Origin of the sequence: Perlabentimonas gracilis, from assembly GCF_011174675.1 — a bacterium.
Taxonomy (GTDB): domain Bacteria; phylum Bacteroidota; class Bacteroidia; order Bacteroidales; family Tenuifilaceae; genus Perlabentimonas; species Perlabentimonas gracilis.
The window spans coordinates 1-89,519 of record NZ_JAANIG010000015.1; the positions used below are offsets into that span (position 1 = coordinate 1).

Below are 89,519 nucleotides of genomic sequence, written 5' to 3' on the forward strand. Positions count from 1 at the left end.
CCTCTTCCCATGCCGAACAGAGAAGTTAAGCCCACCAGCGCCGATGGTACTGCCGAAAGGTGGGAGAGTAGGTCGCCGCCATCCTTCAAAGCCCCGAGCGTATCGGGGCTTTTTTTTTGTATAGATTTTTTTAGAAAACACCGACTGTATAGCTCGGTGTTTTTTGTTATAGCAATCTGCTCCTTTTGTATACTAATGGAATGCAAGCCATATAGAGAATAGCACTAAATGCTAGTACTTGGTAAAAGCCATATTCAACAGCAGTGATGGTAGCAAGTGGTGCTGCAAGTACTGAAAAGAAACCATTTACTCCCCATGCAATAGGAATCTGATTAGGTGATCTCTTTGTGATCATTCGCATACCTATTGGAAATACCATACCCATAAAGAAAGCAAGTGGAGAAATTGTTACAACTACACATAGAATTCGAATTCCCAAATCGTAGCTCGAAATATGGTTTATGATATTATCGCTTAATATACTGTACAAAATAATGTAAAGTCCAATCACAAATAGTATTTGTGGAATTCTAGAGAGTTTAATGATCGAAGACAAATAGCTACCTACAGCTGAAAAGCAAAGCAAGCTACTTATAACGATGGAACTTGCCATTATTGGATTGTTTAAGGTGAGAATTGACTTTTGAATAAATACAACCTCAAGCATCATATATGCTAATCCAATAGAGGAAAAATATAGGTAAATCCAGTATGCTTTATCTTCACTACGATATTTCACTAAAGACGGAATTATTATAGCTACTAATGATATAATTAGACAAATAATAAAACTTACCCAAACAATAAAGTAACCTAGCTCTAGGTAAGTAAAACTATCAAACCCAAATACATTGATATAGTATTTAAAGTGAGATAGTTTTACGAATTGTGAAAAATAAGGGCTATTGTCGCTAGGTGCTCGCAAGTTGAAAGGATAGTTAGTGATGCAGTTATTGTAGCTATCTGCTATAAGAAGGTTAGAAATATGTTGGAAGTTCTCGTCCATAAGGATATTATGCTGTGAACTATCGTAGGGGTGAACCAAGTCAAACCCTAACGTTTTGCAGAATTCTCTTGTATTACTTATTTCATCTAGATTTAATGGACTCCTTTTTATCATTACAAGTAGCGTATTCCAAGTCCTTATGGATAGCATGTGCTGATGTGGTTCTAGTTGTAGGGTGCGAAGTGTTTCAGTGACCAGAGAAATCAGCTTAAGGTTACTACGAGCTGGGTTATCCATTACTGACGATAATACTAGGAACCCACCATCCTCAAGCAAGTTGAATGAGTTTAGTGCGGTGTTTGTAGTAAAAAGATAATCTTCCATTAGAGCATTTAGTCCAGAGTTGCCTGTGTTTCCAGCTGTGGGGAACGAGATAATATCCCATTTTTCTTTTGAAGACTTATGTAGAATCTGGCGGGGATAGCTTTGCTTAATGTTAACGCCACCATATAGTAAAGGGTAATTTGTGAGCGAATCGGCAATAAACTCAATGGGTTCGATTACATTGGGTGTGTAACCAAAGACATTTGCCAGTGATATGAAAAATGTACTGCTGGGTTGAATGTGTAATGAGGTTTTCCCATTGCTGTTTAGTAAATAGGGTAGTGCGTAAACTGTCGATTGGTAAAATGAGGAATCACTCTTTTCCTTCTCAAAAGCAAAATATGGTTGAGCGTTTAGGAATGCTATGTCTACTAGCGGAACTTTCCCAATGTAGTTAAGGCTTAACCCGTTGGCTTGTCGTATGCTGTTTGAGGTAATTAGTTCAAGAGTGCCTTTTGATAAAGGCGTTTGCTTCGAAACCTCAGTATCGGGGATTAGAAGAGCTTTGCTTAAGGGTTTATACTGAGAGGTGAAAGGAATGCTAGGCTGTATACATAGGGTAAGCAAACCAATGACTAATGTAAGGGTTGTAAGAACTATGGTTGATTTATTAAATCTAATCAATGGAGCGCCTAGTACTGCTGCTAATCCGAATATGCTGGCAAGGTGCATTGGGAAAAGCTCGTTCGAAAGCCAGATCATTAAAACACCTCCGAGTGCAGAACCCCCAAGGTTATATGCATACAACTTGTTTATTTGATGGTTATAGGCTGTAAAGAAAAGGCCTATAGCCAGCGCGCCTGTTACAAACGGGATAAAGAGAATGATGCTGGTGCCAAAAAGTTTGAGTAGCTGATTAAAGGAGGAGAAAAGGAGCAGGGTGTCGAAACGTAGCCAATCGGAGTTAATTACCAACGGAGCCAAGATCATTGAAAGGCCTGTAGTAAGAAACAGAATGGGTAGCACGAATAGAATTCGACTTAAAAAGAAGTTTCTCCAAATAGCGATAATTACACCCGACGAACCGAATCCTAGCATAGCAATGGACACTGCCAGATAGGCAAAATGGTGCCACTGGCTGTACGATAGAACATTTACGATAGCCAGCTGAAATCCAATGATGGCAATAGATATTAGTAATATGGAGATTTTTTCTCTCATCAATTGGTGCTTCGTGTGAAGGGCACAAATCGAACAGGTAAAAGGCTTCGGGTAGTAATGCTTCCCCTTTTCTTCTTAACTAAAATAAGTTGCTGAACTTGGAATGGTGATCCAACAGGAATGATCATAGTTCCACCATCCTTGAGTTGCGCTATTAACGGCGGAGGAATATGATCGGCAGCGGCTGTAACCACAATAATATCAAAGGGCCCTTTCTCGGGCCATCCGTGGTAACCATCACCAACCCGAACCTCAACATTTCGGTAATTTAATTGTTTCAACACCAGGGAAGCCGATTGTCCAAGCTGAGGTACAATCTCAATGGTGTAAACCGAATCAACAATTTCGGCCAGAATAGCTGCTTGATAGCCCGAACCTGCTCCAATTTCGAGAGCTTTCATCCCAGGTGATGGGTTAGCTAGCTCTGTCATGTATGCAACAATGTAGGGCTGCGAAATGGTTTGGCCGTATCCAATGGGTAGGGGCCTATCGTCGTAGGCTGATGCACGGTAAGCTGCAGGGACAAACTCGTGCCGAGGAACTTTACTCATTGCCCACAGCGTTTCCTTGTGCTTAATGCCTCGTGCGCTAATCTGCGTACGAACCATCGCTTGTCGTCTCTTTGCAAAGGGATCTTCCTGCCCAAGCCCCTGAAAGCAGATTAGTAAGGCAGGAATAAGCAAGCATAACTTTTGCATCATCTCAGCGTTTTATGGTTGCCATACAATATACAAAATTCAGAACATTAAGGCGTTATAATTAGATTTTATATACATGGTTAGGTTGATGGTTTGCTAGGATTAATCTTCCATATTTGGTAATTTTGTAGGTTCTCAAAACTGAAACCTATGGATTGTAAAAAGGATTCAAATATTGGCCGATGTAATTGTACCTACCCATGCTCTAGGAAAGGGGTTTGTTGCGATTGTATTGCCTACCATCGTAAAATGGGACAGCTGCCTGCCTGCTATTTTCCCGATGATATTGAGAAGGGATACGATAGATCAATCGATAATTTTATCCGGATCTATAACGAACGCGGTAATTTTTTGACAAATTAGACCTTTAATTATATTCCTCCAAAAAAGTAAATGTACATGTCAGCAAATCAAATACCCCTAAAAAGAATTTTTATTATCACCTTTACGCTGGTGGTTGTTGCAACAATTGCTGTAGCCCTAATTATTCCAAGTAAATCGGGCTTTTCTGGTGCCTACGGATTATTGTCAAAATCGGATACGTTGCGTATTCAGAATCCCGTATATCAGGTGCCAATACCCAAAGCCATTTCGTTTGCGGGAGAGCAGGTACCCATTCATCAATTTGATGTTCGTGAGAGTCTTGACCGGGAACTACAGGTTAACACCTATTGGCATTCACAAACGGTTCTGCTGCTAAAGCGAGCAAATCGTTATTTCCCAATAATTGAACCTATCCTTAAGGAGAAAGGTATCCCCGATGACTTTAAGTACTTAGCAGTAGCCGAGAGTGCTTTAACCCAGGCTGTTTCGCCAGCTCAAGCCGTTGGGTTTTGGCAAATACTTGCGGCAACAGGTAGGGAGCTTAACCTGGAGGTAAACGATGAGGTTGATGAACGATATCATATTGAGAAATCGACCTATGCTGCTTGCGACTTTTTGATTCGTAGCTATAATAATTACGGTAACTGGACCATGGCCGCAGCATCGTATAATTTTGGCAGAACAGGTATAAATAGGCAAATGGCTCGACAAGGCAACAACAACTACTACGACATGGTATTGGGTGAGGAAACGGGTCGGTACCTTTTCCGCATTCTGGCATTTAAAGTCATCTTTGAGCATCCCGAGCTTTACGGCTTTCACTTAATGCCCGACGAGCTTTATCCGCCCCTTAAATTCTTTGAAGTGGAGGTTGACTCGGCAGTTACTAGTTTTGCCCAGTTTGCTGAGCATTTTAATACTAACTATAAGATGCTAAAGCTCTATAACCCTTGGCTACGCGAGAGCTATTTAACCAATAAGAGAGGGCAGTCCTATAGTATTAAAATTCCCGAAACAGGGTTTAGAGAATCTGCATACGGTTCGTATTAGTTTCCATACTTTTTTGCATAAGCCTCTTTACTAAAGGTGTTTTGCATTACTACTTGAATTTATTTTAAATGATGACGCCACAAAAAGGAGAAGCGCTCGAAATTGATGTTCAGGGCGCTAGGGTTCATAATCTCAAGAATATAGATGTTGTAATTCCACGCAATAAGCTAACAGTAATTACTGGCCTTAGTGGCAGTGGCAAGTCATCGTTAGCTTTCGATACCATATATGCCGAAGGGCAGAGGCGATACATTGAAACGCTTTCGGCATACGCTCGCCAGTTTCTGGGAACTATGGAACGACCCGATGTGGATAAAATCACAGGCTTAAGCCCCGTTATCTCCATTGAGCAGAAAACAACTAACCGAAATCCTCGCTCCACAGTTGGTACCGTTACTGAGGTTTACGATTTCCTGCGCCTGCTCTTCGCCCGTGCCTCCATTGCCTACTCTATGAATACCGGAGAGGAGATGGTTCGGTACACCGACGAGCAGATTGTTAAGCTAATTGTAAAAAACTTTAAGGACAAAAAGGTGGCAGTCCTAGCCCCCATCATTAAAGGTCGCAAGGGGCACTACAGAGAACTATTTGAGCAGTTCAGGAAAAAGGGGTACCTGTATGCCCGTATTAATGGGGAGATTACAGAGCTTCGCCCTGCCATGAAGCTAGATAGATACAAAACGCATTACATAGAACTTCTTGTCGACAAGCTAAAGGTAACTGGTGATGATACCAAAAGGTTGTCAGCATCAATAAATACAGCGATGGGCCAGGGAAAGGGTACCATTATGGTCCTTGATATGGATGCTGATGCTAGCCGATACTACAGCCGCAACCTAATGTGCCCTTCAACTGGCATTGCCTACGAGGAGCCAGCACCCCATACTTTTTCGTTTAACTCCCCCAAAGGGGCATGCCCCCGTTGCAATGGATTGGGCACGGTTGCAGAGGCCGATATGAAGCGCATAATCCCCGATACTAAGCTGAGCATTAAAAAGGGCGGAATCCAACCTCTAGGCCCTTATAAAAGCACACTAATTTTTTGGCAGCTCGAGGCTATTGCGTCAAAGTATGGCTTCACCATTAACGATCCCATTGAGAATATCCCCGAGGATGCTATGAATGTGATACTATACGGATCGGAAGAACAATTCACCTTAAAGAATGCCGAACTTGGGGTAAGGTCAAATTACTTTCTAAGCTTCGAGGGGGTTATTAGCTACATTCACAGCTACCATAATAACGATGAGATGAATGGTAGAGGCCCCAAGTGGGCACAGCAATTCATACAGCACGTGGTGTGTCCGATTTGTGAGGGTACTAGGCTTAAGCCCGAAGTGGGTTGGTTTAGAATTGATGGTAAAAGCATTTCAGATGTTGCAAATCTCGATATTGAAGAGCTGGCCAAGTGGTTGCAAGGCCTTGAGGATAGATTAAATCCAAAGCAAAGAGCAATAGCCATAGAGATATTGAAAGAGATTCGTGAGCGTGTTAGCTTTCTGCTCGATGTTGGACTGGGATACCTATCGCTCAACCGTGGGGCTGCAAGCCTGTCGGGAGGCGAAAGCCAGCGCATTCGGCTTGCTACGCAAATAGGCTCCAAGCTTGTAAATGTGCTTTACATACTCGATGAGCCAAGCATAGGGCTGCACCAACGCGATAACATTAGGCTAATTGAATCGCTTCAGCAGCTCCGCGATTCGGGCAACTCCGTTATTGTGGTGGAGCATGACGAGGAGATGATCCTTTCGGCTGATCACGTTGTGGATATTGGCCCCCTTGCTGGCCGGCAAGGAGGTAAAATTGTTGCCCAGGGAACGCCTCAGGAGGTATCGTCAACACAATCGCTTACGGCCAGGTACCTTAACCATGAGTTGGAAATTCCAATTCCAGAAAAGCGACGTAAGGGTAATGGGAAAAGTATTGCCGTGGTGGGAGCAAAAGGAAATAACCTTAAGGATATCTCCGTAAAAATTCCTTTGGGCAAATTTGTCTGCGTTACTGGCGTTTCGGGTAGCGGAAAATCCACATTGATAAACGAGACCCTTCATCCGGCGCTAAGCAAAAAGCTTTACCGAGCAATGGACGAGCCCTTACAGTACAAATCACTTGAAGGATTAGATAATATCGATAAGGTAGTGGAGGTGAGCCAAGCGCCCATTGGTAGAACACCTCGGTCGAACCCAGCAACCTATACAGGGGTATTTACTGATATCCGTAAACTTTTTGAAATGACACCCGAAGCTAAGATTAGAGGCTACAAGGCGGGTCGCTTTTCATTCAATGTGAAGGGGGGACGATGTGAAGTTTGTAAGGGGGCTGGTGTGCAAACCATTGAGATGAACTTTTTACCCGATGTGTACGTAACCTGTAAGGGTTGCAATGGACGTAGGTACAATCGTGAGACCCTAGAGGTAAAGTACAAGGGCAAGAGCATTAGCGAAGTGCTCGACATGACCATAAACCAAGCCGTTATCTTTTTTGAGAATATCCCATCAATATTTCAGAAGATAAAAACGCTACAGGATGTTGGCTTAGGATATATTACCCTTGGGCAGCAGTCTACCACACTATCGGGAGGCGAGAGCCAGCGCGTGAAGTTGGCCAGCGAGCTGGCCAAGCGTGATACGGGAAAAACCCTGTATATTCTCGATGAGCCCACCACCGGATTACACTTCGAGGATGTTCGCGTGCTGCTCAATGTTTTAAACCTGTTAGTGGATAAGGGGAATTCTGTAATTGTTATTGAGCATAACCTGGATGTAATTAAGGTGGCCGACCATATCATCGACCTTGGTCCCGAAGGAGGTGCAAAAGGTGGAGAAATTGTTTGCGAGGGAACCCCAGAGGAGGTTATTCTTGGCAAGAAAGGCTATACTGCCGAGTATTTGCACAAACATATTTATAGGAATAGCTAGACTTATGATTGAGGAGAATACAAAAAAAGATCGAGACTAATTCGATCTTTTTTGTGAAGTAGTTTGCTGATTGATGTGCAGCCAAGAGCAATTGTTACCTAGATATCGATGTTGGCATATTTTGCGTGTTTCTCAATAAACTCCCGACGTGGAGGAACCTCATCACCCATAAGCATTGAGAAGATTCTATCGGCTTCAGCAGCGCTGGCAATGGTAACCCTTCTGAGTTTTCTGGTTTCGGGGTTCATGGTGGTGTCCCACAGCTGCTCGGCATTCATCTCTCCCAAACCTTTGTACCGCTGTATGTGTACCGATCCTTCTTTGCCTTTACCAAGCTCATCAACTGCTTGAATGCGTTCTTCTTCGCTCCAGCAGTAACGCTCTTCCTTACCCCTTTTGATGAGGTAAAGAGGAGGAGTTGCTATGTAAAGGAAACCACCGTTTATCAGGTCGTTCATGTAGCGGAAGAAGAAGGTCATAATAAGAGTTGCAATGTGGCTACCGTCCACATCGGCATCGGTCATGATTACTACCTTGTGGTATCTAATTTTTTCCAGATTCAAGGCTTTGCTGTCCTCCTCGGTGCCAATGGAAACTCCAAGGGCGGTAAACATATTCTTAATCTCTTCGTTTTCGAAGATTTTATGCTGCATAGCTTTTTCCACGTTCAGGATTTTACCACGCAGCGGCATGATGGCTTGGAATCGGCGATCACGACCCTGCTTGGCTGTTCCACCTGCCGAGTCACCCTCAACAAGGAATAGTTCGGTTTGGGCTGGATCTTTTTCAGAGCAATCGGAAAGTTTACCTGGTAGACCAGAGCCGGAGAGAACTGTTTTTCGCTGTACTAGTTCCCTAGCTTTTCGGGCTGCATGACGAGCCTGCGCAGCTAGAATTACTTTCTGAACAATGCTACGGGCATCCTTAGGGTTTTCCTCAAGGTAGTTGCTGAGTGCTTCACTTACCGCCTGATCGACGGCCAAGCTAACCTCGGAGTTACCAAGCTTGGTTTTGGTTTGCCCTTCGAACTGAGGCTCGGCAACCTTAACGGATATGATTGCCGTAAGCCCCTCTCTAAAATCGTCGCCACTAATATCGAACTTCAGCTTCGATAGCATACCCGATTCATCGGCATATTTCTTAAGCGTGCGGGTTAGCGCCCTTCTGAAACCGGTGAGGTGGGTACCTCCCTCGATGGTGTTGATGTTGTTAACGTACGAGTGGATATTTTCGGAGAATGAGGTGTTGTACTGCATGGCCACCTCAACAGGCACTTCGTTTTTGTTCGATTCGATGTAGATTGTGGTTTCAATCAGCGATTCGCGTGTCCCATCAAGGAACTCAACAAACTCTTTAAGCCCCTCATCAGAGTAAAACTCTTCGTGTCGAAATTTACCACCATTACCGTTCTCTTCAAGCTCACGTTTATCGCGGATGCTAAGGCGCACCCCTTTGTTTAGGAATGCCAGCTCGCGAAGTCGTGATGCAAGAATCTCGAAGCTGTAATCGGTTGACTGGGTAAAGATGGTATCGTCGGGGAGGAAGGTAATTCTGGTTCCCGATTTGTCGGTTTCGCCAACCTGCTCTACAGGGGCAAGGGGAGCGCCCTTACTGTATTCCTGTTTCCATATTTTCCCATCGCGGTAAACCTCGGCTATAAGTACTTTTGAGAGTGCGTTAACGCATGAAACCCCCACTCCGTGCAACCCCCCCGATACCTTGTAGGAGCCCTTATCGAACTTCCCTCCAGCGTGGAGTACCGTCATAACCACCTCTAGGGCCGATTTTTTCTCCTTTTCATGGTAATCGACTGGAATACCCCGGCCATCATCGGTAACGGTAATTGAGCCATCCTCGTTGATGTCTACCTCTATTATTGAACAGTAGCCTCCGAGAGCTTCGTCAATTGAGTTGTCAACCACTTCGTACACCAAGTGGTGTAAACCTCTGCTGCCTGTGTCGCCAATGTACATCGAAGGGCGTTTGCGAACAGCGTCAAGCCCTTCAAGAACCTGAATGCTTTCAGCAGAGTACTGCTTGCCCTCTATAATTGGGCCATTTACCAACTTCTCGTTTTCTAAATTATCCATATAAAATTGAATTCAAATAATACAGTGCAGACCTATAGATAAAGTCACTGAAAATCAATAATTTTAGTTGATCAGAAAAATACTTCCAAAGATAGCAATAATATTAAAAAATCCCCCATTTTGGGGGATTTTTTTGAGCTAAAAATATGTTTTTAAGTCTCTAAAAATCAGCGCCATAAAATACCGTGAGGGTAGTGTAGTTTAAGGGTAAATTTATTGAGAGCTAGCTGCCTAAAAAGCATAGGTAATTCCTCCGCGCATATTAAATCCTTGGGTTGGGTATAAGTACCAGTGGTGGTATCGGTTAGCAGTAATATTGTTGAAGTTAAGGAAGGCCGAAGCCCTTTTGTTTAGTCTATATTCAAGCCCTAGGTTTACATCCAAAATTCCATCAATCTCAATAACTTCATCATTAAAGCCTTTGATGTCCCTTTTCCCTTCGAGGATTAGCCCTGCGTGCACCAAGATCTTATCTCTTAGGTTGTACGATAGTGTGGCTCTTCCTGCATAGTTGGGTTTATGCCAGGGGTTCTCCAGCTCGTTCATTTCGTAAGTATTATACTCGGCTTGCAGTGCCAGCTTTAGCGAGGTGGTTGGGGCAATGGTTAGCTCACCTACAAAGTGAGTATGCTGAATGTTGTCGTAAATTACATCGAAGCTATTGCTTAGGAATAGGTTGCTTGGGTCAACTGCATTCACAAAGAAGTAAGCACTGTCGATAAGCGAGTAGCTACCTGAGATATTGTATGCTACCCTAGGGCTTAGGTTCCCCTTTATCCCTCCTTTAAGGATAAACTTATGGCTTGTATTTGCCATATTTATACCAGGTACAGCCCACGGGTTCTCAGCAAGCACCTCTGAGTAGTGGTTGTTTTTAAGGTAGCCATTAAACTGAAAGTAGGGGATAAAGTAGTTTCCAATTATATCGTACGATAGCAATGCAATGGGGTAGAAGTGGGTTTTGGTACCCCACTCGTTAACCTCTATGGTTGTGGAAACACCTGCTTGGGTTCTCCATTGCTTACCAAACAGTCCAATCCACGGGGCGAAGTTTATTAGGGTTTGTTTTGTAGGCGTAAGGTTAAACTCACCCGAATGATGCTTTATGCTGAGGCTTGCACCAACCTTTTCAATCTTAAAGAACTTGTCGAAGCTTGCTTTTAGCTCAATGGTGTTTTGACTATTGGAGAATTTATCGGCAAAGTTGGCAAACCTAACGTTAACCATATGATTTAGGTGTGTTGAGTCGCTGTGGGTAGAGTAGTAGTTAAGTCCAACATTAAACTTTTGCTGCTTTTGCCTTTCAACATCCGACGGTATAGGCAGTGCTGCTTGTGTTGTATCATACCCGTAAAAGCCATAGCTGAAATTTGTGAAATCGATTCCACCATCGAGAACCGACTTGCTAAAGATCTTTTTGCCAAAGGCACCAATGCCAAAGTGGTGAAAATCTCCATCTACCTTCTCATCGTTATCGAGCTTAATGTTCCCGAACGAACCGTTGTACTTTAGCGAAGCACCATAGGAGTAATCTTTTTGTCGTGTGCTTGAGTAGTAAACCTCGGCAAGGGGCGAGGCGTAGTTTCCAAACCCAGCCTTTACGTAGCCCCAGCTGGCTCGTGTTAGGGGTTCTGCCACCATTCTAGCAGGTGAAATCAGGTTTACGGGGAAATCTACCGTTACCGGCCTTAGGGTAAGGTTGTACGAAAAGGTTGGAGTAATCCGGATGGTATCCTCAATTTGTGGGAGCATGTTGAGTTTAAAAGCATCGGAGATGCTTGGCTCGTAAGGTCTAACAACTTGAACCTGTTGTGTTAGTTTGTCCTGCTGTCCGTACACATCAACCCAGCTAAAAAGCGAAGTGACGATGACTCCCAGTATGATGATTGCTGTTTTATTTTGCATAGTGCTTAGCTTACTTGTTTAAAAGGTGTACCTGTACTTTATGTTTTAATTGCCCCACTGGAGCTGAATGGTATCGTTTTTACTGCCCTGCTGTTTCTCTTTTTCTTTGATAATTAGCTGGGTGAGTAGCTTCGATGCTTCATCAATTACTCCATCGTTGGTTTCGGTATAACCGTCAATTACGCTTTGGAGTGTTGCCTTGGCCTGGAAAAAGTCGTCGCGTTTGGCGTATATCTGGGCCAGAATCATAAAACTTTTTGCTAACCAGAACTGGTGTGGAGTATTTCGCTCGGCAAAGTTGAAAACCTCATCTTCGGCCTTGTTAAGCTCACCCGAGTCGAAATATATACGAACCATTCGGTACTTGGCTTCGGCTCCCTCTTGGGTTTTCAAATTGTTTGAGACATGGGCAAACTCATCGAATGCTTCAGGGGTTCTGTTTAGCTCAAGCAGCGATTTTGCTTTGGCAAAGCGAGCTTCTCGCTCAATCTCACCAGGTAGTTTATCGGTAATAAGCACCTTGTTGGCAGCTTCAACCACCTCGCTGTGGCGCTCTAAATATTTGGCCGTGCGTAGCATACCAACACGTGCCTCCTGTAGGCTCGATTTGAGATCGGCAAGTGTCTCAAGTAGTTTAAATACTTCGTAGGCATCGGCGTATTTCTTTTGCTGCATATAGATAGCCGATGAGGCAAGTAGGGTTTGTTCGGTAAAGGGGTTTTTCTGCCTCTGTACTACCTGCGAGTACGACTCTAGGGCTTGATCGAGCCTGCCATTGCGGTGATGACAGTCGGCCATGTAGAAATGGGCATTCAGCACAAAGCTGCCTCGGGGAAATTCATCCAGATATTTTGATAGGTTTTGAACTGCCTTTTCGCAATCGCCCGACATGTATATTCGCTCTGCTGAGATGTACGATAGCGAGTCTTTCTCGGCCATACTTACATTGCCCAAGCTTCCCAGATTTGAGGCATAGGAGAAGTACTCATCAACATTCCCCATGTCAACATAAATGTTCCGAATGCCAACCAGCGCATTCTTTGCTTCAGCCGAACCGGGAAACTCCTCAACTACTCTTTTGTAGTAACGCATTGCGTTGTCGGAGTCCTCCTTGTTATAGGCTGCAATACCAAGTTGAACCAGGGCTCGCACAAAGTATGAGCTGCCTGGGAAATCTTGCTGAATGCGCGAGTACTGCTTAACAGCCTCTTCGCTTTGGTTTAGGGCAAGGTAAGTTTCGGCTAGTTCGAACAGCGCATCATCGGTATAGTTAGAGTTGGGGTATCTGTTTACAAGGCCTAACAGCTCCTCAATTTTTTTCTGTGGCCTGTCAACCAAGCCAAAGGCAATTCCTCGCTGAAGTATGGCGTAATCAACATCTATGGTATTGGTGTTAATGGCATTCTCGTAGTAGTCTAATGCAACCCAGTACCTGCGTTGGATGTAGTATGAGTCGGCAATTCTGTTGTAAGCATCGCCAAGAAACTGGTTCTTGCTCTTGTTGGTAAGCGTGGCGAACTTGCGGAACCAAACAATGGCGTCGTCGTAGTTCTTTAGCTTGAAGTGGGCGTAGCCCAGATTGTAATGAGCCAAATGGTATTCTGGCAGGTCGAAGGCGCCGGGCGAGAGTAGGAACTGGTCGTAGTCGTTGGCCGCTTTCTGAAAATCTTCAAGCCTATAGTACGACTCCCCTCTCCAGTATAGGCTTAGCGCAAGCAGCCTGTCGCTAAATTCGGGGTACTTAAGCGATAGGGTGAACTTTTCGGCAGCCTCCTCAAAGTTAAGGTTTTGGAATAGCTCAATGCCTCGGTAGAATGCAACGCGTTGATATGCTCGCCTGATGGAGGCATCTTTAGTCGTTATCTTATCGAGCGACTCTAAGGCCTGCCTATAGTTTTTTGTGTTGCTGTAGGCTAAAACAAGGTAGTTGTAAGCCTCATCTATCCGCGGGCTGTTTGGGAATAGCTGGATATACAGTTGGAATGCTTCAATTGCCTCGTTAAATGGATTGTATAGGGTTTCGTAGGTAATTTTTGCAAAATTGAAAAGAGCATCTTCCTTTATGTCGAGATCAAAATCGGCTTTTGAGGCCATGGAGAATGCTTGGCGTGCTTTCGCTTTTTGGTCGAGCTTAAGGTAGCAGTCGGCCAAATGGTAGTATGCATTTTGGCTAAGGATATCCTCTTCGGTAGGAACACGCTCGAGATATTTAACTGCTTCGTCGAAGCGGAAATTTCTATAGTAAATAAATCCTACTAAGTAGTTATCCTCTCGGGTGAGCGAGGTGGCTTTTTCAACAAACTGCTCAATGTAGGGTATGGCTTTTTCGTACTGGCGCAGCCTGTAGTACGATTCGGCAATTAGGCGGGCAATCTCAGGAGCCCGTCGGGCATTGGCCGACTCAAGTACAGGAGGAGCATATTCAATTACCTTGCTGTACTGCCTCTGCAGGTAGTAAATTTGGGAGATGTAGTAGGGTACTAGGGGAGCAAAAGTTTCGTCGTTGCTTAGCTTCTCGAACCCTCGTAGAGCCGTTGCATAGTTCTTTTGGTCGTATGCAATATGCGAGTAGTAATATGTAGCAGGGGCTGCAAACTTATTGTGAGTATCCTTTATCTCAAAAAAGGCTCTGCCTGCCAGGTCGAAGTTATCCTGCATAAAATGGCTATACCCCAACTTAAACAAATATTCGGCCTTTTGATCACTGTCTAGTCCATTACGGTTTGTTTGGCCGAACCAGTAAATAGCATCCTTATATTTACGCTCACGATACCTGAGTTTGGCTAGCTCAAAATATCCTAAGTTAACTTTTTGGTTATCGGGGTAACTATTTATGAAGGTACGCATCAGGTACTCAGCATCCTCGTTGAATAGCTCAATGGCGCATAGGGCATTATAATACTCAGCCTCGCCCTTAATATGCAACTCATTTCTGTTGGCATGCTTAGTGGCTAGCTCGAACTGCTTTTGCGCAGAGGCAAAATTTCCCTTCTCGAAAAGGTCGATTCCGTTGCGTAGGTACTTATCGGGATGCGTATGGTAAACTGTTTCCTGAGCCATTGTAGCACAACCCATTACAATAAGTGTGGCTGCGGCAAGTGCTCGTAACGATTTTGCAAACATAGTTTTCGGCTTAATTTTCATGTAAAAATACAAATAATGCGCCTAAGGTACTGCTATTGCGCTTGCTTTATATCAACATCAAACTGTTAATAACTCGAAATTATTGTACGGTAATTATTCAGATTGATTTTGGGTGGTGCAATTAACATTCTTTGGCTTTCAGTTGTTGTTAGTTATATTTGTAATACATCCTAAAATATCTTAGCATGACTAATCAGATAGCAATTGTAGACTCAAGCGATAATGTAACCGGGTACGATGAGAAACTGAAGGTACATGTAGAGGGGCTTCTGCATAGAGCCTTTTCAATATTTATTTTTAACTCGGCAGGTGAGCTAATGCTGCATCAGCGTGCCCTTAGTAAATACCACTCGCCAGGGTTATGGACAAATACATGTTGCAGCCATTTACCCCAGGGCATGGATATGGAGCAAGCTACACATCGGCGGTTAATGGAGGAGATGGGATTTGATGCCGAGTTGGAGTTTGTAGAAAAATTTCATTACCGTATCGACTTCGACAATGGTTTAACTGAGAACGAGATAGATCATATATACATAGGCTTTTTCGAAGGTGAACCCAATCCCCATGCCGATGAGGTGGAAAGCTACACTTGGATGACCCTACCCAACCTGAAGCGTGATATTGAGGCTAATCCCCAGAAGTACACCTACTGGTTAAAGCATATTGTTGAGCATCACTACACCGACCTGTGCGATGCTCTTGCCAAGTACCAAAAAGCGTAGGCCTGTTGAATACGCGCTTGGGTTATTCTTCTAGCTTTATGGTGCGTAACCTTAGGCTATTGCTAACCACTGAAACTGAGCTGAGCGCCATGGCCATACCTGCTATCATTGGGTCGAACTGAAAACCAATGAATGGGTAAAGTATGCCAGCAGCCAATGGAATACCTATAATGTTGTAGATAAATGCCCAGAAAAGATTTTGCTTCACCGTTCGCATGGTAAGCTTCGAGAGCCTAATGGCCGTTGCAATATGGGTTAGGTCGGAGTTGATAAGCGTAATCTTGGCTACATCCATTGCTATATCGGATCCCTTGCCCATGGCAATGCTAACATCAGCAAGAGCTAAGGCGTGCGAATCGTTTATTCCATCGCCCACCATTCCTACAATCTTTCCTTGGGCCTGCAGCTTCTCTATGAATTCAGCCTTTTCATGTGGCAGCATCGAAGCCTTGTAATGGCTAATCCCTACTTGTTGTGCCACTATTTTGGCCGTTTGCTCGTTATCGCCAGTTAGCATAACAGGTTCCACACCTAACGCCTTCAACCTTTGAATGGCGGCTGCCGATGAGTCCTTCACCTTATCGGCAATGGATATAATGGCAATTACAGCATCTTTGCTGGCAAAAAACATGGTGGTTTGTCCCTTTTGGCTCCATTGAGCCACTTGGTCGGCAAGGGGCTGCGATACTTGTATGTTGTTTTTATCAAGTAGTTTTCTATTTCCAACAAAGTAGTCCTTATCATCTACAGTGGCCATTACCCCCATTCCCGCATGGGCTTCAAATCGGCTTACCGATACAATCCCTGAGCCATCCTTTAAGTGGTTAACAATGGCTTCGGCCAAAGGGTGTTCCGACTGGCTCTCGATGGAGTAAAGGATGGATTGGTCTCGCTCTGTTCCAATGTTGCTAGCCCACTGAATATTAGTTACAGTTGGCTTGCCTTCGGTTATGGTTCCCGTTTTATCGAGCACAATGGCCGAAAGTTTATGAGCTGTTTCAAGGCTTTGGGCGTCCTTTATTAAGATATTTTTTTCGGCACCCTTGCCTATACCCACCATTATGGCGGTTGGTGTTGCAAGGCCAAGAGCACATGGGCATGCAATGGCCAATACAGTTACTAGCGCTACAATACCTTGTACAACCCCTTGGTTCCCCCCAAGAATTACCCATACTCCAAAGCTTAAAAGGGCAATGGCCATTACAATGGGCACAAATATACCAGCAATCCTATCGGCCAACTTTTGTACTGGGGCTTTAGAACCCTGAGCTTCTTCCACCATCTTAACAATTCGGCTCAATACTGTTTCCGACCCCACCTGCTGAGCAGCTATGGTAAGAGATCCCTTTTGATTGGCTGTACCCGCATAAACTTTATCGCCTTTCATCTTCTCAATCGGAAGAGGCTCGCCAGTAATTGTGCTCTCATCGATAAACGAAACCCCCTTGGTAACCACTCCATCAACAGGGACTCTTCCTCCTGGTTTTAATAGTACTTGCTGTCCTACTTTTAGATCGGAAATGTGGATGTCCTTTAGGCTATTGTTCTCTATTACGGTAACGGTATCGGGTTGTAGCCCCATCAATTTACGTATGGATGATGAGGTTTTTCCTTTGGCTCGCTCCTCGAGCCATTTGCCCAGTAGTATAAAAGTGATAATTACCGATGCCGACTCGAAGTATACATGGGGCTCAATTCCACGGTTTAGCAAGAATGAGGGGTTTATGGTGTTGAAAACACTAAATGCGAATGCAATACCTGTGCTAAGGGCAACCAGCGTATCCATATTGGCCTTTAGGTGAGCCGCCTGCTTCCAAGCATTGGTAAAAAACCCGCGGCCAAACCAAAAAATTATAGGGATTGAAAAGATTAAAGAAATAATTGGGGAGTACTCCCAATGCATAAAGAACATTCCTAGAATAAACACTGGAAACGTGAGGATTCCTGCCCACACAGTCCTTGTTCGCATTTTGTTAGACTCCAGTTGACGGATATTATCCGTGGCCCTATGGTCATGCTCGCTTTCAATTAGTAGGTCATATCCAACCGATCGTATGGCTTGTTGAAGTTTCTTGGGTGAAGCCAGCTGAGGATCGAAGTTAACCCAAGCTGTTTGATTGGCCAGATTAACGCCTGCGTCTGCAACACCATCTAAGCTTTTGAGCATACTCTCAACGCTGGCTGAGCAGCCAGCGCATGACATCCCTGTTACCGGATATATATGTTTCTCTGTTTTCACGACGTGTTTTTATTGGAAGAACAACATTTGTTACATTATGTTTTCGCCTTAGGGTAAACAATATCCCAATTTTGTGTGCTATAGTAGATCTTGTAAAAGTATCTTATTCCTAAGATTAATCTGGGTACAAGAGTGTGCTTTATTTTATTCCCTTAGCAATAATAATAATGGAGGATCACGGTTTATACTTTATGCTCTCGGGTTAATGAGTGTTAAAACTATAAAAACTATTTATGGTATTTCGGTTTTCTAATTTACCTTTGCGGCAGAATAAAGTCAGCATAAAGTAAAAAAAACATTAAGCATTAAGTGGTGTTTACGCTTGTTGGCATAGCATTTGCATAGCTTATTCCTGATTTATCGATAAGTAAGATTTTATTATTGTAACAATAAAAAGGTTAACTACCATGTCAGTATCAGAAATTTACAACAAGGTTAAGTGGTTATTACTAGTGAATTTTAATGTAAAAGATATTGTTAACTATTATAATGCTGATTTAAAAAAGGATCTAGGGATGGACAGCTGGGACGTGAATATGTTGCTTTACCTCGTGGAAAGCAACTTTAACGTTAGGTTCAGCAGTGGTACCGAGAAAGATATTGCCAGATTAGACCAACTTGTTTCGTTAGTTTACGAGGCCAGTAAAGCTTCGCAGAGGCTAAAGCAAATTGCATAACCTCCTTTTGGGTAAAACAATCTCATTACTACATATTATTCTGCAAGATTTAATGTAAAGGAAGTTAATTCTTCGTTTAGGCTGCTTTTGTACCCATAACCCACTGTCCTGAGTTGGGTTTTCTTTTAATTTTTTAACCAACCAAAACTATCCCCTGCTGTATTGCTTATGCACGCTGATTTTTTATTGTACAGTTGTGCCTTTCATTGGCACCAAATTAAGCTACTATATACGGAAAGCTAAATAATTGTAAAATCAAAAAACTATTATAGTTTATTTAGTTTTGGTATTTATCTTTGCACCCTTAAATTTTTAGTAAGCAATGGAAGTTAAAGAGAGAATTATAGAGGGCGCTGCTCAGCTATTCCTTCGGGAGGGTGTACGTAAGGTGACGATGGATCAGCTAGCTTCATCGCTTGGTATATCCAAAAGAACGATTTACGAAGTGTTTAGCAACAAGGATGAGATCCTTAAGGAGACCATTCTGAGGCATATAAATCAGCAAAGACTGCAAACAGAGCGTTTGTCGCAGGAGTCGGAAACTGCTTTGCACTTTTTCGTTTCAATACTTAACCAAGGAATTGAAAACCTAAAAGCAGTAAATCCCCAATTTGTGAATGAGTTGAGGGTTTACTACCCATCCATATGGTCGTCGATAATTTGTACAAGTCAAGATTATAACATTTTTCAAACCATTAAGATAATTCAAAGAGGGATAATCGAAGGTGTTTTTCGTGATGATATGGATGTAACTGTTGTTTCTAAATTTATCATAGAGTCGCTATCAATTTTGGCAAACCAAGATATCTTCCCAACTCATATTTACGCTCCTGCCAAGTTGTACCGCGATTCAATAATTACCCTTGTGCGTGGCATTTGTTCGGTAAAAGGTATTCAGATGCTCGAAAATGAGCTCAATAGCAGAATTAATAATTAATCAAAAATTGTTAAAATGTTTAATCACATTGTTTTTAAAATCCTAATTATAGGCCTTGCTTCATTGCAGCTTGGCGCAACGAGCGCACATGGGCAAGATACCCTAAGGCTAAATCTCGATCAAGCCTTGGAGATTGCATTGTCGGAGAACCCAACCATAAAGCTTGCCGACAAGGAAATTGAGCGCACACAGTACTACAGGCGAGAGATGCTGGGCGGGTTTTATCCGAACCTAAGCGGTAGTGCACAGTACACCCGAAACATTGAGCCACAGGTTATATTTATGCCCGATGGTATGTTTGGCCCAGGTACAGGTGGCCCACTAAAAATTGGCTTCGATAATAGCTACACTGCAGGTTTGTCGCTCTCAGTCCCGTTAATCGCTCCCTCACTTTTCAAGATGCTTAGGATATCTGAAACTGATATCGAGATAGCGTTGGAAAAATCTCGTGAGTCGAAACTGAATATGGCGAGCGAGGTGAAGAAAGCCTTTTACAACCTGCTTCTGGCACAGAATTCCTACGAGGTGATGGGCATGAGTATGGAGAATGCTCAAAAAAACCTGCAGAACATTAAGAACTTATTTAGTCAGGGTTTGGTTGCCGAGTACGATGTTATTAGAAGCGAGGTGCAGGTTCGAAACCTTAACCCAACCTTTGTGCAGGCAGAGAATGCGGTAAACCTTTCGGCAATGATGCTGAAAATTTTGCTGGGCGTAGGAACCGATGTGGAGCTCGAGATTGAGGGCGATCTGTCGGATTACGAGGAGGAGTTGGCTCAAGGCATCCCGGGCAAATCCCTTATGCTAAACCAAAACACAACCCTGCGTCAGCTGGAGTTGCAGGAGCTTAAGCTCAATCAGCAGTTCCAGCTAATTCGGACTACTCGACTTCCCATGCTGGCGGCATTTGGTAACTATCAGTACCAATCGCAGGCAAACGATTTTAAATTTGCCGACTACAACTGGGTAAGCACCAATATGGTTGGCTTACAGCTACAGGTTCCAATATTTCAGGGTTTTACTAATAAGTATAAGGAGCAGCAGGTGCTGGTTGGAATCGATCAGCTCAGAATACAGCGCGATTATCTAAACCAAAACCTTACCCTACAGGCTCGTAACGCTATTACCAGCATGATGCGTGCCGCCGAGCAAATTAGCTCAAGCAAGGAGGGTATTGCTCAGGCGGAGCGTGGCTATAGCATTGCTCAAACCCGCTACAACACTGGTAGTGGAACAATTCTGGAACTCAACGATGCAGAAGTTTCCCTTACTCAGGCTAAGCTTAACTACAACCAGGCAGTTTACGATTTTCTTCAGGCCAAGGTCGATTATGAATCGATACTAGGAGACGAAGGGGTGATTGTTGGCCAAACTTTGAATTAATAGAGAGTACGATATAAAAATTGAAATCCTTTTAAAATAATTTTCACAGATGAAAACATTAAGTGCAGCTAAATACCTAGTAGTATTTTTGGCCATAGCTTTGGCCTCATGCTCAGGAGGGCAATCGGTTGATATGGAATCCGAGGAGCAGTCAGTGCCATTGGTTAGAGTGTCCACCCTTGTAACTCAAATGATAGAGCAAGAGGTTGATTATACTGGTAATGTACAGGCTTTTAAAGAGAATCACATTAGCCCAAATCAACCATCCCGTATTCGTAAAATTTTCGTTGAAGTTGGCGATATGGTTAAGCAAGGGCAGCTTCTGGTTGAGATGGATAACACCAGCTTTGATCAGGTAAAAACCCAACTCGATAACCTGGAGAAGGAGTTCGCAAGGCTCGATACTTTAAACCGAATTGGAAGCATCCCTCAGCAGCAGGTCGATCAGGTAAAAACCCAGCTCGACATCATGCGAACCAACTACAAAACCATGACGGAGAATACCCAGCTTCGCTCACCAATCAATGGTGTAATCACAGGACGATACTACAACGATGGCGATATATACTCCATGACTCCCAATCCTACGGGTAAAGCGGCTGTGGTATCTGTTATGCAAATTCAGCCGGTAAAGGTGTTGGTAAATGTTCCCGAGATGTATTTCCCCAACGTTAAGCAGGGTATGAGTGCCGCTGTTACCCTCGATATCTACCCTGATAAATTGTTTAATGGCAAAGTACATTTAGTGCACCCAACTATTGATCCCATGACGCGTACGTTTACAGTTGAGGTTGAGGTGGTTAATAATGAGATGTTTATTCGCCCAGGGATGTTTGCTCGTGTAAGGTTTGGGTTTGGACAAATTGAGCGGGTTGTAGTTCCCGATTTGGCTGTACAACGTCAGCCCGGCACCAACGATAGGTTTGTGTTTGTGGTTGATGATAATGTGGCTAAGCGTAAGGTGATAAGAATTGGCCGTAGAATTGACGATAGCTTTGAAGTGCTCTCAGGACTTACCGCAAACCAAAAAGTGGTTGTGGCCGGTCAAGCTAGCCTCCTCGATGGTAATACCGTTGAAGTTGAAAAGTAGTTTTCCCTAAATCTCACTGAATAGATTATGAGTTTATATAGTACCGCAGTTCGGAAACCCGTAAGTACAATCCTTATCTTCATTGGAGTGATTGTATTTGGTTTGTTCTCGCTTAACAGGCTGTCCATAGACCTGTACCCCGAGATCGACCCACCCATCATCAGCGTGTTTACCACCTATCCTGGTGCTAATGCTGCTGATATAGAGACTAATATTACCCGCTTGCTAGAGGATAACCTCAATACGGTGAGCGACCTAAAGAAGCTTACCTCATCATCAAGGGAGAATATCTCGCTAATTATACTAGAATTTGAGTGGGGCACCAACTTGGATGAGGCCACAAACGATGTGCGCGATGCCATAAGCCGTATCGAGAGGTATTTGCCCGAAGATTCGGAGAAGCCTGTGATATTCAAGTTTAGCACCAGCATGATGCCCATCCTTATGCTCTCGGCTACTGCTGAAGAGAGCTACAGCGCATTGAACAAAATTTTAGATGAGCGCATTGTGAACCCCCTAAACCGTATCGATGGGGTTGGTGCAGTTGGTATTTCGGGCGGACCTAAGCGCGAAATACAGGTGAATGTTGACCCCCGCAAGTTGGAGGCCTACAATCTAACCGTTGAGCAGCTTGGCAATGCAATTCGGATGGAAAACCTGAATATGCCCGCAGGAACTATCGACCTGGGCTCAAAAACATTCCCGCTCAGGGTTCAAGGTGAATTTTCCGATAGCGATGTTTTAAACGATATAGTGGTTGGTAGCTTTGCTGGTAGGCAAATTAAGCTAAAGGATGTTGCTGTGGTGAAGGATACCCTGGCCAAGCTCACCATGGATGAGCGCCGCAACGGTATGCCCGCCGCACGTATCATTGTGCAAAAGCAGTCGGGTGCCAACACGGTTAAAATATCCAAGGAGGTGCTTGAGCAGCTGCCCATCCTTATGCGAACTCTGCCTCCTGACATTACCATTGATACAATCTTCGATTCATCAGAGTTCATTGAGAACTCCATTGATAGCTTAACCATAGCCGTTCTCTTTGCAGGTATATTTGTAATGCTGGTGGTGCTATTCTTCCTCGGAAGGTGGAGAGCCACATTCATCATTATACTTACCATTCCTGTTTCGCTTATTGTTTCCTTTATCTACCTCTATGTTACAGGTAACTCTATCAATATTATATCGCTATCGTCGTTATCTATTGCCATAGGTATGGTGGTTGACGATGCCATTGTGGTGCTAGAGAATATCACCAAGCATATTGAGAGGGGGAGTTCACCTCGCGAGGCATCTATTTATGGTACCAACGAGGTGGGATTGGCCGTTGTGGCAACTACTCTAACCGTTGTGGCTGTATTCTTCCCGCTAACGCTTGTGGGAGGTTTAAGTGGAATTATGTTTAAGCAGCTGGGTTGGATTGTAACCATTGTGGTAGTTGTGTCAACCATTGCAGCCTTGTCGTTAACGCCAATGCTCTCATCGCAGATGCTAAGGCTTAACCCACCACGACGTAAGGGGCTGGCCAAGCTTATCTTCGACAACTCCGAAAGGATGCTTACGGCCATTGATAACTTCTATGTTAAAACCCTATCGTGGGCCATTAGGCACAGGGTAGTAGTGGTTGTTGCTGCAATAGTTGTTTTTGCCTCAAGCATGCTACTAGTGGGTAGGGTAGGTACGGAGTTTATACCACCCTCCGATAACGCCCGGGTTGCCATTGAAATAGAGCTACCCATGGGTATTAGGGTTGAGAAAACCCAGCAGGTTGCGCGAGATATTGAAGCGATAATACAAAATAAGTATCCAGAGGTGGAGATGATTTCAACCAGCTCAGGTTCCGCCGACGATAGGAATATCTTTTCGGCCATGGGAAGCAACGGAAGCCATATCATCAATATGACCCTTCGCCTCTCTTCCAAAACTGAGCGCGAAAGAGATATTTATTTAATTAGTGATTTGATAAGAGAGGACTTGGCTCAGGTTCCCGATATTTCATCGTTCTCAGTTACGCCTGGTGGCGGTGGCGGTTTTGGCGGCCAAAGCCAGCTTGAGGTAATCATCTCAGGATACGATCTCGATGTATCGGGAGAATTTGCGCGTGAGCTTGCCGAGCGCATGAAGAGTATCCCTGGCACCCGCGATGTGGATGTGACACTCGAGGAGTCGAGGCCTGAGTACCAGGTGGAGTTCGATCGCGAGAAGCTGGCTTTCTACGGATTAAATACCACCACGGCTTCAACCTTTGTAAGGAATAGGATTAACGGCTTGGTGGCGGCTAAGTATAGGGAAGATGGTGATGAGTACGATATTGTTGTCCGCTACGCCGAGCCTTTCCGTGAGTCAATCGAGTCAATTGAAAATATTCTAATCTACAATAATCAAGGACGAGCCGTTAGAGTGAAAGATGTTGGGGCGGTTAAGGAGTACTCTGCTCCGCCGTTCATTGAGCGCGAGAACCGCCAACGGGTGGTTAAGGTTACCTCGGCCCTATACAAAGCTTCGCTAACCGATGTGGTAAGCAATATTTGGGCAGAGATTGATAAAATGGAAGTTCCCCAGGGTATTGGTATCGATATTGGGGGAGATGCAGAGCAGCAGCAGGAGTCGTTTGCCGACTTGTTCTCGCTACTTCTGCTAATCATCATGCTGGTGTATATCGTTATGGCCACTCAGTTCGAGTCACTGCGCTCTCCTTTCATCATCATGTTCACCATTCCTTTTGCGTTCACTGGTGTTATACTATCGTTGTGGCTAACGGGTGAAACCCTTAACCTAATATCAATGATTGGCTCGGTGATGCTAGTGGGTATTGTGGTAAAGAATGGTATTGTGCTGGTTGACTATACTAACCTCATGCGCGACAGGGGACTTTCGTTATCGCAAGCAGTGCTTTCTTCGGGTCGTTCAAGACTTCGCCCAGTGCTTATGACCACCTTAACCACAGTGTTGGGTATGCTACCATTGGCCATTGGTTTTGGCGAAGGCTCTGAAATATGGCGACCTATGGGTGTAGCTATTATGGGCGGTTTAACCTTTTCAACCGTTATAACACTGGTTCTTATTCCTGTGGTTTACACCATGTTTGGCGCAAATAGGCTTAAGAAGGAGCGTAAAAGGATGGAAGAACTGGTTGAGGGTATAAATTAATTGCACCCATAGGCCGTAGAGTATTACAAATGTAAATTTATTACGAGATGAAAACAGTATTCATATCATATAATCAAGCTCTCACCGAGCGCGTTGAGGCAATTCTCGATCACCACGCAATACGAGGTTTTACCCGTTGGGTTGATGTGCAGGGCCGAGGAACACATAAGGGCGAGCCCCATATGGGAACCCATACATGGCCTGCCATGAACTCGGCCATTCTAACTGTAATCGAGGATCGACAGGTTGATCCGTTGCTCGCATCGCTTTCCAAACTTAATAATCAGTCGGAAATGCAAGGACTTCGTGCCTTTGTTTGGAATGTAGAAGGCGGAATTTAGCTTCAAACAATCTAGAAATTGCAACGGGGATATTTGGGTTTAACTTTAAAACCCAAATATCCCCTGCTTTTTATTACGGAGAATAAAATTATTATTCTAATTTTACCCATAAATCTTAATCTCTATTTGTAATGGCAGCAAAACACATTCTACTCGTTGAGGATGTATACTACAACCAAGTGCTTATTGAGTCGCTACTTATTGATTGGGGATACACCGTTTCAATTGTAAAGAATGGAGAGGAAGCTTTGGCAATTATGAGGGAACAGAATTTCGATCTGATTGTCCTCGACATAATGATGCCTGTTATGGATGGGTTCACTTTCCTCGATGAAAAGAGGAAGGCCAAAATAGATTTGCCCGTGGTTATACTCTCGGCTCGGAACGATATGAAGAGCATACAGAAAGCGCTTGAACTTGGTGCTCAGGATTACGTGGCAAAGCCTTTTAATTCCTACGATTTGAGGAATAAGATTTCACTCTATCTTGATTAATAGCTGCATTGTTTACCAAGAGTTTTCTATGAAATGGCTAGTCTTTTCAAGGTTGATCCTCCTGCTCATAGTTATTTGCTCCTCGTTTGTTTTAAGTGCACAGGATTCGTTTCAGCCCGATAGGCCCGGTTTTAGCACAGGAACTTACACTCTGCCTAAAGGGGAGGTATACCTCGAAGTGGGTTACCTGCTATCCATCCCATCGTCTCAATACGGTTCTACTATTCATAGCCTCCCTCAAAGCAACATCCGATTCGGACTTGCCCCTAAACTTGAACTTAACCTAATGTGGGATGGCTTTTCCAAGGTTATCGGCGAAAAAGGGTTTAATGCATTTGATAGTTTTGGTGTCGGGGCTAAGTTTCGAGTAGTTTATAACCAGAGGTTTAACCTTTCGTTGTTGGGTATTGTAACCAGTTCAGAAGACCTTAGCATTAACCCTGTGTTTGGTGTTTTGTGGGACTACTCATTATCTGAACCCCTCGATTTGTTTGGAGTAGTTCACCTTGCACACAGCAAGAGTAACGGTGTGTATAGCGAGCTTTCGTTAGGATTAGCTTATTCTATTTCTAGCAAAATAAGTGTTTTTACAGAGTACTTCAATAGTATAGGGTTATCCTCGCAATTTTTAGCTCACAATGGATCGGTAGGTGCAACCTACCTAATAACAAACAATTTGCAACTCGATATATTCTACGAAAAAGAGATATCACCTGCCGGTTATAACAACCTGGGTGCTGGGCTATCTAAACGGTTTTAGCTCTTTGATGCCGAATTTTTATTACCCTCACCATTCGGATAAACAATCTCTTGTTTTTTGTACAAATTGTAAAAGTGTTTACCTGTTGTTTAAAAGGTTTTACGCTCTGTTATGATTATTTGGTCAACCAAAAACCAAAGTTTTACGGTCAAAATTGAGTGTTCATCAAACTTTGCTATGTTGTATTCCATATTGAGTTATATTTGTACAATATGATAGTATTGTCTCACAGGTAATTTGGTGTATCTCCTTATGGTTCGATGGTTTATTTTGTTATCTTTTTTGTTGCTTTCGAATGTGCTTCCTGCTCAGAATTGGAACTTGATATACCAAAGAGAGCTCGAGGCCGAGGAATTTTTGATTGACAAGCAGTACGAGCGAGCAGCAAAAAAGTATGAGGATGCTCTTAAGCTAATTCCCACCAGCGCAAACCTTAAGTTCAAGGTGGGAAGTGTTTACCTGTTAACTCCAACCAAAAAACATTTAGCACTCAATTATCTTAAAGAGGCCGCTAAGGGTGCATCAACAGAGTTTAACCCACGTGCCATAAAGGAAGAAGCTGCACCCATTGACGCCTGGTACCAGCTGGGTAGGGCATTGCAGATGGACAATCAGTTTACCGAGGCCATTTCTGCATTCGAGAAGTTTAAGTCCTTGCTCGACCCAAGCGATCCCTTTGTAACTAATGTGAATAAACGAATTGAATCCTGCCGCAATGCCCCTCAGCTTATGGCCGATGAGCAGGGGCTTGAGACTATCAACCTTGGGAATATTATCAACAGCAAGGATGCTAATTTCAACGCGGTTGTATCTGGCGATGGCACAACGCTAGCCTACACTAGGCAAGGCAACCGAGGATACGAGGTGTACGTGGCTAAACGAAAGGGCGATGCTTGGGAGCGTCCTAGGCGAATTACCGATGATATTCGTGGCGGATTCCTAAAGACCGCATCGCTATCGTACGACGGAACTTGGCTCTATTTGGTCGATGATTTTGCTTCAACGCAAAGTATTTACGATACCTTTTACGACGAGGGGTGGGTTCGCTCCAAAAGGCTGAAGAAACCCATAACCAGCAAGTTTAACGAAAGCCACGCAGCCGTTTCGCCCGATGGTAAAACTCTATACTTTACCAGCGATAGACCCGGAGGGCGTGGCGGGCTAGATATTTATAAATCCTCTCAGGATAGTAGAGGACGTTGGGGCGATCCCGTTAACCTTGGCCCCAGAGTTAATACGGAACTCGATGAGGATACTCCATTCCTTACACCCGATGGGCGTTACCTGTTTTTTAGCTCCCAGGGACACAACAGTATGGGTGGTTTCGATATTTTTTATGTCGACTTGAATGGCTCCGGCGAGCCCATAAACCTAGGCTACCCTGTAAACGATGCAGGCGATAATTTGTTTTACTACCCTCAGTCGCTAACCAAAGGCCTTATGGCTCTTTCGCAAAGCGATGGGTTTGGCCCGCAGGATATTTACGAGCTACAAATTACTCCCTTGGTAACACTAAATGGCAACCTCGCAGTGGTTGATAACCAATCGGCTCCAGCCGATGAACAGGTTAGAGTCGAGATAATTGACTTGCAGTCCACCGATATGATTGCACAAATAAGCGCTAGCCTTACCGATAAGTCGTTTACCAAGAGATTACGCCCAGGCGATTACCTAGTACAAGCCAAAGCCAATGGTTTTGAGGATTTTGAAATGAACTTTACCATAGCAGCAACCCAAGCACCACAGGATTTAAACATATCGCTAATACCAATACCCCAAGAGCCCGAACCAGAGTCTCTGCTTGCTATGCAGCAAGATATTGAGGAAGAAATAATACAGCTAGAACCCGAGCCAAAACACCTCGACCCTTCGGCAGGCTCAGGGAACCGCGAACTCAGCGAATCGCCTCAATCAATTCAATCACAACCAGAGCTTAAGCCTCAACCTCAACCAAAGGCTCAGCCCGTTAGGTCATTCGTTGTTGAAACACTTCCTACCGAAGGGTACTACACGGTTCAATTTATGGCGTTGCTAGTGCCGGTTCCCGAGAGTCATTTCCAGAATATAGACGGGGTACTGGTTACTCAAGGTGCCGATGGTTACCATAGGTATTCGGTTGGTGCTGTGGCTACTAGGGGAGAAGCGCAGGTAATACAGCAACAGCTGCGCGGCTTGGGGTACAGCGAATCGTTTATTAAGTATAGTAATTCATCTCAAGCAAAAGCTGCCCAAAAGATAGAATACGAATCGCAATTCACCATTCAGGTGATGGCTCTTAGGAGTCCTGCCGATATGAGTAGGTTTAGCAACCTGCCCGATGTTAAGGTTGAGCAGGGCGACGATTCGTTCTATCGATACTACACCGGAAACTACTCATCGCATCAACAGGCAAGCGATGATTTACCTCGTATCGAGCGAATTGGATACAAGGGAGCCTTTGTGCGTAAGCTCTAATCCCCACTGTTTAAGATTATCCTTAATGCAGTATTCCTTTGCAAACTGAATACAAAACAATTGTATCTGCTTGCTGGGTATGTTGCTCTTTTTTTATAATATTGTAGGGTCGGTAACGGTAAATCTTATTATTTATATGCTAAAAAATTAACCAATTTCAGTCCAATGAAAAAAACCTTAATTACAACCCTGTTTATTCTTCTTGCATCGATTTGTGTATTCGCACAATCGCTACTCTACAAGGTAACTGGCGAAAATATGCAATATCCCGTTTACATCTATGGAACTATACACGCATTACCACAGGCCGACTTTTTTATCGATTCGGTTGTAATTGAGAAATTTGCTGAGGCCGATAAACTTGTGCTCGAGATCGATATGTCGAACCCCAATATGGCCTTCGAGGTGCAATCGGCCATGATGATGAAGGATAATAGCATTGATAATATACTCACACCTGAGGAGTATGCTAGGTTATCGAAGTTTTTTGCCGACTCGCTGCAAATGCCCATAGCTATGCTTAACAGCGTTAAGCCGTTGATGCTGTCGTCGTTCTTGCTCCCCAAGCTAATTGGTACGCAGGTGGCATCGTATGAAGGATACTTTATGCAGCAAGCTGTAGCGCAGCAAAAGCAAATTGGTGGGCTTGAAACGGTTGTTGAGCAGATTAGCCACTTGGATATGATTCCCCTACCACAGCAAGCTCAAATGCTTATGGAGAGCATTGATGATTTTAATAAGTCGCGTAGCGAATTTAAACGATTGGTAGAAACATACCAAAGTCGCGATGTTGAGGCTGTTTACCAAGTGGTAATGGAAACCGAGGAGGAGTACAAAGAGTTTGGCGAGTTCCTTATCGACAAGCGCAACGAGAATTGGATTCCAAAGATTATAGAGTTGGGCAATGCTCAAACCACATTTGTGGCCGTTGGCTGCGGTCATCTGGGTGGCGAGAAGGGTGTGCTTAACTTGCTGCGCAATGAGGGTTTTGAAGTAAAAATGATGGAGTAGAAAGCTAATCGCCGTTAGGGGTGTTCAACTTTTTAAATCAAACTAAGAGGTTTATATGAAAAAGATTTTATTGATGGTTGTATCTGTGCTAACTATTTTGTCGTGTGCACAGCCAAAAACCGATGTGGTAATTACCACCGATGAGTTATCAGCATTTAAGCCCACCATTGTGCTCATGCACCCCACGGTGAATAATCTAAAAACTTTCATATCGCTTACCGAACAGGATATTTTCCCATTCCCAGTAGAGGCTAATGTGTTGGGCGTATATCATAGCAAAGGCGCGTACGATTATAGCCAATCGGTAGATTTCCTAAAGGATTTAAAAGATACTAGGTTCGGTTTGCTATCCTTGGACGGAAGCCTAAACCCAAACAACCTATACAAAAAGAATGGATGCAGTAATGCGTTTAGAGCAATCTTCGAGAATTCAAATGGCATAATTTTCTTCGGTGGACCCGATATGCCCCCATCGGTCTATAACAATCCTGTAAACCTGCTAACCTCAATAACCGATGTCCATAGGCACTATGTGGAGCTCTCCTTCCTCTTTCATCTACTTGGCGGTAGTCAGAATGAAGAGGTGAAACCCCTGCTCGACAGCAAGCCCGAATACGCTATCCTTGGTATTTGTCTCGGGATGCAAACCATGAACGTGGCAACCGGCGGCACCATGGTGCAGGATATCCCCACCGAGATTTACGGTTTAACAACCGTTGAGGAGGTTTTAGCATTGGATGAAAACATGCAGCATCGAAACTACTACTCAAACCTTGGTGTTGACAAGGATTTGATTTGGGGTCATTTTCATCAAATTCAGTTTGAGCAGGGCAGTCTGTTCGATTCTTTGAACGGAAATACACAGGAACTACCTTATATCTGGAGTAGCCACCACCAGGCGCTAAGCAAGCTGGGTAAAGATATTATTCCCATTGCCAGGAGTATGGATGGGAGAATAATTGAAGCCATTAAGCATGCTATGTACCCCAACGTGTTGGGAGTACAGTTCCATCCCGAGGTACCCTCGATTTACGATACTGAGAGCAAGCTCAAGAGGATTCCGTTTGAGCAGAATCAGCAATCATATATCGATTTATACCCAATTGGCAAGGGCGAAGATTTCCACCGTGCTTTTTGGCGAATGGTGGGGAAGAGCTATGAACGCTAGGGCACAAAGGCGCAAATAATAATAACGCACAAGCACCTTTGGTATCGAAAATCTTGTAACATTAGGGTGATTTATTGCAAAGGAAATTAAGTCCTATAGGTACTATACATCCTTAAACAATGGAACTTTCGGTTGTTTTTTCGCACCGTTAGTATACTTTGTGGTTTACTCTCCTTCAATGATGTTGTGTATACTTCCGTGTTAATTTACCATGCGTAAATACGTACACCACTGTTCGTTATCGCACAATTCCCCGCCAACCCTGTTTGTTTTAACGAAATGATACATTGCAATATACGCTAAATGGCGTGTTGTTTGCATAAGTCTGATAATCTTATGTTTAAAACAAAATCGATTTAATAATCTAAAAATTTTTAGTTATGGAAAAGAATTTACTTGTAAAGGTTTTACTCGTAACGGTTGGAGTATTTTTATTTTCTTGTTGTAACAACAAGGTTGAACAGGAAGCATTTCCTCCTATTGCAGATTTTAGTGTTTCTAATGATCAGATCTATGTTTGGGAGAAAGTAACCTTTTTTGATGCTTCGGATAACGAGCCCATTGAATGGGAATGGTTTTTTGAAGGTGGAGATCCCGAAGTATCCGTTGATCGAGAACCTGAAGTACTGTATAAAGAAGCTGGAATTTACAGAGTTAAACTTACGGTTAAAAATGAGAACGGTGAAAGCGAAAAGGAGTTGGAGAGTTTTATAAAGGTAAGTGAATATCAAAATTATTTCGGAACCCTTACCGATCCTCGTGATGGACAGGAATACAAAATAGTTAAAATTGGTAATGTAGATATTATGGCTGAGAACCTTAGTTACCTAACAGGCGATGCTGTGTACTACGATAATGACCCAGCCAATGGCGAAAAATATGGGTTACTTTACAAGTGGGAGACTGCCCTTGAGGCTTGCCCCGCAGGGTGGCGATTGCCAACAAAGAACGAGTATAGTATGATTCGGGAGTATCTGGGAGGAGAGAATGTTGTAGGAGGAAAGCTGAAAATGTCTGGTACAGAATTCTGGATGTCACCTAATAAAAATGGAACAAACGAGACTGGCTTCTCGGCTGTTGGAGCAGGAGGCTATTTTCCTGGACACCTTGAGTTTTTTGGTATGCATGAATTTACCTCTTTTTGGACTCAAACAGAGGCGACCGATGAGTTGGTTTGGTGTGTAGAACTTGCTAGAACAAGTGGTATGATGTATATATCAAACAACTACGGAAAGGAACCTTCCTATTTCTCTGTAAGATGTATTAAGGACTAATTTGTTTCAGTTTATTATCTTCTACAAGATTAAGTTGTTAAGTCAATAGGCATCGCACAACCTTAAAGAGAAAGGCGAATCTGTTCATCCTACTTTTAGGCGGATGGAGGTGGAGTGGATTCATAGTCAGGTAAATCTTCCAATGAGCAGGCAAGCGGTCAGCGTTTCATATAGATTAGATGGGTAATAAATTTTTTTTGAATCATTTGTAGTTGAAAAAATATCCGTTGGGAGCGTAAACACCCAACGGATTGTTTTTTTGTAGTAAACCAAAGGTTATTCCTCCTCCTCCTCAAGGTAGATAAGCATCACCACGCAGTCGTTCTCGCACTTCTCATTAAACTCAATGTAAAGGTGGTATGCACCAGTCTCGTTCACCTTAAGCCTCGATACCGAATGATTTTTTTCACTATCAACCTTGGTGTTAAGGGTTACTGGGTACTCCTCTTTATCGCTAACATAAAGTTTGATGTTCGATATGGGGGTTGATGGGTTAACAAAATGCAAAGCGTACCTGATGTCTTTTCTTAGTATTATCGAGAACCTCGTTACATTACTGTCAGATTGTTTTACCTCGAAATCCTTGAGGAATGCACCATCGTACTCTTTACTCCAGTCAATCTTTTCGCTAATAGCGCATTGCGCATTTGCTGTGGCTTGTAAAGCCAGCAGTAGTAAAAGCGTGCTTAGTATTGTTCTCATAAGTGGTTGGTTAATGTTAGTAGTTTATTTTGATATAATTACCTTGCCATGCAGTCTTGTTGCCTTAATTGCAGTCTTGTCTTCAATTGCAGCCAAAATACTATCGAGCGATAGGTTGGTAAATGTGCCTGTAAAGCTTAGGTAGGCAATTGTATCATCTGCAATTTCAATATCTTGCCCATAGAACTTTTCTAAAACTTGTGTTACTTTAATCATTGGGGTGTTATCAAAAGCTATATTGCCAGTTTTCCACGCTAGGTAGTTGGGGTTGTTGTTTGATGTAGCAAAAACTAGGCTGTTGGTTCGGCTAACCGAGCAGTAGTTGCCTTTGGTTACCAGTAGCGAGAGCCCTTGCCCCAGAATATTATCTGCTACCTTTAAGCTACCGCGGCTTACTGTTATATCAATATCATTATCGTTTGGGTAAGCTTTAATATTGAGTGCAGCTTTGTTTTCTATTGATATTATTGCATTGCCAGCCCTTAGGGTGTATGGTGCTTTGGCCGCACCTTCGGTTTCAAGGTAAATCTCACCATCAATATCCATGATGAACTCGCCGCTTTTGCGAACTGAGTAGGCTATTGAGCTGTTTTTATTTAGCCATACCCTACTGCCATTGGGCAACCGTTGTTCGGTTATGCTATCGGTTTGGTTCTGCAGTGCTATAACTTCTGGTGCAAAAACGTTGCAGTTTACTGCAAACACTATTATCAATGCTATTGCGGCTGCCGTTGAGGTGGCTATCAGAGCTATGCGCCTTAGCGAAGTTTTACTGTGGTTGTAGGTTTGTTGATAGTGGGTCCAACCCTTTTCGGGTGTCCACTGCACCTCTTTTGGAACCGTATTTAATTCGGCAACCTTATCTCTAAATATATTGTCAATTCTATTGTTCATGGCAAATCATTTTTTCTGATAATAATATCTGAAGCGCCCTGCGGGCACGCAGCAGGTAAACTCTCGAACTCGATTCCTCTATGCCCAACCTGATGGCAATTTCTTTATGGTTATACCCATCGATGACATAAAGATTAAATACGGTACGTTGCTCGCTGGGTAGTTCCTGTATCATTTTGTAGTAATCTTCGGCTGTTAAGTTGGTGTCGGATTGTAATTCGGTTTGTGGCTCGTTATTGTCCATTTCGCTAATGCTGGTAAACTCATTCTTTTTGCGCAGCAGGGTAAGCGCCTCGTTTACTACTATTTTTTTCATCCAGCCCAAAAGCATTTGGTTGTTGGTGTAGGTAAAGGTGTGTATGTTCTTGAAAATACTATAGAACCCACTATTCACTATGCTTGCAGCATCCTGCTCGTTGTTTACATACCTGTATGCAACCCTAAATAGATGTGGTGAAAACATTTGGTAGAATTGATGCTGCGTTTTGGTGTTGTTACGTTTTAGCTGCTTTATCGTGTTGTTCATAAAAAGGCTTTGGGGTGACATACTATAACCATAATGTGCAATTTGGTAGAAACGTTACATCGATTTGAAAAAAAATGAATAAAAATATGTGTCAAATAACTGAGTGCCGTCAGGTACAGTATATTCCGTAACTGACGGCACTAAGAAACTGTTTAAGTTTAAATTATAATTTTTTATACAGCCCCCGTAGGTGGCAAATAGCGATGGAAAAAATACTTTCTTGAAATCTTAGCGCCTCGTAGAGTGCGCAATAGATATTTTTTCTTTATTGCACCCTCTCTGGGGTGCTTCGTTAAATTTTTACTAGTTTTCAATCGCTATTTGCCCCTGCCTAAAGGCCAGGCAGGCTCTAACGAGGGCGGCTGTTAATTGAGATTTCAAAATTTAAACAGCTTCTAAAAAGTTTTTTTTGCATCCTTTTTTCACTGTATGCAAAAAGTAACGCTTACATCTTAATATAATGTTGCAATCTTTTTTGCGGCTTAGCGCCTTAGCGTTAATTATTTAGTTAACTATTATCTCATCAATAAAAATAAAAGCATTGCCGCCAGCCCCAAGGTGCCATTTGGGTATTTTGCCAAAATTTGTGGCTTTCACTTTTACGTACTGCCCCTTGGTGTTTACCTTTTTACCTAAATCCTGTTGCTGAATCTCGTAATCGTCGAAAGGAATTTTGTTTTTGATATTTGCAACCTGAGTAAAGTTTTCCCCATCGTTTGATACGTAAAATGTTACATCCTTGGGCATCCAAATCCATGAGCGTATGTCCTGCACAAAGCCAGCGCCCATATAGCTAATGGGCTGTACCTTGCCCAAATCTAACACAGCCTCAAAATCGGTTGCTTGGTATCCCATCCAGCCGCCCAAGCGCCAGTTCGATGCGCCTCGCACGCCATCAATAAGTGCTTCGGGGCCTCCGGCGTGGTAGCTGGGGCTCCATTTCGATTTAATATCAATGCTCCGATTAATATCAATTTTCACAAACTCGGCTTGCACTGGGAAACTATAGCCCACACCATCCTTGTAAGTTACTGTCTTTAGGGTTGTTGTACCTATTAGCATAAGCGGCTCCTTATATTTGTTTGATTGTTTGGTTGGCGTTTTGCCGTCGAGGGTATAGTACACCTCACAATCGGGTATGATAGTGCCAATGGTAACCTGCATTGTATCGCGAATGCGACGTTCTTCGGACTGGATATAGGGTACGGGTAAAAGCAATTCGTCTGTAATGGTGGTTTTGGGAATATCATTATCGTTTGTTCCCCAGTTCGTATTGGGATTTTTCCCCATCTCGAAGTGCAGATGCCCTCCGCTCATAATATCGCTATGCGAAATGTATGATTTGGTGTAGTCCTTGCTGTTTAGCTTTACCGATTGGATATAGAAATTCTTTTGTGAAACGTTGCTGGCCGTAATTTTAAACGTGTTGCCATTCTCCAAATTAATCTCCATTTCTGGAAACCAAGGGGTGCCAATTGTGTAGTCGGGTTGCCCCGGGCTAACAGGATAGAAACCCATTGCGCTCATGATTAGCCATGCCGACATCTGACCGCAGTCCTCATTGCCGCTAAGCCCATCGGGCTTATGGGTGTACAACTCGTCCATAATTTGACGAACACGCTGCTGCGTTTTCCATGGTTGATTAAGGTAGTTGTATAGGTAGGCCATATGGTGACTGGGCTCGTTGCCGTGGGCATATTGTCCAATTAATCCAGAAATGTCCTTTTGATCTTTTCCGGTGATTTTACTGTCGGTCTCGAACATCTCGTCGAGCTTAGTGGCAAGGTTCTCTTTACCACCGTGTAGTTTGTACAATCCAGTAATATCCTGCGGAACGTAAAAACTGTACTGCCATGAGTTGGCCTCAGTAAAGTGCCAATCTACCGTGGTGGGATTGAAAGGCGTGAGCCAACCGCCATTAAGGCGTGGGCGCATAAATCCTGTTGTGGGGTCGAAGATGTTTTTGTAGAACTGTGCCCTGTGGATATACTCGCGGTAAATATCGTTCTTGCCCATCTGTTTTGCCATAAGGGCAATACACCAGTCGTTGTAGGCGTACTCTAGGGTTTTCGATATAGACTCGTGCTCCTTATCGCCGGGGATATGGCCGTATTTTTGGTATGCTCCCAAGCCAAAATGCTCACGCGTTGCGCTGTGAATCATTGCCTGCAGCGCTTTATCCGTATCAAAGCCATAAATTCCCTTAGTGTAGGCATCGGCAATTACCGATATGGCGTGGTTGCCAATCATGCAGTAGGTTTCGTTGGCGGCCAGCTCCCAAATGGGGAGCAGTCCACCCTTCTGGTACATATCGAGCATTACGTTGATAAAGTCCTTTGTGCGCTCCTGCTCAATAATAGTCATAAGCGGATGCCACGTGCGGTAGGTGTCCCAAAGGGAAAATACGGTGTAGTTGGTAAACCCTTCGGCGGTGTGGATCTGCTTGTCCATTCCACGATACCTGTTGTCCACATCCATAAAGGTGTTGGGTTGCAGAAATGCATGGTACAGGGCAGTGTAGAAAACTGTTTTTTGCTCATCGCAACTGCCCGAAACAATTATTTTGCTTAGCTCATTATTCCATGCATTGTATGCTTTTTGCTTCACCTCATCGAATCCCCAACCGGGCAATTCTGCTTTTAGATTTTTGTGCGCACCATCGGCATCCACAGCCGAAAGGGCAACCTTTACCTCTATCGCCTCATCTTTTAAGGTTTCAAATCCAACGAAAGCCTTTATGTTTGTGCCTTGCGCTTTATTGCTATCAATAAAACTATCATCCTTTGCAATGCCTTTGCGCACGAATGGCTTGGAGAATTCCATATGGAAATACCAAACCATATCGTTGGCCCAGTTGGTTGAGCGGCGCATTCCGCGAATCTCGGTATCGCTAATAATCTCTATCCACGAGTCGGTTACACGGTCTCTATGCTCTAGGTCGATAATTATATTTGCCTCTGATGTTTCAGGAAAGGTGTAACGATGGTAACCCACACGTGTTGTGGTGGTGAGTTCGGCCAAAACTTCGGGCTTATCGAGGAAAACGCTGTAATAGCCAGCTTTGGCACTTTCATTCTCCTTCTGAAAAGGTGATAAATACTCAGTATTTACTATTGTTGGCTCGCCAACAATGGGCATTAGCAGGATATCGCCATAATCGCCCACGCCCGTTCCGTTGAGGGCGGTATGGGTAAAGCCGTAGATTACCGAGTCGGTGTAGTGATAACCCGATGCGCCATCCCAGCCACCAAGGCGGGTATCGGGACTAAGCTGTACCATTCCAAATGGCATAGTGGCACCGGGGTAGGTGTGCCCATGGGCATCGGTACCGATAAAGGGATTTACAAAATCGGCAGGGTTTTCCACTCTGCTTTCGGTTGTGCAGGCTGTGGCCAGAAGTGCTATGCACAATACTTGTAGTTTGATTTTTGTTTTCATTTCAGTTTTTTTTTGGCACGCGCCTGCCTGCTGGCAAAGGCAGGGAGCACTCGGATTTTAAAGATTTAAAACGATTTTTTTTCTTTCTTATCTGCGTTCATCCTCAAAATCAGCGTCATCAGCGTTCTATGTTTTTGGCACGCGGAGCACGCGGATCTGTGAGATCTTAAACGGATTAATTAGCTACGCTTTTATCATTTCAATCAGTGTCATCAGCGTTCTATTTTTTTTGCACGCGTCTGTCTGCTGGCAAAGGCAGGGATAACGCGGATTTTAAAGATTATAGACGGATTTATCACCGGCACTCTTATCAGCGTATATCATTTTAATCGGCATCATCGGCGTTCTATTCTCTTAGTTTTCATATCATTTTTTTTAGCACGCAGATAACGCGGATTTGTGAGATTTAAAACGGATTTTTTTCCTTCCTTTCTTATCTGCGTACATCCTCAAAATCAGCGTCATCAGCGTTCTATTTTTTTTGGCACGCGGAGCACTCGGATTTTAAAGATTATATACGGATTTATATCAGCGTATATCATTTTAATCGGCATCATCGGCGTTCTATTTCTTAGGATTAATATCTGGTTTCCTTACGTTTGAAAATGCAATCCTTTTAAATTCGGGTTTCTTTCCAAAGTTCAGTAGAAGTCCTACCTCAATATTTGTTGCTTTTAAGTAGTTGAGAAGTTGACACTCGTCGTCTTTGCGAATAAATTCATTGGCCTTGATCTCAATTATTACAGAGTTCTCAACAATTAAGTCGGCAAAGTATTTACCTACTTTGTGGCTTTTGTAAAAAACATCAATGGGGTATTGGTCATCAAAATAAACTCCTCGTTCATCCAATTCGATGGCCATGGCAGTTTCGTATACCTTTTCAAGAAATCCATAACCAAGCGTGTTGTAAACATCATAAAATACTCCAATTATAATCTCAGTTAGGTCTTTGTGTAATAGTTTTGTCATATGCTTTCGATTTATTTGGCACGCAGATAACGCGGATTTTAAAGATTATAGACGGATTTATCACCGGTACTCTTATCAGCGTATATCATTTTAATCTGCGTCATCAGCGTTCTGTTTTTTTGCACGCGCCTGCCTGCCTGGCAAAGGCAGGGATCACGCGGATTTGTGAGATTTAAAACGGATTTATTTCCTTTCTTTCTTATCTGCGTACATACTTAAGGTCAGCGTCATCAGCGTTCTATTCTCTTAGTTTTCATATCATTTTCTTGCACGCAGATAACGTGGATCTATTAGATTTAAAACGGATTTATTCCCTTTCATTCTTATCTGCGTACATCCTCAAAATCAGCGTCATCAGCGTTCTATTTTTTTAGCATCCGGATAACGCGGATTTTAAAGATTTTAGACGGATATATCACCGGTACTCTTATCTGCGTTCATCCTTAAGATCAGCGTCATCAGCGTTCTATTCTCTTTGTTTTCGTATCATTTTCTTGCACGCAGATAACGCGGATCTATTAGATTTAAAACGGATTTATTCCCTTTCTTTCTTATCTGCGTACATCCTTAAGATCGGCGTCATCGGCGTTCTATTACAAATGCATAATTCTAAGTTGTTCTTTAAATGTTTCAATTGGTAAATCGGTTTTGCAGAATATTGTTACTTCCTCGTTTGGCAATATATGCATAAAGTTATCGCTAAATTTTGCGTGGCTATGGGTTAGGTACAGCTGAACGTGGGCAGCGAAGGTTTTGGAGGTTAATCTAATGTTGAACCCATCTTTTACTTCCTCAATTTTTGTTTCGACAGCTGCCGTTGGTAGTTCAAGCATACCAAGTGGAGTTAGAAACTTGCGGTTTACGTACTGTTTACCATTGCCATCGATAAATCTCGCCTCCAGCATCACCCTTTCCTTTTTAATATCAGCAAAATACGAATCTGATTTTTCTGAAATTATAGGTAATGATGTGTTGGCTTTGGCTGTGATCTCTTTGGATAACAGCGTCTTTATATTGCCATCAAAATCAATTACAATAATTTCCAAAGTTCCTTCGGTATCTTCTATTTTATCGGATACTAGGTGAACCTCAAATTGATTGTTGTAATCAATTGCCGAAACCAGAATATCGGAGTAAAGTTCTCGAACCTTGTACTGCAGGGCTTTCCAGTTGCCAAACACATCGGTTCCGCTCCAGCTGGTAACGGGCCAACAATCGTTTAGTTGCCAGTATAGCGTGCCCATGCAGTAGGGCATTGCGCTGCGCTGCGCCTCAATGGCCAGTCCAATTCCCTTGGCTTGCACCAGCTGACTTAGGTAAATAAACTCATCCAGCGTTTCAGCGTATAGCCCTTCCATCTGAAGGTACGAGTTGATGGTTTGGTAACCCGTAGGATGCTTCTGGTGACATTGTAGGGTAGGGGAGAATAGGTAATCCTGTTCCTCGGATTGGAATGTGCGAATGGTCGAAATGGTGGGCATTGCCTGCAGACCAAACTCGCTGGCAAAGCGTGGTACCTTCTCAATGTATGTTTCAACGGGTTGTACTCCCCACCAAACACCCCAGTAGTGTGAGCTGCCGTGGGTTAAACTTTTCTCCCGGCCCCAGCCGTAAAGCGGCGAGGTGGATAGGTAGTATTGTTGTGGGTCGTGTTCCTTAACGGCATTGGGTAGCACATTATGAAAAACATTTTTGTAACCTGCCCAAATAGATGTTGAATCTTTCTTTGAAATATTGTGAGCCTTTTGCCAGCCCCAGTTATGCCAACCCTCATCAACCTCGTTGTTGCCACACCAAAGAGCTATGTTGGAGTGGTTGCGTAGCCTTTTTACCTGTTGTATGGCTTCCTGCTTTACGTTTTCAACGTAATCGTCGTTGCCCGGATACATTGCGCAGGCAAACATAAAATCTTGCCAAACCAGAATGCCATTGCGGTTGCAAAGCTCGTAAAAGATATCATCCTCGTAAACCCCGCCACCCCATACGCGTAGCATATTCATATTCGACTCAACGGCTCGGGCAATAATATCCTCATAATTTTGCTGGGTAACCTTGGTAACAAACGAGTGCTGTGGGATGTAGTTGGCGCCCTTCATATATACCCTATGGCCGTTTAGCTCAACGTATAGGGCTTGACCGTGCTCGTCGTCCTCAAGAACTGTTCTGAGGGTTCTAACTCCAAAGGGAATTTCTTTTGTATGGTTATAACCCGATTCGGTTATTAGCTCAATGCGCAAATCGTAAATATGTGATTCGCCCAGGCCATTACTCCACCAGAGTTTTGGGTTGTTGATTTTAAACGCGATGCTGTGGCTATGATTGACTGATTGGAGACTGATTGCTTGATTGGTTAGTTGTGTGTTAGTCTTGGAATCAATTACTCGGATTGTAGCATTTTCGTTGATTTCAGATTCTACCCAGTAGGTTAAGCCGATGGTAGCCGCTTGTTCTGTAATATTTTTGGTATAGATGTGGAAATCGGTTTGGCGATGGGTGTTCCAAGCCTCAAGGTAAACCGGTTTGTGTATTCCTGCAGTGATAAATCGAGGGCCCCAGTCCCAACCAAAATGGTATGCCGCCTTGCGCGCAAAGTTCCATTTGCCGCCGGGTAGGGGATAGCCCAGAGCTAAGGAATCCTCGAAAAATTTGTTTAATGCCGATTGGAAATGAACTTCCAAAAGGTTGTTACCAACTTTGAGTAGTTCCCTACAATTGATTTCCCACTTGCGGTGCATATTGTTGGCCTGCAGTATTTTTTGACCGTTAAGCGTTACATTGGCGTAGGTGTCTAATCCTTCAAATACAAGTTTGATGTTATTGTTTGCAAGCAGGATGGAATCGACGGTAAACTGAGCTTTGTAAATCCAATCCCGCTCGCCAATCCATTGTAGCTTCTCCTCGTTACAGCCGTAGAATGGGTTATCGATAACGCCATTGTTTCTTAAATCGGTGTGGACTGTTCCAGGTACGTTGGCCGGATACCAATCGGGTTCACTGCTATCTCGGAAAATCCAGTTGGTATTCAACTCCATCCTTTCAACCAGTTCCCTTCTAGGCTCATCCTTGCAAGATGATAATATGAGCATTGCAACGGTAAAAAAAGAAATGATAGTAAGGCGATATCTCATTACACGATTGTTTTTAGTAATGCTTTATGCTCCAGCGCGATCGGGCACCCATGTAGAATGTCAGCTCGCCACCAGCCAAAATATCATAATGACTTATTTTATTGTTGATTATATCTTGCCCGTTTAGCTTTGCTTTTAGCACATATTTATTGTCGGGCGACTGGTTAACTGCTCTAATTCTAAAGGTTTTGCCATTCTCAAGGTTTATTGTGGCCGATTTTACCAATGGGCTGCCCAGCTCGTAGTATTCAGAGCCCGGTGCAACAGGGTAAAAGCCTAGTGCGCTAAAAATATACCAAGCGCTCATTTGACCAAGGTCGTCGTTTCCGCTAAGGCCATCGGGGGTTGGCTTGTACTTGGTGTCGATAATCAATCTAACCGTTTCCTGCGTTTTCCATGGATTTGCGGTCCAGTTGTATAGATATGGAATATGGTGCGATGGCTCGTTGCCATGCACGTAGTTCCCAATTATTCCCTCGCGGGTTATATCCTCGGTATTCTCGAAATACTTATCGGGTAGGTGCATATTAAAAACCGAGTCGAGGTAAACCTCCAGCTCTCTTTGGCCGCCCAGCAGCTCCATTAGCCCTTCCACATCGTGAGGCACATAAAGCGAGTAGTTCCACGCATTACCTTCAATAAAGCCTTGTCCGTGGGTGTCGAGCACATCAAAATCCTCTTTAAATGTTCCATCCAATAGGCGTGGTCGCATAAAACCTATGGATTTATCGAAAACATTTCGATAGTTCTGTGCGCGCTGCGTAAATTCTTTGTAGATATTTTCGTTGCCTAGCTTTTTGGCCATTTGGGCTATTGTCCAATCGTCGTAGGCAAACTCCAGGTTTTTCGATACCGAATTGTTGGAGATATCCTCTGGAACATAGCCAAGCTTAATGTAATGATCCAATCCATCGTACCAGCCATTGCTGGCGGTTTGTACGGCAGCATCGAGGGCAAACTGTGTGTCAAAATTGGCATTACCCTTCACAATGGCATCGGCAAGGAGCGAAACGGAGTGGTAGCCAATCATACACCAGTTCTCGTTGGCGTAGTGGCTCCATACGGGCAGCATTTTATGTACGCTTTGCGAGTAGTGCGCCAGCATTGATTTTATCATATCCATATTGCGATTGGGCTGAATCACATTGAAAAGCGGATGTAACGCCCTGTAGGTATCCCAAAGCGAGAAGGTGGTGTAGTTGGTGAAACCCTCAGCGGTGTGAATATTCTGGTCGAGTCCTTTGTACTGACCATCAACATCCATATAAACGGTTGGGCCAAGGAAGGAGTGGTAGAGCGAGGTGTAGAAGTTAACCTTATCGTCGTCGGTTAGGGTTTCTACCTCAATCCTTGACAGCTCCTTATTCCATAAATTTTGCCCTTCCCGCACCACTCGATCGAAGTCCCAGTGCGGCGTTTCTGCAGCAAGGTTTTTTAAAGCGCCGTAGGTGCTAACTGGCGATATGGCCACCTTCATTAAAATTTGCTCATTGTTATCGGTTTCAAAATCGAAATGACACTTTATTTCACGCCCAGCATTTTCGGGGAAATTGCTGTTCTGGTCGAATCGTCTCCAAAATCCACGGTAAATCAGTTCCTCACTGTTGACTAATCCATAGGATTTGAAAGGCTTTGAAAACGATATGGCGAAATACACCGTGCGGGTGCGTGCCCAGCCGTGGGTTTGCCGGTAACCAGTTATCAGGGTGTCGTTTTCGGCGCGGATAAATGTCCATACATTTTTACCGGGGTAGTTATAAATACCATGGGTTAAATCAACAATTATATGTGCATCGGACGATTTTGGAAACGTGTAACGATGCATTCCCACCCGGGTTGTGGTGGTTAGCTCTGCGTTGATACTATAATCGCTTAGGTGAACCTGATAGTAGTTTGGCTGCGCCGACTCATTATCGTGGCTAAAGCTAGAGCGGTAGCCCGAGTCGGGATTTGTTGAAGTGCCCGGGTTTAGCCTAAGTTCACCCGTAGTGGGCATCACCAGGATATCGCCCAAGTCGGAGTGGCCTGTACCGCTAAAATGGGTGTGGCTAAAACCAACAATGGTGCTATCGTCGTACTGGTAACCTGCGCAGTAATCGTAAACCTTTGGATTGTACTTGCCATCCAAGGAATAGGGTATGGTGTCGGTATCGGGGCTTAGCTGAACCGAACCAAATGGAACTGTTGCACCTGGAAAGGTGTGTCCCATTCGCTGGGTGCCAATAAATGGGTTTACCCAATGAATTGGTTCCTTCTCCAATTGCTGCGCTACTGAAGAAACAGAAGTGCTTACAAACAGTATGATGGCTAAGTGTTTAATCATAGGTTTCGATTCTCGATTTCAAGCAGATTATAGCTTGCCAATAGCCTTAAGTGCAAAAGCGTAGGCCCCAATGGCCACGGCTTGGCTGGTACCAAGTCGAGTGCGACCAACAGCCACGTTTTTTTGCCAGCTATAGGGAACCTCCATGTTAACATTGGGAACCTTTACCATCTTTGGGTTATTTTGATAAAATGCATTGCTATCCTCATAACTTTCCAGATTAAAGGCTTTAACCTCAAGCCTATTGATATTCTGGCCATTGTAGGTAGATATTTTCCCGTTGAGCTGCGCCATCATCGATGGGGCAAATAGGGGATAGGCATTTGAAAGACCTCCGCCAATTACCACATTGCAATCGAGGAGTGTAATGGCGTTGGCCAGCACATCGCCAAGGGTTTTGCCAAGCCTCTCGAAGCTAGCACTGGCGGCTAATGCGTCACCTTTTTGGTAGCCCAGGGCAATGTCGAAAATTTCTTTGGGGGTTAGCTTTTTATCCTCTATGTTGCCAGTTATTTCTGAATACACACGCTGAACAGCCCGGATGCTGATGCTCTCCTCTGCAAAAACGCTTGGTTCAAGGGCATTGCGGGTTACCCAAATCTCGGCGCCAGCCGAGTTATCGCCTAGGTACAGCTCACCATTGTGCACTATACCCGCTCCAAACCCTGTGCCCAGCGTAATGCCCAGCAGATTTTTATACCTTTTAGAGATGTTGTGGCTTTCCAACTCATTGTTAATCTCGGGTAACATTCCGGCTATGGCCTCGCCATAGGCAAACAGATCGCCATCGTTATTTATAAACACGGGAATTTCAAACACACCCTCGAGCATTGGTCCAAGGGCAATTCCTCCCCTGAAAGCTGGCAGATTCCCCAAATCGCCAATAACCCCGTTGGGGTAGTCGGCTGGGCCAGGGAATGCGAAGCTAATCGCTGAAGGGTCCTCCTTGAGCATCGACCTAACCTCCTTAAATCCATTTACAATGCTACTTAAGCAAAGGTTTAGGTCGTGACCGTTTGCGGGGTAGGCAATGGGGTTTACTATCTCCTTACCTCCTTTTATTGCCGAAAAAACAAAGTTTGTTCCCCCAGCATCGAGGGTCATTACTACCTCTTTTCGTTTGTTAAGTTCCATATTATCAACCTATTTTTTTGCAGATTTTAGGGCTACAATCAGAATGTAGAATATGCATGCGGCTGGAACTAAGAATCCCAGCTGTACGCTAATATCGGCCACGGCACCCGTGATGGGTGGGATTAGCGCACCACCCACAATGGCAGTTACCATTAGGCCCGAGAGTTCGTTTGCCCGTTCGGGCATTGCATCAACAGTAATTGAGAAGATAAGCGGGAAGATATTTGAGAAGCCTAAGCCAATCATCACTATGCCTGAGTATGCAAAATACTGGCTTCCGAAGAATAGCAGCAGCATTCCCAGTACTGATAGGAGTACGCTGTAAACCAAAAACTTGCCAGCTTTCAATTTCTTCAGGATAAATGCACCCGCAAGGCGACCAAGAAAAATGGGCAAGAAGAATAGCCCCCAGGCCAGCCAAAGGCCAAAATCGCTAATACCATAAACCTTATCCATAAGGATTGGAATCTGAGCGCTCATCGATACTTCGGCGCCAACGTAAAGAAAAATTCCAACCACCATAAGCAATACGAAAGGATTGCCTAGTAGCTTTAGGCTCGATGATAGGGTTGCAGGTTTTGCATCGGCACTTCTCTTCTCCTCAAACTTTAGGGAGTTAACCCACACAAGTGTAATTAGGATTATAATGGCGAACATAGGGAATAGGATGGTCCAGTCGAGTCCAAACCAAATCCCAACGGCAGGCGGCACTAAAAAGCCAAGCGATGAGCCAATGGCCTTAATAGATTGCCCCAGCGACAGGTTGCTGGAGTATTGCCCGTCGGCTGAAACATCGCGCATAATGGGGTTGCCCGCAACCTGTAGGGTAGTGGCTCCCGCGCCCAAAAGAAAGATGGAGGCGAAAAGTGCGTAAAGTTTTGTGAATGATCCCGCTTCAATTACAGCTTTGGGTCCATACATCCCGAAAAGTATTGGAATAACTAGGCCAATTAGCGCAATGGTTAAGCCCAGCAGAAGGATAAACTTTTTGCCCTTTTTATCTTGATAAACTCCCATTGGAATGGATAGTACGCCAAACATGATAAACCCGCTGGTGGTCATTAGCGAGGCCACAAAGTTTGATACCTCAAAAGAGTCCTTAACCAGCGATACCAGTGGACCCACCACGTCGCCAAAGCCCATGGCTAGGAATGCGAGAAAAATTGGAAAGGTTTTACTACGTGACATAACGTTATGATGTTTTAGTTGATGAATCTCTGATAATTAGCTCTACTGGTAGTTTTACCGAGCGTTCTTCTATTGTAATCTCTTCATTATTAATTTGCCGAAGCAGGAGATCGAATGCCTTTTCCCCAATTTGCTCAATGGGTTGCGATATGGCGCTAACCGAGGGCTGCGTAAAGCTAAAGTATAGCATATCGTCGAAACCAATTAGAGCGATATCATCAGGGATACTCAGTGAAAGTTTTCGTAATGCCAACAGGCAGTGCGATGTGAGATTGTTGTTTAGAGCAAATATGGCTTCGGGCAGATTTTTGGTTTCCTTTAGCATTTGTAATCTCTCTTCCACTGCACTTTCCATATTTTTAAATGGGATATGGATATTCCACTCGGCAGGAACTGCAATATTAGATTTTGCTAGAGTTGATACGAACGCTTGGGTCCGCTCCCTAATGGTTGATATGTATTCGGGTGTGATGGATAGAATGGCCACATTTTTTATCCCCTGTGACACAAGATGATTTGCAGCCAGTTTTGATCCCTGGTAGTTATCAGCATAAACTTGCGCTGAATTGATTCCATTGAATGTTCTGTCGATAAGAACGTGGGGCACATCGTTCAACAATCTGCTTAAATCCTCATACTTCTCCTGCGATGATGAGATGATAAGCCCATCAACCTTGCGTTCACGAAGCATCTTAACTTGTTGCAATTCCTTCTCCACATTCTCATCGGTGCTGCAGATTATTACTGTATACCCATGTTCCCACGCATAATCCTCTACTCTTCGGGCAATGCGCGAGTAGAATCGGTTGGAGATATCGGAAACGATTAGCCCAATGGTGTTGGTTTTTCCGGTTCTAAAGCCACGAGCCAAAACATTTGGACGGTAGTTTAGCTCATCGATCTTTTCCAGCACCCGTTTCTGGGTCTCTTTACTTATGCCGTGCTCGTTGCCTTTACCATTTATAACCAGCGACACAAGGGTTTTGGAAACTCCTAGGGCATTGGCAATATCAGCTAAAGATATCTTTTTGCTCATAGGTTAGGTTGTTAACGCAAATATAGCCTAAAATACTAAAACGATTTAGGTGTTGAGGCAAACTTTTTCTGAAGAATATTTAATAAGGATTATTTTATTAGTCTTACTCAGTTTTAGGTTTTGCTAATTGGAATGGTAAGCTCTTGGGAGAGTAAAGTAAAACTTGCTTCCTTCATTTTCGGTGCTTTCAACCCAAATTGTTCCACCATGTTTTTCAACAAATTCCTTGCAAAGGTACAGTCCTAGTCCAGTACCGGGTTCGTTTGCTGTTCCTTGGCTTTTTGTTTTTCCTACAATGCTGAAAAGTCCTTGTAAAGTTGTTTCGTCCATACCAATACCAGTATCGGAAACAACAACTGTAATATGCTGGTTATCCTGAAATGCATCCAGAGTTACGGTATCGTTACTATTCGAAAATTTAATGGCATTTGTTACAAGGTTTCTAATTATGGTTAAGAGCATATCGTTATCGGCATTCACCCTGATATCGTGGCTGAGCTTACTCCTAAGGTTAATTTCTTTTATCTGAGCAGCGCCAATCATAAATCTCACAATATAATCGAGAATTTCTTTTAAGCTAAGATCCTTAGGTTTAAAGTCAATTTTTTTCGATTGGCAGCGACTCCAGGTAAGTAGATTTTCAAGTAGTTCGTATGCGCTATTTGCAGTTTGATTCAGGTATTTTGAAAGGTTTAACGCATTTTCAGTGTCATTATTCTCAATTTTTTCAATAATAAGTTCCGATAAACCAAGAAGTGAGTTAAAAGGATTTCTAAGGTCGTGAGCAATTATGCCAAAGAACTTGTCCTTTGTTTCATTCGCCGATTTAAGCTCGTCGCGCTGTAATTTAATCTCTTCTTTTTGGGCTTCTAAAGTATTGTTCTGCTCCTTGATGATGGAGATTGAATCTGAGAGTTTTAACATTGAATGCACTCGTGCTTGTAGCTCAATGCTATCAATTGGCTTCCTTATATAATCAACGGCTCCGCTATCTAAGGCATACTTGAGACTTTCTGAAGTAATCATAATACCCGTGCACATTATAATTGGGATATCGCTTGTGCTGCTGTTCTCTTTAAGGAATTTTATGGCTTCAATGCCATCCATTTCAGGCATTTCCCAATCCGTAATTATTAGATCAGGAACACGCTTTAGCGCCAAATCAATGAGTACTTTCCCATTGGTAGCTCTAATTATTTTATGAGCAATACCCGTATCTCTTAATGCATCGGCAATTATTTGAACGTTATCGGGGTAATCGTCAGCAACCAGTATTGTATATGTTTTCAATTTCAACATTTTTTTAACCAATTTTTACTCCAACAACAGTGATGTCATCAAGCTGTTTATTGCCAGCAAATAGTGCTTCAATTTTCTGCTTCTGGATATGTAATGGAGAATTGATGTTTTCGTTTATTACAGAAAGGAAATTTGATGTTCCTAGTTTTCGTCCATTCTCATTGATATTGCAAATGGTGCCGTCAGTAAACATATATATTAAGTCATTTTTCTTAAGTGTAATTGTTTCCTCTTGGAAATTTTCATTCTGGTCGTATATAAACCCACCAATTGACGCTCTGCTTCCTTTAATAACTTGCAATTGTATGGCGGGAGGGGAGTAGAAGTAAAGCGAGTGCTTTGCCCCGGAAAAGGTTACTAGTGTTGTATTGTTGTTTTTTTCGAAACGGCATATCCCAATATCCATACCCTCATCGTTACCTGAGTCAATCTGGTGTAAGGTTTTTTTTATCTTGTTCTGCAAAACCTTTAAAATTAATCCGGTTGAGTGTACTCCCATACTAAAAACGATTTCGTTGAGTAACGTATTAGCAATCATACTCATAAATGCGCCAGGTACTCCATGCCCAGTACAGTCAACCACTGCCAAAAATTGATATGGAAATAGTTTTTGGGGTAAACTTGATGTGTATTTTTCCCCCTGTGTTGAGACCAAGGGAGCAGAAAGATCGGCGTACCAATAGAAATCGCCCGAAACTACATCTTTAGGTTTGTAAATTATGAAATTTTCACCAAGACAATCAATTGTAGATTTTGGGGGAAGTATAGCTCTTTGGATATTTTGGGCATACTGAATACTAGAGCTGATAAGTATGTTCTTTTTCTGAATTTGCGAGTGCTGCTTTTCAATCTTATCCTTCTGCTCAAGTATTTCTTCTTTCTGGTTCTCTAGGGTTAAGTTCTGTTCCCTAATAATTTTGTAGGAATCACTGAGCCTTAGAGTTGAGTACACCCTTGACTGCAGTTCTATTGGATCAACGGGTTTCTTTATGAAATCAACAGCGCCACTGTCTAATGCCATTTTCAGATTCTGGGAGGTAGTCATAATCCCAGTACACATAATAATTGGAATGTTTTTGGTAGCCTCAACGCTTTTAAGATACTTTATGGCTTCAATACCATCCATTATGGGCATTTCCCAATCGGTAATAATTAAATCGGGAATACGTTTCTCGGCTAACTCGCAAAGTATCTTTCCATTTATTGCTTTTATTACCTTGTGCTTTATGCCAGAGCAGCTTAGTGCTTCGGCAATTATCACCAGGTTCTCGGAATAGTCGTCGGCAATCAGTATTGTATAGGTTTTCATATGTTGGTTTTCAAATGAATAAAATACAGATATTGACAAGATTAAAAATTATATGTCTTGCATAATCTGGATTTTACCTTTGGTAAAATTCTCGCTTTCCCAAAAAAAACTTGGGATGACGAGTAGGGCTTGTTAACGGCTTTATAGGAGAATCTCATCAGGGTATTTTTAGCAATTCGAGATATTTTAATTGGTTTAGAGTTGTTATACTTTGCTTCATCTCTTTTACCCAATTATTAATATTTATCGAATCCGTTGACTCCAGTTCTGATATTATCTCTTCAACATCATCGGTTTCGTATACTGTAAACGAATTTAAACTTTTTATTACGGGTTGTAAAACTTGAATCTCTTCATCAGTAAACGGTTGGCTTAGTAATGCCGTTTCCTCTGTTTTGACAACTGTTTGCACCTCTTGTTGGGTTATTTGCCCCATTTTAAGGGTAAACCAAAACGTAGTTAAGCCATCTGCAGCTGTATCCACATCTATTTTGCCAGAATGAGCTTCAATTGCCATTTTGCAGAAAGCTAAACCAAGCCCGGTTGACTTCACAGCACCAGATTTTTTTGCTACAATTTGGCCAAACTTCTGGAATACCAAGTGCTTCTTATCACTGGAAATTCCTTCGCCTTTATTGGTAACACTTATTTGAACCGTTTCCAGTGCCGTTACGTTTGATTTTATGGTAATTGATTCGCCAATAGGGGAGTATTTGATTGCATTGGTGAGCAGGTTTATGAATACCCTTTCCAAGATCTCAGAATCTACCCAAGCTGTGATGTTGGGGTCTATTTCATTTTTAAGTATTATCGCTTTCTGCTCACAAAGGAATTGAACTTTTTCCGACGCCAGATTCCCTATTGGCTCAAGCCTCTTCTCTTTGAGCTCGAACTTCATACCCACTTCTTCGTACTTATTAACATCCAGAATGTTGAGCACCATGTTCAGCATTTGATTTGCAGACTGCTTGATTGCCATATCTTTTTTTTCTGGATCGAAAGCGTTGGGTATGTTCAGTATCATATTCAACGGGTTTTTAAGATCATGAACTATCATTGAGGTCATCCCTTGCTTAAATTCGTCCATCTCCTTGAGCTTAACATTTTGAGATTGAATCTCGTCTCGTTGCTCTTTAAGGGATTGCTCTGCCGATTTTATCCTGGTGATATCGGAGTCTATGGCAACATATTTCCTCACATTCTCATTGTAATCTACAATTGGGGTTAAGGTTGTTTGAACCCAACGGGATGTATTGCCCCTCTTTACTTCGTTTTGGTACTGAACCGATGTTTTGGTTTCTTTACAACGCTTTGTTACTTCAGCAATGTTTTTGTAATTACTTCCTATTATTAGGTTGTCGCCGTGTGATGATTTTAACTCGTTAAATGTTAGGCCATAAATCTTTGTAAACCCTTCGTTTATCCATTCGAAGTTAAAGTTCTCATCCATAATTATTACAGCGTTATCCGTTTTGCTCGCAACAATGGATAATTTTTCTAGCTCAGCGTTGGTTGCGGCGAGCATCTCGGCCTGAGCGGTAATCTCCTCCTGTCTAATTTCCAGCTCAGCCTGTTTCTCCTCAAGCTGCGTGTTGACCTCGGAAAGATCACTTGTGCGCTCTTGAACTACCCTTTCGAGCTTTGTGTTCTCTGCTTTTAAGCGCTTGGTGTTTACCTTAACAATTAGCCAGATCAACGTGACTGCTGCAAGGAGATATAAAAGGTAGGCCCAAATGGTTCTGTAAAATGGAGGCTGAATAATTATGCTGAAGGTATCGATGGAGCTTTCCACATCATAAATGTTTCGGGCTTTTACCTTAAAAGCATATTCACCCTCCCTAAGGTTGGTGTACTCTTTCTCTGTTTGTCTGCTCCACTGACTCCAATCCTGATCGAATCCTTCGAGCTTATAGCTATACAGCGTTCTTTCTTCGAAATCGAAGAAGGGTGCTGCGTACTCAAACTCTAGCGAGTTGCTCGAATACTTTAGTACGGGGGGGGTGTTGGCTTTGCTGTACTGGCTAAAATCTAACTTACTACCGTAGTAAATTACACTGTCGTTTTTTGTATAAACTTTCCTTACGTATGTGTTAAATTTCCGTGTGTAGTCCTTGCTATCGTTTGCCATATCATACCTATAAAGGCCTTCGCTACCACCTATCCATATAACCCCAGACTCTTCAGGGTAAAAAGCAACTAGTAGCATATGAGGAATTCTTCTAAAGGGAGTGAAGTTCCATTTGTAATCGCCATCCTTTGTAGGCTCTAAGAAACCTATATCGGCCTTGCTGTTTTCCAGAGGAATAATCCAGATCTTTCCATCGGGCATCTGCTTAAAATGAAAAACATCAGTAGAGCCGTTGCAAAACTGTTCGCCTAAATCGCAATATGGTTCAAATACATCTAGCGAATTGTTGTGTGTAAATAATCCAGTGGCAGTTCCCCAAATAATCTTATCCTTAAACTGAAAGGGTAAAATGTTCATTAGCGACTTAAAGCCATCATCTAAGGTATAACGCTTGTGTTTTAGTGGCTGGGTAATGTTATTCGGATCGGGAGTTACCCTAATTACTCCGTTTCGGAAAGTTCCTAACCATATTTCTCCATCGTCCGACTCAATAATACCCCTAATATTTGCGTTTATTCCTTCCCATTCACCTTCTAAAACCCACTGATTTTTTTCATATTTTAGAGATACAAATGTTTCGTTTAGAATGCTATACACTCTTTTTGGGTTTACTCTTGATTGATGCAATGCACACGCGTGGTTCCCTCTAGCAATTAGCTTTGCGCTACCTCCGTTAATTTCGTATATACCATTTTGCGATCCGAGTAAAAGACTTTTTGGGTTTTGTGTCGATAAAACCTCCCAGTTTATTCCCGGTTCAATGTTTTTTACAATTTGTAGCTGGTTGTTAGTATCAATATAGTACACGTTTTGATGTGTAGTAATATATAAAGTCCCGTTGTACCTTGTTACATACTCAACAATGCCTTCCAGCCCGTTTCCTTCTCCCCAGTATGTTAAATCGGTGCTTTGTTCTGTTTTTGATATACCTCGCGACAAGCTAATCCATATGTTCTTGTTGCTATCTACACTTAAAAATCTTGCGTAATTATTTTGTAGTAAGGTGGTCCTATTGTATTCGTGAATAATTTCCCCATTTGGTTCTATTAACGACACACCCTTCTTCATTGTGCCTGCCGTAAATAGCTTGTCGTTGAATTTTTCAATTCTGCTAATGCTATTCTCTTGTAAAAACTTGCTGTTACTTAATGTTATTTTTTGTGGGGTTGTATTTTCTTGTGGTATAAAAGTAAACAAATTTGAATTTTGAGTAGCAAGTATAAGTGTGTCTTTGTTAAGCGATACCCCAGTGTAAACGGGGTCTTGTTCGTTAAACATTTCTAGTTCATAGGCGGGAACTATTTCGCCATCAATAATTTTAATTAAGCCCTCGTGTTTTAAATGTATGTAATATACGTCGTTGTGTACAAAACCAGGTGCATACTGCCCGTAGGTTTCGTTTTTTAACAACCTTACATATCCTGTGTGTTTATCGTATTGAACAATTGCATTTTGTGCCTGAAAGTAAATGCTCTTAGATGTTGCTTTGATATTCCAAAAACTTCCTGTGTATACAGAGGTGTCGGTAAGTAGGTGGGTAAGCGTTTTGTAGTATGATTTACCCTGCTTGTCGGATGTGAAATACCCAAACTCAGTACCTCCAGCGACGTAAATTCGGTCATTATCGGAGAAATGTATTCCATATGGTGATTCTCCTTTACCTGTTTTGTTTTTTCGCCAGGTTACCCCATCATATTCTATAATTTGGCTGGCTAGGCCAAAGTACATTATTCCGCTTTTCCCTTGCACAACGGTTAATACTTGTGGTGTGCTACCGTAATCCGTGGGGGAATAGTTTCTTATTATTGGTAGCCCTTGTTCCTGCGAGTATAAACTGAATGTATGTATGGTAAGGACAACCAGAATATAAATGTGCTTTAGTATTTTGAAATACATTTTTTTCATCATTATTTTGTTTTCGATGAGGTGCGTTTTCAACCGATTCTGTCCTAAAATGCTCGTACAAATTAAGCAACAATTGCAACATCTTCCTTTTTGGTGCTTGTTTAAATTGTATACCCATTGCAAAAGAGCAATATGTAGATTGTAATCATTGCTTTACGTTGATTGCTCTAGGCACAGTAAGGTGCTTAAGATACAGTTTTTTTGCTAATTGCAATCAGTTGTTTACAATCGGCTGGTACCCCCCACAAAATACCTTGAAAGGTATACGAAGTACAATAGCAATAGTTGGCACATTGCAGTTAATGAATGTTTACACCTAATTCACTTGCCTGTATTATAGGGGAGTGAGTGTATATTAATCTATATCCATACGTACTGAATCTTAGGGACAAGCTGTGTGTTAAGCCAAAGAATTTGTTTCATTTTTCTTTGTCCACTTTTTGTGAAAGGATTTAAAAAAGCCCTGCTTTTATTGCATTCAAAAGGAACCTGGAGTAGATGGAATGGCCCTAGCTGCACCTAGTTTATATGTGTCAGCATTGTAACAAATAGCAATGCAATATTTCCTTTCGCCATTCTTCACAAGTTAAATATGCTTCGAGTTGCTATTACATGCAAGAATAGTTAAGACAAGGGTTATTGGAGAAATATTATTTTGTATCGATATTATTTGTGTTTACAACCTGCTATTTTGTTCTTGCGTTAAAGCCTCATTCTACAACTATTTCGCTAACAAATAGAAAGGCTGGTTTTCCCTCTCCTGAATGGCCCTTGGGGCACTCTCCAATATTTTTAAGCGTTACTCTAACGTACCTAACTTCTTTATTTGGTATCCATGTTTCAAACACAGTGGTGAGTTTACCCCCTTGATTTTGAATTTCCCAATTTTCTATTTCATGAATAAGTTCGTAGCGTTCCCCATCCAGAGAAATCTCGAATATGGCCTTGGTTGGGAAAAATATCCATGATGTAATGTTTTGCAGAGCATCAACAGCAATTCTTTCAATTTTTTTTGGTTCGCCTAAATCGATGGTAGCCACCATATCTTTTCCAAGGAACCCCTTCCAGGTCCCATCGGAGTAGCTAATGCTACCCATAATTCCATTAACGAGGGAGTACTTTCCCCCGCCATCAAATCGTGAGCTGTTAGGGTATTCCAGCTCTATGCTTTTTATAAAGGCCTTGTGAATATTGTAATGATTTGTCCGGATTTTTCCAACGGGCTCATTATCAATAAAAACTGCCGATTTTAAAGTGGTAGGTTGATTTATTATAATAGGCCTTTTGTAGATATTGGAGGTATAGTTGGGCTCAGATCCGTCAAGTGTATATCTAATTGATGGGTTAATAACATCTGCATCCAGCGACACCTCGATTGCTTTATTTATGGTATCTAAATTTTGGGTTATGTTTACTTGGTAGGCGCTATGTGAGTAGTTTATACCGAGCTTCTGATATATATGGTATTGATGTACCATACGCTTCAAGAAATCAGCCCAATCCCTTTTTTCCTTTGGCGACCAAAGCACCTCCGATAGGGCTGCAAGTCGAGGAAAGACCATATACTCCACCTGTTGTGTGGTGGGCATATACTCGGTCCATACGTTGGCCTGTGCACCTAGGATTAGCTCTCCTTCCTTCTCAGTAAGCGCTTCGGGTATAGGTTCATAACCATAAACTTTTTTAAGGGTTGTGTAGCCTCCAATAGCAAGAGGCTCATGGGCTGGATCGCCTTGGTAGTGATCGAAGTAGCAATGGCTACCCGGTGTCATTATGGCCCTATTACCCATACGGGCTGCCTCAATACCGCCCTCTTCGCCTCGCCATGACATAACTACGGCGTTGGGCGCTAGACCACCCTCTAGGATTTCGTCCCATCCCACTAAAGTTCTATCGTGCTCGTTTAAAAATTTTTCAATCCGTTTAATAAAGTAGCTTTGTAGCTCATTTTCATCTTTTAAACCCTCATCCTTAATCCGTTGTTGGCACTTAGGGCATTTCTCCCATTCCGACTTAAAGGCTTCATCGCCTCCAATATGGATAAGCTTTGAAGGGAAAAGCTCCATTACCTCGATTAAAACATCTTCAATAAACTCGAAGGTCTCATCGTTACCAGCGCAATAGATATGGGTTATGGGCCAAACCCCACCAGGGGGAACGCCCAGGTTTTCTCCAGTGCATGAAAGCTCAGGGTATGCAGCCAAAGCCGACATCACGTGGGCAGGCATCTCAATCTCAGGCATTACGGTGATATTTCGCTCGGCAGCATATTTCACGATAGCTCGCACCTCATCCTGAGTGTAAAATCCACCATAGGTTGTAGGCTTGCCTTCAGCAGCCTCCAGTGGGCGGTCATTCCAGTGCCGGTCGCTTATGTCAGCACGCCAAGCGCCAATTTCGGTTAGCTTTGGGTATTTCTTGATTTCTAATCGCCACCCCTGATCATCAACCAAGTGCCAGTGAAACGTATTGATTTTGTGCATTGCCAAGTGGTCGAGCATTTGGTATATAAACTCAACGGAATGGAAATGTCGTGATACATCTAAGTGCATACCACGATAGCCAAAACGAGGATAATCGATAATGTTAAGGCAAGGTAGTAACCCATTGGGGTTCGTGCTTAGGAGCTGGTAAATAGTTTGAACCCCATACAGTATGCCTGCCTTAGTGTTGGCTGTTAGAGATATTCCACTCGGTTTTATGCTTAAGCTATAGCCTTCATACCCAATTAAATCGTTAAAGTTATTATTTAAGGCTAGAGCGATTTTTTTGAGGTTTTCGTCAGATTGTTCCTTTTGCCCATCTAGCTTGTAACCAAGGTACGATTCCCAAAGATTTGCAGAATAATCTACAATACATTCGAGTTCGTCACTCTGATATGTAATTGGGGTGTTGGGCGTGATCTCAAATTCGCCTCTACCAGCATTAATCTCAACGGGAGTAGGAATAACACTAACTCTATCCGTATTTACTTGATTTGTGCAACCAGCAAGCCCTACCAATGCGTAAAGCATTATTAGTGTACAATAATTTCTGCTCATTTTATTGGCTTTTTTTGATTACGCAATTTTGTTCAGCAACCCTTAAATTGTTTTTTTATTGCTCTGTGCCGCTCATTGGCATCAGTTGCACATAGAAAAATGCATTTTGCAACCAATGAAAGTATGGTATTGATACTAAATTCATACTGAAACACCTAAATCGATTTACCCCGCAATATAGCAAATAGTTTAGCTTCAGATTCAGAAGAAGGTAAAATTATTTTAATCTATGTGTGTCGATTGCACCCAATGCATTAATTGTATGATGATATGAATGATATATACATTAGGTGAAAACTGTACCTAACCCTAACCTGTGGTGAAATAAATCCTTGTATTCTGTTAAGATGAACGGGGATGTTCTGAGAGAAATTCAGAAAACAAAAAAGGCAAAGCCCACCGGAGTGGACTTTGCCTAGCAAACTAACTAAACTACTAATCTAAACCAAATTAAATTTTATTCGCACAAACCTGGGGCCTATGTCCTCCTTGGAATACTCAGCTGTTTTCAAGGCATTCCTTTTGATTTGGCGTTCAACATGCTTTACAAGCCTAGGGTCGCTCCCCCATATTTGGCGGATTACGAGTTTCTGGTCCTCATTTTTCTCGATGACCAGATTAACCACTCCTTCCACTTTTTGCTCTTGAGCAAATTGGGGGTACTTTACAGCATTTTCAATAAAATTTGAAATAGTTGCCTCTTTCTTTTCATCTGCGGGTTTTGCTTCGGCTGTGCCAAACGATAGAAGCATTACGCCAGCAATAATTGCATACATTTTTGTTTTCATAACTTTAATCTTTTATAATTTTTAATTTTTAATTAAAGATTGGTAATCACCATCTCAATTAGCTAATGGTGTGCCACAGGTTGTAATAATTACATTGTCAGTGGTATATGTGTGTTTTGTGTGATTCTGAATATTTTAAAATATGTACGAATACGAACAATATGTGAGTGCTATTGAACGGAATGAAATACAGCGTATTGAATAAGATTAAAAAGTATAACAAACACGTTTGATTATGGATATGAGAAAGAACGTATGAATTGGGTGTGTCAAAGTAAAATTCTACTACTAATAATTTATTGTCTTGGTAATTTACAGCGCCACCACATTATTCTCAACTGCCCATTTCATGAGACCAATTATTGATGAGGTTGAAGTTTTACGGTAGATATTTCTTCGATGAGCCTCAACAGTTCGTTCGCTAATGAATAGTTTCTCTGCAATCTCTTTATTCGAAAGTTCATCCAGTATAAGCCTAAGTATTTCTTCCTCCCTACAGGTAAGCATTTTGCGTGTGATATCTGCGTCAACCTTGGCCATAAGCACATCGGCAATCTCTTCGCTTATGTAAAAGCGACCAGCGATGGCTCTTTCCAAAGCAGTTTGTAAATTTCGAATGGATTGTGATTTGAGCAGGTAAGCGCTAACTCCCATAGAAACCACCTCGCCAACAGTGACCCGATCATCACACATGCTCAGTACCACAACCTTTACCCAAGGCTTTTGCTCCTTTATCCATCTAACCAAATCGGTTCCCCGTTGGATAGGCATGTGGATATCACATATCACGATATCGGGATCTTGTATGGTGATTACCTGTTTGGCTTCAATCACACTGCATGCGGTGCCTATTATCTTGTAACCTAAACTACTCAAAAAATTGCTTATGCTATCTATTATTAGCTGGTGATCGTCAACCAGCACTATGCTAACTTGCTTTTCCATAGTTTCTTTTCATTTTAACTGGGATTTCAACCATTACCACTGTGAAATCTTTCTCTTTAGACGAGTCAATCATTATATTACCACTCACCTGGTTTAGCCTTGTATTAATATTTTTCCAGCCAAAGCCCTTGGAATGCTCTAGGAGCTTTGGATCGAATCCTTCTCCATCCCATGTTATGGTTAAACCGACATTGTTGTAATCGGACGCAATATCGATATTTGCATTTTTGGCTTTGGAGTGCTTAACAATATTGGCTGTAATCTCTTGCGAAATGCGAAATAGAGCCGATTCTATCTCAGATGATAAGCGTGATTCAACCCCATAATTATTGAAATAGAATTTTATATCCGTGTTTTTTTCTAATTTACAGGTTAATTCCTCAAGCGCTGAGACCAGTCCTTCGCGGATCAAAGTGCGGGGCATAAGGTTGAATGCAACATTCCTTAGGCCACTGTATATCTCGTCGCACAGCAATAGGGGGGGGCTTAGGGCAGAATGATCCTGGTTTTGCAGATGCGATAGTTGCATTTTAAGGACTGCTAGCTGGCTGCCAATGCCATCATGCAAATCGCGAGCAATCCGATTGCGCTCCTCTTCCTGCCCAGCAATGTATTGATTCAATAATTCTTCTTTCGATTTTGCAATTTCATATTTTAGTTGCGATAGCTTTAGAAAGTTTTTTCGTCTATAGTAGAAAAATACCGTGAATGAGCATGTTCCAAAGAATAGTAAGAAAAAAACAGATGCTTGAAGCTTCGACGATTTCTCCTGCAGCCTTAGCTTTTCAATTATAGCCTCCTGTTTCTTTATCTCTGTTTTCTTTAGTTCTAGGTTTTTGTGGTAGTCGATAACTATTTGTTGCACCTTTTGGCTCACCTTACTGTCAATTACATTTGTTGATATGCTGTCGGTAAGGAAGTAGTATTTCGACGCTAATTCATAATTACCTTTTTCCATATGCTCCTTTGCAAAGACCTTGTATATTTCTGCAAGATATGATTTGTCCTCCTCCCGTTTCGATAGTTCTAAGGCTTTGCTAAAATAGTACGAGGACGTTGTGCTATCGCCCTGACACCTGTATATCCTACCAAGTTTATAGTAACTGGTTATAAGCGCTCTACTATAAATATTATTAGGGTCTTTAATCGCTTTGTGAAGTAAATCGGTAGCTTCGGATGTATTGTTCTCAATAATCTTTATGGAGGCAAGGTTTACATAGGAGAATATAATGAAGGGAAAGTTTAAGTTTTCGGACTCAACAGTTTCTATGGTTTTTCCTAGGATTTTTTTCGCAACCGCTCTGTTATTGTTTAGGTAGTGGGCCGATCCTAGGCATACATCGCTCCACAGCTTAGCCTCGGTAGTAATTTCGTTTCCAAAAGAGTTCTTTGCATCGATGGCATAGGTTAACCCATCCTGATAATTGCCAACTAAGCAGTTGGTGTAGGCTATGTACGTTTTTGCTATTCCTGTGTATAGTGAGTCGTTATTGGTTTGGGCTAACTGTAAAGCCTCAGTAAAACGCTCCATTCCATCTACATACATCCCTTTCAATATGGCAATATGGCCCTGAGTTACTTTTCGCCTCAGGTATTCTCTTTTTAATATCTCCCTTGATGGTTTTACCTCTCCTTCAACCTCGATGTATGGATGGCTAGATGAATAATCCCCCGTGGCAAGATTTAAAGATCTTGCTTGAAGAGAGACGAATGATAGTAATATAAGCAGTATAATATTTCTCATCTGTCTATTTTTTAAGTTTTTTATAGACCCTTGCCTGCATAAGCAGTAAGGAGGGGAACTTCCATTTTATAGATTTGATTGTGTGTTAACCCCTTTTTCTTAGATGTTTCATTTTGTATATACTTTTTTGTACTATATTCAAACAGTAAGCCAGAATTGGCAATATCCATAATATCAGATCTATGTAATGCACTACTGTTTTTTCTAACAATTGGTGTAGTTCTCCAATCCATTACTATGACCGTTCTACAATGTATTACCCTATTGATTTATAAGGATTTTTTTAAATTTTCATATAAAAATTGAGGATGTGCGAAAGCGAACGTTTTTGTGCGAAAGTGAACGAAATGAATACACTCTTTCGCTGGGAAGGTGGAGATGAAGGCTCAGTAGGTATATAATTACGAGTAGAAAAATAAAATATGTAAAAATTTTAAAGCCAATAATAGTCTAAAAGTAAACTTTGTTGATGATTATTTTTTTGAGTTGTTAAAAAACTCCGAAAAAAAATGAATTTGAAATGGAAGCGCTTTGTGCCAATAGTTCCAATCGTGTTGTCCTGAATACTCTTTGTACAGGTGCTTAACTGATTGGTCGGTTAACTTTTTGTGGAATTGTCGATTTGCCTCAAGAAAAAAGTCTTCTGTTCTACAATCAATGATCATCGGTATTTGATGCTTTGTAAAAACTTCGATTTGGTTTAACACAGATTGTTCGATTAGCCACGAGGTAATATTATTCCCTTCGCCAACAGCCTTGTTAACCTCTCTGGAAATTGTTGCGATGGTTTCCTCGGGTAGATCCCACTCCTCGATATTGAGGCTTACCGCTCCGCTCATACTGCCTGCTGCGCCAAAAACAGAGGGGTTTCTAATGGCAATATACAGGGCTCCCTGTCCTCCCATCGAAAGGCCGCTAATGGCTCTACCCTCAGCATAACCCTTTGTGCGGTAGTTTAAATCGATAAAAGATACTACCTCTTTGGCAATGTGGGTTTCGAACTGACTTTCTCTGTTCCATGGGCTGTTGAGGTAAAAGCCAAAAGGATCACCATCGGGCATAACAAAAATTATATTGTGCTTATTGGCTAGCTTTTGTAAAAAACCGTCTTCCGGAAAACGGGTAAGCCAATCATTGAAGCTGCCTGTTGCTCCATGCAAAAGGTATACAACGGGGTACTTATCATGATTAACTTGATAAGTGCTAGGGAGAACAATTGCTGCAGGAATGGTTCTGTCCATGGCTGAGCTGTATATGTATAGAGTATCGATGCCGTTTCCTATGGCCATACCTGCCTGTACGGATGTTGTTATCAGAAGAATACAAAGTTTTACTGTAACGAATCTCATTGCTCTATTCTTTTTCATGGTGGATCGATTAATGATTAATTGCAGAAAGTTATGGCATTTGGATAAATAATGAACAAAAAAGCACCTGCCAGTATTTTACCCGACAGATGCTTTTTTTATGAATGCTAAGTTATTACATAGGCTTATAGCTTGTTGATAGCTTTGAGCTCTTTCTCTAGCTGTTCAACCAGCTGGTCGAGCCTGCGCGAAACGCTTTTAATCACTTCGGGGTTAGTCATATCCACACCTGCTTTTTTTAGCTGGTTAATGGGAAAGTCACTACCACCCGACCGCAGAAGTTCGATATACTTTTCAGTAGCCGCTTTACGTTCGCGCTTGGAACCATGAACTATCTGGTCGAAAAGATGTGCCGAGGCGGCATAGCTTGTTGCATACTGGTAAACGTAGTATTTAAGCTGGAAGAAGTGCATTACGTATGCCCATGTTCTAGATGCAAACTCGTTATGAGCCACTGCATCACCATTATAGGTCTTATTTAACTCCGCCATAATGCCGTTTAGCGCGGGTGCATTTATGGGCTGTCCTTCCTCGGCTCGGGTGCGAACTTGTAGTTCAAAATCGGCAAAAAGGCTTTGTCGGTAAAATGTACCCACTATATTCCCTATGGCCTGATTTAGGAGCGCAATACGCTCGTTGGGATCCTTTGACTGCTTCAGCATATAGTCGAGCAGTAAATGTTCATTAAATATTGACGCCACCTCTGCCACAAAGGTGCTATAGCGATGCGAATTGTGGGGCTGCGACTGGCTAGAATGGATTGAGTGCAGGTTATGCCCAAGCTCATGGGCTAGGGTAAACATGTGGTTCATCGTGCCGTTGTAGTTCATAAGGATATAGGGGTGCACACCATAAACGCCCATGCTGTATGCGCCACCCTCTTTCCCTGGCGTTTCGTACACGTCGATGCGGCCCCCTGCGAAGCATTTCTTTAGCTCATCTTGGTAGGCTTTCCCTAAGGGCTCAACCGCTTCAATAATCAGGCTACTAGCCTCATCCCATGAATAAACCTTCTCGAACTCGGTAATGCTAACACTGCCGTCCCAAGGGTGGTACTCATCATACCCCAAGGCTTTTCTCCTAATATCAATATATCGCCTAAGTGGTTGCGTATTTGTTTTTGCTGTTTCAATAAGATTTAGGTATACCTCTTCGGGTATATCGTTATAGTATAGCGAGGCTTGCAAATAGCTGTTATAACCCCGAGCCTTTACCGAAGCCCAATCGCCTTGGTAAACAGCGTTCAGGATTGCAGCATACGTATTCTCGTAATCCATATAGGGTTGAAAAAATGCTTCGTATGCAGCCTTTCTATCCTCACGATTTTTGCTGAATGTAACCACCTGAGAGTAGTTTCCTGGGGTCATGGATAAGGTTCTACCATCGGATAGGGTAACCTCTTGGCGCTTTATGTCGCTTGTAGATAGTTCCGTGTAAATATTTCCAGCGGTAGAAAGGGGAAGCGAGAAGTAGGAGAGGATTCGCTCGGTATCAGTGTCGAGCACATATTTTTGGGTGCGATACATTCTGGTTAACCCAAAACGAAAGGGCTCCAGCTCCTTATTTTCATCAACCCATTTTAACATCTGCTCCTCTGGGATCGATAGCATCTCGGGGCTCACCCAGCTAACCTTGGTCGATAATTCCGACATTACACCGTTTATTTCCTGATAGCGGTTGTTGGCTTCGGGGTTTCTTGAGTCCATTGATCGAAACAGGTAGGCGTAGCAGAACAGCTTTATTCCTATTTTACCTGCCTGCTCCTCAAGGTTAACGAAATCAATAAGGTTCTGAGGATTAGTACCCAGGGTACCCTCCATGCTGGCCATCTGGGTATAAATTGATTTTATGTTTTCAACATCTTGTTCCCAGTGTTTCCAGTCTTTGTATATGGGCGTTAAGTCCCATTTGTACTTTTCCGGTATTTCCTCACGGGATGTAAAGGTTGGCAGATCATCTTGTGCAAACCCTATGCATGACCATAGTAGGGGAATCATTAAAAAAAGTCGATATGTCTTCATAGTATTTTCTTGTTGTAATTTATAATTAACCCACAAAAATATAGTATACAAATCAATATTTAGTATACTAAACTGCATATTTACCAGTAAGTGGTAGCGCCTACATCTTGAGTGATTCGCCATTATACTGCATACCTTAAAGCGGAATGGTTAAATCGCTAAGAAATTAGAGAGGTATTGTGGTTAATGGCTTAGACTTTGGGGCAAAGGGAGAGCGTTTGCCGGGTAATATTCACTATTGCCTCAATAGGTAAAGGCTTAGTAAAACAGTAAGATGCACCACTTGCTTTGGCAGCCAAGAGGATGCTTTCGAAGTCCTCGGATGAGTTATCAGCATAAGCAATTATCGAGAGTTTTGGAAATCTATTTGTAACATGACTAATTATTTCCATGCCATTGCAGTCGTTCGGCATAATATTAATCATTAGCATATCATAATCATGTTCATGCAGAATGAGCAAACCTTCCACTACGTCATGAACTACGTCAATGGTTACATCCACATACTTTAATGCATCAATTACAGAGGTAATGCTAGCGGTATCGTTCTCAATTATTAGAGCTCGATGGGACATAGGTTTGAATATTTTTACATACAAGAGAATATTCCTTGATGGTATTAGTGTGCAAATATGTTAACAACTTTACCCGATAGGAATAGCAGCTAGCTGGTATTTTTGCCTAGGTGCTGGGGTCTAGTGCTATGAGTTGTTGTTTAGTGGTTTACCCTAGGCTTTATGCCAACATACCTACTAGAAAACCATTACTTATGATTACTGAAATAAAAGTCATATCGAATAGATACATTAAACCCAAATTTAACTAACGCTGAGCTACGCTTCGCTCCGGTTGTCATTAGCGATTCTTTTTCTAATGACCGCCATTAGAAAAAGACACAGTTTACGCATTGATTATATGGGTGTTAATATGACAAATCGATGAAGAAAAACTAAAAAATTTGCAATCATAAATGCTTACAAATTTAGTTTTTCTAAATCAGCCTGTCCCGATTCATCGGGAGGGTTAAACCCAGCTAAGCCATTAGTTCGCTGAACTCCTAATGACTAATCTGTTAAACAATAGTGAATGGAGGGTTAACAAATAATTACCTCGCAAAGCAAAGCAATGGGGTAGGAGTAAGCTATTCTATCTTTTAGTTTTCTGTTTTCAACGCTTTTAGCTGGCTGTAGCCAATCAGAGTTATCTGCATCTCCTCAAGTATTTGGCGAAGCGTATCGCTTTTCAAAACCTCAAGCTCCATCTCTCTCTGTAGCGAATAATCTAGGTTATGGCTATTGTTACAAATATACCCTGGATGTGTTACCAGCTCGCTAAGGCCTAGGGGCAGTTGCTCTAAAATTGATACAAGCGTTTCTATGGTTGCGTTTCCGTAGAAAGAATCGATAAACCAGTCGGGTGTGACAATGCCTTCGGCTCTTACATTCCTCTCCGCTTCCATAAAAGCTTTTGGAGATGAGTGCTTCATCATTTATCCAATGGTAGAAACTGGTTACATTCTTTTCTGATAAAGGCTTTAAGGATACCATAGTTTATTGAATTTTTCGTTTAACTAACTCTGCTAAATCTTTTTTGGATTGAGAGAGAGGGTATTCACCACTACTCATAGCGCAGCGCAATCACCGGATTTTCTCTGGCAACCCTTATGGTAATACCCATTATTGTAATCATGGCTAAAACAATGCTCCCTAACGCGGTTAAAATGAATACCCAAGCGTTCTGGTTAACACTATAGGCAAAATTCAGCATGTACTCGTTTATGAAGTACCAAGCCAATGGCAAACCAATTAGGCATGAAAGAATTACCCAGCGGCTAATGCTCCAGGCCATGCTGGCAGCTAAAGCTAGGGTATTTGCGCCTAAGGTTTTTCTAATGCCAACCTCCTTGGTTCTTTGCGATGTGAAAAAGAATGTAAGGGCAAGTAGACCCATAATGGCAATTGTAATAGCCAGCAATGATGATGCAATGAATAGCTTGTTCAGCTTCTCCTCCCTGCGATATCTTCCTTCGAAGAACTCATTGATAAACCTTCCGCTTATATCCCAGGTTGGATCGTACTCCTTTAGTTTTTCATTTATTTGATCTAATGTTGATTTGACATTGTTGCTAATGATATTTTCGTAAATGAACATTGGATGGGGCTCACTGCGGCTTATTGCCAAGGGCGATATCTCGTTGTGGAGGCTTCGGATGTGGTAATCGGGCGTAACCCCAATTATGGTTCCCCAATCGTTGTAAATCTTTATTCTTACCCCAATGGGGTTTTCCAGTCCTAATGCCCGAACCGCTTTCTCATTAATTATAAATGCCGCACTATCGCTGGCAAGATTTGGGTCGAAATCGCGACCTTTGATAATTGGAATACCCAACGCCTTAAGGTAATCGTCTTGAACATTATTTCTGGAAATTAGAATAGAACTCTCAGCGTCAGTGCCCTCTACGTAAACATTATCGGTCATATGTTGCCCACCAGGAACACCCCAGGCTCCCGACACAGCATTTACCCCAGTGATCTTCTCAAGCTCATACTTTATGGTTTGGTATCCTTGGGATATTCTGGGTGATAAGTTAGTTACAACATAAGTTTGTGGACTAAATCCCAACTCCTTATTCTTCACGTAGTGTACCTGTCGATACAGGTTTATTACGCTTGCAATTAGGAATATTGCTATGGAAAACTGAAATACTATTAATGAGATTTGCAAGGAACCCATTTTCTTCTTTTTACCCGACACCCCCTTAAAGGCTCGCTGAACACTGAAGCCCGAAAGAAAGAAGGCGGGATATATTCCTGCAATTAAACCAGTTACTAACCCTAGGAGCAACACAAAAAAGAAGTTGGTTGGAGTGAGCAGCGAAAGTGATATTTGCTTTTCCACCAAGTTGCCAAACTGAGGGAGAAATACCTCAGCAAGCGCCAGCGAGCATAGCACCGAGCTTATACTGATAATCATTGACTCTCCCAGCAGTTGAGTAATTATCTTTTGGCGAGATGCCCCGCAAATTTTCCGTAAACCTATCTCTTTAGCCCTCGATTCCGAATGGGCAATAATTAGGTTGACGAAATTAATAATCGCAATAGTAAAAAGTAGAAACGCAATGGTGGCAAACAGAAGAATTTGGGATTTACTTCCAGCTATGGTAAACGAATGGGTAACTCCCGATGACCCTAGGTGGATATCCTTTAGGCTTTGTAAGGATGTAACTGTGTTTAAGCCGTACACTGCCATTCGGATCATAGCCAGCTCATCTGCAACCTTCAAAATCTCTGTCTCAATCGTTGGGTTTTCAACGGGCAAGTGCGTCATTATGTAACAAGTCCAGGAGATACCTCGATAGTTTCCATACTCGTTAATGTCTGGAATATCGAGATAGGAAGTTAACAAGTCGAACTGCAGGTGCGAGTTTGTAGGGATATCCTTGAGCAAGGCAGTAACCTCATAGGTTATCCTGTTAACCTCTATACTTTTACCAATGGGATATTCATCACCAAAAAGTTTCTTTGCCGTGCTTTGTGTTATAACTACTTGGTTTGGCAGGCTTAAGGCTTGCACTGGGTCTCCATCCAACGCTTCGAAGTCGAAGATGTGAAAAAAATTACTATCGGCACGAAAACCGATTATGTTGTCATAAATATTCTCGTTGAATTTTACCCGGTTACCTAAAACATCGAGTTTAGTAGTCCTCTCAATATGCTGTACCCTCTCAGCTAGCTCCTCAGTTACATTGAAGGTGGTGAGCGATGCAACTATCTTATTGCCATCAGGTGTGTCGAGGTTTGAAATAACTCGGTATATTCTATTTTTATTCTTGTGAAACTCATCAAAACTCAGCTCATGACGAATAAATAGTAAAAGCAAAAGGGTTGCTGCAAGGCTAACTGAGAGGCCAATAATTTTGATGGCAGAAGTTCCCTTATGCCTTATCATACCTCGAAATGCCGTTTTCAAGTAGTTCTTAAACATATTGTATAATTGAATATTTACCTTATGATTTTTTGAGGTAAGGTGTTATGGCTGATTTTGCCTAGGGGTTAACCCCCACAAGATGTTAATGATTTTCCATTCGCCATCAACCTTGGCTAGCTGGCAATAGTCGAAAAATCCGTACTTTGAAACCACCGTTTTGGCCAAAGCGAAGTCGCCACAAATGTCATAAATTGTTACCTCACAGGTTATCTCCTTATCTGGTTCCAAATCGGGCATTCTTACGCCATGCTTTGTGGTACGGGCAAATGCTTGGAATGAGGAGTAGCTCATATCGGTGGTGTATGAGTTACCTTCGCGGTCGCGCATAACGGTTCGCTTGGTAAGTTCGGGCGATACTGCATTGGCAATCTTTCCCATATCACCGTCCTTCCACCCCTCGATGTAGTTACGGCATGCGGTTTCAACGGCTAATGAGTCGGCCTTAGTTTGGGCATAAGTTGCAGTGCAAAAAGTGATGGCAGTTAAAAGAACTGTAAAGGTTAGTGTTTTCATAATGCATAAGATTTAGAAGGTTTTTATTGGTGTGTCTATACTTAAATTTTTATTGAATTAATGTCATTTATGGGTATCCATGTGCTGTTGCTTGTTGTATCAAATCCATTTTTTAGCTGCATATACAATTCCTGAAAATTACTGATAGATACAAGCACAAGAAATTGCTTGTGCTTGTATCGCTTTTTCTGCTCGGTAGTGAGTAGCAGCTTATCGTTGTAACTCTCCACAAGATTTTGCGACTCCTCTTTGGATAGCTTTCCCGAAACGAATACCTGTTGAACCACAGCCTCTCCTCTAAGGACGGTTTTATCGGACTGCTTTTCGGCAAACACTATGATGTCCCCAATTTGTATATGCTGGCGACTCGGTTTACGGCATAGTCCACAGGTTATAACCATAGTTTTCTGTCCGCTTCTAAGTTTTTCTATCTCATCGTCGTATTGATTTATATAAACAAGATGGGTCATCTCTTTAAGCTAATTTTTTGTTTCCTCAATCCACTCAGCTAGTATTTCGATTATTTGCGAGTTGAAATTGTTTTTTATATAATCCCAGTCCATTCGGCTTGTAATAGACTGCTTTTGATCCTCAACCCAAAGGAACGAATGATCCATATTGGGAACACGAATATATTTGGCCTTCCCAGGGTTATACTCGTTCACCACATCGGCAATAAGCTCATGTTCCCAGGGGTTGAATGCAATAAAATCGGCCTCGCCCCAGAGCGACAGAACATGGGCTGGGGATTTTGACCAGGCCTCGAACAGCTTGGTATCCTGCAACTGCTGCCAAAACGTGTAATGTCTGCCTAGAAAAATATCGCTTCCATCGTATCGGAAATTCTTACTTATAAATGCGTTTAACTCTTCATCCTTAAATATTTCGGCTGGCGACTGTTTTTCTACAAGAAATCTGTAGTAGAATTTTACGGCTGCATCATGCTGCTGCTCAATACTTAAGTAATCCCAGCCCATATCCTCAACTTGGCTTAAAATTATTTTTTGCATTCGTGCGTGCTCAATAAAATATTCAAACCAAGGGCGAATAACTGTGCCATATACAGCAATTCCTCTTGGGGCAAAATCTGTTTTCATAAGGGGAGCCTGAACACCACCCATGCTATGACCAAAGATGTAAACATTCTCATGGTCGATAAAATCATACTTAGCCAAGGCGTTAAACGAGGCCGAGAATAGATCCACTTCATCGAATAGATTGTACTGTGCGCAGCTGCGATTATTTTTCGAATCGCCTACGCCAGCCTTTTCGGTTTTAACTATCACGTATCCCTTCTCAACCATTCCATCGAGAATCCTTTTGTAAACATTATCTGGATGCATCCTGTCGATGGAACTGCAATCGTAGCCTGGGATAAGAAATAGGGCAGGAAACTGTCCCTTTCCCACAGGCTTATGAATAATTGTTCTAATGTATCCCCCATCATGGGGCACCTCATCGTAAATTACCTCGCCAAATGGAGAGGTTTCGTGGGGTAGGGGTAGGAGGTTTCCGACCCTTTGAATGGGCTTGCCATTGCGTATGGTGGTTACTCTAACCTTGTCGCCAGCCCTGTAGCGGCCAATTCGAGCTATCAGCTCATTGGGTGAATTGACCTCCACATCTTCAACGGCCAAAATGAGATCGTTAGCTTCTAGGCCCATGGCTTTTGCACTGCTGCCATCAACTACCGACTCAACTAGTACCCCTTTAGCGTGTTTCATATTATGCTTTCCAGCGGTAAAGCTATCCACCTCCTTTAGCTGTGTACCAAGGAATGCCCTGCGCTGGAGTTGACCATTAACATTATTTGCAGAGCAAACAATAAATATAATTCCGAGTAGGAGAGTTAATTTTTTCATATTTTCCATAGTTAGATTTAATACTTGCTAATTTTTTCCTTATTTGACTTTTTCTAAAAAATCTGAATAGTTTTTAAATATCTGTTTTACTTTTCTATGTGGTATGCTGTAAAAGGTATTCCCATTTATTCCTTCCATATCCTCGGCTGCAATAAGTGCATTAATTATCGCCTCTTCGGTAGCTTCAACGGTAGCATTAAAAACTCGATTTAATGGTCTGTCATCTAACGCTTTTAATTCAACAACTCCATTGGTAATGGTAGGTTCATGGGTGGAGAATGCTAAGAATATATCGCCCGAGCCCGTGCTACCTATTGTGCCAGTTCTGGCAACTCCAAGGGTTACCCTTTTGGCCACCATGTTAAGCTGCAAGGGGGTAAGTGGGGCATCGGTTCCCACAATGGCAATTATAGACCCATCCTGATTAACGCTGGGGAGTAAGGTGTCGGAGAGCAATTTGCCAATGGGTATACCACGAATTGATAAGTGTCTTCGATACCCAAAGTTTGCCTGAACTATGATCCCAACCGTGTACTCCTTACCTCCAATGGTTATTATTCTTGAGGCAGTGCCTGTTCCCCCTTTAAACGAGTAGCATACCATTCCGGTGCCACCACCAACATTGCCCTCCTCAATTAAACCTGTTTTGGCACTCTCAATCGCCTTAAAAACATCCTCCTTTTTAATATGGAATCCGTTGATATCGTTCAGCCCTCCATCAAAGGTTTCGCCCACTATGGGCAATCCAAATCTAAAATCGTGATGATCGGTTAGTGAGAAATTCTTGAAGCACCACTCGCCAATGGCATCGCGGGTTACTCCAACGCTATAGGTATTGGTAATGCCAATAGGGCCCTTGCTCTTTCCAAAATCGTAAATGTAGGGTAGGCCGGTAACCTCTCCATTTCCATTGAATATGAAGTAACCAATAGGGTATTCTTTATCCAGCTTTCCTTTGGGTAGCACCACCGTAACCCCAGTTCTTACTGGCCCTTGTCCTACAATAAGCTTACCCGAACCCGTAATTTTGGTTTGGTAACCAACCTCTACCCCGGGTACATCCGTTATTGCATTGAATTGTCCTGTTCGCCCATCGAAGGGGATCCCAAGATCCCTAGCCCGAAGGTTTTGGCTTTTTTGTGAATAAATAGGATGGGATGCGACTAAGCTGATAAATATTAGAAGTTTATATGTTTTCATAATATTTTTTTAAATTTCCTTAACTTAATTTCAAAATTCAAACCATACGATGTATGAGGCACATAGTCAATGTGTTGTAGTGATTGTTTTTTTTATTTTAATTCACTATATGATAAGGTGGTGTTCACATTGGTACAACTTTGTTCGCAAACGGACGATACATTTTCCTCTACAGGAAGTTGGTTAGGTGCTTGGGGTTATATAATAATGGGACGTCAAAAATATATTGACGTCCCATATTAGATACTTTGCTTGGGAGATGTTAGTTTACTTAATTATTCCCCAAGGGATGATCAGAACTAGTTTATTAATCCTGATGAAGTCAAATGAAACTATTTTTTTGTCCATGTAATAGTTGGGAAAAGTGCATCCCATCCTCCAGTAGCATCGACTACATACATACCAAGTTCCTCAAACGTGATTGTGTTGCCATCGTCCGAAACCGTGGCGATAATACTACCGCTATCAACAACACTACCTTCAGCAGTTAGACCGTTCAGAAATATTTGATGACCCTGATACTTATATGCACAGGATTGCCCTATACTAAATGATAGTTCACTTTTGGCCTCATTGACTATGGCGTAGAATCTAGTGTCGACGTTCGGGTATGAGAAGCCCCAATGAGGAAAACCATATACTATATCAGTCACCCATAGCACTGATACGTCATCTTCGTCTTTAGCTAGGGTTACAGTCCATTCTGCATCACCAAAATAAGCTGAGGTGGCTGTAGCATTCCACTCTCCAAAGAATCCTGAAAGAGGGTGATCTAAATCCAGAATATTAACTGTGCATAAATTCTCTAAGCTTGGCTTAACCTCACCGTCTTCACTTAGTTTTATCTGAAACCTAAGATCGCCAGTAAACACATCAGGAATATTTACGATACTTATCTCAACATACTGTGTTCGGTTTTGAGCATCGAAAGAAAGGGTGGCTGTTTCGTTCATCAGGGTGAAATTCTCTCCCAATTTTGCAGTCCCTTCAATTATTTCGAAATCAACAGTGGATATAAGCCCCTTAACAGAGGCCAATGTAACGGGTATTTTTAAAGTACCAGCATTTTCAGATATTGATAATACGGCGTTGTCGAATGCAACAAAGGCATCCTTATCATCGAACTCGGGTATCTTATTTATATCACAAGAGGTGAATAATACCAAGAGCGATATTGTCAGTAAACTTAAAATCTTTCTCATAGTTTAAAATCTTTTTTGATTAATAACCATCGTTTTGTATCAGGTTCTCGTTTACATCCAGCTCACGCTTTGGAATTGGCAGCGCCCACCTGTTATCGTCTGAGGCTATGCTAACCAATGAGCCATCGCTCTTTGTCCGGCTCAAAGCACGATTTGTGCGGGCATAGTCGAACCAGATATGACCCTCGAAAGCTAACTCCTTGCGTCTCTCTTGGAATACTATATCGGCACCGGCTGAGGAAAGTGCTGATGCTCCACGATTCTGCCTTATGATGTTAAGGTCTGCTAATGCTGTTGCGCCAGCAATTGAGGCACCGTTTATCAAGGCCTCCGCCCTGTTGAGGTACATTTCGGAAAGACGAATAACGATAACGTTATTAGCATCAGGAGTACTCAAGGCATCGCCATCGCCCTTACCGATATATTTTGTTGTCCAAAAGGAACCTGAGACATTATTCTCGTCAGTTCTAAATAGACTTCCTCTTACATCGTCATCATCATATAAAGATATTAGTTCTGGGTGTGCAGCACAGTCGGCATAACCTTTAGGGTTGGTCATATGCGATGGGCCTTCCCACCATGCGTCAAATTCGTTTGACTTTTTGCTGTACACCTCAAAGATAACCTCACCGCCAGAACCAGCAACTTCCTTGCCCCAAACTCCTGGGAGTTCATCGGCAGTCCAAAGGTTGTAATTGGGGTTGTTAATAACCTTGGTAGCATAGTCAGCTGCTAGCTGCCATTGTTGGCTATAAAGGTACACTCGGCTAAGTAGTGCTTGAATGGCAGGTAGGGTTGCTACTGCTTTGGAATCAGTAACTCCGCCCCTTACGTATTCTGGATCCATACTTTTTTCAGCCTCAAGTAGGTCTTTAATAATTTGCTCGTATACCTCCGCAACGGTGTTTCTTAAGGGTTGCTCAGATGCCGTTTCATCAGTGTAAAGGATAATTGGTACACCAAGACCGTTGGGGTTCTTCGAGTATGGAAGTGCATATAGGCGAACCAAATCGAAATGAGATAGCGCCCTTAAGAATAGGGCCTCAGCTTTCAAATTGTCTAAATCCTGTTTGGTTACGTCTACTACATCCTTACCCTCTAAATTGTTCAAAACGTTGTTCGCCATTGAAATTACATAGTACGCCCAACCCCATAGCCCTGATGTAGTTGTGGCGTTATAAGCCAGATCATGGGGAACCGTCATACGGTTTGAGTTAAAATCAGTATTACTGGGGATGATTGCATTCCCTGCTCGCATTTCTGCATTTAGTACAAAGAATGAACCGTACCAGTTAAGGCTAACAAGAGGAGAGTATGCTCCAGCAATTGTATTGTTTAGTCCATTGTAGGTTGATAGTGTAATATCGCTGCTCTGGGTTAATAGGGGAGCCTCCTCTAGGAAGTCCTCGCACCCAACAAACCCTATGGTAACGACAAGTGTTAGTATTGCAAATATTTTTTTCATATCTGTAGTGTTTTATGCATTTAGAATGATAATTCGATACCTCCGATAAATGATTTGGTCATAGGATAAATGCCAAAACCCATTCCGTCTACTCCACGCTCGGGATCCCAGAAGTTCACATCATGGAAGGTATATAGGTTCATAGCGCTAACATAAACTTTCATACCTCCAAGTTTCATCTGGCTAGTAAGGTTTTGGGGTAGCGTGTACGATAGCGACAGGTCTTTGATGCGGACGTAGCTACCATCCTCTAGCCAACGTGTATTTGCTGTATTGTAGGAGTTAGTAGACTGACCAGCAATAGGCTTTGGATTTACCCCAGTGTCACCGGGCTGCTTCCAGTAGTTAAGGGCACTTTTTGCTTGGTTCATCGACATATAGTTTCCGTCGGCATGAGTAAAACGGTTTTCGATAATTAGCACCTTATTACCCTGTTTGAATTCCAAGAATGCACCAAGACTAAGACCCTTCCAACTTACTGAGGTGTTAATGCCTCCAATAAACTTAGGCTCTGGGCTTCCGGCGTAAATCCATGCTGCTTTATTGAAATCGCTGGTTAGTTGGCCATCCTCAGCCCGCCATAATGCTTGACCTGTTGATGGGTTTACTCCGTAATAATCTTTTAAATAGAAGGTATACATACTCATACCCACTTTATGCTTTAGCCTAGGGTCAGTTTCATTGTCAACTGGTCGAACATAGGTCATTTCATCTGTATCACCAAGATCTAGCAGCTCGGTGCGGTTATAGGCAACGTTGAATCCAGCAGACCAAACGATATTGTTGGTTTTTAGGATTTGTCCGTCCATTTGAAATTCTATACCTTGATTTAGTAGAGAGCCGATGTTCATAAAGTTTGTAGAGAAACCAGAAGTTTGGTGTACCTGCTTACTAAGAAGCATATCCTCGGTAATCCTATTATAGGCATCAATGCTACCATTTAGTTTACCATCAAAGAGTCCAAAATCAAGCCCCACGTTGAAGGTTGAGTTCTTTTCCCATGATAGATTATTGTTGGTGGGAGAGCTTGGACGCATACCCACTCCACCATTATAAGCAGTAGAGGCGTAAACCCCATAGGCTTGATAGGCATTAATATTGTCGTTTCCATTGATACCGAAGCTTGCACGGAATTTTAGCAAGTTAAGTAAGGTTACATCCTTCATGAAGTCCTCGTTATGGATGTTCCATGATCCTCCTAAAGACCAGAATAACCCCCAGCGGTTGTCAGCACCAAAAAGTGAGCTACCGTCATAGCGCATTGATGCCTGTAGGTAGTATTTTGAGGCGTAGTTGTAGTCTAATATTCCAAAGAACGACATCAGTGTTCTGGCATTGTACAAATAGTTGCCCTCATCGCCCTCAGCGGTTGAGGTGTTAGGGTAAGGGATTAGCACATCAACATCAGGGGAGTAGATATAGTATGCATTGTATGTTCGGCGCATGGCCTCCTGTCCCGCTAGTGCCCTTAAAGAGTGCACCTCGTTTAGAATCTTGCTATAGGTAATGGTGTTTGATGTAGTCAACTGAATATACTTCAAGGATGAGGACTGAAGTGTACCTGTAGTCCCGCCGTAATCGGGTGCCCAGTACCTACGACCCTCGCCAAATGTACCCTCACCAGCATTGTTAGACTTTATCTCTAGGCCATCTATTGGTTTCCATGATAGGAAGTATGAGCCCTGAAAGCGATATTGTTTCTCAAACTGATCATCGTATTCTGCTGTGAACCTGGGGTTACTATAGGAGTTTTCTGGAATGTTTAACGAATGTGTACCATCTTCATTATAAGCAGGAGTCCAGGGTTGGATGGTCATACCAGCGAAGGCAGGGTTTGCATAGTATAAAAGTTGCATTGCCACGTCGTTCGTTTCGGTATAGCCAATGTTCATCCGGGCACCTACTTCTAACTTATCCGTTAGTTTATAGTCAGTGTTTACCCGAGCATTGAACTTCTGGAAATCAACGCCGTAGTATACACCTTCGTTTTTATGGTAAGAAAGCGAGGTGTAAAATTTGCTTTTATCCGTACCACCTGCCGCATTGATTTCATACTCTTGCATTTGACCTAAACGGGTGAAGTGATCCATCCAATTGGTTAGTTCTCCATCCAGCAATGACATTGGTCGGTAGTATGCACCCGAAGGATCGTCAGGGTTTAACCCTGCATTAATAACTGCATTCCTTTGGAAAGAGAGCAGCTCCTCACCATTCATAAGACCAAAATTATTGTCATTAGCAAGTTGCGAAACACCAAACTTGGTGCGAGCATTAAATTTCGCTTTACCAGAGCTACCGCTTTTGGTGGTAACTAGGATAACGCCGTTGGCCGCACGCGAACCGTAAACCGAGGCAGCTGCCGCATCCTTTAGAACGGTTATCGACTCGATATCGTTGGGGTTGATGGCTGCAAGGGCGTTACCGGTATTGGTGAAGTACGATTGGTTTCCGCGCATTACGGGGATACCATCAATAACCCATAGAGGCTCGCTACCAGCATTAATAGAAGATGTACCACGGATACGGATTTGAGAATCGGCACCTGGCTGGCCAGAAGCTCCAGTAATCTGCACCCCGGCCATTTTACCTGTTAGCAACTTATCAACTGAGGATGCTGGGAGTTCTGCAATGGTCTCGTTATTTACGGTTGAGATGGATCCTGTCCTTCCCTCACGCTTAACCGTTCCGTATGCCACCACAATTACCTCTTCCAGCTGGGTAGCATCCGACTGCAACACAACATCAATAACAGTTCTTCCTCCAATCACAACCCCTTGAGTAAGCAAGCCAATAAAGCTAAACTCTAGGGTGGTTGCACTCTGTGGCACATCAAGTGAGTACCGGCCGTCAATATCTGTGGCCGTTCCAATAGTAGTGCCCTTTACCACAACCGAGGCCCCTATTACGGGTTGCCCATCCTCGGCACTGGTTACCGTTCCTGTAATCTGCACGGTTTGTGCTTGGATATAACTAAATCCAAGTAGCACAAATGATGCGATTAGCAAACAAAATTTTCTCATAAAAAAAAGTTTTTGGTTAGTAAATAATTCTCTCTACATTTTAATTTGTATAGAGTGTATAATACTCCAAGCCTAATGGAAGATTAAATTCCGACAAATATCAGGGGTTGCTGCAAGTTTTAGAATAGCATAGAATGGGTAATTACAGGTAAGTGCCAACCCTTAAAGGGGGTGCTTTTACATATTTATTGACGGACTTGAGGCTTCTCTTGTAGTATTTTCTGAATAACAGAAATGAAAAGGGGCCAACCTGAATTGTTGGCCCCTTTAGAATAGACTAGAAAAGACTAATAAATTGGAATATTTGATGGATTTGCACTTGAAGCGGATGATGCTGGAAGTGCATTGAAATCGGTTTCGTTAGCAGGTACATCAAACCACTCTTTATAGTCGTATTCAATGGTGCAAACCTCTGGCACTCCACCTTCAAATACCACTATTGCATCTTGGCGACCTCCTCCTTGAGATAATGGTTTTAGTACGCCCCATCGACGCGCATCGTAGAAAGCAACATTTTTCATAAAAAGACCAACCCTGCGTTCACTTCTTAGCTCCTCCAAAGCTTCTTCTTGTGTAAGACCAGCTCCAGAAAGATCTGTTAAACCTGCATTTTGGTAGGTTCTCACGTTGTCTATATGCGCTAAACCTGCGTCAACTTCACCTCTTCTAATCTTCACCTCAGCAAGCATTAGCTGGTTCTCCTCATAGCTACAGGCTAGGGGAATTTCTACTGCTCCAGCGGTATAGCTCATAAACTCTCCCCCGTCATCAACACTCTGTGCCAACCAGCGGGTGCTATATTGGAATCCTCTTTGACCTGGGTTTACTTGAAGCGTTCCCTCGTAGAAGTTTCTTGTAAGCCTGTTATCTCCAGGACGGAAATCTTGAATAAGTCTTTCAGAAACTCTTTCCCAAGCAAGGTTTAACCTATAACCTGACCAAGCTGTTTCGTAAACCAGACAATTCGACGCAGCAGATCTAACTGTGAATATAAGATCTCCCTGGGTTACACCATTATTTGAGTAGTTTTCCACTTCTGTTAGTTCCGCTGCATTGAGATCGGCTGCATACTTATTAACCAAAATATTCCGAGCAAGATACGTGTTGATATTGCGGATAAACATTGAGGGTGTAATAACCCCACCGTTACCTGTTTGAAAATGCGAAGGAATAAGATTACTCATGATCTGAAGGTAGGTTGCATCTCCTTCGTCTATTGTGTTCAATAATTCAATAGCCGATTTGAAATTTCTCTCTGCTTCATTTATGAGCTCTTCCTGAGAAACATAACTTGCTTGTTCTCCATAGGTATTGTTAATCACGCCTTGTTTATAAATTGATCCTAAGCGAGAGTATGCAAATCCTTTCCACCAGTATGACCAAGCCATATAGGTTTTCTTTTTAACACTAACAATGTCTTCAGAACCTTTGTAATTGACATCGTCAATTACATCCAAAAGCACGTTACAGTGCCCTATGAGCGAGTATGCAGGAAACCACTCGTGAGCTTGTACGTTGTCGTTTCCCCAGTCACGGGTGTTCTTGTTGTTTAGCTCTTCATGCTGTTTCCCTCCAACTGGTGGGGTTACTATTGTACCATCGGGTCTAATGATTTGAGCAGTCTGATTGGCCCATCGAACACCATAATTACCTACGTGTGAGACAGTAGCATCGCCCATAACATTATGAATCCACTGAGTAAACCATATGTAGTAATACCAACTTGATGTTGACTGCACTGCACTTAACGAGTTGTAAATACCATAGCTTGCTTTTCTGATACCATCTTCAGTGGTAAGAGATTCCATACCCGGTTCGTTGGGATTTATTAGCTCTAAGCTTTCTTTTTTACAAGCCAGTAAAGCTATTGAAAGTCCTATATATACGATTATTTTTTTCATCTTGTTGTTTTTTTAAAAATTAAGGTTTAGCCCAAAACTAATTGTTCTCATATTGGGAAACGACCAAAGATCAATACCTCTTTCCAAGGGGTTATTTAGGCTAGTTCCTGTTGCCTCTGGATCTAGACCGCTATAGTTAGATAGTGTAAATAGGTTTTGGCCTGACACGGTAACTATAAACCCCTTTACAAACGATGAATTTATATGCTTTGATATGTCATACGAAACAGATAGGTTTCTGAGTCTTAAGAATGAAGCGTCTTCAACAAAGTAGCTGTTGGTCATATTTGTTTTGTATAGGCTTTGCCAGAAAGCCACGTATGCTCCAGTTTCGCCATTAATAGTAACCTCTTTATCAAAATCGCCATGTAGTTTGTCGCGATAAAGCCACTGACGAGTTTGGTTATAGGCTTGGGCTCCATGGACCCAGTCGAGTTGCATTGAAACCGAAAGATTCTTCTTAAGCTTAAAATCGTTGAAGAAAGACATTGAGAATTTAGGAGTTGCGTCACCAATCTTCACCTGCTCGGTTGTGAATTGAACCTGTTTTGTATTAATATCTACCACCATCCCTTCTACAACTTCAAAGTTGGCAAGATCAGCTTCGTCGATATACCTATCGCCGGACGAATTGGTTTGATCCAAGCTGGATAGTGGTTCTAGTCCAAATAGTGCGCCCACAGGTTGACCCTCAATAATTGAGGTTTGACCTTGTCCACCTGAGCCAAGAATAATTGGTAGACCATTTGCAATTTTATCAACCATTGTTAACCCCTTGCTAAATCTTGTCCCAAATTTCCAGTCAAATGAATTTGTGTTTACTACATCTAGGTCAAGAGATAGTTGAATACCATTGCTTTTTAGATCTATCGCATTTGTTAACAAACCGGCAGCACCAGTAGAAGGAGCAACATCAATTTCGTATATTGTGCCGTAACTGTTACGTGTCCAGTATACTAGAGATCCATATATTTTGCTAAACCAATTGTTGTTACTTAGATTAACTCCATAGTCTAAACCAACTTCAAATTCTTTAGTATTTTCAACACTTAGTAATGGGTTTCTAGAGATAGCAGGTAAATACATATATGTAGCATTTCCCAGTGTGCCAGAAGTAAGCGTAATTAACCTTGAGTATGCCTCTGGCTGTATTCCTGCCTCTCCATAGGCTGTTCTTAGCTTAAGTTCATATAAAAAATCGGTATCAATAACTTCTGTAAGTCTAAGATATGCATCTGCTCTTGGAAAGGTAAAAGGTTTTGATCCTTCACCAAATTCAGAGGAGTAATCGGATCTGAACCCAACCGAAAAGCCTCCCATATTTCCATAATCAAACTTTTGGTTAACTAGGTATCCAAATGTGATAAATTTGGTAATGTCCTCTTCTGCAGTTGTGGTGGCAGCGAAATTAAGAGTGTGTGGGGGGTCAACGTCAATTCCACTACCCACAGCTTCCATTTCATGGAAATCATTTCTTCGCCAATCGTATGCAATCTGTGTTGTGGACTGAATCGGAAGATTTATACCAAAATCTTGCTGAAAATCAAATTTTGCAACAGCTGATAGTATAGAATTTTGTTGGGTTTCCTGAACCAATGTTTTAGTTATTTCTCCGTTAATGGGTGTAATCCCGTAACCAGGGAACGGAGTTCCTGTTTGGTTCTTAATAAACGACGTATAGTCGTATCGATAATGATCAATTCCATACTTGTAGTCAATGTCAATATATTTTCCAATCTTATAATTTGCAATAATCCCCTGTATTACCCTATTTACGTTGGCCTGATCGTTCCTATACATATACGAGTAGAAAGGGTTAATGCTATTGCTTGTGGCATCGTAAATAACTGCTGGGTGCCCATTGGCATCTTTCCACGTAAGGTCAACATAACGTGGAACGTTTAAGGCATTTGACATTCCGCTACCAATATTATTCGTGTTATTAATACCCCCAGTCGTGTTTTTACTGGTAATTAGCTGAGTGGTTGATCTTATTGTAAAGTTTTTAAAAATTTCTGAACCAACATTGGCTGTTATATTGTAACGGTTAAGATCACCATGTATAACACTCTCTTGGCTGAGTTGCGAAAATCCTAATGAGTAATCAATATTCTCAGTTGCCCCTGTGATATTTAACGAGTTTCTTATGGTAGCAGCGTTTTCAACAAAATACTGATCCATCTGGTTGTAAGTTTTATTAACAAAGGGCTTGTTGTTTACTGTATTTGCACCACTTCCCTGGGCTGGTAGATTCCAAAATCCTGTATTTGGGTCGGGTGCCGATCTAACTCCTAGGTCGTCAACTATATACCCCTCTGCATCGGTTTCGTAGTGATGATATTTGGCAAGTTTAAGATTACCCCTTAAAGCATTGTCTAAACTATAGTTAGAGCTAAAACGAATATCTGTTTTTTGCCCTTTTCTGCCTCTTTTTGTGAAAATTTGGATTACTCCGTTAGCGCCCTGAGCGCCATAAATGGTAGCTGCTGCAGCACCCTGAACAACTTCAACTCTTTCAATATTCGACAAATCCAGGTCTGCTAGTCGAGAAGATACATTTCCAATTCCAATGTCATTGTTATTTGTGTTAATTTCTATCCCATCGATAAGGATCATTGGTTGAGTTGTGTTAAGGGTATTGATTCCCCTTAGAATAATGTTGGCTTGCTGTCCTGGTTGGCCTGAAGTTGACTGAATTTGAGCCCCTGCGATCCTACCTACGAGCGCCCCATCAACGCTGTTGCTTGGTACGCGTGTAAGTTGTTCCTCAGAGACGGATTCAACTGATATGGCAACCTTTCTTCTGTCTGTTGCTACACCTAGCCCCGTAACCACAATTTCGTCGAGCGTGAGAGCATCCGATTCTAAAACTTCATTGATTACTGTTCTGCCAGCAATTTCAACCTCTTTGTCTTTTAATCCAATAAAACTAAATACTAAGGTTGAGGCATTTTGGGGAACTGTTAAGGTGTACTTACCTTCAATATCAGTGGCGGTGCCAACTGTAGTTCCCTTAATTACAACGGAGGCTCCAATAACGGGCATCCCATCCTCGGCACTAGTTACCGTTCCTGTAATCTGCACGGTTTGCGCCCAAAGTGCTGACGCACTCAAAAGCATAAAGCATGCAAAGAGTAAGCATAGTTTTTTCATAGAAAATTGATTAAGGTTTAGTTAATTAAAGAAATACCACCCACCCTGGGCAGTAGGTTAATAATTTGAACTTAATTTATATAGTGTTAGAACATCTTGCGTACTGTCCGTGCATATATCAAAATACTACACCCTGAATGAGCCTGACTCAAACCGATTTAACAGAACAAATATCTATGGAAGAATTTCTACTAACAATAGCCTGAGGACGCTATATTAAAGTAAGGGCTACCACTTAGTGAGTGTTGATAAGTTGAAGGAAACGTTAAGCAAATTATATATTCTCAGAATATGCTACCTTTAAAACGACAATTTCTAAAATGATTATCCGTTTTATCTAAGATTAAAATTGAAACCAAATGCCTGCCTGCTATCACTCACAGACAGGCGAGCCTTTTTTGCGGAGCAATTTGCAAATAATCAGCAATATACGAGTAACGCAGATTGCTCCATCCAGGCAGAAATCGTGGGAATTCGTAATGTTGATATAAGATTTGTGGATCATAACGGATAATCATATTACTAAAAGCAACTTATTAATGGCAAATCGCATTTACTTAATTTCTATTCTCATTGCTACTCTTTTTCAACCCCAATTTGCACTTGCGCAGAAGTATGTTGTAGGCGGTGATTATGATTATGCCCCTTTTTCGTTTATTGATAAAACAGGCAAACCAAGCGGACTGGAAATAGAAGTGTTAGAAGCTATTGCGGCCTTAAGTGATATTAAGTTAGATATTCAACTTAGCAGGTGGGATAGTGCAATTTCATACATTCAATCAGGAAGAACTGACATTATTGTTGGGATCATCTTTTCTGAAGAAAGAGAGAGTTTTCTTGATTTTACCATTCCCATCCATACAGAATACTATTCAATTTTTATTCGCAAAGATTTGCCATTTAAAGATTTATCGAGCTTATATGACTACAAGTTAGTGGCGTTGGATAAGGATATATCTATTGATAAGTACCTTATCCCTATGGGGCTTTTCAAGAATTATGTTTTGGCAAAATCATTACCCGAAGCTCTATCCGTAATAGAATTGGGATTGGCAGATTATGTAATAGCCCCCAATCTACTTGGCTTGAACGAAATAGAAAGGAATAAGTATCAAAATATTGAAATTAGAGGCCCGTCAATAATTCCTAGTATTTACTGTATGGCGGTAAGAAAAGGCAATACAGAGTTATTGAACATACTGAATAATGGACTAACTGAGCTTCGGAGGAATGGAAAGCTTGCTGAAATACAAGAAAAATGGAAAGTATATGAAGAGGATAACTTAAAATATAGGCGAATTGTCCGAAATTTTGGAATTGTTTTTACCATAGGCATTGTTTTACTTGTTCTTGTTTTCATATGGGTTTGGCTACTTCGTTTGCAGATTAAAAAAAAGACCGAAAGTTTACATCTCAAGAATCAGGAGTTGCAAAAAAGCGAGGAAAAATTCAGAGTTATTACAGAAAACTCGAGCGACATAATCTGGCATTTGGATAGCAATTTTCGGCTGACCTACATTAGCCCCGCCGATGAGAGAATAAGAGGTTTTAAGAAGGAGGAAGTTATAGGCAAATCCCTTTTCTCGATTTTAAAACCCGAAGGTATTGAAATGCTCCAGCAGGCGAATAAAAAGCGAATGTTTGACCTGAGCAAGGGCATAAGATCTGCACCAGCGATTTACGAGTTGGAAGAACTTTGTAAGGACGGTTCCTGGATATGGGTAGAATCGACAGCAACAGCTTTTTATGATTCAGACGGTAGCATTTCTGGTTATCATGGTGTATCTAGAGATATCACGGAACGGAAAAAAGCGGAACAACTTCTAAAGGAACGTGAAACCCAGCTGCGTGAACTTAATGCAACTAAAGACAAACTTTTTTCAATAATAGCGCATGATTTACGAAGCCCGTTCAGTGCCATTTTAGGCTTATCTGAACTACTAATTGAAAAACATAAAGATTTTTATAGCGATAATTCCGGGAAGTACCTGAGAATTATAAACTCAACATCTAAAAACACCCTTGCTTTGCTCGATAACTTGCTTGCATGGGCAAAGTCTCAAACGGGTAACAATACCTTTATGCCGGAAACCACAAGTTTACAAGCAGTTATTAATGGAATATTTGAAGAGTTGAAATCAATTGCAAACATTAAAAATGTAACTTTAGATAATGTTCAAACAGATGATATAGAGGTGTATGCAGATGTGAATATGCTAAAAACGATTTTACGAAACCTCGTATCCAATGCCATAAAATTCAGTCACCCACATGGGAAAATTGCTATTTCGGCAGTAAAAATTCAAAACAATATCGAAATAACGGTTTCAGATAATGGGGTTGGTATGAGTAAAGATACTTTAAGTAAACTATTTGAAATTGATTCCGATATCTCTGCCGCAGGAACAGCAGGTGAAAAGGGGTCGGGTTTTGGCTTATTACTATGTAAGGAATTTGTAGAGAAGCATGGCGGAAACATTTGTGCTAAAAGTGAGTTAGGAAAAGGTTGTGCTTTTATTTTTACGTTACCTTTTAAAAAATGAGTGCTCTGTCCACCAAAAATGAAAGCTAACTTGGTTTGATCTTAGCATGTGGGCTTTTATGCATGCATAGACTTCCCTTGAGGCCCGGAAACCATCGCTAAACCATTACTACCACCATACACTAACACGCTAGCCTCCCTATTTATAGGGTAGGGCTAGCGTGTGGTAGTTAGAAGAAAGTAGAACAATGAGATTAGGGACGAAGTTCTTCGATTACACTTGCGTTGATAATGTAAATATCACTTTGCTTGTTCCCAGTTCCTAGTGAATAGCTTACTATATCACCGTAGGTTATAGGGGCAGTGCCTGACCCATTTGCTGGCTTATCGCTGGTGTAGAAAAGGTATTTGCCGCAGTCCGATACAAATGGGCAGTACTCAAAACCAGATGTGTTAACCCTTTCGCCCATATTTTTGGCTTCTGTCCAGTAGCCATCGGGATGCTTGAAGCTAATCCACAGGTCGCCCTTGCCATAGCCACGCCCCCAACCGGTTGAGGTAAAAATGATGTAGCTTTCATCCCTAGCTATGTAGGCGTTGTACTCATCCCTTGGTGTGTTAATAGAGTCGGGTAGGGCTTGTACCGTTTTGTACTGTCCATCCTCAAGCGCTGAGTAGTAAATATCTTCGCCACCAATACCCAATCCATCCTTTCTGATGGCGCACCAGTATAGCGTTCCGCTATTGGTTATGGAGGGGTAAAACTCGTTGGCCTCTGTGTTTATAGGGCTTCCAATATTAACTGGATCCGACCAGCCTGTGTCAAGCCTGTCAACATACCATATGTCGAAATCCTTTGGTTCGCCACCTTCGGCTAAAGGCCTGTTTGATGCGAAGTAGAGCCTGTTGCCATCGGGTGAGAAGTGAGGCTCCAAATCGGAGTAAGTACCGGAGAATGAGGCTACCTGAGGACTAGTCCATCCATTGGGAGTGTTTTTGATATAAACGATAGCTGGATGCGTGTAGCTGGATAGGGTAAAGTAAAACTCATCGCCCTTGAGCGAAAGCGCAGCATCGCGCTCAGTCATATGGGTTGATACTAGGTTCGGGGCGAAGATTTCGGCTTCTCCTGTTTTCGTAACGAAATGGATAGTTGATTTTTCTGGCTTGCTTGTATCTGTGCAAGCTGGTTGGATCAGAGAGGAGGCTAGGATTAGCCCCCCAATAAGGAATGTAAGTTGCTGTTTTTTAGGTTTCATTGTCATAATTTTAGGTAAATTGTTTAGTGTGTAGTTTTCTCATTGTATTCAATCTGGTAACGCACTCTTTTAAGCCATTCAAAGATATGAATCCTCATCAAATGATTCTGTTCGTAGGGGAGCGAATGGCTTGCAAAATCGAGGGCAACTATGCTTGCGCTTGGCATTGCTTGCGAAAGTCTAAGGGCATCGGTAAACCCAACCACATCATCTTGCAAACCCAATAATACAAGTGCAGGGTTGTTGAAAGTTACACTATCCATATCAAATGAAAAGGAGTATCCATTTAGTTTTATTCTATTCCAAAATTCAACATTCATTAATACATCATCTCGCTTCAATTTTTCAACTGCTTGTAAGCTACATGGTGTTTTTACCACAAGGTTTTCAAGCTGTTGCTTTTTATCATTAGGCAAGCGATTGTAAAATTCCTGATCAACAAATTGCTTCGTGTGAGTTGGTAGTGTTCTTCCACTATTTTGAGGAATTACAACAGGGCAGATAAGCGCCATTCCGTTCACTCTATTGGGAGTTTTTGCTTGTATTCCGCGAGCCATATACCCAAAGTACGAGAATCCAATCAGTGAGAAGGGCTCATGGGGAACCAGCATATCAATGGCAACCAGAATAACTTTTAGGCAATCATCGGCATTACGAATACACTCATTGGCGCTACTGTTTCCAATACCCGGAGGATCAATGTAGATTCTTTTCCACCCATCCTGCTCCTCAAAAATTGGTTCTAGGTAACCACTTGTGGCTCGATGCAGGATAATCATTGGCTTTCCCTGTCCCTTTATTTCATAGTATACATCAGTAGAGCAACTGTTGCCCATAGTGACTGTAATGATTTGACAATACCCTGCCAGAGAGTACGACAGGAGGGCCATAATGAGCGTAAACAGGTGAAAAAAGTTCATCGGCTAGGATATCTTTTGTGGTGTTTCAACGTGCTACTGCCTTACCCACTTCCCAACTATTCCATTTTGGGTAATGATATTAAATCCATCTCCATTGTCACCAATGCTAAAGTCGAATATGTCATGATTTCCTCTGCTTACAATGAACTTGTCCTGTGCAAAGGGGATCAACTCTATTTCACCTCTACCATTCTGTAAGATAATACTGAGCTTGTTGCCCATGGCTTGTAATCGCAGTGATTGATTTCTTATGCTATAATCACCGGTGTAACGAGCAATATCAGCACTACTAAGCGATTGCCTCTCAAATCCATTGATATTCAGTTCCATCATTAGCCAAATGGCACGACTGTTATTTGGATTTAATACAATAGATCTTTTATAATTCTCCACCGCGGAAAGGGTGTCGCCTGCAATTTGCAATGCTTCGCCCATACTATCGAAAACATTGTACGACTCGGGGTAGTACACAGTGTTAAGCCTAAGCATTTCAAGAGCCTCCTCAATCCTGTTGCTATTGAGCAAGTGGTAACCCTCACGGTTTGCTATCCGCTCGCTGATTATTATCGGCTTACCGTTTATGCTTGTCGTGTAAAATTGTTCAAGTCGATCTTCGAGCAGGAAGCTGGAGTCGGAGGTGAAAAGTAAGTTGTAATGCCCCATTCGTTCATCGATAAGCCTTAAGTCATTCTTCGTCTCTACTATTTCGAAGCTAATTCCGCTTGAGTACTCGTATTGCCCCTTAAGTGATACAAATTTACGGTAGTCTTTGTAATCCTCTTGTTGATTTTCCAACTCCTTATATTGTTCAAGTCTTGGCGTAGAGTCAGAATTACCTACCTTTGCACTAAGGAGCGATTTTAGGAGTTTGATAGTGCTGTTTCGGCTAATGTTGTTATTCTGATATGTATTCGTGCGGTGTACAAATACGATGTTCAGCTCAGGGAGTACGGTAATGGTTTGTTCACCAACACCTAAGGCAGAGTAACCACCACCAAACTCATCAAACTCTTTTTCAAGTAGCCACCACATAAATCCGTAGCCCGAACCAGAGTAACTCCCCAATTCAGTAGAGTAGGGGGCAATGCTTTTTTCTATCCAGTCTTTGGAGATTATCTGCTTACCATTCCAACTCCCTTGCCTTTGGAATAGAAGTCCAAAACGAGCCATATCCCTTGCCGATAGCCTAAATGGGTATGCGGGGAACTGTGAGTGTCCGTGCTCTAGGTGATAGTATCCATGATGCGCTTCGAAGTCTTGCATCTTTATGGGTTGCGCAATCTGCTTTTCGAAGGCTTTAAAAAGATCCTCTCCAGTTTCAAGATTGAAGATGTAGCCAAGGGTGTTAAAATCCCAGTTGTTGTAATACCAATACGTGTCAGGCGAGTAAGCTTCCCTGGCGGGTCGCGTGCTAGCCATGAATGGGGTTTCGTATGCAGCCGGATGAAAGATGCCAGATCTGGACTTTAGTAAGTGCACAATTTTTGCCTGTTTCTCAGCCTCTGTAAGTATGCCAATGTCATCGATACCCAGCTCTTGGATTGTTTTGCTAGTATCAATTAATCCTCTTTCAACATATATGCCGTATAATGCGCTAAGCAGGCTCTTGCGAACGGAGTGGCATGCAAATCGTCTGCTAATATCACCATAGGATTTTACAACAATGCCATCCTCAATTAGCATGAATGCAGCAGTATTTAAGCTGTCGGCAAATTTAACTGCGTTTTCTAGTTGGGTTTCATCCCATCCGGCATCCGATAGGTCAGCGTATTGTAACCATGCGCTATCGGGAAAGTATTCAGTGTGCCGTTTTGTTTTTTGACACCCTAAAAGGAGAATTAGTACTGCAAAAATTGATATGAGTACATTAAGCAAAATGTAATTGGGTTTCATAGTTTTTATGATTTTTATAATAGGATATTTCGCTCTTCTATTTCTGTACCAATTGGCCTATATGTTACATAATGAGCATTGAGGGAGTGTCTTGCTATACTAGGTGATCTTGCCGCTTTTGTTCGAAACAGTACGATTGCTGTTCGATGGTGAACACCTAATACCTCTATTGCGATGCGTTAAAATTTTATGAGCCAAATTATTTTATGCTTATGGCTACCAACCAATACAATTCGATTTGATTAATGAGGAAAGGCTAAACCCGCTGGTTTAGCCTTTTCCTACTGCTCTACTTGTAAACCTAAAATTGCTCTTTCTTTTTAAATAAATTTTTGAATTAAATTTTATTTGTAAACCTGTATATTAGCCCCAATTAAAACCGAGCAGAAAAATTGCTAAATTTCTGACGGTATGAAAAAGAACAGTTACTGGACATCAAAGCGAAAAGCTGAAGTAG

Annotated in this window: 58 protein-coding genes and 1 rRNA gene; 18 read left to right on the top strand and 41 right to left on the bottom strand. The window is 42.2% G+C overall.

Annotated elements, in window-relative coordinates; translation table 11 throughout:
* Nucleotides 1–84 (top strand): 5S ribosomal RNA (gene rrf / locus G8O23_RS08230); the annotation flags it as partial.
* An 82-nt stretch (nucleotides 85–166) separates the two neighbouring features.
* Here the strand turns inward: rrf and G8O23_RS08235 are convergent.
* Both G8O23_RS08235 and G8O23_RS08240 read right to left on the bottom strand, forming a co-directional pair.
* Nucleotides 167–2,491 (bottom strand): spermidine synthase family protein, encoded by a 2,325-nt coding sequence (locus G8O23_RS08235; protein ID WP_166363657.1) that lies wholly within the window; start codon nucleotides 2,489–2,491, stop codon nucleotides 167–169.
* Nucleotides 2,491–3,189, bottom strand: coding sequence for a protein-L-isoaspartate(D-aspartate) O-methyltransferase (locus G8O23_RS08240; protein ID WP_166363659.1), 699 nt, complete (start codon nucleotides 3,187–3,189; stop codon nucleotides 2,491–2,493). Before G8O23_RS08240 ends, G8O23_RS08235 begins: the two co-directional genes overlap by 1 nt.
* A 150-nt stretch (nucleotides 3,190–3,339) precedes the next feature.
* Between G8O23_RS08240 and G8O23_RS17700 the strand changes: the two genes are divergently transcribed.
* The 3 genes from G8O23_RS17700 (at nucleotide 3,340) to uvrA (ending at nucleotide 7,481) form a co-directional block, all read left to right on the top strand.
* Nucleotides 3,340–3,552 carry a DUF6485 family protein gene (locus G8O23_RS17700; RefSeq protein WP_166363661.1) on the top strand — a complete coding sequence of 71 codons (213 nt, stop codon included), beginning with the start codon at nucleotides 3,340–3,342 and terminating at the stop codon, nucleotides 3,550–3,552.
* A gap of 36 nt (nucleotides 3,553–3,588) precedes the next feature.
* Nucleotides 3,589–4,563 carry a lytic transglycosylase domain-containing protein gene (locus tag G8O23_RS08250; RefSeq protein ID WP_166363663.1) on the top strand — a complete coding sequence of 325 codons (975 nt, stop codon included), beginning with the start codon at nucleotides 3,589–3,591 and terminating at the stop codon, nucleotides 4,561–4,563.
* Nucleotides 4,564–4,634: 71 nt separating this feature from the next.
* Nucleotides 4,635–7,481 carry an excinuclease ABC subunit UvrA gene (gene uvrA, locus G8O23_RS08255; protein ID WP_166363665.1) on the top strand — a complete coding sequence of 949 codons (2,847 nt, stop codon included), beginning with the start codon at nucleotides 4,635–4,637 and terminating at the stop codon, nucleotides 7,479–7,481.
* 98 nt (nucleotides 7,482–7,579) lie between these two features.
* On the opposite strand, the gene gyrB is transcribed toward uvrA, so the two are convergent.
* From gyrB to G8O23_RS08270, 3 genes are all read right to left on the bottom strand, one after another.
* Nucleotides 7,580–9,571 carry a DNA topoisomerase (ATP-hydrolyzing) subunit B gene (gene gyrB, locus G8O23_RS08260; protein WP_166363667.1) on the bottom strand — a complete coding sequence of 664 codons (1,992 nt, stop codon included), beginning with the start codon at nucleotides 9,569–9,571 and terminating at the stop codon, nucleotides 7,580–7,582.
* 231 nt (nucleotides 9,572–9,802) lie between these two features.
* Complete coding sequence (locus G8O23_RS08265; RefSeq protein WP_166363669.1) at nucleotides 9,803–11,476, bottom strand: TonB-dependent receptor; 1,674 nt, start codon at nucleotides 11,474–11,476, stop codon at nucleotides 9,803–9,805.
* A 45-nt stretch (nucleotides 11,477–11,521) separates the two neighbouring features.
* The gene (locus tag G8O23_RS08270; protein WP_166363671.1) at nucleotides 11,522–14,599 is read right to left on the bottom strand and encodes a tetratricopeptide repeat protein; all 3,078 of its coding nucleotides are present in this window, start codon (nucleotides 14,597–14,599) and stop codon (nucleotides 11,522–11,524) included.
* Between the two features lie 206 nt (nucleotides 14,600–14,805).
* Here G8O23_RS08270 and idi point away from each other — a divergent pair, with 206 nt between their 5' ends.
* A complete protein-coding gene (idi, locus tag G8O23_RS08275) occupies nucleotides 14,806–15,345 on the top strand; it encodes an isopentenyl-diphosphate Delta-isomerase (RefSeq protein WP_166363673.1) in 540 nt (179 codons plus the stop codon).
* A 22-nt stretch (nucleotides 15,346–15,367) separates the two neighbouring features.
* Here the strand turns inward: idi and G8O23_RS08280 are convergent, their stop codons facing one another.
* Entirely contained in the window at nucleotides 15,368–17,584 is a 2,217-nt protein-coding gene (locus tag G8O23_RS08280) for a heavy metal translocating P-type ATPase (RefSeq protein WP_317169001.1), read from the bottom strand.
* 407 nt (nucleotides 17,585–17,991) lie between these two features.
* On the opposite strand from G8O23_RS08280, the gene G8O23_RS08285 reads away from it, so the two are divergent.
* The 12 genes from G8O23_RS08285 (at nucleotide 17,992) to G8O23_RS08340 (ending at nucleotide 32,320) form a co-directional block, all read left to right on the top strand.
* Nucleotides 17,992–18,261 carry an acyl carrier protein gene (locus G8O23_RS08285; RefSeq protein WP_166363675.1) on the top strand — a complete coding sequence of 90 codons (270 nt, stop codon included), beginning with the start codon at nucleotides 17,992–17,994 and terminating at the stop codon, nucleotides 18,259–18,261.
* A gap of 322 nt (nucleotides 18,262–18,583) precedes the next feature.
* Nucleotides 18,584–19,198 carry a TetR/AcrR family transcriptional regulator gene (locus tag G8O23_RS08290; RefSeq protein ID WP_166363677.1) on the top strand — a complete coding sequence of 205 codons (615 nt, stop codon included), beginning with the start codon at nucleotides 18,584–18,586 and terminating at the stop codon, nucleotides 19,196–19,198.
* A 15-nt stretch (nucleotides 19,199–19,213) separates the two neighbouring features.
* Entirely contained in the window at nucleotides 19,214–20,581 is a 1,368-nt protein-coding gene (locus G8O23_RS08295) for a TolC family protein (RefSeq protein ID WP_166363679.1), read from the top strand.
* 49 nt (nucleotides 20,582–20,630) lie between these two features.
* Complete coding sequence (locus G8O23_RS08300) at nucleotides 20,631–21,671, top strand: efflux RND transporter periplasmic adaptor subunit (RefSeq protein ID WP_166363681.1); 1,041 nt, start codon at nucleotides 20,631–20,633, stop codon at nucleotides 21,669–21,671.
* Nucleotides 21,672–21,698: 27 nt separating this feature from the next.
* Nucleotides 21,699–24,818, top strand: coding sequence for an efflux RND transporter permease subunit (locus G8O23_RS08305; protein ID WP_166363683.1), 3,120 nt, complete (start codon nucleotides 21,699–21,701; stop codon nucleotides 24,816–24,818).
* A gap of 47 nt (nucleotides 24,819–24,865) precedes the next feature.
* Entirely contained in the window at nucleotides 24,866–25,159 is a 294-nt protein-coding gene (locus G8O23_RS08310; protein WP_166363685.1) for a PG0541 family transporter-associated protein, read from the top strand.
* Nucleotides 25,160–25,290: 131 nt separating this feature from the next.
* Nucleotides 25,291–25,653, top strand: a complete 363-nt coding sequence (locus G8O23_RS08315; RefSeq protein WP_166363687.1) for a response regulator — start codon at nucleotides 25,291–25,293, stop codon at nucleotides 25,651–25,653.
* 28 nt (nucleotides 25,654–25,681) lie between these two features.
* Nucleotides 25,682–26,413 carry a transporter gene (locus tag G8O23_RS08320; protein WP_166363689.1) on the top strand — a complete coding sequence of 244 codons (732 nt, stop codon included), beginning with the start codon at nucleotides 25,682–25,684 and terminating at the stop codon, nucleotides 26,411–26,413.
* A gap of 321 nt (nucleotides 26,414–26,734) precedes the next feature.
* Nucleotides 26,735–28,867: a PD40 domain-containing protein gene (locus tag G8O23_RS08325; protein WP_166363691.1), complete on the top strand. Its 2,133-nt coding sequence runs from the start codon at nucleotides 26,735–26,737 to the stop codon at nucleotides 28,865–28,867.
* Between the two features lie 165 nt (nucleotides 28,868–29,032).
* Nucleotides 29,033–29,878: a TraB/GumN family protein gene (locus G8O23_RS08330; protein WP_166363693.1), complete on the top strand. Its 846-nt coding sequence runs from the start codon at nucleotides 29,033–29,035 to the stop codon at nucleotides 29,876–29,878.
* A 55-nt stretch (nucleotides 29,879–29,933) separates the two neighbouring features.
* On the top strand, nucleotides 29,934–31,046 hold the full coding sequence (locus tag G8O23_RS08335) for a gamma-glutamyl-gamma-aminobutyrate hydrolase family protein (protein ID WP_166363695.1): 1,113 nt from the start codon (nucleotides 29,934–29,936) through the stop codon (nucleotides 31,044–31,046).
* A gap of 380 nt (nucleotides 31,047–31,426) precedes the next feature.
* Entirely contained in the window at nucleotides 31,427–32,320 is an 894-nt protein-coding gene (locus G8O23_RS08340; RefSeq protein ID WP_166363697.1) for an FISUMP domain-containing protein, read from the top strand.
* 276 nt (nucleotides 32,321–32,596) lie between these two features.
* On the opposite strand, the gene G8O23_RS08345 is transcribed toward G8O23_RS08340, so the two are convergent.
* From G8O23_RS08345 to G8O23_RS08500, 32 genes are all read right to left on the bottom strand, one after another.
* Complete coding sequence (locus G8O23_RS08345; RefSeq protein ID WP_166363699.1) at nucleotides 32,597–33,022, bottom strand: hypothetical protein; 426 nt, start codon at nucleotides 33,020–33,022, stop codon at nucleotides 32,597–32,599.
* A gap of 24 nt (nucleotides 33,023–33,046) precedes the next feature.
* Entirely contained in the window at nucleotides 33,047–33,916 is an 870-nt protein-coding gene (locus G8O23_RS08350; protein WP_166363701.1) for a FecR family protein, read from the bottom strand.
* On the bottom strand, nucleotides 33,906–34,442 hold the full coding sequence (locus G8O23_RS08355) for an RNA polymerase sigma factor (RefSeq protein ID WP_166363703.1): 537 nt from the start codon (nucleotides 34,440–34,442) through the stop codon (nucleotides 33,906–33,908). Before G8O23_RS08355 ends, G8O23_RS08350 begins: the two co-directional genes overlap by 11 nt.
* Nucleotides 34,443–34,946: 504 nt before the next feature.
* Nucleotides 34,947–37,880: a GH92 family glycosyl hydrolase gene (locus tag G8O23_RS08360; protein ID WP_166363705.1), complete on the bottom strand. Its 2,934-nt coding sequence runs from the start codon at nucleotides 37,878–37,880 to the stop codon at nucleotides 34,947–34,949.
* 564 nt (nucleotides 37,881–38,444) lie between these two features.
* Nucleotides 38,445–38,849 (bottom strand): GxxExxY protein, encoded by a 405-nt coding sequence (locus G8O23_RS08365; protein WP_166363707.1) that lies wholly within the window; start codon nucleotides 38,847–38,849, stop codon nucleotides 38,445–38,447.
* A 593-nt stretch (nucleotides 38,850–39,442) separates the two neighbouring features.
* Nucleotides 39,443–41,977, bottom strand: coding sequence for a beta-mannosidase (locus G8O23_RS08370; RefSeq protein WP_166363709.1), 2,535 nt, complete (start codon nucleotides 41,975–41,977; stop codon nucleotides 39,443–39,445).
* 13 nt (nucleotides 41,978–41,990) lie between these two features.
* Nucleotides 41,991–44,300, bottom strand: coding sequence for a GH92 family glycosyl hydrolase (locus G8O23_RS08375; protein WP_166363711.1), 2,310 nt, complete (start codon nucleotides 44,298–44,300; stop codon nucleotides 41,991–41,993).
* Nucleotides 44,301–44,327: 27 nt separating this feature from the next.
* Entirely contained in the window at nucleotides 44,328–45,434 is a 1,107-nt protein-coding gene (locus G8O23_RS08380; RefSeq protein ID WP_235942268.1) for an ROK family protein, read from the bottom strand.
* A 9-nt stretch (nucleotides 45,435–45,443) separates the two neighbouring features.
* On the bottom strand, nucleotides 45,444–46,622 hold the full coding sequence (locus G8O23_RS08385) for an MFS transporter (protein ID WP_166363713.1): 1,179 nt from the start codon (nucleotides 46,620–46,622) through the stop codon (nucleotides 45,444–45,446).
* A 4-nt stretch (nucleotides 46,623–46,626) separates the two neighbouring features.
* Nucleotides 46,627–47,658 carry a LacI family DNA-binding transcriptional regulator gene (locus G8O23_RS08390; protein ID WP_166363715.1) on the bottom strand — a complete coding sequence of 344 codons (1,032 nt, stop codon included), beginning with the start codon at nucleotides 47,656–47,658 and terminating at the stop codon, nucleotides 46,627–46,629.
* A 123-nt stretch (nucleotides 47,659–47,781) separates the two neighbouring features.
* The gene (locus tag G8O23_RS08395; protein ID WP_166363717.1) at nucleotides 47,782–48,948 is read right to left on the bottom strand and encodes a hybrid sensor histidine kinase/response regulator; all 1,167 of its coding nucleotides are present in this window, start codon (nucleotides 48,946–48,948) and stop codon (nucleotides 47,782–47,784) included.
* Between the two features lie 13 nt (nucleotides 48,949–48,961).
* A complete protein-coding gene (locus G8O23_RS08400) occupies nucleotides 48,962–50,266 on the bottom strand; it encodes a response regulator (protein ID WP_166363719.1) in 1,305 nt (434 codons plus the stop codon).
* Between the two features lie 157 nt (nucleotides 50,267–50,423).
* Nucleotides 50,424–54,290, bottom strand: a complete 3,867-nt coding sequence (locus tag G8O23_RS08405) for a sensor histidine kinase (RefSeq protein WP_166363721.1) — start codon at nucleotides 54,288–54,290, stop codon at nucleotides 50,424–50,426.
* A gap of 719 nt (nucleotides 54,291–55,009) precedes the next feature.
* A complete protein-coding gene (locus tag G8O23_RS08410; RefSeq protein ID WP_166363723.1) occupies nucleotides 55,010–57,340 on the bottom strand; it encodes a glycoside hydrolase family 20 protein in 2,331 nt (776 codons plus the stop codon).
* A 440-nt stretch (nucleotides 57,341–57,780) separates the two neighbouring features.
* Entirely contained in the window at nucleotides 57,781–58,128 is a 348-nt protein-coding gene (locus G8O23_RS08415) for a hypothetical protein (RefSeq protein WP_166363725.1), read from the bottom strand.
* 312 nt (nucleotides 58,129–58,440) lie between these two features.
* Nucleotides 58,441–59,073 (bottom strand): response regulator, encoded by a 633-nt coding sequence (locus G8O23_RS08420; protein WP_166363727.1) that lies wholly within the window; start codon nucleotides 59,071–59,073, stop codon nucleotides 58,441–58,443.
* Nucleotides 59,057–60,817, bottom strand: a complete 1,761-nt coding sequence (locus G8O23_RS08425; protein ID WP_166363729.1) for a tetratricopeptide repeat-containing sensor histidine kinase — start codon at nucleotides 60,815–60,817, stop codon at nucleotides 59,057–59,059. The genes G8O23_RS08420 and G8O23_RS08425 overlap by 17 nt, the downstream gene beginning before the upstream one ends.
* Nucleotides 60,818–60,837: 20 nt before the next feature.
* Nucleotides 60,838–61,050, bottom strand: coding sequence for a hypothetical protein (locus G8O23_RS08430; RefSeq protein WP_166363731.1), 213 nt, complete (start codon nucleotides 61,048–61,050; stop codon nucleotides 60,838–60,840).
* Between the two features lie 240 nt (nucleotides 61,051–61,290).
* Entirely contained in the window at nucleotides 61,291–62,184 is an 894-nt protein-coding gene (locus G8O23_RS08435) for an alpha/beta hydrolase (RefSeq protein ID WP_166363733.1), read from the bottom strand.
* Between the two features lie 125 nt (nucleotides 62,185–62,309).
* Complete coding sequence (pepF, locus tag G8O23_RS08440) at nucleotides 62,310–64,205, bottom strand: oligoendopeptidase F (RefSeq protein WP_166363735.1); 1,896 nt, start codon at nucleotides 64,203–64,205, stop codon at nucleotides 62,310–62,312.
* Between the two features lie 191 nt (nucleotides 64,206–64,396).
* On the bottom strand, nucleotides 64,397–64,780 hold the full coding sequence (locus G8O23_RS08445; RefSeq protein WP_166363737.1) for a response regulator: 384 nt from the start codon (nucleotides 64,778–64,780) through the stop codon (nucleotides 64,397–64,399).
* 578 nt (nucleotides 64,781–65,358) lie between these two features.
* Nucleotides 65,359–65,664, bottom strand: coding sequence for a ChbG/HpnK family deacetylase (locus G8O23_RS08450; RefSeq protein WP_166363739.1), 306 nt, complete (start codon nucleotides 65,662–65,664; stop codon nucleotides 65,359–65,361).
* A gap of 158 nt (nucleotides 65,665–65,822) precedes the next feature.
* The gene (locus G8O23_RS08455) at nucleotides 65,823–68,153 is read right to left on the bottom strand and encodes an ABC transporter permease (protein ID WP_166363741.1); all 2,331 of its coding nucleotides are present in this window, start codon (nucleotides 68,151–68,153) and stop codon (nucleotides 65,823–65,825) included.
* 81 nt (nucleotides 68,154–68,234) lie between these two features.
* Entirely contained in the window at nucleotides 68,235–68,705 is a 471-nt protein-coding gene (locus tag G8O23_RS08460) for a nuclear transport factor 2 family protein (protein WP_166363743.1), read from the bottom strand.
* A gap of 41 nt (nucleotides 68,706–68,746) precedes the next feature.
* Nucleotides 68,747–69,175, bottom strand: coding sequence for a hypothetical protein (locus G8O23_RS08465; RefSeq protein ID WP_166363745.1), 429 nt, complete (start codon nucleotides 69,173–69,175; stop codon nucleotides 68,747–68,749).
* Between the two features lie 9 nt (nucleotides 69,176–69,184).
* Complete coding sequence (locus tag G8O23_RS08470; protein ID WP_166363747.1) at nucleotides 69,185–70,567, bottom strand: alpha/beta hydrolase family protein; 1,383 nt, start codon at nucleotides 70,565–70,567, stop codon at nucleotides 69,185–69,187.
* Between the two features lie 39 nt (nucleotides 70,568–70,606).
* Nucleotides 70,607–71,767 (bottom strand): DmpA family aminopeptidase, encoded by a 1,161-nt coding sequence (locus tag G8O23_RS08475; RefSeq protein ID WP_166363749.1) that lies wholly within the window; start codon nucleotides 71,765–71,767, stop codon nucleotides 70,607–70,609.
* A 332-nt stretch (nucleotides 71,768–72,099) separates the two neighbouring features.
* On the bottom strand, nucleotides 72,100–72,969 hold the full coding sequence (locus G8O23_RS08480) for a Calx-beta domain-containing protein (protein ID WP_166363751.1): 870 nt from the start codon (nucleotides 72,967–72,969) through the stop codon (nucleotides 72,100–72,102).
* Nucleotides 72,970–72,988: 19 nt separating this feature from the next.
* On the bottom strand, nucleotides 72,989–74,434 hold the full coding sequence (locus G8O23_RS08485) for a RagB/SusD family nutrient uptake outer membrane protein (protein WP_166363753.1): 1,446 nt from the start codon (nucleotides 74,432–74,434) through the stop codon (nucleotides 72,989–72,991).
* A 20-nt stretch (nucleotides 74,435–74,454) separates the two neighbouring features.
* Entirely contained in the window at nucleotides 74,455–77,454 is a 3,000-nt protein-coding gene (locus G8O23_RS08490; RefSeq protein ID WP_166363755.1) for a SusC/RagA family TonB-linked outer membrane protein, read from the bottom strand.
* 287 nt (nucleotides 77,455–77,741) lie between these two features.
* Entirely contained in the window at nucleotides 77,742–79,355 is a 1,614-nt protein-coding gene (locus G8O23_RS08495; protein ID WP_166363757.1) for a RagB/SusD family nutrient uptake outer membrane protein, read from the bottom strand.
* 12 nt (nucleotides 79,356–79,367) lie between these two features.
* Nucleotides 79,368–82,508 (bottom strand): SusC/RagA family TonB-linked outer membrane protein, encoded by a 3,141-nt coding sequence (locus G8O23_RS08500; RefSeq protein WP_219932475.1) that lies wholly within the window; start codon nucleotides 82,506–82,508, stop codon nucleotides 79,368–79,370.
* A 539-nt stretch (nucleotides 82,509–83,047) separates the two neighbouring features.
* Between G8O23_RS08500 and G8O23_RS08505 the strand changes: the two genes are divergently transcribed.
* Nucleotides 83,048–85,051 (top strand): transporter substrate-binding domain-containing protein, encoded by a 2,004-nt coding sequence (locus G8O23_RS08505; RefSeq protein ID WP_166363759.1) that lies wholly within the window; start codon nucleotides 83,048–83,050, stop codon nucleotides 85,049–85,051.
* Between the two features lie 193 nt (nucleotides 85,052–85,244).
* Here the strand turns inward: G8O23_RS08505 and G8O23_RS08510 are convergent, their stop codons facing one another.
* Genes G8O23_RS08510 through G8O23_RS08520 form a run of 3 tightly spaced genes read right to left on the bottom strand, consistent with a single transcriptional unit; the run spans nucleotide 85,245 to nucleotide 89,062 of the window.
* On the bottom strand, nucleotides 85,245–86,249 hold the full coding sequence (locus G8O23_RS08510) for a TolB family protein (RefSeq protein WP_166363761.1): 1,005 nt from the start codon (nucleotides 86,247–86,249) through the stop codon (nucleotides 85,245–85,247).
* A gap of 23 nt (nucleotides 86,250–86,272) precedes the next feature.
* On the bottom strand, nucleotides 86,273–87,169 hold the full coding sequence (locus tag G8O23_RS08515) for an alpha/beta fold hydrolase (RefSeq protein ID WP_166363763.1): 897 nt from the start codon (nucleotides 87,167–87,169) through the stop codon (nucleotides 86,273–86,275).
* 33 nt (nucleotides 87,170–87,202) lie between these two features.
* Nucleotides 87,203–89,062 (bottom strand): serine hydrolase domain-containing protein, encoded by a 1,860-nt coding sequence (locus tag G8O23_RS08520; protein ID WP_166363765.1) that lies wholly within the window; start codon nucleotides 89,060–89,062, stop codon nucleotides 87,203–87,205.
* Nucleotides 89,063–89,519: the final 457 nt, after the last annotated feature.

Coding starts and splice junctions, on each gene's coding strand:
- G8O23_RS08390 (WP_166363715.1), bottom strand. CDS start 47,658: ATGAGCAAAAAGATATCTTTAGCTGATATTGCCAATGCCCTAGGAGTT.
- G8O23_RS08345 (WP_166363699.1), bottom strand. CDS start 33,022: ATGAGAACAATACTAAGCACGCTTTTACTACTGCTGGCTTTACAAGCC.
- G8O23_RS08415 (WP_166363725.1), bottom strand. CDS start 58,128: ATGAAAACAAAAATGTATGCAATTATTGCTGGCGTAATGCTTCTATCG.
- G8O23_RS08320 (WP_166363689.1), top strand. CDS start 25,682: ATGAAATGGCTAGTCTTTTCAAGGTTGATCCTCCTGCTCATAGTTATT.
- G8O23_RS08385 (WP_166363713.1), bottom strand. CDS start 46,622: ATGTCACGTAGTAAAACCTTTCCAATTTTTCTCGCATTCCTAGCCATG.
- G8O23_RS08300 (WP_166363681.1), top strand. CDS start 20,631: ATGAAAACATTAAGTGCAGCTAAATACCTAGTAGTATTTTTGGCCATA.
- G8O23_RS08340 (WP_166363697.1), top strand. CDS start 31,427: ATGGAAAAGAATTTACTTGTAAAGGTTTTACTCGTAACGGTTGGAGTA.
- G8O23_RS08370 (WP_166363709.1), bottom strand. CDS start 41,977: ATGAGATATCGCCTTACTATCATTTCTTTTTTTACCGTTGCAATGCTC.
- G8O23_RS08350 (WP_166363701.1), bottom strand. CDS start 33,916: ATGAACAATAGAATTGACAATATATTTAGAGATAAGGTTGCCGAATTA.
- G8O23_RS08500 (WP_219932475.1), bottom strand. CDS start 82,508: ATGAAAAAACTATGCTTACTCTTTGCATGCTTTATGCTTTTGAGTGCG.
- G8O23_RS08510 (WP_166363761.1), bottom strand. CDS start 86,249: ATGAAACCTAAAAAACAGCAACTTACATTCCTTATTGGGGGGCTAATC.
- G8O23_RS08365 (WP_166363707.1), bottom strand. CDS start 38,849: ATGACAAAACTATTACACAAAGACCTAACTGAGATTATAATTGGAGTA.
- G8O23_RS08420 (WP_166363727.1), bottom strand. CDS start 59,073: ATGGAAAAGCAAGTTAGCATAGTGCTGGTTGACGATCACCAGCTAATA.
- G8O23_RS08515 (WP_166363763.1), bottom strand. CDS start 87,169: ATGAACTTTTTTCACCTGTTTACGCTCATTATGGCCCTCCTGTCGTAC.
- G8O23_RS08425 (WP_166363729.1), bottom strand. CDS start 60,817: ATGAGAAATATTATACTGCTTATATTACTATCATTCGTCTCTCTTCAA.
- G8O23_RS08485 (WP_166363753.1), bottom strand. CDS start 74,434: ATGAAAAAAATATTTGCAATACTAACACTTGTCGTTACCATAGGGTTT.
- G8O23_RS08435 (WP_166363733.1), bottom strand. CDS start 62,184: ATGAAAAAGAATAGAGCAATGAGATTCGTTACAGTAAAACTTTGTATT.
- gyrB (WP_166363667.1), bottom strand. CDS start 9,571: ATGGATAATTTAGAAAACGAGAAGTTGGTAAATGGCCCAATTATAGAG.
- G8O23_RS08405 (WP_166363721.1), bottom strand. CDS start 54,290: ATGTATTTCAAAATACTAAAGCACATTTATATTCTGGTTGTCCTTACC.
- G8O23_RS08520 (WP_166363765.1), bottom strand. CDS start 89,062: ATGAAACCCAATTACATTTTGCTTAATGTACTCATATCAATTTTTGCA.
- G8O23_RS08315 (WP_166363687.1), top strand. CDS start 25,291: ATGGCAGCAAAACACATTCTACTCGTTGAGGATGTATACTACAACCAA.
- G8O23_RS17700 (WP_166363661.1), top strand. CDS start 3,340: ATGGATTGTAAAAAGGATTCAAATATTGGCCGATGTAATTGTACCTAC.
- G8O23_RS08295 (WP_166363679.1), top strand. CDS start 19,214: ATGTTTAATCACATTGTTTTTAAAATCCTAATTATAGGCCTTGCTTCA.
- G8O23_RS08430 (WP_166363731.1), bottom strand. CDS start 61,050: ATGGATTGGAGAACTACACCAATTGTTAGAAAAAACAGTAGTGCATTA.
- G8O23_RS08250 (WP_166363663.1), top strand. CDS start 3,589: ATGTCAGCAAATCAAATACCCCTAAAAAGAATTTTTATTATCACCTTT.
- G8O23_RS08290 (WP_166363677.1), top strand. CDS start 18,584: ATGGAAGTTAAAGAGAGAATTATAGAGGGCGCTGCTCAGCTATTCCTT.
- G8O23_RS08455 (WP_166363741.1), bottom strand. CDS start 68,153: ATGATAAGGCATAAGGGAACTTCTGCCATCAAAATTATTGGCCTCTCA.
- G8O23_RS08375 (WP_166363711.1), bottom strand. CDS start 44,300: ATGATTAAACACTTAGCCATCATACTGTTTGTAAGCACTTCTGTTTCT.
- G8O23_RS08330 (WP_166363693.1), top strand. CDS start 29,033: ATGAAAAAAACCTTAATTACAACCCTGTTTATTCTTCTTGCATCGATT.
- G8O23_RS08285 (WP_166363675.1), top strand. CDS start 17,992: ATGTCAGTATCAGAAATTTACAACAAGGTTAAGTGGTTATTACTAGTG.
- uvrA (WP_166363665.1), top strand. CDS start 4,635: ATGACGCCACAAAAAGGAGAAGCGCTCGAAATTGATGTTCAGGGCGCT.
- G8O23_RS08240 (WP_166363659.1), bottom strand. CDS start 3,189: ATGCAAAAGTTATGCTTGCTTATTCCTGCCTTACTAATCTGCTTTCAG.
- pepF (WP_166363735.1), bottom strand. CDS start 64,205: ATGAAGACATATCGACTTTTTTTAATGATTCCCCTACTATGGTCATGC.
- G8O23_RS08445 (WP_166363737.1), bottom strand. CDS start 64,780: ATGTCCCATCGAGCTCTAATAATTGAGAACGATACCGCTAGCATTACC.
- G8O23_RS08335 (WP_166363695.1), top strand. CDS start 29,934: ATGAAAAAGATTTTATTGATGGTTGTATCTGTGCTAACTATTTTGTCG.
- G8O23_RS08410 (WP_166363723.1), bottom strand. CDS start 57,340: ATGAGCAGAAATTATTGTACACTAATAATGCTTTACGCATTGGTAGGG.
- G8O23_RS08270 (WP_166363671.1), bottom strand. CDS start 14,599: ATGTTTGCAAAATCGTTACGAGCACTTGCCGCAGCCACACTTATTGTA.
- G8O23_RS08505 (WP_166363759.1), top strand. CDS start 83,048: ATGGCAAATCGCATTTACTTAATTTCTATTCTCATTGCTACTCTTTTT.
- idi (WP_166363673.1), top strand. CDS start 14,806: ATGACTAATCAGATAGCAATTGTAGACTCAAGCGATAATGTAACCGGG.
- G8O23_RS08235 (WP_166363657.1), bottom strand. CDS start 2,491: ATGAGAGAAAAAATCTCCATATTACTAATATCTATTGCCATCATTGGA.
- G8O23_RS08355 (WP_166363703.1), bottom strand. CDS start 34,442: ATGAACAACACGATAAAGCAGCTAAAACGTAACAACACCAAAACGCAG.
- G8O23_RS08310 (WP_166363685.1), top strand. CDS start 24,866: ATGAAAACAGTATTCATATCATATAATCAAGCTCTCACCGAGCGCGTT.
- G8O23_RS08465 (WP_166363745.1), bottom strand. CDS start 69,175: ATGACCCATCTTGTTTATATAAATCAATACGACGATGAGATAGAAAAA.
- G8O23_RS08480 (WP_166363751.1), bottom strand. CDS start 72,969: ATGAGAAAGATTTTAAGTTTACTGACAATATCGCTCTTGGTATTATTC.
- G8O23_RS08360 (WP_166363705.1), bottom strand. CDS start 37,880: ATGAAAACAAAAATCAAACTACAAGTATTGTGCATAGCACTTCTGGCC.
- G8O23_RS08490 (WP_166363755.1), bottom strand. CDS start 77,454: ATGAGAAAATTTTGTTTGCTAATCGCATCATTTGTGCTACTTGGATTT.
- G8O23_RS08495 (WP_166363757.1), bottom strand. CDS start 79,355: ATGAAAAAAATAATCGTATATATAGGACTTTCAATAGCTTTACTGGCT.
- G8O23_RS08475 (WP_166363749.1), bottom strand. CDS start 71,767: ATGAAAACATATAAACTTCTAATATTTATCAGCTTAGTCGCATCCCAT.
- G8O23_RS08305 (WP_166363683.1), top strand. CDS start 21,699: ATGAGTTTATATAGTACCGCAGTTCGGAAACCCGTAAGTACAATCCTT.
- G8O23_RS08380 (WP_235942268.1), bottom strand. CDS start 45,434: ATGGAACTTAACAAACGAAAAGAGGTAGTAATGACCCTCGATGCTGGG.
- G8O23_RS08400 (WP_166363719.1), bottom strand. CDS start 50,266: ATGAAAACCTATACAATACTGATTGCCGACGACTATTCCGAGAACCTG.
- G8O23_RS08460 (WP_166363743.1), bottom strand. CDS start 68,705: ATGAAAACACTAACCTTTACAGTTCTTTTAACTGCCATCACTTTTTGC.
- G8O23_RS08265 (WP_166363669.1), bottom strand. CDS start 11,476: ATGCAAAATAAAACAGCAATCATCATACTGGGAGTCATCGTCACTTCG.
- G8O23_RS08470 (WP_166363747.1), bottom strand. CDS start 70,567: ATGAAAAAATTAACTCTCCTACTCGGAATTATATTTATTGTTTGCTCT.
- G8O23_RS08450 (WP_166363739.1), bottom strand. CDS start 65,664: ATGGAAGCGGAGAGGAATGTAAGAGCCGAAGGCATTGTCACACCCGAC.